Genomic DNA, 112,941 nt, shown 5'->3' with positions numbered 1-112,941 from the left:
TCAGGATAATGCTTCCCGCGCGCGCCGATTTCATCATCGGGACCGCATGTTTGGCTGCCAGAAATGCGCCGTCCAGATTGACCGCGACACAGGACCGCCACTCGGCCAGATCGATATCCTCGATCGCGTCAGTCGGCCCTGCGATCCCCGCATTGGCGCACAGCACGTCCAGTCCACCAGCCGCACCGGCCGCCTGAAAGACGGCGCTCATGTCGTTCTCGCTGGTCACATCCGTCCAATGCGCGGTCCAGTGATCCGGCAAGGCCTGCAGCGCCGCCTGATCGATATCCGTCACCCAAACCTCATAGCCCGCTGCGTCAAACGCATCGGCCATGGCACGACCGACGCCCGCAGCGCCGGCCGTGACCAGAACCCGCCGGGTCATGACGGTTTCCGAATGGCCACACCCGCACCTTCGGGGTATGGCAGATCAGCCTGCGCGGCGGCAATTCGCGCCATCGCATCCTCGATTTCGGCCGAAGGCGCGCTGGGGCGGCGGGTTTCCAGTCTGACATGCAGCAAAAAGCTCTCACCCGTTGCCAGCAGCTTGTCGCCCTCGTACATGCTATGGAAAACGTGCAGTTTCTTGCCCTGACCCAACAGCATCTGCGTGCGCACTTCAATCTTTGCGCCCGCATGGACTTCGTCGATATAGCGAAGGTGGTTCTCAGCGGTGAAATAGCTGCCGCCCGAGGCGATGTAATCCGCGTCACAGCCAATAATCTCCATGAACCGGTCGGTCGCCGCAGCAAAAGCCTCGAGGTATTTGGCCTCGTTCATGTGACCGTTGTAATCGGTCCAGTCCAGCGGCACCGCCCGCGACAGAGTCAGGATCGGCTGGCTCAGATCTGCCTGTTCCAGCGTCGGCAGCGCGCCGGGCCGCAGCATTGCGTCATGCTGGTTCAGCACCGCACCTGCCCCGTAATTCTGCAGCTTCAGCGCCCGCATCATCCCGACAAGGTTGTTGTCGCGGATACGCTCCAGTTCGCGGATCGAGTGCATCCCGGATTGCGCATCGGACTGTTCGGCGATCATGTCGACCAGTTCATCGGTAAATTCCGGCACGTCCATCAGCTTGGTCCAGGGCCATTGCAGGGCTGGTCCAAACTGCGCCATGAAATGCCGCATCCCGGCCTCGCCCCCGGCCACGCGATAGGTTTCGAACAGCCCCATTTGCGCCCAGCGGATGCCAAAGCCCATACGGATCGCCTCATCGATCTCTTCCGTGGTCGCAATGCCATCCTTGACCAGCCACAGCGCCTCACGCCAGACGGCCTCGAGAAACCGGTCTGCAATATGCGCGTCGATCTCTTTCTTGATATGCAGCGGGAAGAAGCCGACCGACGTCAGCATTTCCTTGGCCGTGGCAACCAACTCGGCTGAGTTCTTCTCGGTCGGCACCAGTTCGATCAACGGCAGCAGATACACCGGATTGAACGGGTGCGTCACGACGATCTGTTCGGGGCGCAGTGCGCCTTCCTGCAACTCCGAAGGCTTGAAGCCGCTGGTCGAGGACCCAATGATCGCGCCCGGATCACACGCCTCCTGCAACCCCTTGTAAACCTTCAATTTCAGCTCTAGCCGCTCGGGCACGCTTTCTTGAATCCAGTCCGCACCCCTGACGGCATCGGCCATATCCTCGTGAAAGCTCAGCGCCCCCTCGGTCGGCGAAGGCACATCGCTGAGACCGGGCAACGAGCGACGCGCATTGTCCAGCACTTCGCCAATTTTGCGCTCGGCTTCCGGGTCCGGGTCGAACACCCGAACATCCCAGCCATTCAGCAGAAACCGTGCGGCCCATCCGCCGCCGATTACACCACCACCAATGATCGCCGCTGTTTTCATGTCATCCTGCCAGTTGAACGCGCATATTTCATCTTTTTCAAAATACTCCGGGGGTTTGGGGGCTGGGCCCCCAAGTACCGCTCCGTTCTCACTTCGCTACCGGAGCCCGTTTGACCAGCCCCAACTTTTCACGCACTTCCTGCGGTCCGATCACCCGTGCACCCATGTTTTCGATGATGTTGCCCGCGCGCTCCACCAACTGCCAGTTCTCGGCAAGCACGCCTTTCTCCAGCCACAGATTGTCTTCCAGCCCGACGCGCACATTGCCGCCCGCCAAAACCGAGGCGGCAACAAACGGCATCTCGTTCCGTCCCAGCGAGAACGCGCTGAAGGTCCAGTCATCTGGCACATTGTTCACCATCGCCATGAACGTGTTCAGATCATCCGGCGCGCCCCAGGGGACGCCCATGCAAAGCTGGACCAGGGCGCTGGGTTCCAGAATACCTTCCTTCACTAGTTGCTTGGCAAACCACAGATGGCCGGTGTCAAACGCTTCGATTTCCGGCTTCACACCCAGGTCCGTCATCATCTTGCCCATGGCACGCAACGCGCCGGGCGTGTTGGTCATGACGTAATCGGCTTCGGCAAAGTTCATGGTGCCGCAGTCCAGCGTGCAGATTTCGGGCAGACACTCTGCAACATGCGCCACACGCTCGGACGCACCGATCATGTCCGTTGCGGCTTCATTGACAGGGAACGGGTTCTCAATCCCGCCAAAAACGATGTCGCCGCCCATGCCGGCGGTCAGGTTCAGAACCGCATCGACCTCGGCATCGCGAATGCGGTCGGTGACTTCGCGATAAAGGGCCAGGTCACGCGACGGTGCGCCGGTTTCCGGGTCGCGTACGTGGCAATGCACCACCGCTGCGCCAGCCTTGGCCGCGGCAATCGCACTTTCGGCGATCTGCTTGGGCGAGCGCGGCACATGCGGGCTGCGATCCTGCGTCCCGCCCGATCCGGTGACAGCACAAGTGATGAAGACTTCGCGGTTCATTTCCAGAGGCATTGCGTTTTCCCCAAGTTATACCCGGCTTCACCTTGGGTTTTCCCCAGGCTTTTCCCCGGATTCTGATTTGCGTTGCTGCCGACTCTGACGCAGCCTTGGGAAAACACTTGCCAGAATGCGAATCGAACTTGATGAAATCCGCAAAAAACATACTTCAGCCCGAACATCGCGCCCTGAAAACGGCGGTACTGGTGCTGGACGAATGCAACACGCTCAGCTTCGCTTCGGCCGTTGATCCAATGCGCGCGGCCAACCGTCTGGCAGACCGCCCGGCCTTTGACTGGGATTACGTCACCGCAACGGCTGAACCTGCAATGCTGACCAGCGCCCTGCAGGTGCCCGGGATCCCCCTGGCCCGGCTGCAAAGCTGCGAGTTGATGATTGTCGTCGCCGGGTTCCAGCTCGCCCGCCATGCCACGCCCAGTCTGCTGGCTGGCCTGCGCCGCATTGCCGGCACCGGCGCCACCATGGCCGGTATCGATGGCGGACCGTGGCTGCTGGCCGAAGCCGGCCTACTCAACGGCCACCCTGCCACAACGCATTGGGAAGACCTCAGCAGCTTCGCCGCGCGGTTCCCCGAAGTCGACGTCCGCCCGGACCGTTTCACCGTGTCAGAAGGCCGCCTGACTTCGGGTGGTGCGATTCCCGCAGTCGAGATGATGCTTCACCTCATAGCCGCCCGCCATGGCGCCGGCTTCGCCGCGCGGGTTTCGGGCCTGTTCCTCTACGAAGGCGCGCCGCAACCTTCGAAACCCCAAAGCCGCACCGGCGCACCGCATCGCCATTCTGCCCTGACCGCCCGCGCCAATTCGCTGATGGAATCCTCGCTCGACGAACCACTGCCGCTGGCCTATATCGCCGACCGTCTGGGCACCAGTCCCCGTACCCTGCAACAACAATTCCGTCTGCGCCTGAACACCACGCCGCAGGACCACTACCTGCAATTGCGCCTGGCCGAGGCGCGCCGCCTTGTCACCGACACGGACATGCCACTGATGGATGTGGCCCTGGCCACCGGATTCGCCTCACAATCCAGCTTTGCCCGCGCCTTCCGTACGGCCCACGGCCTCTCGGCCCGTGACCTGAGGCAATACCGGACCCAGCCCACGCATCACTGACCAAACCGCTCAATTGTTCAGAAAGACCTCGAGGAAGACACCGCTGGCGACGGGGGCTGCGCCCCTAGAACGGCATCGGATGGGCCCGGTGCGCTTGATTTATCTCGGTCAAAACGTCCGTCGACAATTCAAGATCGGCACCGCGCAGTATATGCTCCAACTGCACGACGCTCGTGGCCCCGAAGATGGCTGACATCATGAAAGGTCGGGTCCGGCACCAGGCCAGCGCCATGTGAACCGGGTCCAACCCGTGGCGATCCGCGATCTCGAGGTAGGCCGCCACTGCGTCAAAGACACGCGCGGACTTGCGTCCCCCCATTGCGGGCACCAGCGACATGCGCGATCCGGCCGGCACTGCCCCGTTCTGGTATTTGCCAGTCAGGAACCCTGCGGCCAAAGGGGAAAAGGCCATCAGGCCCACATCCTCGTGTACGCTCAACTCACCCAGGTCGGTGTCGAAGTGGCGGCAGAGCAGCGAATACTCGTTCTGTACAGACGCGACCCGTGGCGCGCCTGTCTGTTCGGCCAGCCGCAGCCACTGTGCCGTGCCCCAGGCGCTTTCGTTCGACAGGCCGAATGCGCGGATATTGCCCTTGTCCACCTGCGCCTGCAGCGCCAAAAGGCACTCCTGCATGTTCTCCAGAACTTCTCCGGTATTCTTCCCCGATGGCGCATAATCCCAATTTTGCCGAAACATGTAGCTGCCGCGATTGGGCCAGTGAAATTGGTAGAGATCAATGCAATCCGTTTGCAACCGCCGCAGCGAGCCTTCGATGGCCTCGGGGATGGTCTGCCCGGTGATTGGCGCGCCGTCGCGGGCGTGGGCAAACCCCGCGCCGGAATGCTTGGTGGCCAACACATAGTCGCCCTGTCGTGACCGGTTTGCGGCATTCCAGTTGCCCAGAATTTCCTCGGTCCGCCCGACCGTCTCTTTCGAGACCGGGTTCACCGGATACATCTCGGCCGCATCCACAAAGTTGACCCCGGCATCCAACGCCAGGTCGATCTGCGCATGCGCCTCGGGTTCTGAAGTTTGCGTGCCAAACGTCATCGTGCCCAGACACAGGTCCGACACCATGATGCCCGTACGGCCCAGAGGCTTGGTTTTCATCCGTCACTCTCCTGACTTGTTTTCGAAAATCAGGCCTCGGCCTTCTTTTCCCACCGCCCCGACGCCTCGGACCAGTATTGCGCCGAGCATCCCGCGGCGGTCAGCGCCTTCCACTGCCCCCGTGCGTGCTGAACGGCCTGTTCGTCGTTGCCATCGAACAGGATGCACACCCGTTCCAACGCGGCAACCTCGTCGGCCTCGACCGGCGCGCCATCCACCGCCATCACACAGGATGGGTCATTTGCGGCATCCGCCGTGGTGGTCAGCAGGATGGGCTGTGCCACATCATGCGGCCCGCCTTCCCGACCATGCGGCAGGAACCCCTCCTCGGGACCCAGCCACAGTTTTTCATCCAGCCAGTCCATCCGCGCGGGATCGGTCCCCCGCACGGCAATCCGCCACCCGGCCTGCCGCGCCTTGTCAAGCAGCTCCGACAGGGTCTGCTCCAAAGGCTGCCGGGTCAGGTGATAGAAATAGACGGCCCCCATCCGATTACTCGAAATTGTCCTGCACGAACCGGCTCAGTGCGCGCACGCCCCAGCCCGTGGCCCCCTTGGGAGCGTAAGACGTCTCGGTTGAAACCGAGGCAACACCGGCAATGTCCAGATGAATCCACGGCGTCTCTTCCTTGACAAACCGTTGCAGGAACTGCGCCGCAGTGATTGAACCCGCAGGCCGTCCGCCCACGTTTTTCATATCCGCAATGCGTGATTTCAACTGTTTGTCATAGGCCTCGCCCAGCGGCAGCCGCCACGCGCCCTCATCTTCGGCCCCGGCAGATTTCAGGAACGCATCGCAGAACGTGTCGTTGTTCGAGAATACACCGGCATTTTCATGTCCAAGACCGATGATGATCGCACCTGTCAACGTGGCCAGATCGACCATGCCAACGGGCCGGAACCGTTCCTGCGCATACCACATGACATCACACAAAACCAACCGCCCCTCGGCGTCGGTGTTGATGATCTCGACCGTATCGCCCTTCATCGAGGTGATCACGTCACCGGGCCGCGTGGCATTGCCCGAGGGCATGTTTTCGACCAGCCCCACCAGCCCGACGACATTGGCCTTTGCATTGCGTTTTGCCAGCGCCCGCATGGTGCCCGCCACAACGCCCGCGCCGCCCATGTCCATCGTCATGTCTTCCATGCCACCGGCGGGCTTCAACGAAATGCCGCCGGTGTCGAACACGACGCCCTTGCCGACCAGCGCCAGCGGCGCATCGTCCTTGTCGCCCCCGTTCCACTGCATCACCACCACTTTCGAGGGGCTGTCGGACCCCTGTCCGACGCTCAGCAATGTGCGCATTCCCAACTCGGCCAGCTTGTCCTCTTCCAGAACCTCGACCTCAAGCCCCAGCGCCTCCATCTCTTTCAGACGATCGGCGAACTCGGTTGTGGTCAGTACGTTGGCAGGTTCGTTGGTCAGGTCACGGGTCATCCGCACGCCGTCGGCCACGGCATAAAGCGGCGCAAAGGCGGCCTCGACCTCGTCATGCTTGCCGTGGCTGATGGTGACGGTGCCAGGTTCCTCCGCGTCCTTGGTCTTGTGCGCATCGAAATCGTAACTGCGCATCGCGATACCCATGGCCAGATCTTCGCACCGCAGCTGATTGGCCGCCATCACCAGCAGATCCGTGCCCGCTGCCAGCTTGGCCAGTGCCGCACCCGCCTTGCGCGCCTCTGCCCGCTCAGGCCGGCGCGGCAGCACCAGAACATCCAGCGCTTCCGCAGCCATCCCACCCGGCCAGCCCAGCGAGATGACTTCCCCGGTCTTGGCCTTGCCGAACTTCTCACTTTCAACCAGTCGCGCAACCGCACCACGTGTCAGGCGATTGGCGCGACGGGCGGCTGGACCCATTTTTCCCTCTGACGTAATGATGATCGCCACGCGCCCCTCAGCCTGCGCCATTGCATCCACATCGAAGGCCTGAAAACGGACTGGAACCAGACTGCTCATTGCAAACTCCTCAAAATCTGTTCCCCAAGACCTAGCCCGCACCGCGCGGCTTGACCAGATAGCAGTTTTCCCCAGCCGTCATTTGCATTAAAGTCCCGCAAAAAGAACCGACAGGCATCGGGGGACAAGACTTGGCACCAAACGGCAGGCACAAGCCGTCGCGCAGAAAATCACCTTCCGGCAAATTTGGCCCGGCCCCTTGCTTTTTCGGGCTGATGAGGGCGCTGTCGTGATCCTCGACCGCTATTTCGCCCGCAGATTCCTGCAAAGTTTTCTGGTCATTGGCAGCATCTTTCTGACACTGATGATTCTGATCGATCTGATCGAACAGATCCGTCGTTTTGACGATTCCAACCTGTCTTTTGGGCGCCTGCTACAGCTGACTTTGCTGAACACACCCGCTGCCATCAGCGAGATGTTGCCTCTGCTGATCATTCTGTCGACCATTGCCCTGTTCATCGGCCTGGCCCGCAGTTCCGAACTGGTTGTGACCCGCGCAACCGGGCGGTCCGGCATCCGCGCTCTGGCTGCGCCGGTTGTACTGGCGCTGATCATCGGTGCGCTGGCCGTGGCCCTGCTGAACCCGATCGCTGCGGCAACGTCCGAAGAATACCGGCGTCTGGCGGACAGCTACCGCAACGACGGCCGTTCGACCCTGTCCATCAGTCGCGATGGCCTGTGGCTGCGACAAGGGGCGCAGGACGGGCAATCGGTCATTCACGCGCAGGGCACCGAGAATGACGACATCCTGCATCTGACCGGTGTCACGATCATCACCTTTGGCCAAAACGGCAAGCCGACCCAGCAGATCGTCGCTGACGAAGCACGGCTGGAAGATGGCAGATGGGTCCTGCAGGACGCCAAGATCTGGTCCCTGAAGGATGACGAAAACCCCGAATTGAATGCGGTGACGCATGACCGGCTGGACCTGCCCACGTCCCTGACCCGTCAGCGCATCCTGGATTCACTGGGCCAGCAGGACTCTGTCTCGGTCTATGATCTGCCGCAACTGATCAACGATCTGGGACAGGCCGGGTTCTCGACCAAGCAATACGAGGTCTGGCTGCAATCCGAACTCGCGCGGCCCTTCTTTCTGGTCTCGATGGTCCTGATCGGTGCTGCCTTTACCATGCGCCACGTGCGTTTCGGCGGCACAGGCATCGCTGTGCTGACCGCCGTTCTACTGGGCTTTGCCATGTATTTTATCCGCAATTTTGCGCAAATCCTGGGGGAAAACGGACAATTGCCGGTCTACGTCTCGGCCTGGGCTCCACCCTTTGCCGCGCTGCTTCTGTCGCTGGGCCTGTTGCTGCACGCGGAGGACGGCTGATGCGGCACTTGCTACCCTTGTTGCTGTCCGGTGCGCTGATCCACAGCGCGCCAGTTATCGCTACAGCGCAGTCCGCGCCTGCACCAAATGCCGGGCAAGCGGCTGAACCGCAGGACCTTCCGGCCCTTCTGGTCGCAGACAAGATCTTTATCACTCCGGATCGCAAGCTGATCGCCGAAGGCAATGTCGAGGCGTTTCAGGGCGACGCCAAACTGACGGCCAGCAGCATCATCTATGATCGTGAAACCGGTTCGCTCGAACTGCAGGGACCGATCCGGATCGATCAGGAAGGCCGCACCACGATTCTGGCCGATTCGGCGGAACTGGACAACGGTATCCAGAACGGCCTTTTGATCGGTGCGCGCATGGTGTTCGACCAGCAGACCCAGATCGCCTCGGTCGAGGCGCGCCGCGCCGCCGGTCGTTACACGCAGCTCAGCAAGGTCTCGGCCACGTCCTGCCATGTTTGTGCCGACGGTCGTGCGCCACTGTGGCAGATTCGCGCCCGCAAGGTCACGCACGACCAGTTGGAGCGGCAGTTGTATTTCGAAGGCGCGCAGTTCCGTGTGCTGGATTTCCCTGTCTTCTATTTTCCGTATTTGCGCCTGCCGGATCCGACACTGGAACGCGCGACAGGGTTTCTTGTACCGTCCATTCGAACCACCTCGCAGCTTGGGACCGGCGTTCAGGTGCCGTACTTCTTCAAGCTCGGTGACCACAAGGACCTGACCCTGACCCCGTACCTGTCTTCGGGCACACGAACGCTGGGCTACCGGTACCGGCAAGCGTTCAAAACAGGCCGCATAAACATCGAAGGGGCCTACACACGTGACGACATCCAGCCGAACCAGGATCGCGGCTATCTGTTCGCAAGTGGCTTTTTTCTCTTGAAGAACGACTTCCGGTTGCTGTTCAGCATCAACACCACGTCTGACGACGGTTATCTGGCGGATTATGGCCTGCCCAATTACGACCGCCTGCGTAGCGAGGTCGCGCTTGAGCGGATCAAACGGGATACGGCCTTCAGGACCAACCTGATCCACTACAAAACGCTGCGTGACAGCGAAGATCAGGATGAAATTCCGTCGCGAATTTTCGACCTGAACTACCAGAAACGTTACTTCCCCCAAGGGGTTGGAGGCGAAGTCCGCCTGTCATTTCTCAGCCATGCCTACGAGCGTACCAGCGATACGGACGTCACTGGGCGCGATGTGGCGCGCGCCACCGTTGACGCCGAGTGGCTGCGCAGTTGGATATTCGCCACCGGATTACGGGCTGACGCTCAGTTCGGTGCGTCGGTGGACAGGTTCAACATCCGGCACGACAGCAATTTCGCGGATAACGTCAACCGGCTCACGCCTCGTGCGGCAATGACCCTGCGCTATCCGATGCAGCGCCGCGAAGCATCCGGTGCCTCGCAGGTGCTGGAACCTATCGCTCAGGTCGGGTGGACCCATGTGTCGACCAATGACGTGCCGATTGACGAAAGCACATTTCAGGAATTCGATCAGGGTGATCTGCTTTCCCTGTCCCGCTTTCCCGCAGTTGACCGCCGTGAAGACGGGCCGACCGGCGTTGTGGGCGTCAACTGGGCGCGGTACGGCATCAATGGCTCACGTGCATTGGCAACGATAGGTCAGGTTTTCCGCGCCGATGCCGACCCGGCCTTCAACCTGACATCCGGCCTTCAAGGCACGTCTTCCGATTTGCTGATTGCCGGGCAGGTAGACACGGTCAAGGGCTGGTCCATTGGCGGGCGCGGCCTGGTCAACGGCGATTTCAGCTTTGCAAAAGCCGAACTGCGTGGTCAATGGGCGCGCGGTGACGATGCAATCGTCGGCAGCTATGTCTGGCAGGAGCCTGACCCGGACGAGAACGTGGATGACGAAATCTCAGAATTCTGGGTGAACGGGCGCTACAGAATAGACGAGAACTGGCTGACTCGCGCCGAGGCGCGCTATGACCTCAGCGAAGACGAACCGATCCGGTACGGGTTTGGACTGACCTATCAGAACGAATGTGTTCAGGTTAACATGAGCGTCAGCCGACGCTTCACATCAACATCAAGTATTGAGCCTTCGACGGAATTCGGGTTTACCGTTGCCCTGACAGGTTACGCCATCGACGGCGGCGGTAAGAAGTACAAAAGATCATGCAGCTGAAATCAGGTTTCTCAAGGTTTATTCGTTCCGGCTGGATCAGGCGGGCCATTCCGGCACTTGCTGCCGCAGTCATCACGCTCGCAGCCGGGCAGATCTCGGCCCAAAGCCTGTTCTCGCCGGCGATCCGCGTCAATCAGGACATCATCACCTGGTACGAGTTGCAGCAACGCCAGCAATTGCTGACCGTTCTGGGCGTTCCCGGCAGTTCAGACCAAGAGGTGCGCGAAGCTTTGATTGAAGACAGCCTGCGCAATCAGGCCCTGCGCGATGCCGGCATCACGGCAACACCCGAAGACATTGAGGTCGGTATCGACGAATTCGCATCCCGCGGTCAGCTGTCGTCCGACGAATTCCTCAATGCCCTTAAAAATGAAGGGGTCGATCGCGAAACCGTGCGGGATCTGGTCGCCAACCAACTGGCTTGGCGCGAGTTCATCAGCACACGCTTTCTTTCCCAGTCCCGCCCTTCGGAAGACGAGATCAACCGCGCACTGGGACAAGGCGGCAATGGCGGCCTGCAGGTTCTGCTGTCTGAAATCATCATCCCGGTGACCCCGCAAACTCTGCCTCAGGCCCAGGTCCTGGCAGACGAAATCTCGAAACTCGAAGGCTATGACGCCTTCTCTGCCGCTGCCACACAGTACTCAGCCGCCGCTACCCGTGATAATGGCGGCAGGCTGGAATGGCTGGGCCTGACCGACCTGCCCCCGGCCCTGCAACCGGTGCTTCTGGGCCTCAAGAACGGCGAAATCACCGCGCCGCTGTCGCTGCCCAACGCTGTCGCCCTGTTCCAGATGCGCGGCGTTCGCGAGGTTTCGACCGCCGCGCCCCGGTATTCCGAGATCGACTATGCCGCGTATTACCTGCCCGGCGGGCGCAGCGCGGAAACCCTGACCCGGGCCAACAGGCTGAAGGAAGAGATCGACACCTGCGACGACCTTTATGGCATCGCGAAGGATCAGCCGGCTGCAGCATTGGATCGTGTGTCCGCGGCCCCGTCGGAAATCCCGCGCGATGTTGCGCTGGAACTGGCCAAGCTGGACAACAACGAGGTGTCGACAACGCTCACCCGCAACAACGGGCAGACTCTGATGTTCCTGATGCTGTGCACCCGCACTCTGGACAGGGGAGAGGACACGACGCGCCAGGACATTGCGAATGCCTTGACCCAGCAGCGCCTGCAAGCCTTTGCCGACAGTCTTCTGGAACAGATGAAGGCCGATGCGACCATCATCTCGCAATGACCGCCCCCATTGCGCTCAGTTGCGGGGAACCGGCCGGGATCAGCCCTGAAATCGCCGCTGGCGCATGGTCCCAATTGCACGGCGCCTGCCCGTTTTTCTATATCGGCGACGCTGCACACCTGCCCAAAGGCACCCCGATCCGCAAAATAAGCGCACCATCGCAGGCGCAAGCCGTCAGTGCCGAGGCCCTGCCTGTGCTGCACATGGAATTTCCCGCGCCCAACCGACCGGGCCATCCCGATCCGGACAATGCGCCGTCGGTCATCGATACCATTGAACTGGGCGTCAACCTCGTGCGCTCGGGCGAGGCCTCGGCGCTATGCACCGCGCCCATTCACAAGAAGGCCCTGATCGACGGGGCCGGGTTTTCCTTCCCCGGACATACCGAGTTTCTGGCAGCCCTCGCCGGTCAGGAGCGCGCGGTGATGATGCTGGCCAGTTCCAATCTGCGCGTCGTGCCCGCCACGATCCACATCCCGCTGTCCCGCGTGCCGTCCGAACTGACACCAGATCTGCTGCGCGACACCATTGCAATCACGGCTGACGGTCTGCGCCGTCAATTCGGCATCGCACACCCCCGTATCGCGGTGGCGGGCCTCAATCCACATGCTGGCGAAGGCGGCAAAATGGGAATGGAAGAACTGGACTGGATCGCGCCGCTTCTGAAAGGCCTGCCAACCAACGGCTACACCGTCACCGGCCCCCATCCGGCCGACACGATGTTCCACGCCGCCGCCCGCGCCCGATACGATGCCGCAATCGCCATGTATCACGATCAGGCCCTGATCCCGATCAAGACACTGGATTTTGACAAGGGCGTAAACGTAACGCTGGGCCTGCCCTTCATACGCACGTCGCCTGACCACGGCACCGCACTGGACATCGCCGGAAAAGGAATCGCCAATCCCACAAGCCTGATCGAGGCCCTGAAGCTTGCCCAACAGATGGCACAAACCCCTTGATCCTTCACCTGGCCGAAAATATCCCCGCCGGAGGCAAAAAACCTCTGGCGCTTACCCACCAACCCGCGCCACGGTAATCGGATCATGAGCGCAATCGACACCCTCCCCCCTCTGCGCGAAGTCATCGCGTCACATCAGCTCTCGGCCCGCAAGTCGCTGGGTCAGAACTTTCTGCTCGACCTGAACCTGACCGCGAAGATCGCCCGTCAGGCCGGGGATCTGACCCAATGCGATGTGCTGGAAATCGGGCCGGGCCCCGGCGGACTGACCCGTGGCCTGCTGTCCGAAGGCGCGCGCAAGGTCGTCGCGGTCGAAAAAGATACGCGCTGCATCGCCGCCCTGAACGACATCGCCGCCGCCTATCCAGGCCGGCTCGAAGTAATCAACGGCGACGCTCTGGAAATCGACCCTCTGGCCCATCTGACCCCGCCGATTCGCATCGCAGCCAACCTGCCGTACAATGTCGGCACCGAACTGCTGGTGCGGTGGCTCACACCGCCCAAATGGCCGCCGTTCTGGCAAAGCCTGACTCTGATGTTCCAGCGCGAAGTGGCCGAGCGTATCGTCGCCCAACCCGGAAGCAAGGCCTATGGCCGCCTCGCTATCCTGGCCCAGTGGCGAGCCGAGGCGCGTATTGCCATGTCCCTGCCGCCCGGCGCGTTTACTCCGCCGCCCAAGGTTTCAAGCGCAGTGGTCCACCTGACCGCCCTGCCCGAGCCGCGTTTCCCGGCAAATGCTGCAACACTGTCCCGCGTGGTCGCCGCCGCATTCAACCAGCGCCGCAAGATGCTGCGCGCCTCGCTGAAAGGCGTGGCCCCGGATATCGAGGATCGTCTGCTGGCTGCCGGTATCCAGCCCACGGAACGGGCCGAACAGGTCCCTCTGGAAGCCTTCTGCGCGCTGGCGCGTGAAGTTTCCAAAGGCTGAAACAAAAAACCCCGGGCGTAACCCGGGGCTTCTTCTCAACCGATACGAGCGCTTACTCAGCCGCTTCCGGCGCGTCGCCTTCACTTGAAGGCGCTTCTTCAGCAGGTGCAGGCGCGGCCTTGGGCTTACGGCCCCGGGGCTTGCGCGCGGGTTTTTCCTTTTTCTCGGGCGTTTCGGCGACCGGCGCATCCTCTTTGCTTTCCGGCGTCTCGACCAGACCCGATTCCGGCGTTGCCTCCTCAGAACCGAAATCCATCACGTCGGGCTGCGGTGCCTCGGCCGGGTCTGCCTGGCGGGCAGCTTCACGTTCCTGACGTTCGGCGCGTTCGCGATCGCGTTCGGCCTGGCGCTCGCGATTCTGGCGCTCCTGCTCTTCGCGGCGCGCATCAATCTCGCGCTGCGCTTCGCTCAGCATGCGCAGATAATGCTCGGCGTGCTGCTGGAAATTTTCGGCCGCCACGCGGTCGTTGGACAACTGCGCGTCACGCGCCAGCTGATTGTACTTATCAATGATTTGTTGCGGCGTGCCACGCACCTTGCCCTCGGGGCCTGAACTGTCGAAAACCCGGTTTACGACGTTACCACCAGAAGGGCGATTGCGGTTATTCTTGGCCCGCGAGCGGGATTTTGAAGATCTCATCTTACTTTACGTCAGCCTTGTCATTCGCTGTCGATCAACCCGTACCTTACGCTGCTCAGAGGCTTGTCCCGTACCGCGTCATCGACTTTTTTGGGCTTGGCGTCAGGGGTGCGCTGCAAAAGCGCCAGCCTCGCTGACTACTCTGAGTAAGCATGTCCTGCCCGCGCAGACAAGGGGTTTATCGGATATTTCGCAGCTTTTTTACTTTCGCAGGCGCATTTCAGCCTCAGTTTTCGGGCCTAACCGGGCATTCTTGCGACAATTACCCGATCCCGCCCGTCCAGATCGGAAATGACACGAATTTCCGCCAGTCCGGCGGCATCAAACAACGCGGACACATAGTTGGCCTGCGTCGGTCCGATTTCGACCAGAAGACGCCCGCCCCGCGACAGAAAATCCGGGGCCGATGACGCGATCCGACGATACGCATCTAGCCCGTCGCCCTCATCTGTCAACGCTAGTCGCGGTTCATGTTCGCGTACTTCGGGGGAAAGCTCCTCCATTTCGGAAAGCGAGATATAAGGCGGGTTCGAAACGATCAGGTCAAACATGCCATCAACCGCCCCAAACCAGTCGGAATGCCAGACATCGATGCGGGCCTGCACCTGATGCTGCACCGCATTGGCGCTGGCCTGCAAACAGGCGGCTTCGCTGAGGTCGACACCAACCCCGGTTGCGCTGCGCCGCTCGGCCAGCAGCGTAATCAGAATACAACCGGACCCGACCCCCAGATCCAACACCCGGTCAAAAGGTTCGCTCAGGGCCGCTTCAATCAATACTTCCGTTTCGGGGCGCGGGTCCAGAACATCACGGCTGACGCGAAACCGGCGGCCGTAAAACTCGCGCTCTCCCAACAGGTGCGAGACCGGAACGCGTATGGCCCGAAGCGAGATCAGCTGGTCGTAGCGCTCGGCGATATCCGGCGACAGCTCCTCGGGCGCGATCAGAGTGACCCGGCTGGCTTCGATCCGGGCCGCATGAGCAAGCAACAGCCGCGCGTCCCGCGCCGGATCTTCAACGCCTGCCGCGCGCAGCCGGGCAGTTGCCGCCACCATCGCCTGCGCCGCAGTCTGCGCCCCGGTCATTGCGCCATCTCGGCCAGAAGCCGCGCCTGATCATCTGCGGTCAGCGCATCGATCACCTCTTCCAGATCGCCCTGCATCACCTGATCCAGCTTGTACAGAGTCAGATTGATACGGTGATCCGTCATGCGACCTTGGGGGAAATTATAGGTCCTGATCCGCTCGGACCGGTCGCCCGAGCCGACCTGACTGGCCCGATCCGCCGAACGCTCGCTGTCGATTCGCTGCCGCTCCAGATCGTAAAGCCGCGTTTTCAGCACCTGCATCGCAATCTCGCGGTTGCGGTGCTGGGATTTCTCGGAACTGGTTACCACGATGCCGCTGGGCAGGTGGGTGATCCGTACGGCCGAGTCGGTGGTGTTCACGTGCTGACCACCAGCACCGGAAGACCGCATCGTGTCGATGCGGATGTCACCCGCGTCAATCTGGATATCCACGTCCTCAGCCTCGGGCAAAACTGCCACCGTAGCCGCCGAGGTGTGAATTCGTCCGCCACTTTCGGTTTCTGGCACCCGCTGCACCCGATGCACGCCGGATTCGTATTTCATGCGCGCAAAGACGTTGTCACCCTTGATACGGGCCACCACTTCCTTGATCCCGCCCAGATCGGAGGCTTGCTCCTCGATGATTTCGAACTGCCATCCCCGCGCTTCGGCATAGCGCTGATACATGCGCAAAAGGTCTCCGGCGAACAATGCGGCCTCATCCCCGCCGGTGCCGGGACGGATTTCCAACATCGCCGGGCGCGCATCCGCTGCGTCCCGCGGCAACAACGCCAGTTGTAACGCGTGCTCTGCGTCGGGAATACGTGCCTGCAACGCCGGGATTTCCTCCTCGGCCAGTTCCTTCATGTCGGGGTCGGCCAGCATCACCTTTGCCTCGGCCAGATCGGCCACGAGCTGTCTCCAGGCCATGATCTGATCAACCACCGGCTTGAGGTCAGAATATTCCTTGGCCAATGCCGCAATATCACCGCCCGACGCGCCATCTGCCATGGCCGCTTCGAGGTACTGGAATCGCTGAGTTATCTGTTCAAGGCGTTCTTCGGGGATCATGCGCGGGGTGTCTATCATCCGGGGGCTTTGGTCAAGGGCAAGCCTTGTGCTAAGCTGTTATTCATGAAACGGATCGTGCTTGTTCTTGCCCTCTGCGCGGCACCTGCCATGGCCGATGTGGTCGGCCCCGGCGGCAAGGTTCAGGATTGTTATTGCACCGATAAATCCGGCACCCGCGTCGAACTGGGAGAGATGATCTGCCTGCAGGTCGATGGCCGCATGTTCATGGCCCAATGCCAGATGTCACTGAACGTCCCCATGTGGCGCGAGGTGCAGGAGGGGTGCCTGTCCTCAGGGCTGCAACAAAGCCAACCACCGGTCGACACGAACCCGGTTTACCCCAAAATCTGAACGCCCGAACCGCAATCTGCCGTGAATGCGCAGGATGTCCCCGTCTTGCTGTGCCGTTGTGTAATCGGGAAACCCTAATGTCGGTGTTCGGGTGACATATGTCACCATTCCATCACCAACCGACCCGGCCAAAACCGTTGTCCGTGGAGCGGCCCTTGCAATTGTATCGAAACGCGCCAACCCGTCCGGACCGGTTTCAACCACGCGCACCACGCCGCCTTTCATGTCCCGGTCCGAGTTACCAACCGGCGCGACGTGCCATGTCACGGGATCGGACGGAGCCAGCCGTATGAAAGCCGCCAGTCCAACCACCAGCGCAACACAAAGCCACAGCACCATCTTTGTCATCCCGATCCCAACCCTTTGACAAACCCTAGCCGGATCGGGATGCGGGGCAATATGCGACCCCGGTTATCGTGACGTCACTCCGGGCAGGATGCAGATCAATTCAAACAACAGGTTCGCCGCTGTCAGCGCCGTGTTGCCGGACGGATCGTAGGGCGGCGAAACCTCGACCAGATCACAGCCCACGACATTCATGCCCCCAAGCGCATGGATCAGTTGAAGCGCCTGCGGTGTGGTCAGCCCCGCAATCTCGGGTGTCCCGGTGCCGGGCGCATAGGCCGGGTCCAGACTGTCAATGTCGTAGGTGATGTAAACCGGATGATCCCCTACAGACTTGCGGATAAGCGAGCCGATCTCGGTCAGGTTCTGCTGCCACAGTTCCCAGGCCGGATATTGGCGGAAACCCCATCCCTTCGCTTCAGTGAAATCGCTGGCGGCGTAACCGGACCCGCGAATTCCGATCTGAAAGGTCTTGTCGGGAATGATCAGCCCCTCTTCGTAGGCGCGGCGGAAGACGGTGCCATGGGTCTCACGCTCGCCAAACATTTCGTCATTCACGTCCGCATGGGCATCCACATGCACCAGGGCGACCGAACCGTGCTTTGCCGCAATCGCGCGCAGGATCGGCAGGGTGATCGAATGATCGCCCCCCATCGCCACCGGGGTCACGTTCTGCGCCAGAATGCCGTCATAGCTGTCCTTTATGATCGTCAGACTGTCAGCCAGCGAAAACGTATTGATCGCCAGATCGCCGATATCGGCAATCTGCAAACTGTCAAACGGCGCGGCGAATGTCGCCATGTTATAGGGCCGGATCATCGCGCTTTCACTTCGGATCTGTTTCGGCCCGAACCGCGTGCCCGACCGCCACGAGGTGCCGATATCCATTGGAATACCCAAAACCGCCACATCCAGCCCCTCAAGCGAGGCCGCCTGCGGAAGGCGCATGAAGGTGTTCGGTCCCGAAAACCGGGCCAGATCATTGCCGCTGATCGGTTGGTTGAAATCTGCCATGCCTGTTTTCCCTTCTGCCCGGTCACACAATCAAGCAAATACCGGAAGTATGACTAACCAAATGTTAAACCGGAGCCAGCTTGTTCCAGCCCAGCAGGCAAATGATCTGCGTCGCCACATGCGCCCCGGCAATCGCGGTGGCGCCGGAGGTGTCGAACGGAGGCGAAACCTCGACCACATCGCCGCCCTTGATGTTGATCCCGGCGATGTCGCGCAGAATGATCTGCGTCTGGATCGAGGTCAGCCCGCCCCAGACAGGCGTCCCGGTACCGGGTGCAAAGGCAGGGTCCAGCCCATCAATGTCAAAGCTCAGGTAAACGGGACTGTCGCCCAGAATACCCTTGATCTTCTGCGCCACGGCGGCAGGGCCGGACTCATACACTTCGCGCGCGTCGATGATGTTGACGCCCAGCGTATCCTCGTTGTGTGTGCGAATCCCCACCTGAACCGAGCGCTTCGGGTCCACGATCCCGGATTTCACCGCCTTGTAGAACATCGTGCCGTGGTCCACGCGGGACATGTCGTCATCGGCCCAGGTGTCCGTGTGCGCATCGAATTGCAGCAGCGATATCGGCCCGTATTTCTCGGCATAGGCCTTCAGGATTGGAAAACTGATGTAGTGGTCCCCGCCCAGCGTGACCGAGGCGACATTCGCCTCCAGAATGGTGCGGATGTGATCGGTCAGCGTGTCGGGAAAGGCCGGGATGTTGGCATAGTCGTAGGCCATGTCGCCATAGTCGACGATGGCCAGTTCGCTGAGCGCATCAAAGGGCCAGCCATAAGGCGCATCGGGCGATTGCAGGGCGCTGGCCTCGCGGATCGCGCGGGGGCCCAGACGGGTGCCGGGGCGGTTGGTGACGGCCTGATCAAAAGGTACGCCTGTCACGGCGATGTCAACTCCGTTCAGATCCTTGGTATACAGCCGCCGCAGGAACGAGGTCGCGCCCCCGAACGTGTTCTCGTAGGACAACCCCTTGAGGTCGGGATTGGTGAACGCCTCATCCACTTGGTTTTTTGCGTCTTCCAGTGCCATGTCTTCTCCCTGTCAGCCCAGCGGCTGCGCCTTTTCCACGATCCGGGCAAAGAATGAGGCCCCGATCGGTGCGATGTCGTCGTTGAAGTTGTATTTCGGGTGATGCAGTCCTGCACCTTCACCCTGTCCCAGAAACAGATATGCGCCGGGACGTGCCTGCAGCATATAGGAAAAATCCTCGGCCCCCATCTCGCGCCCGCTATTGGCCGTGACCCGGTCATCGCCGGAAACCTCGCGGGCGACTTCAGCCGCAAATACCGCCTTGGCGTCATCGTTAACCGTGGCTGGGTAACTGACGTCATAGTCCAGCCGCGCTTCGACACCGTAGGATACCGCCTGCCCCTGCACGATCTGCTCCATCCGCTCCATCACCATCTTCTGCACATTGGGATCAAAGGTGCGCACGGTGCCGTTTATATAGGCCGTGTCGGGAATCACGTTGTTCACGGTTCCGGTATGAATCTGCGTGACCGAAACCACCAGATCATCCAACGCGTAGTTATTGCGGCTGACGATGGTCTGGATCGCCTGCGCGATACCGCAGGCCGCCATCACCGGATCGCGGGTTTCATGCGGCATCGCGCCATGGCCGCCCCTGCCCTTTATATGCACCTCGAACGTGTCGACCGCCGCCATGATCGGGCCGGGCGTTGTGTGGAACGCCCCTTCGGCAATGCCCGGCGCGTTGTGCAGCGCATAGACCTGCGAGATGTCAAACCGGTCCATGATGCCTTCTTCCACCATCACGCCGGCCCCGCCGCCTTCTTCCTCGGCGGGCTGAAAGATAAGTGCAACCCGCCCCCGGAAATTTCGTGTCTCGGCCAGATACCGCGCGGCCCCCAGCAACATGGTCGTGTGCCCATCATGGCCGCAGGCATGCATCTTGCCCGGATTCGTCGAGGCATAGGCGACACCAGTCTCCTCCGTGATCGGCAGCGCATCCATATCCGCACGCAGGCCAATGGTCGGCCCTTCACCCTGCCCGTTGATGATGGCGACCATGCCGGTTTTGGCGATGCCTTCGTGCAGTTCATCCACGCCGAACTCGCGCAGACGGTCCGCGACAAAAGCCGCCGTTTCATGGCATTCGAACTCCAGTTCCGGGATTTTATGCAGGTGCTGGCGCCATGCGGCCATATCGGCAGAGAAATCGGCAATTCGGTTGACGACGGGCATCGGGGGTGGACTCCTGATCCAAGCTGCGGGATGGATGCATCTGACACCGGAACAAGGGGCTTCGCAATGGCTGAAAATCCGCTGATCACCGACTCTGACGCTGGGATCGAGCGCTTGCTGGAAATCATGCGCCGCCTGCGCGACCCCGAATCGGGCTGTCCGTGGGATATCGAACAAGATTTCGCGACCATCGCCCCCTACACGATCGAAGAAGCCTACGAGGTCGCTGACGCCATCGAACGTGAGGCGTATGACGAGCTGAAGGGCGAGTTGGGAGACCTGCTGTTTCAATCCGTCTTTCACGCGCAAATGGCTGAAGAGGCTGGGCATTTCACCTTTCAGGACGTGGTTCGCACCATGTCGGACAAGATGGTCGACCGCCACCCGCATGTGTTCGGCGACGAGTCCCGCGACAAGTCCGCCGAACAACAGACAGCGGACTGGGAAACCATCAAGGCGGCAGAGCGTGCAGGCAAGAAACAGAAAGGAGCGTTGGACGGGGTTGCGGCCAACCTGCCTGCCCTGCTGCGTGCCCATAAACTGCAAAAACGCGCCGCCCGGGTCGGATTTGATTGGCCCGATGCCAGCCACGTGTTGGCCAAGATCACGGAAGAGGCCGCTGAACTGGAAGAGGCGCGCGACAGCATGGATGCCGACGCGCTCGAGGACGAATTCGGTGATCTGCTGTTCGTGATCGTCAACCTTGGCCGCCACTTAGGCATCGAACCCGAGGCCGCCCTGCGCCGCACAAACGCCAAGTTCACCCGCCGCTTCGAGAAGGTCGAAGCCCGGCTGGCCGAACGCGGTAAGACGCCCACCCAAAGTGATCTGGCCGAGATGGATGCGCTGTGGGACGAGGTGAAAATCGAGGAACACCGCGCCAATGGCAAACTCCCGCCGGTAAGCGCAACAACCGGGGCCTGAAACAACTGGACAAGACACGCTCAGCTTGTCAGTGTCCGACCTTCACCACCCCCGGAGGCAGAGCATGACCGCCCGCAAGATCATAATCGACACCGATCCCGGACAGGACGATGCCGTCGCCATCCTGCTGGCGCTGGCCAGCCCCGAAGAGGTCGAGGTTCTGGGCATCACCGCCGTCGCCGGAAACGTGCCGCTGGAACTGACGGCCAAGAATGCGCGTATCGTCTGCGAACTGGCCGGTCACACCGAAGTGCCCGTTTATGCCGGATGCGACCGCCCGCTGAACCGCCCTCTGATCACTGCGGAACATGTGCACGGTAAAACCGGCCTGGACGGCCCTGTTCTGCCCGACCCGCAGATGCCGCTGGCGCAAGGCCACGCGGTCGATTTTATCATCGACACCCTGCGTACACAGGCACCGGGGACCGTGACGCTTTGCCCGCTGGGTCCGCTGACCAATATCGCAACGGCGTTTCAGAAGGCCCCCGACATTGTCGACCGCGTTCAGGAAATTGTCCTGATGGGCGGGGCTTATTTTGAGGTCGGAAACATCACCCCAACAGCGGAATTCAACATTCACGTCGATCCGGAAGCTGCTGATATCGTGCTCAAATCCGGAAGGCCTATCGTCGTCATGCCGCTGGATGTCACTCACAAGGCACTTGTCACCAGACCCCGAAATGACGCCTTCCGCGCGCTCGGCAACAAGGTCGGCATCGCCGTGGCCGAAATGACAGATTTCTTCGAGCGGTTCGACATGAACAAATATGGCAGCGAAGGCGCTCCGCTGCACGATCCCTGCGTCACCGCCTATCTGATCCGTCCCGACCTGTTCAGCGGGCGTCACGTCAATGTCGAGATTGAAACCCATTCAGAACTGACCATGGGCATGACCGTCGCAGATTGGTGGGGCGTCACCGACCGCGCACCAAACGCCACATTCATGGGCGATGTGGACGCTGATGGTTTCTTTGCACTACTTACAGAAAGGCTGGCCCGGCTATGACCGCAGCACTCCGCCTCGCCCGACCGGACGACCTGGACCGCCTGATGACGCTGGTTTCCGCATTCCATGCCGAGACCGGAATTGAACAGGATGCCGACCAGCGGCGCGAAGCTCTGCGTCCCCTTCTGGAAGGAATCCCGCATGGGTGCATATACCTGATTGGCCCCGGCCGGGCTCCGCTGGGCTATATCATCCTGACTTTCGGGTGGTCGGTCGAGTTCGGCGGCATGGACGGCTTTGTCGATGAAATCTACATCCGCCCGGCCGTGCGTGGACGCGGTATCGCTTCCGAAGTGCTGCACGATCTGCCCAAAGCCCTTGCCGAGGCCGGAGTGACGGCCCTGCATCTGGAAGTCGATCGCACCAATGACGCTGCGCAAAAACTCTACCTGCGCAGCGGCTTCAAGGCCCGCGACCGCTATATGCTGATGAGCAGAACGCTCTAGCGGCTTTCCCCGCGGAAGATCACATCGGGGTTATACATTTCCTGAACCGGGTCATCCTGAGACACCTGCATCCCTGTGATCGGGTAGGTATCGGGTCCTGCGCAGGCCGCAAGGAAGGATACGGACAGGGCCGAAACCATCAGAAGGAATTTTGATACAGACATCGTGAGCTCCTTTCTGCAATGCAATCAGGATAACTCATGTTGAGACACCGCCGTTAGGAACAAGTTCACACATAACGATATAATACTCGGCCATTTTCCGCCGATATGTCTGTTTTCGCGGTCTTTTGACCAGCATATTCACTGCTAGAGCATTGATAACCATAGACGATCCAGCGATCGGACTTTTCGAGCGTTTTCCTAATTTCGTCTCGGATTTTTTGAATATTTTCTGTCCTCGCATCCCGAAATTTACACTTTCGCGACAAAACGCGCCCCTTTGCCACAACCTGAAAGCGATACGGAGAACTGAGATTTTCACCACATGCTCCAGTGACAGACAGCAAGGCGGCAGCTTGAAAACGCCCCCCATCAAAAGCCCTATCGTTTGTAACACATAGAATGAGCAACCGATCTGGCACCTGTTTGACGCCGCTCTGGTTCTCCCAAGCCCTGGATGGGCGAACATAGACCCGATTGCTGATCAGCTCGGTTCTACCACACTGCTGCGCCCCACAACTCGGCCAGAACCCGTCAAACAATCATGTTTCCCAAGCTGCTTGCCGAATGGCATGAACCGGGCGACTACGGGAACTCTTGTCCGAGGCACCTATCCCCAATTCACTGAAATGCCGTACCCCGCCCCCGCCTAATCGGCGAGGGAGGAACATGTTTTTTTGACACGCGGGCCAAAGCATCTGACTCCGCAATGATCTTCAGTCAGGATTCTTATTATTTTTGCCGAAAGGCTCCGACTCAGCGCAGGATCGATGCTCCGGCATATTCCGCGACCTCACCCAGTGACTCCTCGATCCGGATCAACTGGTTGTACTTGGCCAGCCGGTCCGACCGCGCGAGCGAGCCGGTTTTGATCTGACCACAGTTAGTTGCAACCGCCAGGTCAGCGATGGTTGCGTCCTCGGTCTCGCCCGAGCGGTGCGACATCACATTGGTGTAGCGTGCGCGATGCGCCATATCGACAGCGCGCAGGGTCTCGGTCAGCGATCCGATCTGGTTTACCTTGACCAGCATCGAGTTGGCACAACCGCGCTCGATCCCTTCGGCCAGACGCGCCGGGTTAGTTACAAACAGATCATCACCCACCAACTGTATCTTGTCGCCGATCATGTCGGTCAGAGCTTTCCAGCCGTCCCAGTCATCCTCGGACATGCCGTCTTCGATCGAGATGATCGGGTAATCCTTGACCAGCGCCGCCAGATACTCGGCATTTTCCTCGGACGTCAGCGAGATATTCTCGCCCGACAGGACGTATTTGCCGTCCCTGTAGTATTCGGTTGCCGCACAATCCAGCGCCAGGTGGATTTCCTCGCCCGGCTTGTAGCCTGCCTTTTCGATGGACTGCAGGATGAAATCCAGAGCCTCGCGGGTGGATGCAATATTGGGGGCAAAGCCGCCCTCATCGCCGACACCGGTGGCCAGACCAGCGGCTGACAACTCGCGTTTCAGCGTGTGGAACACCTCGGACCCCATGCGCACGGCTTCGCGGATATTCGCGGCCGAGGTGGGCATGATCATGAATTCCTGAATGTCTATCGGGTTGTCTGCATGTTCACCGCCGTTGATGATGTTCATCATCGGTACAGGCAGAACACGGGCCGAAGTGCCGCCCACATAGCGATACAATGGCTGCGTGGTGAAATCCGCTGCGGCCTTGGCAGTCGCCAGCGAGACACCCAGGATTGCGTTTGCGCCCAGACGGCCCTTGTTTTCGGTCCCGTCCAGTTCGATCATCGCCTGATCGATCGCCACCTGCTCGGTCGCGTCATAGCCCACCAGTTCTTCCGCGATCTCACCGTTCACGGCGGCGACGGCTTCCAGAACGCCCTTGCCCATATAGCGCGACTTGTCGCCATCGCGCTTTTCCACCGCTTCATAGGCGCCGGTTGATGCGCCAGAGGGCACAGCGGCGCGGCCCATGGTGCCGTCTTCCAGGATCACGTCCACTTCGACCGTCGGGTTGCCCCGGCTGTCCAGAATTTCACGTGCATGGATGTCGATGATGGTGCTCATAAGGCCCGTCCCTGTGGCTGCGTTCAGTTGCACGCCTCATACCATCACCGGGTGAAAAGTAAACCGGTCATGTTATCGCTAACACGCTAATCAGGTGACCTTTAGGGCTAACAGCATCCTGTTTGCGCCAACCTGCGACGATCCGTCAGGCCGCAACCGCCATGGCACGCGCCAGACGGCGCTCGCGAACAAAGGTGTAAAGGCCGGAACCCATGATCAGCATGGCACCGGCCAGTGTCATCTGGTCGGGACGTTCGCCGAACATCAGCATCCCTGCGGCAATCGAGAAGACCAGGCGGGTGTACCGGAATGGCGTCAGGGCCGACGCCTCACCGATCCGCATCGCGGTTACGATGCCATAATATCCCAGAACGCCAAACCCGATCGCGCCAAGATAAGGACCGATCTGCGCCGTTTGCAGCGGAATGACCGGTTGAGCCGAAAACACCATCAGAACCGCACCGGCAAACGCCACCGCGATGTAGGCCTGCAGCGCCACAACAGATGACGCGACGCGAACATCAAGTTTCCGCGTGATCAGATCCCGCGCCGCAATGGCAATCACGGTTGCCACGACAAACAGGGACTCGGGCTGGAAACCCTCAAGTCCGGGACGAATGATCATCAGAACACCGATGAAACCAACGCCAATCGCGCTCCACCGCCGCCAGCCTACCTGTTCCCCCAGAAACAGCGCCGCCCCCATGGTCACCGCCAGCGGCATCGCCTGGAACACAGCTGCAACTGTGGACAGGTCGACAAGCGACAGGGCGGTAACAAAGGTCAATGCCCCCACCGCTTCGGTCGCGGCACGGGCCAGCGGCAACGGCTGCCACGCCACCGGATCAAGGATGCGTTTGCGTGTGGCCAACGACATCAGCACGAAAACAAGGCTGCAAAACAGCCCCAGAACAATCATGATCTGGCCGGTCGAAACACTGGTCGACAGATGCTTGATGAACATGTCTTCAAGCGAAAAGGCCGCCATCGAGCCAATGATCAGCAATATGCCGTTTACGTTATTCATGCGCGTGTCCGTTTGGGTGGGCTGAAAAAATCTGAGCCTGTGAGTCACCAAAACCGGAACATTCGCGACGTCGCAAGCCGGATTACGACAGGTATAATGAATTGATTTGAAGCGACCAATCGCTTTTCGTGATAGGTCAGTCCTGTTCCAGCGGCACACCATACAGTTCCAGCCGGTGCCCTTTCAGCTTGTAGCCCAGCTTGGCGGCAATCTTTTCCTGCAGTGCCTCGATCTCGGGATCAACGAACTCGATCACCTCGCCCGACTGCATGTCGATCAGATGATCGTGGTGATCGCGCTCGGCGTCCTCATACCGCGCGCGTCCGTCGCCGAATTCCAGCCGCTCCAGTATTCCCGCCTCTTCGAACAATTTGACGGTCCGGTAGACTGTTGCGATGGAAATGCCGGAATCAACGGCCGAGGCGCGCGTGTACAGTTCTTCGACATCCGGATGGTCTTCGCTTTCCTCCAGCACCTGGGCAATTGTGCGGCGCTGCCCCGTCATGCGCAGCCCTTTGGCTTCGCATCGGGTGATGATCGTATCCGGCATGATGACCCCCAGAAGTGTTCGGGTTTCTGTCTTAGTACGTCTGCACGGCGCGCGCCACAGGTGATTTTCCAGTGCGCCCTAGACTGCAGACCGCAGGTCAGCCCAGACCGGCAGATGATCCGACGCAATATGCGCCGGCCGCGCGTTATGTACACCGTGCAGCATTGCCTCAAGGCCGCCGCCCAGCGCGATTCGGTCCAGCGCGCCCAGGGGTTGCGCCGCCGGAAAGCTTGCGACCGGAGGCAGAAACCGCATGCCCGGAACCAGGTGATCCAGCACGGGCTGACGCGACCATTCGTTGAAATCCCCCGCCCAGACAGTCGGCATACTGTTCTGCCCCGCATCGCTGCGCCTGAGTTGCGTCAACTGCTGGCGGCGGGATGCGGGCAGCAGGCCCAGATGCATCCCCATAACCCGAAGCGGACCAATCTGAGTATCGAATTCGACCTGAACGGCCCCGCGCGGCTCCAGCCCCGGCAACTCGTGATGGGATGCGCTGCGCACCTGTATGGCGTCACCCCGCCAGATTACTGCGTTGCCGTGCCAGCCCAGGCTGCCCGCGCCGCCCAGATCGACAATGTTCCAGCCAGCTTCGTCCAGCATGAAATGCGGCAGCGCCGCAGGCCGGGGCGGCAGACGTTTGTCGGCCTCCTGCAACACCACGATATCCGCTTTCATTCCCTCCAGAACCTGAAGGATACGCTGCGGCTGACGCCGAAGGTCCAGCCCGACGCATTTCTGAATGTTGTAACTGGCAAGTCGAAGGGTCGGCGAACGGGTCATGGGCTTCCGGTTGTCGTAGACCTCTAAGATTGCGTCGCCCGTTCCCGTGTGCAACCCCGGAATACTTGTTTTTCGGTGCAAAATCCGCGCAGTTCAAATCATTGGCGAAATGCACGCTATTGACTATTTGTGCAGCGGATTGATGTTACTTCGGGGTAAAACGGGATGGCAATGCCGGACACTGACAACAAGAAACGCCTCGAAGGTCGGTCGCTGCTTGTGGCCATGTGGGGCAACCTGTTCATGGCCGGGGCCGGTATTCTGGCCGGTATCCTGTCAAACTCCAATGCCATCATGATGGATGGCCTGTTTTCATTGATCGGTTTCGGCTCTGCCGTTCTGGGCCGCCGGATCAGCCAGCGCGTCGGCGCAGGACCCGACAAGCTGCGCCCCTTCGGATATGCGGCGGACGAGGCCATCTTCTCCACCTTCCGTGCCCTGTCGCTGCTGGGGCTTGTCCTGTTCGCTATCACAAACGCAATCAAGAACATCTACAGCTATCTAAGCGGCATTGATCCCGAGCCGCTGAATTTCGCGCCGATGTTCGTGTATTTCGCAACGATCGGGGCCACCTGTCTTTTCCTTTGGGCCTTTCATCACTTCACCTGGCGCAAGACCGGAAAGAACAGTTCGATCCTGCGTCTGGAGGCCCGCGCTTCGCTTTTCGATGGTATGATCACCGCCGCCGCCGGACTGGGGCTGGGCGCCATCTACCTGTTCCGCGATGGCCCCCTTGCGCCCATCGCTCCGATCGGGGACTCGATCATCGTTCTGGTGCTCTGTCTGCTGGCTGTCGGTACCTATTTTCGCGAGTTCCGGGGCGGTTTGGGAGAACTGGCGAACGTCACCGCAAACCCCGAACACCTGGCGACCGCGCGCCGGGCCCTGCGCGAAGCCATCGCCGAAGACGGTGGTACCTTGCGGGACATGTCCGTGACAAAACAGGGGCGCAGCTTTCTGGTGACGGTCTACTATGATCCGGGCCGCCCCGTCACTGCAGACGAAATCGACACCCTGAACTTGCGCATGATCAGCGATGCACGAACCGCGTTGCCTGAATCGGATGTGTTGCTTTTGGTCACCCAGTACCAGCGGCGCTGGCCGGACACGATCAACCCGTATCAGGCGACACCCTAACCTCTGCGCTCACGTGCCACAGAAGGTCGCCCGGACCACTTCATTCTCGGTCGGGGGTCGCATCAGGTCGGCCGCATCAGGCTGATCCACGTATGGGTTCGCCAGTACCTTGTTCAGACGGTGAAACGGCGCGTAGTCCCCTTTCACGGCGGACTGAATCATCTGTTCGACACGGTGATTGCGCGGGATGAAAGCCGGATTGGCCATTGCCATAACGCTTTGCGGGTCTGCCTCGCGTACCAGACGCGCGCTCCATCCTTCGGCCCAGGCGTCAAACGCCTCGCGCTCGGTGAACTGGTCCCGTGCCGCATCGCTGCCCAGCGCGCGGAAAGTATTTGTGAAATCGGCACCGTTCTGGGCCATCCGCGTCAGCAGGTCGGAAATCATCTCAAGATCGCCGTCCTCTGCCGTTGCAAGCCCGATCTTGGCCCGGAACCGGCGTAGCCAGTTCGCCTGCAGCAGCTCGGGCATGGCGTGCACGACCTCAGTCGCCTCCTCGACGGCGGCTTCCTTGTCCTCCATCTGCTGGATCAGCGATGTGGCCAGTTGCGCCACATTCCAGACGGCAACCTCGGGCTGGTTGGAATAGGCATACCGCCTCATCCGGTCAATCGAGCTGTAGACCGTGTTCGGATGATAGCTGTCCATGAAGGCACACGGCCCGTAATCGATGGTCTCTCCGGCAACCGAGCAATTGTCGGTGTTCATCACCCCGTGAATAAACCCCACACTCATCCAACCCGCGATCAATTGCGCCTGCGCGTCGACAACCGCACGCAGCAGGCCCATGGGGCCCTCTGTGTCGGGATAATGGCGCGCAATCGCGTAGTCCGTCAGCCGTTTCAAACTGTCCAACTGCCCGCGCGCGGCAAAGACCTGAAACGTACCCACCCGCAGATGGCTTTGCGCCACACGGGTCAGAACCGCGCCGGGCAACGGACCTTCCCGCAGAACAACCTCACCTGTTTCCACTGCCGCAAGCGCCCGGGTCGTCGGGATGCCCAGCGCGTGCATGGCTTCGGAAACCACGTATTCGCGCAGCACAGGACCCAGCCAGGCGCGTCCGTCCCCTTGCCGCGAAAACGGGGTCGGTCCGGACCCTTTCAACTGAATGTCACGGCGCACCCCATCCGTGCCGACCGTCTCACCCAAAAGCACGGCGCGGCCATCGCCCAGTTGCGGATTGTAGTGCCCGAACTGATGCCCGGCATAAAGCTGCGCCAACGGTTCGGCCCCTGCAGGCACGGCGTTTCCGGCAAAGGTCTCGGCCATTTCCTGCACATCACCCGCAGAAATTCGCAGAACCTTGGCCAGATCGGCATTGAACGCGATCATCTGCGGTGCTCGAACGGGAACCGGCGCCTGTCGCGCAAAAAACGTATCCGGCAGCCGGGCGTAGGAATTGTCAAAGGGGATCGTCAGGGTCATGCGCCAAACATATGGCCTGTGCCTGCAATTGCCATAGCGGATTGCGCCATCCCGTGCATAATTGACCCGAACATCCGAGGATCAAATGACCGCACAAGAGATGATCAATCACCTGCAAATGCAGCGCCACCCTGAAGGCGGCTGGTTCCGGGAAACCTGGCGCGCCAGCAATTCAGGCCGCGCCACTGGAACCTGCATCTATTTCCTTCTGCAGCAAGACGAAAGCAGCCACTGGCACCGTGTCGATGCCACGGAAATCTGGCTTTACCACGCCGGCGCGCCGTTGGTCCTTTCGCTGAGCGCAACCAGCCACGGCCCGGCCACCGATCACCTGCTCACCCCCGATCTGTCTGAGGGTGAGCCGCAACTGATCGTGCCGGAAAACCACTGGCAATCCGCCCGCAGCACCGGCGCCTATACATTGGTCAGTTGCACGGTCTCACCGGGGTTTAAGTTCGAAGGCTTCGAACTGGCCGAACCCGGCTTCGACATCCCGCGCAGCTGACCCCATGGATCACCGCGCGCTCGTCTCTTCCATCCCGGCAGACACAAAGGACCGTCTGCAAAGACGCTCGGACATCTTCGGGTTGAAACATCTTCTGATCTATCTTGGGATTCTGGCTGCAACCAGTGCCGGCATCGCTGCACAAATCCCGTTCTGGCCCGTTCTGCTCTTACCGCAGGGCATTCTTCTGGTCTTCCTGTTCACGCTCAGCCACGAATGCACCCACAAAACCCCGTTTCGGACCGGATGGCTCAACGACGCGGTCGGCCAGGTGGTCTCGGTTCCCATCGCGCTGCCCTTCACATGGTTTCGCTTTTTCCACCTGGCCCACCACAAATGGACCAATCACCCGCAGAATGACCCCGAGCTCGACGGCAAGCCCCGCCCGGACAACTGGCGCAGCCTTGCGGTCTACCTCAGCGGCCGGCCCTACTGGTCCGGCATGGCACGGGTGATGTTCCGCAACGCCCGCGGCAGGATCGACGCCCCCTACCTGCCCGCCCGCCAGCACCGCGCAATCCGGGCCGAGGCGCGCTGTCTCCTGTCCCTCTACACCCTCGCGGTCCTCAGCCTGTTGTTTTCCCCAACCCTCTTCTGGCTGTGGATCCTTCCGGTTCTGATCGGCCAGCCGTTCCTGCGTCTCTACCTGTTGGCCGAACACGGCCTCTGCCCGCCCGTCGCCAACATGCTGGAAAACTCGCGCACCACCTTTACCAACAGGCTGATCCGCTTTCTCGCCTGGAACATGCCCTACCACGCGGAGCACCACGCGTTTCCGAACGTCCCGTTCCATCAGTTGCCCGAACTGCACCGCTGGACACAGGCGCATCTGAAATCCACGTCAAACGGCTATGCCGAATTCACCTCGGACTACACCCAAAGCCTTAGCCGTTAGGATCCGTTCTTCATCTGGCCACAACTATCCCGGGGTGAGGCCGCAAAGCCGAGGGGCAGCGCCCCTTACCCGCCAACCGCGACCCCAGGGGACGGCGAGGATACAATCCCGCCCCCCACCAACGCCTTGACCCCGGTTGTTCCCGGGCACGAGGTCGGCAGCCCCCGCGCGACGCGCACGGCGAGATAGGCAAAAGCCTGCGCCTCCAGCATGTCGCCATCCAGTCCGACGGCCTCGACCGGTTCGACGGGACAGTCCAGTGACACACTTAGCATCTTCATCAGCACCGGATTGCGCCGTCCGCCGCCCGTAACCAGCACTCGTTCGGGCGGTTTCGGGCAATGCTCCATCCCCTGCGCCACACCGGCCGCGCACATTCCGGTCAGGGTTGCGACCGCATCCGCATCGCCGAGCTCTTTGACCAGTTCAATCATCTCGGCAAAATCGTTGCGATCCAGTGATTTCGGCGGCATACGGGCAAAGAACGGCTCGGCCAGAAACAGCTCAAGCGCGCCGGTCTCCACCGAACCGCCCTGCGCCACAGCCCCGTCCCGATCCATTGGCAAACCCAACCTCGCCTGCATCAGATCGTCAACCGGCGCATTGGCCGGACCCGTGTCAAAAGCCAGCAGCGCGCCCGGCACCTCTGGTCCGGCACAGGCCGGATCCACATAAGTCAGGTTGCCGACCCCGCCAAGGTTCAGGAAACACAGTGGCCGGGTCGCGCCAATCCATTTGGCGCAGGCAAAGTGAAAGAACGGTGCCAGCGGCGCCCCCTCGCCCCCCATCGCCACGTCGTCGCTGCGGAAATCCCAGACCACCGGCAAGCCCAGCGCCTGCGACAGGCCAACGCCATCGCCAACCTGCAACGTCCCTTGTGTTTTCGGCGCATGGGCCAGGGTCTGTCCGTGAAACCCGATGACGTCCACCTCTTCGAACTCTGACAGAAGCTCGGCATGGGCGCGGGTCACCAACTCCTCCGCCGCGTCGACCTCGGCGCCGTGCCAGCGTCCCAGCGCCCTGCGCAACAGCGCGCGTTCCTCATCCGAATACGCGCGGTACAGGCTTTCCCCAAACCCGAGAATCTCACGACCGTCTGTTACCACAACAGCTGCATCCACCCCGTCCAGGGATGTGCCTGACATGGCGCCCAAAGCTCTGACGGACCCGTTTTTCTTGATGGCCTGCCCCACGCTTGTCTCTCCTGCAACTTCATTCTGCGCCTGAAATCCCGGCGTCAGGCTCAACCTGCCCATGTATAGCCGCACAAAGCAAGTCGCATGGAATTCGCCGATCACAAGGCAACCGGAATCGTTGCCTCAAATCTATATCCAACCCGGTACCGCGATCTGACTGTGGCGGGATTTGCGAAAAAGTGACGGAGTATGGCAAGTTACAACCATATGGAATTCAGAACACCCGAGTCATTACCTGATGCAGCGACCGGACACACCCGAGGGCACCAATCCGATTGAGGCCCGCAACTACCAGCTGATTTTCTGGTCAGGCGCGCTGGCGACGATCGGCGGGCAACTGGTCAACCCCCGGCTGGTTCTGCCATTCCTCTATCTTGCGCTTGCTGCCCCCACCTTCGTTGCAGGCCTGCTGCTGCCGTTTGTCACCGGCGCAAGGCTGATCGCTGAAATCTTCGTCTCGCCCTTCATCAACCGCGTGACCCGCGCGAAAGTGGCGGTCTATATCCCAAACATCCTGACCGGGGCCATCCTGGCCGTCGTGGCGTTGTTTGCCACCAACCTGCCACAGATCATGGTGGTCGCATTGTTCCTGATCACCGCGATCATCATGGGCCTGTGTCAGGGGATCACCAGCCTCGGCACCAGCCAGATCTACGGCGTGTCGGTTCCCAAGGCCAAGCGTAACCGGATGGTCTTTGCCCAGGCCACGATCTCGGGCGTTCTGGCCATTGCGATTGTCTGGATCACCAAGGATCTTCTGGCCTCAGAAGAACCCCTGCAACGCCATATCGTCGTCATGTGGTGCGGTGTTGTCGCGATGTTTGCCGCCGGTATCAGCTTTGCCGGTGTCCGCCTGCTTGAGGAAGAACACGCTGCCAAACCCGCGCCGGCACAAAAGCCCAAACCCCTCGCCGAGCTTGCCACCGGCTTCAAAACCGGCATGGCCCTGGGCTGGTACCGCAAATTTCTGACCGCCCGTATGATCTTCATCTCGGTGGAACTGGCCATGCCGTTCTACACCATCCACGCGGCGACCTACCATGTGGGCACCAAACACTCGCTCAGCTACTTCGTCATGGCCGCCAGCGCAGGTGTCGTGATCGGCTCGGTCGTCTGGGGCTGGCTCAGCGGGCGCATATCGGTCAAGCCGGTCATGTGGCTAGGGTGCCTGATTTCGATGATATCGGCCATTCTGGCGCTGGCGTTCACGATCCTGGGTTACGCACAGAACGTCTGGCTCTACGCGCTGGTGATCCTGCTGCTGTCCGTCGGAGGTAATGGCGTGATCTACGGTCGCTACCTCTATCTGATCGAGTTGACCGAGGAAAAGGAACGTCCCTACCTTGTCGCGCTGGGGGACGTGATTGCCGGATTGGTCGGCATCGTGTTCGCCGCCATTCTTGGCGCCGTGGCGCATCTGCATGACCCGGTCACGCCCATTTTCGTGCTGGCGGTGCTGAACCTGATCGCAATGATATACGCGTTCAGCCTGCCACCGGTCGACCCGTCACCTGAACCGAAAGACCCCTAGGCATCGATCTCAGCGAAAAAGGTGCCTTTCCCTTACCCATCCCGCCGCCTATACAGTGCCCCGCAACATCAACCCCGAGGGCACGATATGAACTACCACCCCAAATCGGATTTCATCGCCACGATGATCGAGCGCGGCTTTCTCGCCGACTGCACCGATTATCAGGGCCTTGACGACGCGCTGATCAGCGGGGTGCAAACTGCCTATATCGGATATGACGCCACGGCGCAGTCGCTGCACGTGGGTCATTTGATGAACATCATGGTTCTGCGCTGGCTGCAAAAGACCGGCCACAAGCCGATTACCCTGATGGGTGGCGGCACGACCAAGGTGGGCGACCCCTCGTTCCGCTCGGACGAGCGCCCCTTGCTGGGCCCCGAACAGATCGACGCCAATATCGCGGGCATGAAGCAGGTTTTCGCCAAATACCTGTCCTATGACGACAGCGAAACCGGCGCGCTGATGCTGAACAATGCCGAATGGCTGGACAGTCTGAACTACCTCGATTTCCTGCGCGATATCGGGCGGCATTTCTCAGTCAACCGGATGCTGAGCTTTGAATCGGTGAAATCACGGCTGGATCGTGAACAATCGCTGAGCTTCCTCGAGTTCAACTACATGATCCTGCAGGCCTATGACTTCCTCGAGCTGAACCGCCGCTATGGCTGCGTTCTGCAGATGGGCGGTTCAGACCAGTGGGGCAATATCGTCAACGGCATCGACCTGACCCGCCGGGTTCTGGATCAGGAGATTTACGGCCTGACCACGCCGCTGCTGACGACCAGCGATGGCCGCAAGATGGGCAAGTCGCAGGGCGGCGCGGTCTGGCTGAACAGTGACATGCTGAGCGCTTACGAATTCTGGCAGTTCTGGCGCAATACCACCGACGCAGATGTGGGCCGCTTCCTTAAAATCTTCACGGAACTCCCTGTCGAGGAATGCGACCGCATGGGCGCGCTGGCCGGGTCCGAGATCAACGAGGCCAAAATCCGTCTCGCCAACGAAGTCACCACGCTGCTGCATGGGGCCGACGCCGCCGCGACGGCGGAAGCCACCGCCCGCGAGGTTTTCGAAAAAGGCGGTGTCGGAGGTGATCTGCCCACCCTGACCCTCAGCGTGGATGAACTGGGCGACGGCATGTCCATCGTGCAGATCATCGTGAAATCCGGCCTAGCAAAATCCGGCAAGGAAGCCAAACGCCTGATCGCCGAAAACGGCGCCAAAATGGACGACGCACCGTTGACGGATGCGGGCCTGATGATCGACGCAGGCGCGCTGTCTTCACCGATCAAGCTGAGCGCCGGAAAAAAGCGTCACGCGCTGGTTCAGCTGGGCTGAACACAAACACAATTTTCCGAAGCGGCCACCTGACCGGTGGCCGTTTTCGTTTGACTGCCAAGCTTAACCATGGGCGGAGCGCCAGCTAAGTGGACAAGGCCGCAAATCTGGAAAAGAAACTCCGGATTTGCAGAAGGAAAAACAGGCTGACAAAAGGCCTTAAATCCCAGTGCAAAGGACGTACCCGAGCCAGAATTTGCGAAAAACTGCAGTTTCGGCGATAGTTTTGGTTCAGCCAAAACCAAGGGAGGGGCTTCCGGTGTTTCAAAGTCTCCAATTCACGCTCGCTGTTTTGTGCGTTGCCTTTGCTGGCTCCGCGAACGCTCAGCTTTATGGCCATGAGTTCGAAGGCAGCCAGTCTCCGATCCGCGAAGGGGAACAACCCGTTATCCCTCTGGACACCGAGGACCCAACCTACAATGCATGGCGCACCCCCCTGCCGAGTTTTGAAGGAGAGCGGGAAGGACGAGAGCCCGGACTTGTCGACCCTCAGCGTTTCTTTGGTCAAGGCTATGCGCAGCTTCCAACGTTTTTGCACCAACCCTTGGCCTTCACGCCCGGCGATCTTGCAGCGGCTGAAGTCGACGTGGCGATCATGGGAGCATTTACGGATATGGGCAGCGGCGCGCGCGGTGCCTCACGCGGGCCAAACGCCGTGCGCAACTCATCAATCTACCTCGGCTACGGGGCACGGCAGCCACACATGCACGTCATGGTGGACCCACTTCAGGACATGACAGTCGTCGACTACGGCAACGCCCCGAACGACATGATGAGCACCGAGCGCACAATTCATGCGGTTCGCTCGTTTGTTGGTCAGGCAGCGGCGGTACAACACGCCGACGGCAGCCATGTGATACCTTTTGTCGTAGGTGGCGATCATTCACTGATGTATCCGAACGTGGCAGCCATGACGGACGTTTATGGCAAGGGTAACGTGGGCGTTGTTCATTTCGACGCACATTACGATGCCGGGAAATACAGCTTTGGGCATCTGATCAATCACGGTATGCCAATTTACCGGTTGATCGAAGAAGACCTGGTTGAGGGTAAGAATTTCATTCAAGTGGCTTTGCGCGGATACTACCCGGACGAAAAAGCGTTTGAATGGATGCGCACCAACCAGTTCCGCTATCATACCATGGCCGAGATCGAACATCGCGGCTGGGACGCGGTTATGGAAGACGTCATTGCCGAGGCAAATGACGGACCGGAGTATATTTTTATCTCTTTCGACATTGACACCTTTGACCCGGCATTTGTTCCCGGCACGGGAACGCCCGAACCTGGCGGCCTGATGCCGCGCGAAATCTTTCCGATAATTCGTCGTCTCTGCGCCGAGGCAAATGTGATTGGGTTCGAAATTGTCGAACTGGCTCCGTTGATGGACCCAACCTACGTTTCGGCTTTGAATGCCAATCGAACGATCAGGGAATGCCTGACCGGCATTGCGATGCGTAAACAGGGTCTGACCGAACCGGATTACAAAAGCCCGCTCACTGTTTCACACGGTCAGAATGACAATTAGGCTTTCGGTCTGTTCAGTCTTCTTTGTTTCTCTGACCGGTTTGGCAGCACAGTCCGAGCCACATAAGATTTCGTGGTCTGATCTTCGCGAAGGCCGCCTTGTCGAGTGCGCTCAGTTTTTGGATGAATACCAGTCAAACCCAAGTTGCCTGCCCAGAGACTTAAGCGATCGTATGCTATCGATGCAGATTGCCGAATGCGTGCCGGGGAACTCTGACCTGGAAGGCGATCTTGTTCTCATTGCCGGGTACGCTCATCCCGTTGAGTTTGAATTCAAGGACGTGAAAAACTTCCTGTTAGTGCCTCTGTTGTCTCAGACGTGCCGGCATCCAACCGCACCACTTCCTGATCAGGTAATTTCTGTTGAGTATCCGGAAGGCGTCGACTTAACTGCGGATCCGGTTTGGGTGACAGGTGAAATCTTCATCCGACAGTCTCAGAGCGAACTCGCGCCTTCAGTCTACAAGATCAAAGCTTCGGACGTTGTTACAGCAACCATTCCTGACGTCTCAGCCGCCGAGTGAAACCACCCGTCAGGCGATAAACTACCCATTTGGGACGGAAACGGACCTTCATGCACACACGACTGGACAGGCATAGCCTCTTCCCATTAAATGAACATACGTTCAAATCACCGCAGAGGAGCCCGCCATGCAATTGTCCACCACAGCCGCGATCGTCACCGGCGGCGCATCCGGATTGGGCGAAGCCACTGCCCGCTATTTTGCCGAAAACGGTGCTCAGGTCACGATTCTGGACCGGGACGCCGACCGGGGAACGCAGGTGGCAGAGGATATCAACGGGCACTTTGCGAATACGGATGTAACTGACGAGGCCTCGGTCTCTGCTGCCATCGCATTGGCCACGGACAAGATGGGCAAGATCACGGCCGCCGTGAACTGCGCCGGTATCGCTTATGGCATCAAGACGGTCGGCAAGGATGGCCCCCACCCGCTGGACGCGTTCCAGCGAACCATCGACATCAATCTGGTCGGCACCTTCAACGTGTCACGTCTCGCCGCAACCGAGATGGCGCGGAACGAACCCGAACCCGACGGCGCACGCGGGGTGATCATCAACACGGCGTCGATCGCGGCTTTCGACGGACAGAAAGGTCAGGCCGCCTATGCTGCCTCCAAAGGTGGCGTGGTGGGCATGACCCTGCCCATGGCCCGTGATCTGGCCTCGACCGGCATACGCGTCATGACCATCGCGCCCGGTATCTTCATGACCCCGATGCTGGCCGGGTTGCCGGAAGAGGTGCAGCAGCAGCTTGCCGCCGACGTGCCCAACCCGCCCCGTCTGGGTGATCCGCGTGAATACGGGCGGCTGGCTGGATTCATAGTCGAGATGGGTTACCTGAACGGCGAAGTCATCCGCATCGACGGCGCGCTGCGCATGCGCTGATGCACCGAATACGGCCGCAGGAATTTGGTACAAATCAAACACACCCGCGATGGCGGGACGTACAAAACAGTACTAAGTGCCTTCGGCCTTTTCTTCCAGCATCAGCCATTCTTCCTCGGCGGCGGACAGTTTCTCCTGCCGCTCGACCAGCGCATCGGTTGCTTTCTGAAACTTGACCGGCTCGCGGGTAAACAGCTCCGGGTCGGACATCAGGTCTTCCAGCTTGGCAATCTCGGCCTCAAGGCGCGTGATCTCGGCCGGAAGCTTTTCCAACCGGTGCTTTTCCGAGAAGGACAGTCCCGATTTCGGCTTCGTCTCCTGCTTGACCTTTGCCCTTGAAGGCTTTGATTTTTCTTCTTTCTTATCGGTCACGTCGCCGCGTTGCGCGATGTAATCCGACCAGCCGCCAGCATAGACCGTGGCGCGCCCATTACCCTCCATCGCGATGGTAGTGGTGGCCACGCGATCAAGAAAGTCCCGGTCATGGCTGACCAGCAAAACCGTGCCATCATAGTCGTCCAGCAGTTCCTGCAACAGGTCCAGCGTCTCGACATCCAGATCGTTGGTCGGTTCGTCCAGCACCAGCAGATTCGATGATTTTGCCATCAGCTTCGCCAACAGCAATCGTGCTTTTTCCCCACCAGACAAAGACTTAACGGCTGCTCTCGCCTGCCGCTCGTCGAACAGAAATTCCTTGAGATAGCCAACCACATGCTTGGGCTGGCCGCCGACCATAACCTGATCAGCCTTGCCCGACACCCGCATGTCCGGATCACCGGTCAGGCTGTCCCACAAGGTCATTTCGGGATCAAGCTGCGCCCGTGTCTGATCGAAAACCGCGATCTCCAGATTGGTCCCCAGGTTGACCGCGCCCTCATCCGGCGCCTCTTGTCCCAGAAGCATCTTCAACAGCGTCGTCTTGCCCACACCATTGGGCCCGACAAAGGCCACACGATCACCGCGCTGAACCAGCAGATCGAAATTTCGCACGATCTGCGTATCCCCAAAGCTCTTGGCCAGCCCTTCGGCCACAATCACTTTTCGGCCGGATTTCGGGCCGGATTCCAATGACATGGCGGCAGCGCCCTGACGTTTGATCTGCGCTGCTTTCTCCGCCCGCAGCGCCTGCAAGGCACGCACACGACCCTGGTTGCGCTTGCGTCTGGCGCTGATGCCCTCAACTGCCCATTTCGCCTCGGACTTGATCAGCCGGTTCAGCTTGTGGCGTTGCTGGTCTTCCTCCTCCCAGACCTTGTCCCGCCACGCCTCGAACGCGTCAAACCCCTGTTCCTGCCGCCGCACCGACCCGCGATCAATCCACAAAGTCGCCCGCGTCAGTGCGCGCAAAAAGGCACGGTCATGCGAGATCAGGACAAAAGCCGCCCGCGCTGACCCCAGCTCGCGTTCAAGCCACCCAATCGCTTCGATATCCAGATGGTTGGTCGGCTCGTCCAGCAACATAAGATCCGGGGCCTCGGCCATCAGCTTGGCCAGCGCCGCCCGCCGCCGCTCGCCGCCCGAGGCGGTCTCAACCGCGCGTGACGGATCGAACTTCAACCCTTCACCGGCGCGTTCCACCTTGTACAGTTCGCCCGGCTCCAATCCGCTGGACGCGTAATCGCCCAGCGTTGCGAACCCTTCCATCGTCGGGTCCTGCTCCATGTACCCAACCGATTTTCCGGGCGGCACAACGATTTCGCCGTGATCAGGCTCGACCAGACCCGCCATCACTTTCATCAATGTGGATTTGCCTGATCCGTTGCGCCCGACAAGGGCCACCCGATCACCGGGCTGGACCACAAGATCAAGCCCGGAAAACACCGGATCACCCCCGAACGTCAGGGAAATACCGGACATCTGCAACAAAGGAATTCTCGCCATGCCCGCCAGCTAAACCGGCTGACGGGACGCGTCAACGCCCTCGCTTCACCTTTTCCAAAATACTCAAATCACCCGGCCACGGTTCGCAGCAAACGTTTGCGGCCCGGGGGTATCGCTCCGATCTCAAGCCCGGTAAACACATGCAACGTGTTCATGTGCCGGTCCACCACCGCATGATCGCTGACCCAGCCCCCCATCATCAGATAGGTCCGCAACAGTGGCGGCATACGCAGCATCGCCTTCCTCACATCCGGCCTGCGCCGCAGGCGCGCGGCAAAGCGGAAAACATCCGGTGCCTTGACCCGGGGCAACCAGCGCTTCGGTGCCAGATGGCCATGTTTGAGCATGGCGAATGCGTCCAGGTACTCGGCCGTCTCGGTGCCTGCAAAAGAGGAACAGCCAAACAGCATCCGGACCTCGTTCTCGTCCACATAGGTGGTCATGGCCCCCCACGCGACGCGCAGTATGTCGTGATCGAAACAGTCGGGATGTATGCAGAACCGCCCCATCTCAACCATCCGCCCGCTGATACCTTCAAGCGCCGAAAGGTCATAGAATTGCGAGGAATAGCTGCGCCCGATGTCAGCGCCGCTGTTCATTGTCAGCATGCGGAAGCAGCAAACCAATTGCCCGCTGCTTCGCACGTCTTCAACCAGTATATGCGCGCAGACCGGATCGAAATCGTCCTGATCGGTCCGCCCCGTTCCAAATGCCAGTGTCCGCAGTCGCTGCGCCGTCGCAACGTCCTGCGGCGATTGCGCAAGACGGGCGCGATACCGCCCCCTACCGAGCAAAAGTGCCATGGTCGCATCCTCCGCGGTTGCTGACCCGATTTCGACTTGCCGTATCGATACCATGCAATGTGTGACTGTCGTGTGACCATCGCTAGTTTTGGCGGAACTTTAGTTTGTTGCCCCCGGGATGTTGGCCGGGTTGAAGTTGCCGATGTTACCGATCAGCTGGCGAATAAGCCCCTGGTCCTCGATGTTGGATTCGGTGACGCGGCGCTCCAGCGGCACTACGATTCCATCCTCCAGGCCAAAACGTTCGATGTTTCGCACAACACCCCGCTGGTCGAAACTGATGGCCAGCAACTCTCGTGATACCACTTCGGGCTTCTTGGGGCCGTAAAACCGGACACGCGACGCCACATAGTAGTAACCCGAATCCCGAACTACACCGGTCGAGGTGGGCGCGCCGACCGCTTCGGCCACGCTGTCGCGGGTGTCTACGCCAACTTTGATTTCTGCCAGCTCTTCGGCCGGTGGAATATAGCCGTGGTTTTTGTAGGTCGCCGTACAGGCACCCAGGGTTGCCAGGCACGCAGCAAAGACAAGCGTCTTCGACGCCGGATTGAACCTGTTCACGATCTTCAACATCTGCACCCTCTTGCCTTGGCCTCTTGCGGCTTCTATCCGATTACAGAAACCGGTGCCTTGGTTCAACACAGGAAAGGGCCATGAAGTGAGCAACCATACATCTCTGCGGGTGGCCGACCTGCCGCAAAACACGCCGACGCCGTTTGATTTGCGCCCTGGCACCCAATCTTTGGCGGCGATCAAGGACGAACTTGGGCTGCTGGGGCTGCGCAAACTCAGCTTCAAGGGAGACGTGCGCGCGCAGGGAAAGCGAGACTGGGTGGTCAGCGGCAAGCTCGGCGCGACGGTCGTTCAGCCCTGTGTCGTCTCGCTGGATCCGGTGACAACCCGGATCGATATCCCGGTCACACGAGTATTTCTGGCCGACTGGAGCGACCCAGACGAAGAAGAGTTCGAAATTCCCGAAGGGGACGAAACCGAACCACTGGGTGCTGAAATCGATCCGCAAGCGATCATGATCGAGGCGCTGTCGCTGGCCCTGCCCCAATACCCGCGCAAGGACGGCGCGGAACTGGGGCAAGCTGACTATACCCAGGCGGGCAAACAGGCGATGACGGATAAGGACGTCAAGCCGTTTGCCGGACTGGCCGGTTTGCGCGATGCGATGAAAAAAGACGAGTGACACGAGGGCGATTTCCTGTCATAGCAGGCGCTCAGAAAAATCGCTTGAACATGACGAGAATCGCAGTATTTTCGCGCGCTCATCGGAATTTGGGTTGGACATTGCGGGGCTCGTCCCCTAAACGCGCGTCAAACCACGAGAAAACGAAGAATGAAACCCCGGCCACAGCGAATCTGTCGGCCCATAGTAGACAAAGGTTGAGACCATGGCCGTCCAACAGAACAAAGTTTCCAAGTCGCGTCGCAACAACCGCCGCGCACACGACGCTCTGGTTGCTGCAAACCCGAACGAATGCCCGAACTGCGGCGAGCTGAAGCGCCCGCACCACGTTTGTGCATCCTGCGGCCACTATGATGATCGCGAAGTCGTCGCACAAGCCGACGAAATCGATCTGGACGAAGACGCGGCCTAAGCCTGACAGGACGCAGGCCCAGGCATGACGGATCAGCCCACGCAAAACGACCGGATCATCATCTCGGTTGATGCTATGGGTGGTGATGCAGGGCCCGCTGCCGTTGTCGCGGGTATTGCCAAATCGGCAAGTAAGAACCCGGACATCGGATTTATCCTGCACGGGCCGGAAGAAGAGCTGCGCAGACTGGTTGCCAAACGGCGTGTCCTTGAAGGGCGCGTCGTTTTTCGTGATTGCCCGGACGTGGTCACGATGGAGGACAAACCCAGCCAGGTGGTGCGCAACGGCAAGCAGACCTCGATGTGGTCGACGCTGGAAGCGGTCCGCGAGGGCGATGCCCATGGCGCGGTGTCCTGCGGCAATACCGGCGCGCTGATGGCGTTGTCGATGATGCGCCTGCGCAAATTGCCCGGCGTGAACCGTCCGGCCATCGCCATTCTGTGGCCTTCGCGCAACCCGCAGGGTTTCAACGTGATGCTGGATGTCGGGGCGGATGTCCGCGCCGACGCAAAGGATCTGCTGCAATATGCACTGATGGGCGCATCCTACGCGCGCAATGGCATGGCGCTTGGCCGCCCCCGCATCGGCCTGCTGAACGTTGGGACCGAAGAACATAAAGGCCGCGCCGAACTGAAAGAAGCCCACACGATGATTACGGAATTCGCGGAGCAGGCGAATTTCGAGTTTGTGGGTTTCGTCGAAGGCAGTGATATCCCCGGCGACAAGGCGGATGTCATTGTAACCGATGGCTTTACCGGCAATGTCGCCATCAAGACCGGAGAAGGCACAGCCAGCCTGATTGGCGATCTGCTGCGCGAGGCGTTCAAGTATTCGCCCCTGTCCCGGCTGGCCTCGGTTCTTGCGATCACCTCGTTGCAACGTCTGAAGAAACGCATTGATCCTCGTCGTGTGAATGGCGGCGTGTTTCTGGGCCTGAACGGGACCGTCGTGAAATCGCATGGCGGGGCGGATGCCACGGGTGTCTCGGCGGCCGTCAAACTGGCGTTTACCCTGGCCGAGTCGGGTTTCGCTGAAAAATTGGCGGCACGGGTTGCATCCACAGCCGAGCTTGCACAAGATGCCGCGCATACTCCGCCCCAGGCGGAAGAATAACAAAAAAGGCAGTACCTACAAAATGGCAGGCCGTTCAGTTGTAGTTGGTATCGGGCATTATTTGCCGGAACGCGTGGTCCCGAACTCTGAATTCGAAAAAACGCTGGATACAACGGATGAGTGGATTCGAACCCGTTCCGGAATCGAACGCCGTCACTTTGCCGCCGATGATGAGACGACATCCGATCTGGCCATCAAGGCAGCAACTGCTGCGCTGGATGATGCCGGTCTGACCGCCGATGATATCGATGCCATTGTTCTGGCGACCTCGACCGCCGATCTGACCTTCCCGTCCGCTGCAACGATGGTGCAGGCCGGACTGGGCATGACCCGTGGTTTTGCTTTCGATGTGCAGGCTGTCTGCGCCGGGTTTGTTTTTGCGCTCGGCAATGCGAACGCATTGATCCTGGCGGGTCAGGCAAAGCGGGTTATGGTGATCGGCGCCGAGACGTTTTCGCGAATCATGGACTGGACCGACCGGTCGACCTGTGTGCTGTTCGGAGATGGCGCCGGTGCGCTGATACTTGAGGCACAGGAAGGTGAAGGCACGGCGCAGGACCGTGGAATTCTGGCGACCGACCTGAACTCGGACGGGCGCTACAAGGATCTGCTCTATGTCGATGGTGGTGTATCCACCCAATCGACCGGCCATTTGCGGATGCAAGGCAATCAGGTGTTCCGCCATGCCGTCGAAAAGCTGGCCGGAACAGCGAACACCGCGCTTGAGCGAGCCGGCCTTGGCAGTGCCGACGTGGACTGGATTGTTCCGCATCAGGCCAATATCCGCATCATTCAGGGCACGGCCAAGAAGATGGGATTGCCCATGGAAAATGTCGTTGTCACGGTTCAGGATCATGGGAACACATCTGCAGCCTCGATTCCCCTGGCCCTGTCGGTCGGCAAGAAGCGTGGCCAAATCAAACCCGGCGACCTGATCGTTACTGAAGCAATTGGCGGGGGTCTTGCCTGGGGTGCGGTAGTCCTGCGCTGGTAACAGGCGCAATTCGGCTTACATGTCCGCTTGCAATTCATTGATATTGACAGCGAATTTGCCCTACCCCTATGCTTTGTTATCAACAGGGGAAATGGCATGGGCGACAAAACACTGACCCGAATGGATCTGAGCGAGGCCGTCTTTCGTGAAGTTGGCCTTTCACGCAATGAAAGCGCGCAGCTGGTCGAAAGCGTGCTGAACCACATGTCCGACGCACTGGTACGTGGCGAACAGGTGAAGATTTCATCTTTCGGTACATTCAGCGTTCGCGACAAAACCGCCCGTATCGGCCGCAACCCCAAAACCGGTGAAGAGGTTCCCATTCAGCCGCGCCGCGTGCTGACTTTCCGTCCGTCGCATCTGATGAAAGATCGCGTCGCCGCAGGGAATCGCAAGTAAGTTCAGGGCGCCACGATTATGAGCAAGTCCCCCGACGCGTTTCGCACCATCAGTGAAGTTGCGGACTGGTTGGGCGTTCAGGCTCATGTTTTGCGGTTCTGGGAAAGCCGCTTCACGCAGGTCAAACCTGTCAAACGTGCTGGTGGCCGCAGGTATTACCGCCCCAATGACATGCGGCTGCTGGGTGGCATCAAGAAGCTTCTGCACGAAGATGGAACCACCATCAAAGGTGTTCAGCGTATCCTGCGCGAACAGGGTGTCGCGCATGTGGCCTCGCTGTCTCAGCCGCTCGAGGATGCGGCCGAGACGGATGTGATCACTCAGGACGACACCGTCGTTCCGTTCACCGCTCCCCCTGTCCCGCCATCCGGTCAGATTGATCTTGATCTGGGCGACGGCGATTCCGTTACCCCGGAAGTTTCGACCCGGCCCGAAGCGGCGGAAGCCCCGGCAACAAACGGCTCGGAAGCCGCTAGGCAGGCCGAACCTGAATATCTGGATGAGGCACCTTTGCTGGGCGGTATCGCATCGCAAGCCTGGAACAGGACCGAGTTCGATGAGGACCTGCTTAAGCAAATCGCCCCCGTCGCAAATGAACTGCGCGCACTGTTGAACAGAATAGAAAACCGATCGGCAGGATAAGAAAAAAGGCGATGATTTCCTCTTGCCCCTGCCGGGAAAGTCTTTATGAACACCTCAACGTCGGGCTATGGCGCAGCCTGGTAGCGCGTCCGTCTGGGGGACGGAAGGTCGCAGGTTCGAGTCCTGCTAGCCCGACCAAATCACACCGACGTTTAAGGCAGACAGGCCAGATCCCGCTCTGGCATCAGGGGGGATCGGAATGACAGGCGTATGCCCGAACCAGCAGATCGAGGCAATGATTGCGCGCGCTGAGATTACCGCCAACCCCGATGTCCTGCCGGCGCAGATTCAACCAGCGAGCCTGGATTTGCGTCTGGGAACAGTAGCTTACCGGGTGCGCGCTTCGTTCCTCGCGGGTGAAGGACGCACAGTCGCGGATCGTCTGGCCGAGTTCGAGATGCATCGGATCGACATCACCGACGGTGCCGTTCTGGAAAAAGGCTGCGTCTATCTGGTGCCGCTGATGGAGTCGCTGGCCCTGCCTGCCGACACCAGCGCCGTGGCCAACGCGAAAAGCTCGACCGGGCGGTTGGACCTGCTGACCCGAACCATCACCGACGAAGGCACGGAGTTCGACCGGGTTCCGAAGGGGTATTCCGGCCCGCTTTATGCTGAGATTTGCCCCCGGTCGTTCTCGGTTCTTGTTCGTCCGGGGATGCGCCTGAACCAGATCCGCTTCCGTCAGGGTCAGGCCGTGCTGAGCGACGCGGAGTTGACTGCACTGCACGCTGAATCGCCGCTGGTCGATGGCCCTGCGGTGATTCAGGACGGGCTGGGTTTCTCGGTCGATCTGCAATTGCCGGACACTGATCTGGTTGGGTATCGGGCCAAACCCCATACCGGCGTGATTGATCTGGATCGCATCGGTGAATATGATCCGCAGGATTACTGGGAAGAAGTGCGGACCCGAAATGGCTGCATCATCCTTGATCCGGGCGCATTCTACATCCTCGTCAGTCGCGAGGCGGTTCATATCCCACCTATGTACGCCGCTGAAATGGCCCCATACCTGGCGATGGTCGGAGAGTTTCGCGTGCACTATGCCGGCTTCTTCGACCCGGGTTTCGGCCATGCTGCTGCCGGTGGCGAAGGATCGCGCGGCGTTCTTGAAGTGCGTTGCCACGAAGCGCCCTTTGTTCTGGAACATGGACAGGTCGTCGGGCGTTTGGTGTACGAAAAGATGTCCGAGATGCCGACGCAGCTATACGGCGCTGGGATCGCCTCGAACTATCAGGGACAGGGGTTGAAACTGTCCAAGCATTTCAAAGCAGTCGGCTAACGGTCAGAACTTCATGAACCGGCGCATCTGCCTGGTCATGCGCTGAGCCTGTTTCATGCCCTGCGCCTGCCGATTGGCGCTTTCCTGCATGTGACGGTCGGCCTCCGGGTCGCGGGGCGCCTCATTTGTCTGCCCGGGCTTGCGGGTCATCCGGTCGGCCATGTCAAAGCTCATGTCCACGCCCCGCGTGACAAGCCGGCGCATGACCTGACGCACGATCATGTCGATGATCCGATTTGCATTCATTGCTCAACTCCGTTTTCTGCCCTTAACCTAGTCGATCCATGCGGCAACAAATGGGCGTCCTGCCTACTCGCCCTCGAACAGCTCCGTCTGCTCGTCGTCCGCCTCTTCTTCGCGCCCTTCACCCAGCGGGATCGTGCCCGGAGGGGGCCTGTTCTCGAGCAGACCGGCGGCGCGCAATTCCTTGAGGCCCGGCAGATCGCGGGCATTCTCAAGCCCGAAGTGATCCAGAAACTCCGGTGTCACCACAAATGTCACCGGCCGACCCGGTGTCATGCGGCGACGGCCCAGCCTGATCCATTCCATTTCCAGCAACTGGTCGATGGTTCCGCGTGACACCGAAACGCCGCGAATTTCCTCGATCTCGGCACGGGTACAGGGTTGGTGATAGGCCACAATGGCCAGCGTCTCAATCGCGGCACGGCTGAGTTTGCGGGTCTCGACCGTTTCCTTCTGCATCAGAAAACCCAGATCGGGCGCTGTGCGGATCGCCCAGGCTTCGCCCACCCGGACCACGCGCACGCCCCGCCCCTCATAACGTTTCTGCAACAATTCAACAGCTTGCGCGGCGTTGCTGCCATGAGGCATGCGCGCCTCAAGATCGGCGATGGTCACCGGCTCGGCGCTGGCGAAAAGCACGGCCTCGACCATACGTTCCTGTTCCGCCAGGGGCGGCGCTTCGAACAGTGTGCCGGTGCCTTCGTCTTCGGGCGCGTCAGTCACGAGTGTCAGTCCTCTTGCGCAGATGGATCGGGGCAAAGGTTTCGCTTTGCTTGATCTCCATATGTCCTTCTTTCACCAGTTCCAGCGAGGCTGCGAACGTCGCCGCCGTGGCAGAGCGCCGCCGCATCGGGTCGGCATTCCAGCCCTCGGGCAAATAGGTCTCCATATCTGTCCAGGTGCCCGCGAACCCTATCAGAGGACGCATCCGTTCAAGCGCCTGCTCCATGGTGAATACGGCGTCGCGGTCCATCACAAACGGGCGGAACTCGTCGCGGGTCCGGATGCGCGCATAGCCCTGCATCAGGTCCAGCAGCGTCGCTGAGTACGTCACGGTGCGGATACGGGTGACATCCTCGCCCTGACCGCGTTTGAAAAAGTCGCGCCCAAGCTGGTCGCGCGCCATCAGACGCGCGGCCGCGTCGCGCATGGCCTGCAGACGCTCCAACTGGAACGCCAGATGGGCGGCCAGTTCCTCGCCCGAAGGGCCTTCATCATCCGGGTCAGGGGGCAACAATAGACGGGATTTCAGAAACGCCAGCCAGGCGGCCATGACCAGATAATCGGCGGCCAGCTCGATCCGCAGCGCACGTGCTTTTTCGACAAAGGCCAGATATTGCTGCGCCAGCGCCAGAACCGAGATTTTCCGCAGATCGACCTTTTGCGTCCGTGACAGGGTCAGCAGCACATCCAACGGGCCTTCAAACCCGTCGACGTCAACGATCAGCGCCTCGGCTGCCAGCCGGTCCGCGACCGAGACCGGGTCTTCGCTGAAAAGGTTATCGTTCATACACCTGCCCGCCCATTAGGGCAGATAGTTCCGCCTCGGCAGCGGGGATGTCAAGTTCCCGAGGGGCTTTGCGCATCGCCAGCGCCCGTTCAGCGCGAGTTTGCGCCTGCCCGGTCATCTCTCCGGCGGCTTCAAGCACACTGGCGCGGGCTTCGAAAGACCCGTTGCAGTGCAGAACCACATCGCACCCTGCGGCCAGTGCCTGACCGGAAATTTCTTCGGGCGCGCCGCTGAGCGCCTTCATCGAGATATCGTCGGTCATGATCAGGCCATCAAAACCGATCTTGTCGCGGATCAACCCGATCATCGTCGGCGAAATCGTTGCCGGTTGTGGATCGATCCGGTCATAGACCAGATGCGCGGTCATCCCCATTGGCAGGTCGTTAAGGGCGCGAAACGGGGCAAAGTCGGCCTGTGCCAACTCGTCCTGAGCCAGATCCACATGCGGCAGGTCATGGTGGCTGTCCAAAGTCGAGAGACCATGCCCCGGCATATGCTTGATAACCGGCAGGACACCACCATCCAGATGCCCCTGCGCCACGGCATTGCCAATTTTCGAAACCGATGCAGGATCAGTGCCGTAGCAGCGGTTCTTCAGAAACGGGTGCGTTTCGTCCCGGGCCAGGTCAACCATCGGGGCGCAATTGCTGTCGATCCCCAACTCGAACAACTCATTCGCAATCAGACGATAGCGCAGGTACATGGCGCGTTCGGCCTGATCGCCAGCGCGGCTGGCGTGGTCCAGTGGGGACATCCATTCCCTGGCCAAAGGCGAGCGCAAGCGCTGAACCCGGCCGCCTTCCTGATCGATGGTGATGGGGCAGTTGCGGCCCACCGCCTCGCGGAAATCATCGCACAGGGCGCGGATTTGATCTGCGGTGTCGATGTTGCGGGCAAACAGAATGAACCCGAAGGGGTTCATCTGACGGAACAGGCTCTTTTCATCAGGCGTCAGACGCAGGCCTTCGGCATCGGTGATCGCGGCACCAAATGTCACCGTACTGCAACCGGGATGCAGTCAGCCCCCTGTGCCTGGAGCGCCGCGCAGAACTGACGCGAGTCGCTCAGATCGTCGAACCCCAGAACGCGCAGGCGATAGAATGTCCGGCCGCCACTTGAGGTTTTCTGGATAACCCTTTGCTTTCCATCCATATATTCATCAAATCGCCCACTCATCCGGCCCCATTCCGCCTGCGCGACTTCAACGCTTTCATAGGCCCCCAACTGGGCCATCCGGGTGCCCTTCGGCAGTGCATTCGGATCAACATCCAGCCCGACCGCCGCTTTGACGGCGGCATTGATTGCGGCCTCGGTCTGGCTGTCCGCAGGCACACCGCGATGCACCGCGCGCGCCGGTCTCACCACCGGACGCAGAGATCTGCGAACGCCGGGCAGAACCGCCAGTTCTGGATCCGGCAATTGTGCAGCCAGATCGGCCGGATCAATGGCGGGCTCGTCATCAAGCGTGGACAGCGAGGCCAATTGCACGCCTTCATCTTCCACCTGATCGGGACTGGCAGCTTCCTGGGCCAGCTCGGCAACCAGCGCGTCAACTGCGCCCTGCCGCAACCGCGCGGCCTCTTGATCCGAGATCGGCTCTTCGATGTGGTGAACGGCCTTTGTCGGCTTCAAGGTGCCCATCGGAGCATCCTCGTCCGCCAATGAAACCGGACGCGGTGCAAGGATCAGGCGATCAGCCGGCGCGGCGGCCGAGCCTTGCGCGGCAACTGCGTTCACGGCAAGCCCCTGGTGATCGGCGGGTGTTCCCCCCGGGTTTTCCGGCTGGATACGCATCGGTCCTTCGACAGCGCGCACCACCGGGACCCCGCTGACATCGCGCATGATCAGTTTGTAACCCCAGACAGCGACACCGGCGACCAGCGCCAGAGAGGCGACCGCACCAAGCACATTGACGATCCGGCCCAGTCCAACCGCACTGTGCGGGGCATCATAATCCTGCATGTCGTCGGAAAAATCATAGCCATCTTCGGGATGCGCTTGATTCGTGTAATGCATGTGCCCGGGGCCTGTCTGCCCCGAGTAATCGTAACTCGTCATTTCCGCCTCACCGCCCGATTGCGCCTTAATACGTGGCGCGCGGGTCATTTCTTGTCTGCCTCGATCCGGCGGTTCGGGCGGTGTTGGTTACCGCATCTCCTGCGCCGGAGTGACGCCAAGAATACCCAAGCCCGCTGAAATCACAACAGAAACGGCCCGGGCCAAAGCGATTTTCGACTGGCTTGTGGCAACATCGCCATCCTGGATAAAGCGCAGTTGGGTTTCGTCGTTGCCTTTGTTCCACAGCGCGTGGAAGTCGCCCGCAAGCTCGTACAGGTAGAATGCAACCCGGTGCGGCTCGTTGGTACGCGCGGCGATTTCAACCAAGCGCGGCCATTCGGCCAGTTTCTTGGCGACCGTCAGTTCAGAGGCATGGTCGTTCTTGCCCAAATCCGCCCCGGCAAGGGTCGCGTCATCCGTGGCAATCGCCGCCTCGGCTGCGCGGCGCAGCACGCTCATGACGCGGGCATGGGCGTACTGCACGTAGAACACGGGGTTCTCGCGGCTCTGTTCCAGCACCTTGTCGAAATCGAAATCCAACGGCGCGTCGTTCTTGCGGGTCAGCATCACAAAGCGGGTCACGTCTGGCCCAACCTGATCGACCACATCGCGCAGAGTGACAAAGTTCCCTGCCCGTTTTGACATCTTGAACGGCTCGCCATTCTTCCACAGTTTCACCAACTGGGTCAGCTTGATATCCAGCGGCACCTTGCCATCGGACAGCGCCGATACAGCCGCCTTCATCCGTTTGACATAGCCACCGTGGTCGGCACCGAACACATCGATCAACGCGTCAAAGCCGCGGCTAACCTTGTCATAGTGATAGGCGATGTCCGGGGCGAAATAAGTCCAGCTGCCGTCCGACTTTTTGACCGGACGGTCGACATCGTCGCCATGCTGGGTCGACTTGAACAGGGTCTGCTCGCGCGGTTCCCAATCCTCGGGCTTTTTGCCCTTGGGTGGTTCCAGCACACCTTCGTAGATCAGGCCCTTGTCGGTCAGCGATTGCAGCGCCGCCTCGATCCGGCCCGTGCCGTAGAGCGACTTTTCGGAGAAGAACACGTCCATTTCGACGCCCAGCGCCTTCAGATCGGCCCGGATCAGATCCATCATCGCATCGGTGGCAAAGTCGCGCAGCTCTTCCAGCCATTCGCTTTCCGGCTTATCGATCAGGCTGTCGCCGTATTTCTCTTTCAGCGCTTCACCGATCGGGATCAGGTAATCCCCGGGATACAGCCCTTCGGCGATCTCGGGGCTCAGTCCGTTGGCTTCGCGATAGCGTTCATAGGCAGACCGCGCCAGCACATCGACCTGCGCGCCGCCGTCGTTGATGTAATATTCACGCGTCACGTCATGACCCGAATATGCCAGCAAGCTTGCCAAAGCATCCCCGAACACCGCGCCCCGCGTATGGCCCACGTGCAGCGGACCGGTGGGGTTTGCGGACACGTATTCCACGTTCACTTTCTGCCCGTGACCCATGGTCGAACGGCCATAGTCTGTGCCCTTCTCAAGCACAGCAGCCAGAACACCCTGCCACACGGATGGCGCGAGCCGCAGGTTCAAAAAGCCCGGTCCGGCTACTTCGGCACTGGTGATCCGGTCATCCGCCGCCAGTTTCCCGGCCAGAACATCGGCAATGTCGCGCGGCTTCATCTTTGCTGGTTTCGCCAGCACCATCGCCGCGTTGGTCGCCATGTCGCCATGTGCGGCATCGCGCGGCGGTTCGACCGCCACGTTGTCAAAGCTCAACCCCTCGGGCAAAGCGCCTTCGGACTGCATCTGTGCCAGCGCGTCCAGAACGAGGCCGCGGATCTCGGAAAACAGGTTCATTTCGGATGTCCTTTTGCTTGCCCGGCGGTTTACCACGCAAAGCGGCAAGGTCAATGGAAGCGATCAGTTTAGGCTTGGTTTAGACGTGAACCGGGCTAATGTCGGCAAAAACCACCAACAGGAGTACCAATTATGCGCCTTGCCCTGCCCCTTGCCCTGCTGCTGACAACATCCCTGCCGGTTTGGGCGGATATGCCTTCGCCCCAAGACCACGTGTTGCTAACGCTGGGCGGTGCGGTATCGCAGACAAACCTGCCCGCGCGCAGCGAAAATGATGGCGGATTGCTGGGATACCTCGAGGTCCAGCACGATGGCGGCGCAGGCTTTGATGCCGCAATGCTGGATGCGCTGGAACAGACCGAGATTTCAATCACCTATGGCCGCGAAGGAAACAAGCGAGAGATTGCCTTTTCCGGGCCACTTCTGTCGGACGTGATGAAGATGGCGGGTGCGGAAGGCAAAACAGCAAAGCCCATGGCCATGGACGGCTATCAAGCCGAAATTGCGTGGGACAGCATCGCCGCCCACAAGCCCATTGTTGCGACCCACGCAGATGGCGCACCAATGGGGATCGGCGGATATGGCCCCACCATGATCGTATTCCCGCCCACCGATGACGCCGACCTAGCCCAGACACAATCCGGGCAACAGGTCTGGGCGCTGGCCTATATTGGGGTCGAGTAGTCAGTCCTTCGTAGCAGAAACACCGGTCAGCCTTGCGTGATCCTGCAAGGCGAACCGGTCCGTCATACCGGCGATATAGTCCGAGACTATGCGCGCCAACGCGGTTTCACTTTGGGCAGCTTCGATGTCCTCGTGCCAGCGCGCGGGCATCTGTTTCGGATCGCTCAGGTAGATGGGGAACAGGTCTTCAACAACTTGACCGACCTGGGCCCGCACTTTCATGACGCTGGGCGCGCGATACATGCGCGAAAACAAGAAGGCCCGGATTTCCCGGAGCCGCGCCCACAAGTCGTCCGAGAACCGCACAACCGGATAGCCAAGGTTGCGAATATCCTCGACCGATTGCGCGCCGGAAGCCGCAATCAGTTTGGTTGATGTGTCGATGACATCAGCGACCATAACACCAAAGACCCGCCGAAGCGCTTCATGCCGACGACGGTACGCGTCCAGACCCGGGTATTTTTGATCCACTTCCGAGTAGCAATCGCCGACGATAGGAAGTTGCAGGATTTCATCGTCCGAAAACAAACCTGCGCGCAAGCCATCCAGCAGGTCGTGGTTGTTATAGGCAATGTCATCCGACAGCGCAGCCACCTGAGCCTCGGCACTTGCATGGGTGTGCAGTTCAAGGTCGAAACCCTGATTGCATTCCGCCAGTGCCCACGGCAGGTCACCGACAACCGGGCCGTTGTGCTTTGCGATGCCTTCCAGACATTCCCAGGTCAGGTTGCAACCATCAAACTCGGCATAATGGCGCTCCAGCCTCGTGACGATCCGAATGGCTTGGGCGTTATGATCAAAGCCGCCATAGGGTTTCATCAAAGCGTGCAATGCGTCCTCGCCGGTGTGCCCGAAAGGTGTATGCCCCAGATCATGTGCCAGCGCGACGGCCTCGGTCAGTTCGGGGTTCAGCCGCAACGCGCCAGCAATCGTGCGCGCGACCTGAGCGACTTCGATGGAATGGGTCAGGCGCGTGCGATAGCTGTCACCCTCATGCTCGACAAACACCTGCGTCTTGTGCTTGAGGCGTCGAAACGCGCTGGCATGAATGATCCTGTCGCGGTCGCGCTGAAAGCATGACCGGAAACTGCTTTCCTCCTCGGGAACAAGCCGCCCCCTTGCGCGGCCCGGATCCGAGGCAAAACACGCTCGCTCCAATAGTCTTGTCCTTGTCGCCTGTCCTTGCAATTTCTATATTGTAAGGTAATGCGGAAATAAACCTTTGGAGCCCGGCATGAATCTGCCTCCGACAGTTACAGAACGCGCTTTTGATCGCCTAGCCGAAATCGGCGCGGCAGATCAGGGTCAGGCCCTGCGCGTTGCAGTGGAAGGCGGCGGATGTTCCGGTTTTCAATACGAAATCGCGCTGGACATCCCGAAAGAGGATGACCTTGTTCTGGAAGGAAAAGGCCAGAAGGTCATTGTGGACTCGGTCTCGTTGCCGTTTCTTGAAAATGCGGTGATCGATTTCTCGCAGGAACTGATCGGGGCGCGGTTTGTGGTTGATAATCCCAATGCCACGTCCTCCTGTGGCTGCGGCACATCTTTCTCAATGTAGCGACTCAAATGGGGGCTCTACCCCCACCCCGGGAAAGACCCGCCCCCCCCAAGGCGTTTGCAAACAAAAGAAGCATGGTCCCTGCTCTTCTTCTGTTCAAAAGAACCTCGAACGGCGAAGCCGAGCCCCGCGAATCCGTCCATGATCTTGCCGCCGTGCCTTTTCTGGGCGATAGGTTGCTCAAAGCCACGGAGGACCGCGCATGAAAATCGCCACATTCAACATCAATGGCATCAAGGCGCGGGCCGAAGCGCTGCCCCGGTGGCTGGACGATGCGCAACCGGATGTGGTGCTTCTTCAGGAGATCAAATCGGTAGACGAGGATTTCCCACGGGAAATGTTCGAAGAGCGGGGATACAACGTCGAGACACACGGCCAGAAAAGTTTCAATGGCGTGGCCATCCTTTCCAAGTTGCCGCTTGAGGACGTGACCCGCGGATTGCCGGGCGATGATGCAGATGAACAGGCACGCTGGATCGAGGCGACTGTCGTCGGCAAAAAGGCCCTGCGCATTTGCGGTTTGTATCTGCCGAACGGCAATCCCGCTCCGGGACCGAAATACGATTACAAACAGGCGTGGATGGACCGACTTTATGAGCGGGCCAAAGATCTGCTGGCCAGTGAAGAGCCCGCCTTGATGGCCGGTGACTACAACATCATCCCTCAGGCCGAAGATGCCAAACGTCCGGACGCCTGGCGCGACGACGCCCTGTTTCGCCCGGACAGCCGTGCGGCGTTTCGCAAGATCCTGAACCTTGGGTTTACCGAGGCCTTTCGGGCACGCACGCAGGGGCCGGGCCACTATTCATTCTGGGATTATCAGGCCGGAGCCTGGAACAAGAATGACGGCATTCGCATTGATCATTTTCTGCTGACCCCGCAAGCGGCCGACCTGATGCGCGATTGCCGGATCGATGCCGAGGTTCGCGGACAGGAAAAACCATCCGACCACGTTCCGGTCTGGGTCGATTTCGATCTGTAAGTCGTCACGCCGTGGCGTCGTAGCTGTAGATCCACTCATACCGCCGCCCCAGTCGCGGCCCCATCGCGGTCAGTGCCATCTGTGCTGCTACGCGCATCGGCCCGCGCAGATGAAAGTTGCGCGCATTGGCAGTTGCCGTTTCGACTACCTGTCTGGCGCGCGCAGCGCGCGCGGTTTCATAATTGCCAAGCGCATCCGCCAGACCGTCGGCCTGAAACGAACGCGCCAGTATCAGTGCATCTTCCAGTGCGAGACAGGCGCCCTGCGCCATGAACGGAAGCGTCGGATGGGCGGCATCCCCCAGCAAGGCAATGCGTCCATTCTGCCATTTCCGTGCAACCGGCCGAAGGTGAAGCGCCCAGACAAAAGTCTCTTGCACTTCGCCCAGAATCTCACGCACTTTTCCGCCAAAATCCGAGAACCGTTGGCGCAATTCCTCCGGATCACCCGCAAGGCGCCAGTCTTCCTGTTGCCAGTCTGATCGTTCCTCGATCGCGACAATGTTCATAAGGCTCTGATCCCGCAGGGGATAAGTCACGACATGCTGCCCCGGCCCCATCGTCAAATGCGCCTTGGGTGCGCTCAGCTCGACACTCCAGGGGATTGTCGCGCGCCAGGCAACCTGATGGGAAAAACCTGGTATCTCTTCTCCGTTCAGATAGGGACGAATGGCGCTGCGGCCGCCATCTGCCGCGATCAGACAATCGACCGTCAGCAGATCACCGTTCGCCATCCGGATCTCGACATTGTCGTCGTCTTCCCGGATGTCCTGAACTTGGCTGTTCAAACGGATTTCCACGCCGGCCGCCTGGGCGGAGTTCAGCAGCAATTCAATCAGGTCCGCCCGGTGATAGTAATAAGTGGGACCTGCCGAAGGTTCCCGTATTCGGCTGATGAAGCGGCCGGTTTTGTAATCACGTAAAACCGTTCCATAGGACCGCTGGCCAGCTTCGATGGCACCACTCACCGCACCCAATGCTTTCAGCACCACCATGCCGTTGGCACTGATCTGCAACCCGGCCCCGACCTCGCTGATGTCACTGGCCTGTTCAAGGACCACCACATCAGCCCCGGTCTGACGCAATGCGGAGGCGGCGGCAAGGCCGCCGATTCCGGCGCCCACAACCGCGATTTTCAAACCCTGAGTATTCATGAATCAGACTTACCGCACAAAAAACGCCGGAGCCAATGGCCCCGGCGTTTTTGAATTGCAATATTCCGGCGGTTAATCGTCGCGGTGGACTTTTTCACGGCGCTCGTGACGCTCTTGCGCCTCAAGCGTCATGGTCGCAATCGGACGCGCATCCAGTCGCTTGAGCGAGATCGGATCGCCCGTCATCTCGCAATACCCGTATTCGCCCTCGTCAATCCGGCGCAGCGCCGAGTCGATCTTGGCCACCAGCTTGCGCTGACGATCACGGGTACGCAGTTCCAGCGCGCGGTCGGTTTCCTCGCTTGCGCGGTCTGCGACATCCGGGATGTTACGCGTGTTGCCCTGCAACCCTTCGATGGTATCGCGGCTGCCTGCCAATAGTTCATTCTTCCAATCGGTCAGCTTGCGTCGAAAATATTCAAGCTGGCGGTCGTTCATGAACGGTTCATCTTCGGCCGGTCGATAATCTTCCGGCAGAAAAACTTCCTGTTTCATTTGTGCTCCCTCGGTACGGCCAGAAACGTCGGTCGCGGTCGTTTCACCTGACATTTGGCACCCCCTCTGCGCAGCATTTATCCGACGGCACAGGGAATGTCACTACACAAAACCCGGACTGCTGCGCCGTCATCATGTCAGTATCTAATAATGATACTTTGCAAGGGAGAACCTTGTTTTTCTGTGGAGTTTTCCGGGCCTTTTCCGGGCAGTTTGTTAACAGCGCAACTTTAGGATGAGGGCGAATCAATTCCCTGGCCTTCCCGGGCTGCAATTTTGCCTGCACGGACGCAGCGGCGCGGGTTGTCAAACCCGCCCGCCCTCTGTACCCCAAGGGGCGCAAATTCCGCCCATGACGGGCACGATACGACACGGGGGCCCAATGACCACACGTTTCCAAGGTACAGCCGAATATGTTGCCACAGACGACCTCAATATCGCCGTCAATGCCGCTGTGACCCTTGAACGCCCGTTGCTGGTCAAAGGTGAGCCCGGTACTGGCAAGACCGAACTGGCAAAGCAGGTGGCCGGTGCGCTGGGTCTGAGAATGATCGAATGGAACATAAAGTCGACCACGCGCGCGCAACAGGGTCTGTATGAATACGATGCCGTCAGCCGCCTGCGCGACAGCCAGCTGGGCGAAGAGCGTGTGCACGACGTGTCAAACTACATCCGCAAGGGCAAGCTGTGGCAGGCATTCGAGACGGACGAAAAGGTCGTTCTGCTGATCGATGAGATCGACAAGGCCGATATCGAGTTTCCAAACGACCTGCTGCAGGAGCTCGACAAGATGGAGTTCCATGTCTACGAGACCGGAGAGACCATCCGCGCCAAAAACCGGCCGATCGTAATCATTACCTCGAACAACGAAAAAGAACTGCCCGACGCATTCCTGCGCCGCTGCTTCTTCCACTACATCCGCTTTCCGGATGAGGCCACGATGCGCCGGATCGTCGACGTGCACCACCCAGGCATCAAGGACGCGCTGCTGACCACGGCCCTGACCCAGTTCTACGAAATCCGCGAAACTCAGGGGTTGAAGAAAAAACCTTCGACCTCGGAAGTGCTGGACTGGCTCAAGCTGCTTCTGGCCGAGGATCTGACAGCCGAAGACCTGAAGCGTGATGGTGTCAACGCTCTGCCCAAGCTGCATGGCGCACTGCTTAAGAACGAGCAGGACGTGCATTTGTTCGAACGCCTTGCTTTCATGGCGCGCAGCAAGCGGTAATTCCGCCGATCTGGCTGAACATCGGGTGATCGCGGGTTGCCTTGGGTCCGACCGGGTGTCAGCATAACTCCGGCCAGCCCCGGCGCATCGCGCCCCGAAACCGACATGAATTGACAGGATCTGCAACAGATGCCCGACGCCCCAACAGTTCGCCCCTTGCGTAACGAGGACCGGGATCAGTGGTCCGACATGTGGCGCGACTACCTGGCGTTCTACGAAACATCGGTTCCGGACGACGTCTATGACACGACCTTTTCCCGTCTTCTGGGAGATGACCCAAGTGATTTTTCCTGTTTCGTTGCCGAACTGGACGGGCAACTGATCGGGCTGACTCATTTCCTGTTTCACCGCCACGCCTGGAAGGTTGAACAGGTTTGCTATCTGCAGGATCTGTTCGCACGCCCCGAAGCGCGCGGCACGGGTGTCGGGCGGGCACTAATCCAGGCGGTCTATGACGAGGCGGATCGCCAAGGTGCGCCGTCAGTCTACTGGTTGACCCAGGATTTCAATCATACTGCCCGAAAACTCTACGACCGCATTGGAAAGCAGACACCGTTTATCAGGTATCAGCGCCCATGATGCGATGGGGTGCTCTTTGTCTGGCGGCCGCATTGGCGGGCTGTGCGTCTGTCAAAACGACGGAACCCCCGACCCGGGTGCAAGCGGTGGAAACCGTGCTGCCCCCGGCAAAGATGTTCACAAGATCTTATCCGATGCCGCCCGCGCGCTCGAACGGAAACATCGCTGCTGATTTTATGTCGCTGCATTTCGCACTGGAATCCGGCGCGGTTCTGCCCGTGTTCACGCGCTTTGAAGGTCCGGTCACTGTCCGGTTGACCGGCACTCCGACCGCCAGCATGCAACGCGATCTGAACAGGTTGCTGACCCGCCTGCAACGTGAAGCCGGGATCGACATCCGTCAGATCAGGGACGGTCAGGCCAACATTACCATCGAGGCGGTCGGTCAGAAACAAATCCACAGCATCTTGCCCAATGCCGCCTGTTTTGTGGTGCCAAACGCATCCAGTTTTGAAGAATACCGCCGCGACCGGCGTAAACGCAAAAGCAACTGGACCGAATTGCGCAAGCGCGATCGTCTGGGGATTTTCATCCCATTCGACGTTAGCCCACAGGAAATGCGCGACTGCCTTCACGAGGAACTGGCGCAAGCGCTGGGGCCGCTGAATGACCTGTATCACCTGCCGGATTCGGTTTTCAACGACGACAATATCCACACCGTCCTGACCGGCTTTGACATGCTGATCCTGCGCACCGCCTACGCGCCCGAACTGCGCAACGGCATGACCCCTGAACAGGTCGCGGCCGCCCTGCCCGGAGTTCTGAGCCGCCTGAACCCACGCGGTGACAGATTGCCGAAGCAACCCGTTTCGGAAACGCCGCGCGAGTGGATTGTTGCGATACAGAAGGCGCTTGGGCTGGGTCAGGGCTCGTCCAGACAGGTCCGGGCAGCCGAGAACGCAGCGCGGATCGGAAAAGCGCGCGGCTGGACAGATCATCGCCGCGCTTACCCACACTATCTGTTGGGCCGCATGGCCCAGTTCGATGACCCGCTGGAAGCGAAACGTCAGTACGACATTGCCATGCAATATCTGATGCAGACCCCCGGCACCGAAGTTCATAGGGCGCATGTCACGACACAGACTGCAGCCTATTCGCTGGCGCAAGGCAGAGGGCCGGAGGTTCTGCCTCAACTGGACAACGCGATTGATGTCATGACAAGGGCCGAAAACGCCTCGATCCTGGCCACGCTGCTGCTGTTGAAATCCGAATCTCTCAATCAGGCCGGTCGCCCGGAACAGGCACGCGCCGTCAGGCTGGACAGTCTTGGGTGGGCAAGATACGGCTTCGGCTCGGATCTGGTAATGCGTTCCGTGACTCAGGAAGTCGCCGCGACGAACGCCAACACTGAAAACAACGGATGACGGGCGAATGGTAGTGGTTTTGGGCATGGCGGTTCTGGGCGCAATTCTGGGGGCGCTGACCGCGCGAAAACGCAATGGGTCCGGGGCGGACATTGCACAATACGCCGCCGGATACGGCATCGCGTTCGCATTGGTGGGTTTGGTGATGTCCCTGATCCTGGTTCGTCTGGTGGCCTGATCCGATGTTTCTGCCCTTCTTCGAAAACCTTCGCAAAGCAGGCATTCCGGTGTCTCTGCGCGAGTATCTGACGTTTCTGGAAGGGATGAAAAAAGGGCTTGCCACCTATGATGTTGAGGCCTTCTATTACCTCGCCCGTGTGTCGATGGTGAAGGACGAACGCAACATCGACAAATTCGACCGGGCCTTTGCCGCCAGCTTCGAAGGACTGAACGAAATCAGTTTCGATCAGGTGCTGGAGGCGGTCGATATCCCCGCCGACTGGCTTGCCAGGATGGCTGAAAAGCACCTTAGCGACGAGGAAAAGGCCGAAATCGAGGCTCTGGGCGGGTTTGAAAAGCTGATGGAGACGCTGCGCGAGCGTCTGAAAGAGCAGCAAGGCCGCCACCAGGGCGGCAACAAGTGGATCGGCACCGCCGGAACCTCGCCGTTCGGCGCCTATGGCTACAATCCCGAAGGCGTCCGGATCGGTCAAAAGGAAAGCCGCCATCAGCGCGCGGTCAAGGTCTGGGATAAGCGTGAATTCAAGAACTTAGACGACACAGTTGAACTGGGCACCCGCAACATCAAAGTGGCACTGAAACGCCTGCGTCGCTGGGCCCGTGAAGGGGCTGCCGAAGAACTGGATCTGGACGGAACCATCCGCGCCACGGCCGAACACGGCTATCTGGATGTCAAAACCCGGCCTGAACGTCACAACGCCGTAAAAGTGCTGCTGTTTCTGGACGTGGGCGGTTCGATGGACCCGCATATCAAGGTGGTCGAGGAGCTGTTCTCGGCCGCCCGGACCGAGTTCAAGCATCTTGAATACTACTATTTCCACAACTGCCTCTATGAAGGCGTCTGGCGCGACAATCGCCGTCGTTGGGATCAACAGACACCGACCCACGAAGTGCTGCGCACCTATGGTCCGGACTACAAGTGTATCTTTGTCGGCGACGCTTCGATGAGCCCTTACGAGATCGCCTATCCCGGTGGCGCGAACGAGCATTGGAACAAAGAGGCCGGTCAGGTCTGGATGCAACGCGCGCGCGAGCAGTGGACATCGAACCTGTGGATCAATCCGGTCCCCGAGAAATACTGGGAATACACTCACTCGATCGGAATGATCCGCGAGATTTTCGAGGATCGCATGGTGCCGATGACACTGGCTGGACTGGAGCAAGGGATGCGCGAACTGACGCGGTAACGTCAGGGGAGCCGGGCGCAAGGCGCACCATGTTATGATGTACCATTCTCACCATGTCGGAGAGGTACACGAAAATGATCATTCGCATCTTTCAGGTTGTAACACGCCCTGGCAAAGAGGAAGAGTTTGGCAGGTTATTCCATGAAACCGCTATTCCGCTTATGAAAAGCACTAAGGGAATCGTAAATGTGCTTCCCGGTGCGCCGCGGAAAGAGACCCCCAGAGAATTCAGTTTTGTCATGGTTTGGGAGAGTTTGGACGCCCTGAAAGCCTTTGTCGGGGAAGATTACACCAGCCCGCATATCGACCCCGCCGAGGCTGAACTGGTCGAAAGCAGATTGATAAAGCACTACAATCTGGTCGAAACCTGAGTTCAAATGCCCAGATCAAAACAAGCGTTCAATCCGAGAATTCAGGTTGCCCTGACCGGCCTGCACGCCCATATCTGAACTATGCTTCGTCTGACCCCGATCCTGCTGGCCATAGCCTATGCCGTCGTGATGTATCGCATATCGGTCTGGCGCACGCATCGGGAACTGGATGCCAAATCGACCGAACTGGCAGACCCGGCCCTGAAGCGGATGACCGACCGGCTGGCTGCCGCTTTGAATGTGGATCGGGTGCCGGTCTATATTTACGAGATTGACCCGGTTAACGGGCTGGCCTCGCCGGATGGCCGCATCTTCATCACACGCGGCTTTTACCGGAAATTCGCAAACGGAGAGGTTTCCGCCGAAGAAATGGCCAGCGTCATCGCTCATGAGCTGGGCCATGTTGCGCTTGGACATGCACGGCGGCGGATGATCGACTTTTCCGGGCAGAACGCTTTGCGCGCAGCGCTGATGATGCTGCTGAACCGGTTCATTCCCTTCATCGGTGCCTGGATTGCAAATATGCTGACGCATCTGCTGGCATCGCGACTGTCGCGTGGCGATGAGTATGAAGCGGATGAGTACGCCGCTGCGCTTCTGACCAAGGCGGGAATTGGAATTGGCCCGCAAAAATCACTGTTTCACAAGCTGGAAGGCCTGACCCAGCAGCGTGCGGGCGTTGTTCCGGCCTGGTTGATGAGTCACCCGAAGACGGATGAACGGATTGCGGCGCTGGAAGTCCTTGAACAGCGTTGGGGATCAAACGGATAGGGCCGGAACTTGGGGGCGCCGCCCCTTTCGCTCTCCGAGGGACTTTCAAACAGAAGTCGTATGCAGCGCTTTGCCCAGACGCGGCAGGCGGGCCTTTTTCATGAGCGCGCGCATGGTCCATTGATCGCCGGACAGACGGTTGGCTTCGGCCAGAACGCGCGCGGCGTTTTGGGCCATTCCGTTGGGGTCGGTAGTCCAGAAACCATGCAGAAATGTATCGGGGTCGATCCGTTCAAGGCCCTCTTCGGCCAGAAGGTTTCTGGGAAAATCCTTGGCGTTTACCGTGACAATCACATCAGCGGAACTGGCGACTGCAGTTGCCAGCACGTGGATGTCCGCAGCATCAGGCAGCCACAGTCGGTTTTCGATACCCGGAGCCGCTGACTTTGCTGCGCCCGGCCATTGCGTCTGTGTCAAAGCGATTTCGGCGCGGGCCTGCATTTCACCGTTAGGACCCAGCTTGCGCGCGGCACGGGCCCATTCCTCGAGGATACGGTCCGACCAGACAGGTGTGAAATGGCCCAGATGGGCCGCGCCCAGCAGCATCTCTCGCATCACGGTGGGGTAGATGACGCAGGTGTCCAGAACCGCCTTCACAGTCGGAAGAACACCGCTTTGAGGTAGCCGCTTTCGGCCAGTTGCGGCAGTTGCGGGTGGTCGGAACCGGCGAAACCTGTGTGGATCAGTTGCGCCTGCCGCCCGGCCCGCCCGATCCCGCGGGCGGATGCGTCCCTGAAGCGGCCCAGATCCGCCGCGTGGGAACAGGAGCACAAGCCCAGATACCCGCCGGGTTTGACCAGCGGGGCGGCCAGACGCGCAATACGTTCATAAGCCCGCAAACCTGCATCAAGCGCTTGTTTCGAAGGTGCAAATGCCGGGGGGTCGCAGACCACCACGTCAAAGCGGCCCCCTTCTTCGCCCAGCTGGGTCAAAACATCGAACGCATCACCCTGCCGGGTGCTGAAGCGGTCCAAAAAGCCGGAGGCCGCGGCCCCCTTGGTCGCCAGATCCAGCGCTGCTGCAGATCCATCCACGGATAGCGCACCAGCAGCGCCGCCCGCCAACATCGCCAGACCGAAGCCGCCCACATGGCTGAACACGTCCAGTACCTGAGCACCGGGATGCACCAGTCTGGCGGCAAAGGCGTGATTTGGGCGTTGATCGTAGAACAGACCGGTTTTCTGGCCACCCGTCAGATCGGCCATGTAGGTCGCGCCATTCATCGGAACGTGCAACGGAGCATCCGGGGCTGTACCGCGCAGGGTCATGTTCACATCATCCAGCCCTTCCAGCCCGCGCGTACGACCAGAGGCATTCTTGAGCACCGTGGAAACCCCGGTCACCTTGACCAGCGCATCCGTCAGCCTGTCCAGATGGGCTTCGGCCCAAGCTGCGTTAGGCTGGATCACGCAGGCGTCACCAAAACGATCGATGATGACGCCCGGGAATCCGTCGGCCTCGGCATGCACGAGGCGATAATAGGGTGCGTCGAACAAACGCTCGCGCATCTCCAGCGCCCGTGTCAGGCGGGTTTCAAACCACGCTGCATCAATCTGCGCGTTCAGATCGCGATCGAGAACGCGGCACATGATTTTTGAATCCGGGTTGACCGCCACTAGCGCGATCGGCGCCCGTTTGTCGTCTTCCAGAACGGCAAGCGCGCCTGCTGCGATCTTGCGCGTGCGGCGGTCGGTGACGATGTCGTTGGCATAAACCCAAGGAAAACCATGGCGCAGACCGCGCGCGTTGGCTTTGGGTTTCAGACGGATGGAAGGGCGATCTGTTTCAGCAGGCTGGGTCATGGCGCCCTCTTAGTGGCGAACGCAGGTCTGCGAAACCCCTTGTTTACCTGTCGCGCCCGCGCCAGCCGCCGCGCCGCTTCGGAGCCTGAGCGGTTTGCAGCCCCTCACTCAGCACCTGCGTCATAGGATGTTCAGCATTTTCAGTTGCGTAAGCCGCGTGCAACTCGGTCAGGGCCTGCGTCTGATCACGATCCGCAGGCAGGCTGAGCGCCCAGTCCAGAAAGATACTGCGGCATTCGGGCAAAGTGATGCCGTCTATACGATAGGCCTCGAGTATCAGACCCTTGTGATCGTTTGGATCAGTGTTTCGGCCCATCGTCTTCCCCTTGCATCACCACCCCGATCAGCCGGGCGGCCGTATCGTAGCTTTCCTGCAGCGCGTTCTGCAACTGGCTGACCTGATCAAATCCAGTGGCCCGGCAAAGGAAGGCGGTGCCGCCTTCGCCGATCTGATCAGCCTCGATCACTTTACCCGACAGCAGTCGCGCAGCGCATTGTACCGACCAGCATAGGTCGTAACAGTCTTTCAGAGATTGTGCCTGCGCGACATCCAGCAACCCGGCAGCGACCGCGCCGTCAAGCCCGGAATGCACGTCGCGTTGGGGAATGCCTGCCAGCAACGCTCCGGTTTCGGCCATAAGTTCGATATCCATCATCCGCCCCGGGCCGTTCTTGGCATCCCAGATACCAGCCGGCGATTTTGCGGCGGCAAGCCGTTCCCGCATTTCGGCGACCTCCCGCAAGATCTTGTCCCGGTCGCGCGGCTGCGCCATGAAATCTGCGCGGAAGGTTTCGATCGCAGCGCCAAGGTCCGGGTCACCGCCCACGACGCGGGCACGGGTCAGCGCCAGATGTTCCCACACCCAGGCCTCATTTTTCTGGTAATTGGTAAAACTGGCCCAGCTTGTAGCCACCGGACCCTGATTGCCGGAGGGGCGCAGGCGCATATCGACCTCATAAAGCCGTCCTTGCGACATCGGCGCAGACAAGGCGGTGATCAGGGCCTGTGTAAATCGGGCAAAATACGGACGCGTGCCCAACGGACGCGGCCCGTCCGACATATCCTGATCCAGCGGATCATAGATTACAATCATGTCCAGATCGGATTGCGAGTTGATCTGCCCCGCCCCTAGCGAGCCCATGCCCAGAACCACGGCCCCGCGCCCCGGCGCCGGACCATGTTTGCGGGCAAACTGTTCGGCCACGCAGGGCAGGATTGCGGCGATCACGGCATGAGCCAGTTCGGCGTATTGCCGCCCGGCCTCTACACCGTCAATCAATCCGCGCAAGTGGTGTACACCGATGCGGAAATGCCATTCCTTGCACCAGCGCCGTGCCAGATCCAGCCGGGATTCATAATCGTCCTCACCAGACAACGCCTGCGTCAACTCAGCCTCAAGCGCGGCCTGCCCGGGCCAATCGGCAAAGAAACTGCCGCCTATGACGGCATCAAAAACCGAAGCGTTGCGCGACAGATGCGTAGCCAGCGCGTGTGAAGTGCCAACAATATCGATCAGCAGGTCGATCAGTTGCGGGTTGGCTTCGAACAGGGAAAACAGCTGCACACCGGCGGGCAATCCGGCCAGAAACCCATCAAGCGCCTGCAAGGCCTCGTCGGGCTGGGCTGTCTTGGCCAGACGCGAGAGCAATTCGGGCTTCAGGCGTTCGAATATCCGTGCGCCGCGCTGCGAGCGCAAAGCGGGGTAAGTCGGCCAGCGGGCCAAAACGTTCTTGTCAAATTCTACGCTTTCTACCGAGGTCGGCCGTGGGCCATGCCCCGGGGCGAAAAACCCTTCGGTCAGTTCATGTACTTCGGTCAGCCTGCGGGTCAGGTCCGATTGCAACGCGGCGCTGCTGATCCCCATCAGGCAGGCGACGCGTTCAATTCCGTCTTCGGATTTCGGAACCTTGTGGGTCTGGGCGTCGTGAACCATCTGGATGCGGTGCTCAACCTCGCGATGGGCGCGGTAGTGATCGCTGAGCTTTTCTGAAACGTCCTGCGGCACCCACCCCTTGTTCGCCAGCGCCGCCAACCCCGGAACCGTTGCGCGCAGCCGCAGATCCGGGTCGCGGCCACCCGCAATCAACTGGCGTGTCTGGGTGAAGAACTCGATTTCCCGAATGCCACCCTGCCCCAGTTTCATGTCATGGCCCGGGATGGTCAGCGTGCCGCCGGTCCCCTTGTTTTCCCGAATGCGCAAGCGCATGTCGTGGGCGTCCTGAATCGCTGCAAAGTCCAGATGGCGGCGCCAGACAAAGGGGCGCAGCGCGTCAAGAAACCTGTCTCCGGCCGCAATATCGCCCGCGCAGGGGCGCGCCTTGATATAGGCGGCACGTTCCCAAGTGCGACCCAGGCTTTCATAGTACCGTTCCGCCGCTTCCATCGCCATGCAGACCGGTGTTACGGCCGGGTCGGGGCGCAGGCGCAGATCGGTGCGGAATACATAGCCATCAGCGGTTTTCTCGCTCAGCGTGGCGCAGAAATTGCGGGTCGCGCGCACCATGCTTTGCCGCGCGTCATAGAAATCATCCGGTTCGAAACGTGTCTCGTCAAACAAGATGATCAGATCGATGTCCGAACTGTAGTTCAGTTCGTGCGCACCCATCTTGCCCATAGCCAGGATGACCATTCCGGCAGCGTTTACAACATCTTCCTCGGTCATTCCCGGCAGTTTGCCGCGTCTGATCAGAGCCGTGATTTCCGCCTTGGCAGCGACATCCGCTGCCAGCGCACCAAAATCGGTCAGCGCTGCAGTCACTTTTTCCAGAGGCCAGACCCCGGACAGATCAGCAAGCGCGGTCAGCAAGGCCACGCGCCGCTTGGCCTGCCGCAATCCCGGTTTCAACTGATCCGGCGGCAATGCACGGGCGGCATCCATCACATCTGCCAGCGCCTGATCAGGGTGGTGCAATGCGCCCGACAGCCATTCGGCCTCTCGTTCAACAAGGCTTTTCAGATAAGGACTGGAACCGGCTGTTCCGGCGATCAGATCACCTTGTTCGCTGGTCAGATCAGGCACCAACGCCCGCGTCTCGGCCCCCAAAACGGGATCATAGGCGAGCGGTGCGCGAATAATGGCAAGTGCATCTGTCATGCGCGCAGGTTGCGCATCACCGTTGAGCAACGTCAATGAGACAATCCGGTCACTCTCCGGTCAAAGGCGTGTCCTGACTGAAACTGTTAACCCAAACGCCGTGCCGCCTTTCCCAAAGAGATGAAATCAACATCGCCTCTTTCATCTTCGAATTCGGGCGCGTGTAGTCAGCGCGATAACTCAGCAATACGATGTCCTCCGTCAAAACCCGGAGCCTCGCATCGCCGAGTTCAAAACTGGCCATCGTCGGCGCATCCGCGAACTGCCCGACATGAGCGTCACGGTTCGCAAAGCCCGTTAGGTATACGCCTAAGAAATCCGGGCTCAGCAAGGCCCGGTCAGCCGTCGCGTCCCCCTCGACCAGCGCCGTCCAGACCTGGCGTTCAAGCGAAAGGATTTCTTCCAATGTCGGGGCGGATTTGTATTCGCGGTCATCCATAGCCGGAACCTGCGCGAGTGATGCCCCTGCGTCAACCGCAGTTGAGGAAATTGCCAAAATGTAAATCTTTTTCACATTACCCCTTGCAACCCGGTTTTTCCGCTCCCATCTTGGTGATGTGAAGACGATTTACATCAACCCCGGAGACCTGAAATGACCGCATTGTCCGACCACGCCACTCCCCAAAACCCGGGATGGCTGCACCGTTCCGAGGCCTGGCTTGACGACAAAGGCAAAGGCGCCTGGATCGCCGTCATGGTGCTTGGTTTCATCATTTTCTGGCCGATTGGCCTGGCCCTTCTGGCCTACATGATCTGGAGCAAACGTATGTTCAGCAAATCCTGCAGCCGCCGCAAAACCTGGCACAGCCACATGAGCGCCATGAAACCTTCGGGCAACAGCGCATTTGACGCCTACAAGGCCGACACGCTGGCCCGACTGGAGCGTGAACAGGCAGATTTCGAAGCATTTCTGCATCGCCTGCGCGAAGCCAAGGACAAGGCCGAATTCGACCAGTTCATGGATGAACGCGCCCGCGAAAACCATGAAGAGCCGGAAAACGGCGAGCGCACCTGATCCAGCCTTGCCCTGTCCCGTCATTCGGGACAGGGTACACCTACATAAGCTCCCGGAATTCCTTTAATGACCCACCTGCCCGATCCCGACCGCCAGCCTGAATTCTATCAGTCCGTGGCGACCAAACGTTTTGTCGCATGGCTTTTCGACATCGCCTTCATCTCGCTTCTTTGCATCGTCCCGGTCTTCCTGACATTTGGAATGGGCGTTTTCTTCCTGCCCCTTATCTACGCGGTCATCAGCTTTGTGTACCGGGTTGTCACCATCTCGAACGGATCCGCGACGCTGGGAATGCGCTTCATGAACATTGAATTGCGCGATGCCTTCGGTGCCCGGATGGATACCGGCAAAGCACTGGCCCATACCGCCGGCTATTTTGTCAGCATGGCATTCTTCGTGATCCAGATCATCTCTGTCATCATGATGCTGACCAGTTCCCGCTGCCAGGGGCTGACCGACGCGTTCCTTGGAACCGTCATGATCAACCAGCGGGCATAAAAGAACCGACGCCTTGAATCACTTGGCGGCTCGCGGAAGCGTTGCTATCATCGCGTTGCGGGAAACACGGGACTTTCATGCGACACACGCTGCCAATAGCGCCACAATTCTATGTGACGGCACCACAGCCCTGTCCTTATCTTGAGGGCAGGATGGAGCGTAAATTGTTCACTGCCCTTCAGGGTGATGGCGCGGATCAGTTGAATAACTCGTTGTCCCAACAGGGTTTTCGCCGCTCTCAGAATGTACTCTACCGCCCATCCTGCACGGACTGCGCCGCCTGCCTGTCCGCCCGGATCGACGTGTCGGCCTTTCAACCCAACAAAAGCCAGAGACGCGCCGCAAAACGCAATGAGGGTCTGGAGCGCCGCGCCAATTCCCCCTGGGCGACGGACGAACAGTACGAGCTGTTTCGCCGCTATCTCGATACCCGCCACGCCGATGGCGGCATGGCGGACATGGATGTTTTCGAGTTCGCCGCGATGATCGAGGAAACGCCGATCCGCAGTCGCGTGGTTGAATATGCTGACCCCAAAACCGGCGATCTGATCGCTGTCAGCCTGACAGATGTGCTCAATGACGGGCTCAGCATGGTCTATTCCTTTTACGACCCCGCCCAACCGTCCAATTCGCTTGGCACCTACATGATCCTCGATCATATCGATATCGCGCGCGAGGCCGGCCTGCCTTACGTGTACCTGGGCTACTGGGTTCCGGGCAGTCCCAAAATGGGATACAAGGCCCGGTTCTCGGGTCTGGAAGCGTATATTCAAAACGAATGGAAACCTATCCGGGATCCTGATGGCCTGCCCGATGCGCAGCATCATCCATTGTCTACAGCTCCGATCGCGGAACAAGTCGCCAATATTCAGCTGCCTGACCGCCACCCGACTAAAGGCTGAACAGCATCCATGCGCCAAAACCTGCACGCCGTCACCCTGGTGGTTCCGGATTATGACGAGGCGATTGCATTCTATACCGAAACACTGAATTTTGCGCTGTTGCAGGATATTGCGCTTGGCGAAGGCAAGCGATGGGTTCGTGTTGCGCCACCGGGTTCCGGAGGCGCATCGCTTTTGCTCGCACAGGCTGACGGTCCCGACCAAAAGGCCGCCATCGGCAATCAAACAGGCGGCCGTGTCGGCTTTTTTCTGGAAACTGACAACTTCCAACGCGACCACACCGCAATGCGTGAAAACGGTGTCCATTTCGAAGAGGACCCCCGCCAAGAACCCTATGGCACCGTCGCCGTCTGGTGCGATCCGTTCGGCAATCGCTGGGACCTGATCCAGTTCACCTGATCCGTATCTTCATCTGGCTGAAAATATCCCGGGGATGAACTGGCCAAAGGCCAGGAAGGGGCTGGCCCCTTCCTACCAAGTTCAAAGCAAAGGGGGCCCGAAGGCCCCATTTTCATTTTGTCAGTCTTTGATCAATTCGGGATCAGATCCGGCACAATGGTTACAATCGATGGGAAGAACCACAGGATTCCGATGCCCACGACCTGAATCAGGACAAACGGAACGATCCCACGATAGATATGACCTGTTGTCACCTCTTTGGGCGCGACGCCCCTCAGGTAGAACAGCGCAAACCCAAATGGCGGTGTCAGGAACGAGGTCTGCAGGTTCACCGCCACCATGATCGTCACCCATTTCGGATCGAACGACCCGCCATAGATCACAGGTCCCACGATCGGGATCACGATGTAGATGATTTCCAGGAAATCCAGCACGAACCCAAGGATGAACAGCACCAGCATCACGATCAGGAAGACCGTGAACTCGTTGTCGAAACTCTTGAGGAATTGCTGGATATAGTGCTCGCCCCCGAACGAGATCACCACCAGGTTCAGCAATTGCGAGCCGATCAGGATCGTGAACACCATCGAGGTCACTTTTGCGGTTTCCCGCACCACAGGAGTCAGAACGCCGCTGGAGAACAACACCCAGCATCCGAACAGCAAGCCGAACAAGGCGAAAAGATAGGTACCGTAGGCCAGGAAGAAGGCTACCCAGGTCTCAGCGGTGACACCGCCCTGATTGATCCTAAGGTCGAAATTCACCCCAAGCAGCAAGCAGATGATCACGGCAAAGGTCGACCAGATGATAATATTGCCCGACCGTTCCTGATCCTTCAGCTTGCGGTATGCAGCCAGCATGATCGCACCACCAGCCCCCAGCGCGGCTGCCGGTGTCGGGTTGGTCACACCACCAAGGATCGAGCCGAGAACAGCGATGATCAGAACCAGCGGCGGGAACACCACGCGGATCAGATCATTGGTCGCGCAGCGCGCGGCGGCCTCCTTGCAGCCATAGATGGCCAGCGCAAATGGCAACGCCAACAGCACGAACGTGGCCCCTGATGTGGTCGTTGGCGCAACCAGCAGCACATCGACCAGCAGCATCAGCAACAAGCCAATCCCACCCACGATCAAGGGCTGCACGGGACGGGACGGCGCGATGCCGCGGCCCAGCACCAGCGTCAGGCCCAACAGTACCACGACAATTGCAACGCCGGTTCCGATCGGCGCTGCGGCAGCGATCTTGGCTTCCTGCGCGGCGGCCAGCTCTTCTTCGCTCAGCCGCTGCGCCTCGGACACGCCACCGGCAGCGTCTATCGCCTCTTGCTCGGCGACGGCCTGATCCCATGCTTGCTGGCCATGCAACTCGATCATCGACGCCTGACATTCGGCCGACACGCTGGTCCGCAGCGAAGCGCCCTGCCCGATATCCGAAAACCCGGAGACAGTGATATTCTGGCTTCCGATCGCGCCAACACTGCTCAGCAGGAAGGCACCGGCGATCAATGCCACCGGAACACCCAACAGCCATGTCAGACCCTCGGCGCGTGTGATTGGTTCACCGCCACCACCGGACATCTCGACCGCGGGCGCCTTTTCCGGGTTGAGCAAAGCGTAGCCAAAGGCATAAAGCGCGTAGAGCAACGCGAGCATGATACCCGGCAGCAATGCCGCCTGAAACAGCGTACCCACCGAAACCACAGCAGGCTCGCCCAGATAGGTCAGCGCGTCGGTACACCCGGCCTCGACCGCGCGGGTTTCCTGTGCGGTGGAATACAGATCACCCGCCAGCGTTCCCAGCAGAACGATCACGATGGAGGGCGGAATGATCTGCCCCAGCGTGCCCGAGGCAGCGATCACACCGGTCGCCAGTTCCGGCGAGTAGTTGTTGCGCAGCATTGTGGGCAACGCCAGCAGGCCCATGGTCACTACGGTCGCGCCCACGATACCGGTCGAGGCAGCCAGAAACGCGCCCACAACCACGATCGAAACGGCCAGACCACCGGGCAGCGGGCCAAAGACCCGGGCCATAGTGGTCAGCAGGTCGTTTGCGATTTTCGAGCGTTCCAGGGTGATGCCCATCAGTACGAACATCAAAACGGCCAGAAGGGTTTCAATCGACTGCCCCGCCAGAACACGCTCATTCATCCGGTTCACGATGAAGGATACGTTCCGGTCCAGCGCTGTTTCCCACCCTGCGGTAAAGACCGGTTCTGCCATCGTGGGCAAGTCCGGATATCGAAACACCGAGATCACATCAGGTTTGACACCCGAGTTCACGACGTCCCGATAGGCTTGTGACCCGGTGTCGATTGCCTGATGGATCAGCAACCCGGCGCTGTCCAAAGCCGCGATGATCCCGAACGAGATCACCCCGGCCCCACCAATGGCGAAGGCCACCGGAAAGCCGCTCAGAATGCCTCCGAAAAGGCAGAAGAATACGATAATGAGGCCTATCTCGACGCCATCAAGTCCGAATAGCATTGTCTTGGTCTCCGTCCTTAATGTGCGCCTTCGTAGGCTTCTTCACCCTCACCAAGGCTGTCCTTGTCGAGGTATTTTCCTTCGCTTTCCGGCCCTTCCACAAATTCCAGGTAAGACCGGTACAGGAATGCAATCGCGTGCAGAAACACCATTGCAGCAAAGGCAATCAGCAGAATTTTGAACAGAAAGTAGCCATTGAAACCATTGGGGCTGAAACCGATGGTTTCGACATTCCAGCGCATCGCGCGGGATTTCATGACCAGCCTGTCCAGCGTGTCGCTGGCCGATGGTTTCGGCACGATCAGGTGCCGCCACATGAAGTACCAGCCGTACATCCAGGTCAGTACCGCCATCGGCATCATGAACAGGACCGACCCCAGCATATCGACCACACGCTTGGCCCTGTAGCTGATCCCGGCATAGATCAGGTCGACGCGCACGTGACCGCCCTGCACAAATGTGTAGGTGCAGCACAGGCATACGACCATGGCGTTGTAAAGTTTAAGCTCTTCAGCATACCAACTGATGTCCATCTGGATCGGAATACCGAAACCAAATGCCATGTCGGGACGCGCGAACACGCGCTGCATGAAAACGATGACGATCTGCTGGATGACCATCAGCAGACCGGCCCAGGCAAAGAACCGGCCAGTGGTGTTGGCGAACCCTTCGAGACCGCGCACCATCCCCCACATAAAGTTCCTGAAATACAGCCCTACGGCCGTCAGAACCAGAAAGATGGTAAAAACCACAAAGAAGAACTCGACCGACCCGCCGTAGTAGACAAAGCGCATGATCGCCTCTTTGTCCGACCAGTTCAGCCAGAGTTGCGGATGCGTGATGGCGTATCCGAAATTATAGAAGGCTTCGGCAATGTTCTGAATGAACCACACCAGTCCATTCCACAGGGCGCCGAAGAACGAGATACCGTTTTCGTCCTGCATGTTGTCCCCAGGTCGCGTCAGTTGCACTTGTTATTATAGCCGGTTTGAAATCACCGTGCATGTGCAACAGGAAAGGTTCCCCCGCATGTGCGGGGGAACCATGTGAGTGTGAGCCGGATGTTAGCCGCGGACGCGGTCGCGCTGCGAGGTGTAGACGCCCGACGACAGGTTGAGCCATGCCGAAGACGCGGTCGACGAAGCAACGGCGCTGTCGTGGATCTTCTTGAACAGCTCATCGCTCATGTTCTCGTCCAGCACTTCCTGGCTGGCTTGGCCAAATGCATCCCAGACGCTGTCAGGGAATTCCATGACCTTGACGCCACCCGACTGCAGACGCTGCAGTGCGGCACCGTTGTTGGCCAGGAACTGCGACAGGTTCCACTGGTGACATTCGCCTGCAGCGATCTCGATGATCTTCTGCTGGGCGGGTGTCAGGCTTTCGAACACGTCGCGGTTGGTTGCCAGAGACAGGCCCGCATTCGGTTCATGGAAGCCGGCGGTGTAGTAAACCTTGGTGATTTCCTGGAAACCGGCCTTTTCGTCGGCCCACGGACCGATCCACTCGGTTCCGTCAATCGCGCCCGAGGACAGCGCCTGATACACTTCCGAACCCGGAATGTTCTGAACCGAAGCGCCCAGTTTACCCAGTGCTTTACCGCCCAGACCCGGCATGCGGAACTTCAGACCGTTGAAATCTTCGGGGCTGTTGATCTCTTTCGAGAACCAGCCGCCCGCCTGTGCACCGGTGTTACCGGCCAGGAACGACTTCAGACCAAAGATCTGACCCAGTTCGTCATGCAGCTCCATGCCGCCATCCTGGTAGTACCAGTTCACCATTTCCTGCGCGGTCATGCCGAACGGAACAGCGGTGAAGAAGGCATAGCCCGGGTGCTGACCAACGAAATAGTAGTCAGCGGCGTGGTACATGTCGGCCTGACCGGACGATACCGCGTCAAACACCTCGAACGCGCCAACCAGTTCGCCGGCAGCTTTGATGTCAACGGTCAGGTTGCCGTCCGACATTGCCGTGATGCTGTCGGCACAACGCTGTGCGCTGTCGAAAACACCAGCCAGACCACGACCCCACGAAGTCACCATGGTCAGCGTGCGCTTGCCCTGCGCGTAAGCCGGTGCCGCCAGCGTGGTGGCTGCAGCTGCCGAGCCGCCCAGAGCAGATGTTTTCAGAAATGAACGACGATCCATATGAGTGTTCCTCCCCTACATATTCAAAAACCCGGCGACAGCCGGGTCAGTCGTTTTCGGTGCGCGTCAGCCTAAATGTCGTCGCGGGAATGTGAATACCAAGTACTACGTAGACGATCAGGTTTTTTTCATCTCGCCAGATGCAAATACCGTGTTTTCAGGCCCGTTCCGCTGAATTTCCGCCAAATCTGTTTTTCCGTCCCCGCAATCCTTTTGCTTTTCCGGCCGGGCTTGCGTATCGATTCGAACATGGCAGGGCTTCGACATCTGGTCTCACTCACCTATGCGCAAAAGCTGTCGCTTGTTGCGGCAATTCCTCTGGTTTTGGCAGTGGCCGCGATTGCTTTGGTCGTTGCTTATGAATCGCGCGCAACTGCCGAAAGCGAGATACAGGCGCTTGAGCGGCGCCTGATCGAGGCCAAAAAGGAAGAACTGCGCAACTACGTCACGCAGGCCCGCAACGGATTTGCCTACATTTATGGTCGCGCCGAGCCTGATGATGACACAGCCAAAAGTCTTGTGACGCAAATCCTGGCGGCGATGATCTATGGCAAGGACGGGTTCTTCTTTGTTTATGACTATGACGGCAACAACTTGGTCAGTCCGCGCCAGACCGAGTTCATCAACCGCAACTGGGTCGGCCTGACCGACAGTGACGGCACCCCTGTCGTGGATGAGTTCATCCGCATGGCCCGCCAGGGCGCAGGCTGGCACAGTTTCATGTGGCAAAAACCCTCGACCGGGGAAGAGGCGCAGATGATTGCCTATGTGGTCGGATTGCAGGACTGGCGCTGGGTTGTCGGCACCGGCGTTTTTATCGATGACATCGTCGCCACGGTCGCAAACGCAAGGGCCGAGGTCGAAGCGAGGGTGCGACGAACATTCATGTATATCGGCGGTATTGTTCTGGCGGCGGTACTGATCGTGTTCGCATCGGGCATGTTGCTAAATTTCCGCGAGCGGCGGCTGGCGGACGCCAAGCTGAAAGAGCTGACCCAACGCGTGTTTGACGCGCAAGAGGAAGAACGGGGCCGCGTGGCGCGCGAGTTGCATGACGGGATCAGCCAGATTCTGGTCGGGGTGCGATACGCGCTGGACAATGCGCGCCGACGTCTGCTTCGCGGTGATGATGACGGTGCCCGGGACCCGCTCGACAAGGGGATCGACAACCTGGGCTCTGCCATCACCGAAGTCCGCCGCATCAGCCGGGACCTGCGTCCCGGAGTACTGGACGATCTGGGCCTTGGCCCTGCCCTCAAGGCGCTGACCGACGATTTTGCCGAGCGCACCGGGATTGAAACCGAATTCACCACAGTCGTTTTCCGCAATCGGCTGGACCAGGACAGCAAGATCGCGCTCTACCGGATCGCACAGGAGGCACTGACCAACGTCGAACGTCACTCTGGGGCGACCCGTGTTACAATCGACCTGCGCGGGCACAAGAAGGGTGCGACCATGCGCATCACCGACAATGGCTGCGGCCTGCGCACCGGGCCGGACCAGTCCAGCGCCGGGATTGGATTGCGTAATATGCAGGAGCGTATCGAACAGCTTGACGGATCGCTGCGCATTCTGTCATCACGCGGCGCGCAAAGCGGAACAGTAATCGACGTCGACCTGCCCCTCAGCCACCTCTTGTCCCCTCAGGACGACGCGACACCGAACCGAAAGGCCGGGACATGACCGAGCAAACAATCCGAGTCCTTATCGTTGATGACCATCCCATGGTCGCCGAAGGCATCCAGTCCATCCTCGAAAGCTATGACGGGATCGAAGTCGTCGGAACCCTCGGCAGCGGGCAGGACGCAGTGGATCAGGCGGCGCGGTTGAACCCGGACGTTGTTCTGATGGATCTCAACATGCCGGGCATGGGCGGGCTCAGCGCCACAGAAATCATTCTGGAACGCCTGCCCGACATTCGTATCCTGATCCTGTCCATGCATGACAGCCCCGAGTACATTTCGACCGCCCTGAGTCATGGCGCGAAAGGATACATCCTAAAAGACGTCCCGACCGATGAGATAAAACATGCCATCGACGCGGTGATGAAGGGCGAACAATATCTGTGCACCGGGGCCAGCGGGTCGCTGAAACCAAAAGGCGACAACGCACGCGAAGCGCTGACCGGGCGGGAACAGACGATCCTGCTGGAACTTGCGCAAGGTAAATCGAACAAGGACGTCGCGCATGCGCTGGATATTTCCGTGCGCACCGTCGAAACGCACCGCAAGAACATCAAGCGCAAACTCGGCATCTCATCGACTGCCGGTCTGACCCGTTATGCGCTGGAACATGGCATGTTGCAGGGGACAAGCCCCGGCTTTTGATACGCGCGCAGCGCTGCCCGCCCCAACCAGAGGAGATGCGCCAAAGGCGTATTGACGATGGGCGGGAGGGTTTATCCCTGCGGTCTCTCTCTGATGTCCTCACCAAAGAAAACCAGTGTCCCGTCTTCATCTATCACGTGGAATTCGCGCTGCTCATAGGGCTGGTCAAACGGTGGGCGCACGCGGCCCGCTGGCAGGTCGGCCAATCCCGCACGCAGGCTTTCGAACAGATCGTCGATGCCCTCGACATCGATGTAAAAGGACTGATCATCGCCCAAAGGGCGGCCATCATCGCGTTGCGGGCATTGCAAAAGGCGGATCGCGACGGCTCCGTGCCTCAGGAATGCATAATTGTCCTGCCTGAAATTGCAGGTAAACCCAAGTCGTTCGGTGTAGAAGCGGATCTGGGCATCTAAGGAAGAACACAAAACGAATGGTGTCAGTTGCAAAATTCGCGGCATGAGGCTCCTTTCGGCCGATAGATCACGGGTTCCCAAATCCCGATATGGGGTCAATCCAGCAACTGATCTCGCCGATTCCCTTCGCGTTCATAATGATGCGGCAATACGCGACCGTAAAGTTGCCGAGTCCGCTCGACACCGCCGCACATCCCTGCCGTCTCGACAAACGAGAATATCCCGACGTAGCGATTGCGCGGTCCCTTGACCGGAGCAACCCGATGCAGCGCATACCGCCCCTTGAATATCTGCAGATCCCCAGGCTGAAGTTCCAGTTCACGTACCTGCGCCCGGTTGCCATCCAGTATCGAGGCCACCTGGCTGAAATTCTCGTCTTCTGCCGTGCGCAAATTGGGCACATATTCAAATGTTCCGCCGGTTTCGCCGTTTTGGATGGCAAGCGTAACGGTGAAATTGTTGGTATCAAAGTGCCACGGAAAGCCCTGCCCCTCCTCGACCACGTTGATTATCACGTCCGCCAGGGGATCGTCGTAACGGAAGAACCGGTCCTCGGACTCGTCAAGCGCATCCCGCACGAACGGCATGAAGCCTTCATATTCGTAAATCCGGCGCAGGGGGCCGGAATCCGGGAAATTGTCCGCCGGAACTAACGCGTTTGATCGGTCATAGAAGCGTCGTATCGGATGGCCGATCCCGAACCGGGGATCGTCCTTGGTGAAATAGGCGTTTGTCCGGTTGAACGAGCGATGTGCCTGGGGGGCGACCGCATCGGCTTCGCGCACCAGCAGGTCCAGCCCCGCCTGATGCACAAACCCGGGCAAAACCGCGCATCCGTCCCTGTCCAGATCCCGCCGCAGATCGGCGATCATCTGATCATAGGCGCGCGAGTCCGGCCTGTCGATCGGATACCGTCCCAGATCCACCAAATCCTGTAGCATGGTTCGCCTCCTGAAACTGTTGACCTGGGTTCAGCGTGACCCAGACAATTGCACCTCTCATGTCAATTTCAGACATGAGGCTGACGCAATTAGACCACTGCTGACATGGCAAGGATTGACCCCAACCGGCCCAATTTCACGGAAATTCCGGGCATGCGGCAATCTGCGCAACAAAATGTCGCAAAAACCGCGCCCTGAGATAGAAAATTGGCACAATTGCCTGTTGACGCCCCTTCCCCCCGCTCATAATGTCCCCCCACGCAAAGAAGGAGCCTCTGGCGATGAAAACGCTAGTCGTAATCGTAGGAACCACGCGCATGGGCCGGTAACGGTAAACCATAATCGAACCCATGCGCCTCCGAAAATCTCGGGGGCTTTTTTTTGTCAAACGCAAGACACATGTCGCGAACGGAGCAAAGCAGATGACACGTGAGATGACCGGCGCAAAGATGGTAGTTCAGGCCCTCAAAGATCAGGGCGTGGACACGGTATTCGGATACCCCGGCGGCGCCGTGCTACCGATCTATGATGAGATCTTTCTGCAAAACGACATTCGCCACATCCTGGTACGTCACGAACAGGGCGCGGTTCATGCCGCCGAAGGCTATGCCCGCTCGACCGGGAAGCCCGGCGTAGCGCTGGTGACGTCCGGCCCCGGTGCCACAAACGCGGTAACGGGTCTGACGGATGCGTTGCTGGACTCGATCCCGATCGTCGTTCTGACCGGTCAGGTTCCCACATTCATGATCGGCTCGGACGCCTTTCAGGAGGCCGACACCGTTGGCATCACCCGCCCCTGCACCAAGCACAACTGGCTGGTCAAAGATACGGATTCTCTGGCCGCGACCATGCACGAGGCCTTTCACGTCGCCAAATCGGGCCGCCCCGGTCCGGTGCTGATCGACATCCCGAAGGACGTGCAGTTCGCCTCGGGCGAATACAGCCCGCCCAAGCCATCGACTTCGCATTACCAGCCGGTGCTGAAAGGTGATCTGGAAGAGATCACCGAACTTGTCGCGGCGATGGAATCCGCGAAAAAGCCCGTGTTCTATACCGGCGGCGGCGTGATTAACTCGGGCCCTGCCGCCAGTCAGTTACTGCGCGAACTGGTAGACGCGACGGGCTTTCCGATCACCTCGACCCTGATGGGGCTGGGTGCTTATCCGGCGTCGGGTAAGAACTGGCTGGGTATGCTCGGCATGCATGGTCTTTATGAAGCCAATCTGGCGATGCACGATTGCGATCTGATGATCAATATCGGCGCGCGGTTCGACGACCGTATCACCGGCCGGATCGATGCATTCTCGCCGAAGTCGAAAAAAGCCCATATCGACATTGATCCTTCGTCGATCAACAAGGTGATCCGTGTGGACATACCGATTGTTGGCGACGTCGCCCATGTTCTCGAGGATATTCTGAAAGTCTGGAAAGCCCGCGGGCGCAAAACCAACGCCGCCGCGGTCAAGAAATGGCAGGCTCAGGTCGATGAGTGGCGCAAGGTCAACTGCCTTGCCTATACCAACAGCGAAAAGACCATCAAGCCGCAATACGCGCTGCAACGGCTGGAAGAACTGACAAAGGACCACGACCGTTACATCACAACCGAAGTGGGCCAGCATCAGATGTGGGCTGCGCAGTATCTTGGGTTCGAGGATCCGAACCGCTGGATGACGTCTGGCGGTCTGGGTACGATGGGCTACGGTTTCCCGGCCTCGATCGGCGTACAGATGGCACATCCTGACGCGCTGGTCATCAACGTTGCCGGAGAGGCCTCGTGGTTGATGAACATGCAGGAAATGGGCACCGCAGCGCAGTATCGTCTGCCGGTGAAACAGTTCATCCTGAACAACGAACGTCTTGGCATGGTGCGTCAGTGGCAGGAATTGCTGCATGGCGAACGCTATTCCCATTCGTGGTCCGAAGCGCTGCCCGATTTCGTCAAACTCGCCGAAGCTTTCGGAGCCAAGGGCATCCTGTGCACTGACCCGGCCGATCTGGATGATGCGATCATGGAGATGATCAACTATGACGGCCCGGTGATCTTTGACTGTCTGGTTGAAAAGCACGAGAACTGCTTCCCCATGATCCCGTCGGGCAAGGCGCACAATGAGATGCTGCTGGGCGAGGCCGAAACGCAGGGCGTCATCGACTCCAAAGGGTCGGTTCTGGTCTGACAAAAATCGACAAATTTTGTCGGGTGCCTCTTGTGCCCGGCACTATGTGATGACGAAAGGGACATAAATGTCTGCCCTACATATCAAAAAAGGCGCGAACCGCCATTCGGCCTACAACCTACGCCCGACTTTCTCGGACGTGCAGGAACAGCATACGATCGCCGTTCTGGTCGAGAACGAACCGGGTGTTCTGGCCCGCGTGATCGGGCTGTTCTCGGGCCGCGGTTACAACATCGAAAGCCTGACCGTGGCCGAGGTGGACCATACCGGCCATCTCAGCCGTATCACCATCGTAACCACAGGCACACCGCAAGTGATCGAACAGATCAAGGCGCAGCTTGGCCGGATCGTTACCGTCCATGACGTGCATGATCTGACCGTCGAAGGTCCCTCGGTCGAGCGTGAACTGGCGATCATCAAGGTTGTGGGCGAAGGCGACAAGCGGGTCGAAGCGCTGCGTCTGGCGGACATCTTCCGTGCCAACGTGGTCGACAGCACGCTGAATTCCTTCATCTTCGAGATCACCGGCGCCCCGGACAAGATCGACGCCTTCGCCGATCTGATGCGTCCTCTGGGCCTTTTGGAGATCGCCCGTACTGGCGTTGCCGCCCTGCTGCGCGGCGACTGAGCTGAAAACTCCGCTCCGGACACAAGATCATTGCGACCGGGGCGGGCCAGCCGGCCCTGGTTAGCACCCCAATTGACTGCGACGCGTGCTCAAGTATGGGCGCGGTTCAACTGCCATACGCCTCGGAAATCAAGAATAAGACCACTCAATTGGCGATTTAGCCTATTGCGTTTATTCCTTTGCGCGTTAGCCTCTACACGCAACGAGACGTGACCACACGTCCGTCAGGTGTTTAGTCACGATTTCAGACGCAGCGCGCCCTATGAGCCGCACGTGTCCTTGGTTCCAAAAAGAGTACGTGAGTTCCGGGACGAGAATGACGAATGACTTCCGCAGCCCTACTGAATTGCGCAGAATGTTCGGCGCAAATCTGAGATTGCTGTCTCACCAGTACCCATCTGTCTCAGAGCTTTGCCGCCAGCTTGGTATCAACCGGACGCAGTACAACAGATATCTTGGCGGCGAGAGCTTTCCCAGGCCCGACGTACTGGACCGCATTTGCCGCTTTTTCAAAGTCGACGCCCGTATCCTGCTGAAACCACTGGACGAGATCGCCCAGCCTTTCCGCCACCCCGCTGCCTCGGCCCTGACCGAGTTCCTGGGGTCTGGCCCGAATGCCTTGCCCGAGACCCTGTTTCCTGCCGGATTCTACTATGCGACGGAAACAGCGCTGGACAGCAACACTGCTCTGCGGCATCGGTTGTTCTACGCCCGCAGACTGCCGCAATGTACGCTTGTGCGCAGCTACGAGCCTCGTCCCACCATGCCCGAGGCGCCGCCCAAAGAACGTGAGGTTCAGGGCATTGCCGCCTGCGCTGGTCGTCAGATCTATATCCTGATGTCACAGCGCGACGCGCAAAACAGCCGGATGTTCCTGATCTCTCATCATTCCGGAGATCAGGCCGGTCAACTGCGGGGCGTGGCAATCAGGTTGTCGGACACATCCACGGACCCCAGCGGGACACAGCGGATCATGTTGCGGCATCTGGGATCGGATCGGTCCGCTGTCTTCGGCGCGGCAAGGGCCGCGCGCACCTGGCTCTGATCCTGTACTCGGAACAGCCCCCCCTGCCTTACTCGGAAACAGCATTCTGTTCCTGCGTGATCAGCCGGTACAGATGCCAACTGGCGTGCCCCAGTAACGGCAACACAAGAAACAGCCCAAGAAACCAAGGCAACATCGCCACAAAGGTCAGAACCGCAATAAACATGCCCCATCCAATCATGACCGGGAAATTGTCACGGACATAGCCGAAGCTGGCGATCATGGCGGTTACGAAATCCAGTTCGCGATCCAGCAGCATCGGAATCGAAAGCACGGTGATCATATACAGCACGGTCGCGAATATTGCGCCAACGATCGAGCCGATGGCCAGCATCGCCAATCCGTTCGCAGTCAAAAACACCTCAATCGAGGAAGAGACATTCGTCATGGTGGAAAGCCCCATGAACAAAGCGAAAATCATGTGCCCCAGAAAGAACCAGAACAGAAACATCACCACGATGATCGCACAGATTGAGGGCAACTGGCGGCGGCCCTGCTGCAGCACCACGCCAAAAATCGACCCGAAATCCAGCGGTTCTCCCTGCTCAAGCCGATGGGATACTTCGTACAGTCCAACCGCCGCAAATGGCCCAAGCAGCGGGAAACCGATCGCGGCCAGAACAAGCCAGTAGGTGGTTCCAGTTTTCAGGGTGACCCATGCCATTGCCCACCCGGCCAACACGTAGAATCCCGCGAACAGAATCCCGAACACCGGCGCCCGACGATAATCGGCCCATGCCTGATGAATAGCCTGCCGCAGCATCGCCGTATCGGCCTGCTGCATTACCGGAACACCAAAGGGTTTTTCCATGTCTGTCTCTCCTCCCCAGCGACCCTATTGCAGGGCCGGTCGTTTTTGGGGCCAGCCGGTTGCATCGTGATAGCTTGCCCCGATGGACAAGAGCTTTGCATCCGCGCCGCGCGGCCCGAAAATCTGCATTCCCATTGGCAGACCGTTCTCTCCAAAACCCACAGGAACCGACAGGCAGGGCAACCCGATCAGGCTGACCGGTGTGACGACCTGCATCCAGCGGTGATAGGTGTCCATCGCCTGCCCGTCTATTTCGGTCGGATACGCAGTTTCGACGGCGAAAGGCCAAACCTGGGCCGTTGGCAGCACCAGCGCATCATACGTCTCAAACAAACGGGCGGCACATCGATACCACTCGGATCGCAGAACGCTGGCGTGATGCACGTCCATCGCACTCAGCGCCAGTCCCCGATCCAGCTCCCATTGTGCGGTATCCTTCAGCACGTCCCGATGCTCCGAAAGTTCCAAAAGCCCAGCCGCAACGCTCCAGGATCGTAGTGTAATCCAGCTGTCCCAGATCTGGCTTGCGTCAAAAGGCGGTTTTGTTTCTTCGACGTCGGCCCCCAAATCCGAAAACACGGTCAGCGCAGACCGGCACAGATCGACGATCCCGGTTTCGAACGGAAAGGCACCGCCCCAGTCACCCAGCCAGCCAACACGCAAACCCGTGAGATCAGCCGGCTGCACAGATGACACAGCGCCATCAACATACAATGGCTGACGTGCATCCGGACCTGCCATGACGTCCAGCAAAATACCCATATCTTGCGGGCTGCGGGCCATGGGGCCCAATGTCGAAAGCTGATGCAGAAAACCGTCTCCGATCGGTTCACTCGGAACCCGGCCCCAGCTTGGCCGGAACCCGTATACATTGTTCCAGGCCGCCGGGTTGCGAAGGCTGCCCATCATGTCCGAGCCATCCGCCAAGGCCACCATGCCCGTTGCCAGCGCCACCGCCGCGCCACCGGACGAACCGCCGCAGGTTCGGGCGGGGTCGTACGGGTTGCGCGTGGCGCCATACACCGGATTGAACGTATGCGATCCCAGCCCAAACTCGGGTGTATTTGTTTTGCCGATCAGAATGGCACCGGCAGTCCGCAATCTTTCTGCGATCAGATCGTCCCGCTCGGGCACGTTGTTTCGGTAAATCGGCGATCCATGAGACGACACAATCCCGGCCACATTGACCAGATCTTTGACCGCCATGGGCAGTCCATGCAGTGGGCCGCCCCGGGGACCGGCATCCAGCGCCTCAGCCTCGGACATCAACTCATCCTCATCGCGTAGGGCGACGATGGCATTGACCTCTCCATTAACGCTGGCAATCCGATGCAAGGTTTCGCGCATTAGCTCAGCAGCCGTCAATTGCCCCGAGGACAGCGCAGACAGCAATGCAACGGCGGAAGATTGGCTCAGATCCATGGGAGTTCATCAGCTCAGATACAACGTGGTCGCCACCAGCCTAGCCGGGGCAACCTGCCAATTAAACCCACTGTTTACATGTATCTTTTCGGGACCCCCAGGCACCCCGGCGGATCCGCTTCATCTGGCCAAAAATATCCCGGGGGAGTCGCGTCCCGCCGAGACGGGGGCAGAGCCCCCTTGTGATCAGCCGTCGCCCTGCGCTTCGGACCGGCTTTTGCCGGCAACGTTCTGGGCCAGCGTGGCTGCCATAAACCCATCCAGATCACCGTCCAGAACCCCTTTGGTGTCCGAGGTTTCGTGATTGGTCCGCAGGTCCTTGACCATCTGATAAGGCTGCAACACGTAAGACCGGATCTGATTGCCCCACCCGGCATCGCCCTTGGCTTCGTGCGCCGCGTTGATATCGGCGTTGCGACGGTCCAGTTCCTGCTGGTACAGGCGCGATTTCAGCGCCTTCATGGCGATGTCACGGTTCTGGTGCTGCGACTTCTCGGACGAGGTCACAACGATGCCCGTGGGGATGTGCGTGATCCGAACCGCCGAGTCCGTGGTGTTCACGTGCTGACCACCGGCACCCGAAGAGCGGTAAGTATCGATGCGGATGTCCGACGGGTTCACCTCGATCTCGATATTGTCGTCAACCACCGGATAGACCCAGACCGAGCTGAACGACGTGTGCCGCTTGGCCGCCGAGTCATAGGGCGAGATGCGCACAAGCCGGTGCACCCCGCTTTCCGACTTCAGCCAACCATAGGCGTTGTGGCCTGAAATCTTGTAGGCGGCAGACTTGATCCCCGCCTCTTCACCCGCGGTCTCGGACTGCAATTCGACCGTATAGCCCTTTTTCTCGGCCCAGCGCACATACATCCGCGCCAGCATCGAGGCCCAGTCACAACTTTCGGTGCCCCCCGCGCCCGAGTTGATCTCAAGGAACGTGTCATTGCCGTCTGCCTCGCCATCCAGCAGGGCCTCAAGCTCTTTCTTGGCGGCCTTGGCCTTCAGTTTCCTGATAGCGTCCTCGGCGTCGGCAACGACTTCTTCGTCCTCTTCCATCTCGCCCAGTTCGATCAGTTCGACATTGTCACTCAGGTCGGTCTTGATCGACTCGTAGGTTTCGATGGCATCGACCAGCATCTGGCGTTCGCGCATCAGCTTCTGAGCGTTCTCCGGGTTGTCCCACAGGTTCGGGTCTTCGACGCGTGCGTTGAATTCCTCAAGCCGGTGCGGCGCCGTTTCGTAATCCATGCGCTTCGCCAGCAGCTCCAGCGACTTTTCTATTTCCGCCACAATATTCTGGGTTTCGGCGCGCATGGTTTTGTCCCAACTTGCTCAATCAGGCCTGCGTGATAGCAAGAGGCGAGAGCCACCACAAGACAAGTGAGATGCGAATGAAGGATGCGTCGGGCGAGTTTTTGACAGTTGGGACCTGACACGCATCGTGTTGCTTGCGGACACGGGGCTGGCCCAAGATCTGTTAAGCAGTCAGCACACGCACGACCCGCTTCACGGCGATCTGCATACCGACAACGTGCTACTATCGGATCCCGGTCCTCGGGTTATAGATGCCAAGGGATATCTGGGGGATGCTACTTTCGAACTGGCAAACGCTATGCGACATCCGAAAGGCATGCCGGAACTTGTACGCGAGCCTTCGCATATTACCCGCTGCCTGTCGCTCTATTCGGACGCACTGGACGTGCCGGCCAAACGGTTTGCCAAATGGGCTGCTGCCAAATGTGCGCTATCGATCTGCTGGCGGTCTTGTGAACAGATTACTGATGACAGCGAACCGATCTTTTGAACCTATTCGTACAAGTTGCGGACTAGTACAGTCCGCCCCCCTGCAGATCACCCTGGCTTGCGTTGGGTCCGACCGTAACTGTGCTTCCGGTGGAAGTTGTCACCTGCCGACCCGATCCGCTTACTTCTTCGAACAGTGGCAAATCGGATCCCATGGCAAAGCCGCCATCGAAAATCCGGTCTATGAAGCCATCGACACCGTCGCGGAAATACTCGGCAACTACATATTCCCCGACCGCGTCCTCCGGCAAGCGCGCCCCGCTGAAACGGTCAATCTTGATGAAGTGCCCGCCTGGCGGAACTTCGAACGGACCGCCGCCATATTTCTCGACCGCCTTTTCCATGAAACTTTGGAATACCGGCCCGCACATCGTACCGCCATAGGCGCCACTGCCCATCGGACGAGGCCGGTCGTAGCCAATATAGCAGCCGGCCACGATGTTCGAGGTGAAGCCGATAAACCAGGCGTCCTTGGATTCGTTGGTGGTGCCGGTCTTGCCGGCAGTCGGCACCGGCAGGTTGACAACACGTGACGCAGTGCCGCGATCAACCACGCCTTTCATCATAGACGTCAATTGATAGGCGGTGATGGCATCCATAACCTGTTCGCGATCGGTCACGATCTGCGGCGACTCATCCGGTTCCAGCCAGGTTGAGTTGCAGTCCAGACACTGGCGGTCATCATGCCGGTAGATCGTCTTTCCGAACCGGTCCTGAATACGGTCGACCAGAGTGGGTTCGACCCGCTCGCCGCCGTTGGCGAACATCGCATAGGCGGCGACCATCTTGTACAGCGTCGTTTCTTCCGATCCCAGCGAGTTCGCAAGGAACGCGCCCATTCGGTCATAAACACCAAACCGTTCGGCATATCCCGCAACCACCGGCATCGTCACCTCCTGGGCCAGACGGATGGTCATGAGGTTCCGCGACTGTTCGATCCCGGTACGCAGCGGTGTCGGCCCGTAGAATTTGTTCGACGAGTTCTTGGGCCGCCAGAGACCTTGCGGCGTGTTCACCTCGATCGGGGCGTCCACAACGATCGTGGCGGGACTGTAACCACTGTCCAGCGCGGCGGCATAGACGAAAGGCTTAAAGCTGGATCCCGGCTGACGCTGAGCCTGCGTGGCACGGTTAAACACCGAATCCTGATACGAGAACCCGCCCTGCATCGCCAGAACACGGCCCGAGTTCACATCCATCGCGACGAAGCCGCCCTGCACCTCAGGCACTTGGCGGGCAGACCACTGCCCTTCTTCCCCGGCCATCACCAGAATGACATCGCCGCGCTTGAAATTGTCCTTGAAGCTGCCCTGCATCCATTTGATGTCTTCGCGTGGAATGGTTCCGTCTGCCGGACCGTTTTCGATACCCACGGTCAGCGACTGATCGGCCACGTTCATCACAACAGCCGGATACCATTGGGTCGGCAATTCGACATCGCGCGGAATTTCCATGATGGCCAGCGCCTCGCGCCACTGGGCTTCCTCCGCCAGTTTTTCTTCCGGGATCACCTCACCCGTACCGCGCCATTTCCCGCGCGAGCGGTCGTATTTCTGCAGGGCCGTGCGCAGGGCCTTGGCAGCTTCGACCTGCATTTCCTCGTCCACCGATGCACGCACCGTGAAGCCGCCGGTAAAGAACTCACCCTCACCGAAATCCTCGCTCAGCTGGCGGCGGATTTCGTCGGTGAAATAGTCACGGGGCGGCAATGCGGTGCGGAAGCTTTCAAAGTCACCGTTCTGTACCGAGCGCAAAGGCATGTTGACCTCGGCCTCATAGGTGGCCCGATCAATGTAGCCGTTCTGGTTCATTTCCCGCAGCACGTAGTCGCGACGCGCCAGCAACCGTTCCTTTTGCAAAACCGGATGGTAGTTTGACGGCGCCTTCGGCATGGCCGCCAGCATGGCGGCCTCATGCGGGGCCAGCTCCTGCAGCGTCTTGTTGAAATACGTCTGTGCAGCCGCCGTCACACCGTAAGAGTTCTGGCCCAAAAAGATCTCGTTCATGTAAAGTTCGAGGATCTGTTCCTTGTCCAGAGTGTCTTCCAGCCGGGTCGCAAGGATGATTTCCTTGATCTTGCGTTCGGCCTGCCGGTCGCCGGACAACAGAAAGTTCTTCATGACCTGCTGCGTGATGGTCGACGCGCCGCGCACGTTTTCACCTTTGGATTTCACCGCTTCGACACCCGCAGCAATTATCCCGCGCGGGTCATAGCCCTGATGGGTGTAGAAATTCTTGTCTTCCGCCGAAATAAAGGCCTGCTTCACCAGATCCGGGATTTCCTCGGACGGCGTGAACAGGCGGCGCTCCTGGGCGAATTCGTCGATCAGTTGCCCTTTACCGGAATAAATCCTGCTGATCGTGGGCGGCTTGTACTGCGCCAGTGATTCATGACTGGGCAGGTCGCGCCCATACATCCAGAAGACCGCACCGATGACCAGTGCCGCCATGAAGATACCCAGGGTCACGAGGCTGAAGATCGCCCCGAAAAACGAAAGAATGAACCGGATCACTGTACTGCCTTTTACTCGCGGTGCGGCCTATATAGTGTCGGCCCCACGCCAGGTCAAAACACCATGGCGTATTCTAGCCTGTTTGCGACGCGGGGTCACTGGCCAATCAATGAGCGTCTGATCACATCCTGCTGTCGCCAGTTTTCCAGACCGTTGTAAATCCCACGCGCCATTTGCGCGCGCCATTCGGAATTTTGCAGGTTTTTCAGGTCTCTGGGGCTGGAAAGAAAACCCAGTTCGACCAGTACCGAGGGAATGTCCGCCGCCTTGAGAACCGAAAACGACGCCGTACGGACGGGCCGCCGGTTCATCGGACCACCTTGCTGCGCCATGCCATTGGCCAAAGCCCGCGCCAATGCGTTGGTGCGCGGTCTGGTTTCCTGACGGGCCATGTCCAGCAAAACATCCGCAACCTGATCGTCGGCCCCGTTCAGATCCACCCCCGAGAGCAGGTCGCCCCGGTCGTGACGTTCCGCAAGTTTCTGGCTGGCAACATCTGATGCGTCAGTTGACAGGGTATACACGGCCGCACCATGCGCCTGCCCGTCCGACAGGGAATCCGCGTGCAGCGAGATGAACACATCGGCACCGGCCCGATGCGCCAGCGCAATTCGCCGCTCCAGCGAAACAAACTGGTCCTCGACGCGGGTCAGAACCACTTCATACCCACCTGAACGCAGCAATAGTTCTTTCAGTTCGCGCGCAAAGGTCAGCATCAGGGTTTTTTCATCGGTCCCGCCAACCTCGGCCCCCGGGTCGATGCCGCCATGTCCAGGGTCCAGCATGACGCGAATGGGTCCGTCGGGATCACGCGGCGCCGCCGGAAGTGGGGCGGTCGCTTCCGGCAAATCCCAACCGGGAACCTGAGGAGCACCGGCGCTGGCATTGAATACGTCGAACTCGACCCCCTTGAGCATAAGGGACAACACCGCAGTGCCTGTTATCTGATCCAGCTTCAACTGCGCCGTATCGACACCCATCGGCGCACCAAGTTCCAGAACCAGACGGGACCAGCCGGGGACGTAAGTGCCGAACTGCACCCCACTGATCCGTTCGGATTGCAGGAATTCACTGCTGATCAGACCGGTCCAGTCGACCTCGCGGAAGTCAAGAACCATGCGATACGGATCCCGCAAAGTGAAAACGCGGTAAGGTACGCCCTGGCTCAGCCCGATATCCACCTTCACGCCGGTTCGGCCGACATCCGTGATACGGCTTTGGTCCGGCTGCACGCGCGCAAGGGCGCTGAAATCCTGCGCTGCGACAGCGCCCGTCAGCGCCCAGATCAGCGCGAAGGCATAGAAAAGTCTGCTCATGGCCTCAAGTTTTCCCGAGATCGTGTTGAGCAGACCCTACTGTACCAGCGCCGGTTTGTGAACGGGTTACACTGCCTGCGGGATGGCCCCTCGTGCCGCCATGAAGCTGCGCAGCCGCTGCAACCCTTCCTGTATGTCCGCCGTCGAGCGGGCATAGGAAAATCGAAGGGTCTTGTGGCCGCGTTCGGGATCGAAATCCAGCCCCGGCGTCACCGCCACACCGGCTTGTTCCAAAATCTCAGCCGCAAAGGCGCGGCTGTCCTGCGTCAGGTCCGATACATCGGCATAAACGTAGAAAGCGCCGTCCGGCGGTGCGATATTGGTAAATCCGGCTTTGGGCAGCCCGTCCAGCATGAGGGTTCGGTTTTGCCGGTAGACGTCCAGATTGGCTTGCAATTCGTCCTCGCAATCCATCGCGGCCAGCGCCGCGACCTGGCTGGCGTGTGGGGCGCAGATAAACATGTTCTGAGAGATCCGCTCGACCACGCGCACCTGGTCCTCGGGCACCACCATCCATCCGACGCGCCAGCCGGTCATCGAGAAATACTTGGAGAACGAGTTGATGACGTAGCATTCGTCCGTCAGTTCCAGCGCGGTGACGGCTTTGGCCTCGTATTCCAGGCCGTGGTAGATTTCGTCGCTGATGAATGACGCGTTCTGTCCGTGGGCCGCATCGATCAGCGCAGCCATAGCCGGTCGATCCAGCATGGTGCCGGTCGGGTTTGCCGGGGACGCCACCATCAAACCTTGCAGATCAAGCCCCGCGAAATCCGCCGGGACGGGTTGCAGGCGGTTTTCCGGCGCGGTCGGCAGATCGACCGGAACCAGCCCAAGCGCCCTGAGGATCTGCCGGTAAGAGGGATAGCCCGGCGCGCCGATACCGACCCGATCGCCGCTGTCGAAAAGCGCGGTGAACGCCAGCAGAAACCCACCGGAAGATCCGGGCGTAATCACCACCCGGTCAGGGTTCAGATCGACATTGTACCACTCGCCATACATTTGTGCGATCCGTTGCCGCAGCGCCGGCAGGCCCAGCGAAACGGTATAGCCCAGCGGCGACTGACCCATGGCCGACGCCAAAGCCTCGACTGCGCCTTTGGGGGCACCGGTTCCGGGCTGCCCGACTTCCATGTGGATGATATGGCGTCCTGCTTCTTCGGCGCGGCGCGCGGCTTCCATCACATCCATCACGATGAAGGGATCGACCCCGGATCGGGTTGAGTTTCTCATGGCCATCTCCCATGTTGCGGCCATGGCTTTTGAACGCGTATCCAGGCTGGCGTCAATCCCGGCCATGTTGCTGATTGCGGTGACATGGATAACCGGCGCTGTTCCCGCCAAGGCACAGGGCCTGATCCGCGATCCTGACATCGAACACGGATTGCGGGAACTGGCTTTTCCGGTGCTGCGGGCTGCTGGACTGAACACGAACAGGGTGCGGATTCTGGTCGTCCACGACAAGACGTTCAACGCCTTCGTCATCGATTACAACGCCATCTACGTGAACTACGGGCTGATCCTGACTGTCGACAGCCCCGAGATGCTGCAGGCTGTCATCGCGCATGAGGCCGCACATATCGCAAATGGCCATCTGGCCAGACGTGTGGAAAACCTGCGCGCCGCAAAGCGCAATGCTTCTCTGGGAACCGCTTTGGCGCTGATTGTCGCCGCGGCGGGCGGTGGCGAAGCAGCCGGCGGCATCGCTGCCGGGACATCCGGATCAGCCCTGCGCAGCTTTCTGGGGCATACACGCGCCGAAGAGGCATCGGCAGATCGCAGTGCGGCAGGTTATCTGCGATGGGCGGGCATTTCACCAAAAGGCATGGTGGCCCTGCATCGCAAGTTTGCAGGCCAGGAACTGCTGAGCGAGGCAAATCAGGATCCCTATACACGGTCGCACCCCACCAGCCGGGAACGCCTGCGCGCGGCCGAGGCGTTTCTTGACGAGTTCGGAGACAACTCGACCCACAACGCCAATGCCGACTACTGGTTTGCCCGGGTCAAGGGCAAGCTGTCTGCGTTTCTGCGAACGCCTGCCTGGACAATGCGACGCGCGCGCGAGGAAAGCGCGGAGGATATTCGCCTGATGCGCCAGGCAGCAGCGCACCACCAGAACCGAGATCTTGCGGCCGCCCGCGCGGCGATTGACGGGGCACTGGCCATTCGCCCGGACGATCCGTACTACTACGAACTCAAGGGGCAGATATTGCTGGAAAACAGGCAGATGGATCAGGCTGTTGCCGCCTACGGCCGTGCTGTTGAAATGGCCCCGAACGACTCGCTTATCCTCGCCGGGTACGGGCGTGCGCTGCTGGCGCAAGGGCAAACCGAGAACGCCCTGCAAGCGCTTGAAAAAGCCCGCGCGCGCGATTATCGAAACGGTCGGCTGATGCAGGATCTGGGGGTTGCCTATTCTCAGGTCGGCAACAACGGAATGGCCGCGGTTGTGACAGCGGAACGATACGCCCTGCAAGGTCGCATGGCCGATGCAGGCATCCACGCAAAACGGGCCATAAGGCAATTGCCCGAAGGGTCTCCGGGGTGGCAAAGGGCGCAGGATGTGCTGATAGCCTCGGAACAGGTAGAAAAGAAAAGGAAACGCAGATGATCCTCAGACATGCAGCCACGGCCCTTGTTGGGCTTTCCCTGATCACCGGACCGGTGCAGGCGCTGGACCTGAACGACATGAGCGACGCCGAAAAGGCCGAGTTCGGTACACAGGTTCGCGAATACCTGCTGCAAAACCCCGAGGTGATCCTCGAGGCGATCAACATTCTGGAGCAGCGCAACGCCGCCGCCGAGGCCGTGGCTGACCAGGAACTGGTCGCAGCCAATGCCGAGGACCTGTTCAATGACGGCTATAGCTGGGTGGGCGGAAACCCCGATGGCGACATCACTCTGGTCGAGTTCATGGACTATCGCTGCGGATATTGCCGCCGTGCGGTTCCCGAAGTGGATGCTCTGCTGGCGGAAGACGGGAACATCCGGCTGATCATCAAGGAGTTCCCAATCCTTGGCGAAGCTTCGATGATATCGTCGCGCTTTGCCGTGGCGACCAAACATGTCGCAGGTTCAGATGCCTACAAGCAGGTGCACGATGCACTGCTTGAATTCACAGGCGAACCCAACGAAGTCACGCTGCGTCGTCTCTCGGATGGTCTGGGTCTTGAAACCGACGACATCATCGCCGCCATGGACAGTGACGCGGTTTCCAAAGAGATCGCCCAAACCCGAGAACTGGCGCAACGCATGCGGATTTCCGGCACCCCGTCGTTCGTGCTGGGTACTGAACTTCTGCGCGGCTACCTGCCTGCCGACCAGATGCAACAGATTGCGGACGGTGTTCGGGCCGAACAAGGATAACGATTCCGGGATCACCCTTTGATGTTCCTTGAAAAATAGGCCGCTTCGCACGCCAGACCTTTGCGGTAAATGGTGCATGTGAGAACCTTGAAGGCTCGAAGCGCAATTGCTGCTTCGAGCCCGAAACTGACGGTCATTCTTGACCGCAGGCACCCTTTTTCGCCAGTCTCGAACGAATGATATTTGTTTGGAGCGTCGTCATGAAGCGGTTTTCGCGAACATTCCTACTGTTGCTATCTCTTCTAATGGGCACTGTCGTCTCGGCTCAGGACAAGCCCAATATTGTCTTTATATTTCTCGATAACTTTGGATGGGGTGAGCCAGGGTTCAACGGCGGCGGGATAATTCGTGGCACCGCCACCCCGGAAATGGACGCTCTGGCCGCTGAGGGCTTTAGGCTTACGAACTTCAACGTGGAAAGTCAGTGCACTCCTTCCCGTGCAGCGACTATGACCGGTCGTTACGGCATTCGGAGTGGCAACCATACAGTCCCACTTGGAGGTGGCGTTTACGGTCTGACCCAGTGGGAAATCACAATGGCCGAGATGCTTAAGGAAGCAGGGTATAACACGGCCATGTACGGCAAGTGGCACCTAGGCTGGACCGAAGGCCGCTTTCCGACGAGCCAAGGCTTCGACGAGTTTTATGGTGTTGAAACCACGGACGTCACGGTCTGGCGTTCGCTTGCGGGCTTTGCCGATGCCAACATGGAAGAGCCTGTTGTCATGCAGGGAATTGCGGGCGAACCGGCAACCGTTGCGCGGGCCTATGACTTGGACTATCGCGGCGAGATAGATGGCGACCTGACAATCAAGGCCAACGATTTCATCAAAGCCAAGAGTGTGGAAGATGCACCCTTCTTCATCTATCTTGCTTACACGCAGACCCATTATCCAAACATCGTGTCCAAAGAATTTGAAGGGACCACTGGAAACGGTGTCTGGGCCGACATTCTACTTCAAACAGATACCTATATAGGGCGCATCGTTGATGCGATCGAGGCGGCAGGTGTTTCCGACGACACCGTGGTGATATTTACTGCTGACAACGGCCCTGAAGCTCTTCCGGTTGGAAACGCCAATGTCTCGCCGGTTCCTGCGGTACATGGTACTGCGGGGCCTTGGCGGGGCACTCTGTTCACCAGCCTCGAGGGAAGCATGCGCGTGCCCTTCGCAATCAAGTGGCCGGGGAAGATTCCCGCTGGTTCAGAAAGCAATGACGTTGTCCACTCGATGGACCTTTATCCAACACTGGCGGCATTCTCAGGCGGCAAAGTACCAGAGGACCGGGCATTTGATGGCATCGACCAGTCCGAGTTCTTTCTGGGCATCCAGCCGAGATCGAACCGAGAAGGCGTGATCGTTTACATGGGCGAACAGATATTCGGTGTAAAATGGAAGGACTGGAAAGTTCTGTTCAAAGAGAACACTACGGCTTTTGGAGCGACGGAGTCCTTCGACACACCAAGGGTCTACAACCTTCTGAATGATCCGCATGAACGCGAAAGCGTGCTCTTCCCGCACACTTGGGCAGTCGAAAAGGCGTTGCCACAGCTACAGGAACACCTTGCTACATTCGAGGAATTTCCTCCGATCCCCCCAGGAACGCCGGACCCCTACGAACCAACCAAAGACTGAATGGCGGCCTTGTACGCATAGCTGACATCCGTCGCAGACAGCGGCCGAAGATATCTTCGGGCGCTGCTTTTTCCGCATGGCGTCGCGCCTACAATGCGTTCGGCCCGACGCTGCATCATCAATCGCAAAGGCATGGCTCCGCGCGGCCTTATTTACTTTTCCCCGGTCTTTTCGAAGTTTGCAAAGCCTTCGGCGAAGTCGGGGTGCCATCGGGACAAGGGCGGACGGTTCTGGGTGATATCCTCGACATTCCACGCGATCCGGCGCGCGTCGCGGGTTTGGTCCACGTCATTGTCCGGGCAAAGGATGTAGAAATCCCCGTCCGCCATACGATGGATGAAATGATCTATTGTTTGCTCGCTTGTCCAGGCCCCGGCAGGCTTTTCCGGCAGAAAGGCGGCGATCATCCCGGTGTAGGTAAAGCCCGGAACGAACAGATGTACCGATATCGGTGCGCCCGCCTCGCGCAACTCATGCGCCAACTGCTCGCTCAGCACTTTCACGGCGGCCTTGCTCACATTGTAGCCGGGATTGCCGGGCGGAGTCGTGATACCCTGCTTTGATCCGGTATTGATCACGACTGCCGGCCGGTCCGCCTCGATCATGCGGGGCAGAAAGGCCTGAACGCCGCGCAACACGCCCAGAAAGTTGATTTCCAGCAGTTTCAGCCAGTTCTCCATCTCCGACCACGCTTTGGTCGGCAGACCGACCCCGGCATTGTTCATGAGAACTGCAACCGGACCGGTTGCAAAGGCCTTTTCGGCCAGTGCGTCGATGTCTTCCTGTTTGGAGACATCGGTGGCAACACCAATGACCTGCGCACCTTCAGCAGTGCTGGCACTGACCTCTGCCACGGCCTCGTTCAGCTTGTCCCCCGGCAAATCCGCCAGAATGACGCTAAGCCCGCTTTGCGCAAACCTAAGGGCAGCAACGCGCCCTACACCGCTGGCCGCCCCAGTGACAACGGCGACACCGCCTTGTTCAATTGCCTTTTCATACATCGCTGACCTCTGGTTTACTCGGCAGCCTCCAGCGCGGCATCCAACTCAGCCGCCTTCTTCTCGACCTGTTCAACAATATGGTCGATCATCTGATCGTTCGACATCTTATGGCTGGCCTTGCCGGCCAGATAAACCATGCCCGAGCCTGCCCCGCCGCCGGTAAAGCCGACATCTGTCATCAGCGCCTCACCGGGGCCGTTCACGACACAGCCGATGATGGAAAGGCTCATCGGGGTCTTGATGTGTTCAAGACGCTGTTCCAGCGCTTCGACTGTCTTGATCACGTCGAACCCCTGCCGCGCGCAGGAGGGGCACGAGATGATGTTCACCCCACGATGGCGCAGGCCCAGCGATTTTAGGATTTCGTATCCTACCTTCACCTCTTCGACCGGGTCAGCCGACAGGCTGACACGGATCGTGTCACCAATGCCCATCCACAACAGGTTGCCCAGACCGATTGCGGACTTGATTGTACCTGAGACAAGTCCGCCAGCTTCGGTGATCCCTAGATGGATCGGGGCGTCCGTTGCTTCGGCAATGCCCTGATAGGCCGCTGCGGACAGGAACACGTCGCTGGCCTTTACGCTGATCTTGAAATCGTGGAAATCATTGTCCTGCAGGATGCGGATATGCTCCAGCCCGCTTTCGACCATCGCCTCGGGGCACGGCTCGCCGTATTTTTCAAGCAGGTGCTTTTCCAGGCTACCTGCGTTCACGCCGATCCGGATCGAACAATTGTGGTCGCGCGCGGCCTTGATTACTTCTTTCACCCGTTTCTCGTCGCCGATATTGCCGGGGTTGATCCGCAGGCAGGCAGCGCCGGCTTCGGCGGCTTCGATGCCGCGGCGGTAATGAAAGTGGATATCGGCCACAATCGGTACTGGGCTTTCGCGCACGATCTCTTTCAGTGCTTTCGATGACGCCTCGTCCGGGACCGACACCCGCACGATGTCCGCGCCGGCCTCGGCTGCGGCTTGCACCTGTGCCACAGTGGCCGCCACATCCGTTGTCAAGGTGTTCGTCATCGTCTGAACCGCGATCGGTGCATCACCACCTATGGCGACATCTCCGACCATGATCTGACGGGATTTGCGGCGGTAGATGTTACGCCACGGACGAACGTGATTGAGCGACATGAGGACGGGTCCAGAACAGCCAGAGTTGCGACTTTAGATAGTCTGGCAACAGCACTATCGCAATGGCAAGATCACTCGGACGGAGTTTCCGCCGCCTGTGTCTGCAACTCGGCTACCAGTTGTTTGAGCGCACTGTTCTGTTCTGCCTCAAGGTCGGCAACCTGGAACCGCTCTGCCACCGCGTCTTTCGACAGCACGACACCCTTGGTGACTGTACCGGGTGCCCCAACAGGCCCGAAGTGTTCACCGTTCATCGAGAAGTAAACCGCGCCCGATGCCCCTGCCCGCAATTGAGGCGGTTCTTCGGTCAGCGGCACTTCGAATGTACTGCCTTTTTCGACCGTGCCCAGCGTCCCTTCGAACAGAATGCTGCCATCCGCCGCCGTGATCCGCATCCAGGATGGGTTCACAGCTACGATCTTGAGGGTGGTGTCGATCTGTTCGACCACCTGCGGCAGCGCGGGGCGTTCGACAGTGTGAACTTCGGCCAGCTGAATTTCGGGCAGCTCCGGCGGCCGGAAGGCGCCCACTTCCCGCGGATCAAGGGTCGAAATCGGTGCGTCACGCGCGACCAGAACCGGAACGTCCAAAGCCTGCGGGCGATAAAGGCGGTCCAGTGCCTCGGCGCTGGGTGTCTCCAGTGCCGCCACTTCCTGAACATCTTCTTTCGAACGCGCGGCATCCAAGGGATCAAGGTCTGACAGAACAACCGGTGCCTGTTCGACCGGGCTGACCTGAACCTGCTGAATCCTATTCAGAACCGACCAGCCGCCATATCCAATGCCGCAGATGACAGCCACAAGAACCAGTGAAGATCCTATGGCACGCGGCTCGATCTGACTTACGAACGATTCCCTGCCGGGCAGATACGGTGTGTTCGGAGAAATAAACGGGTCACGGCCCATCGGTCCCCGGGATGGCAGATTGCCTGTACCCTTGCGGATGACCGAAGCTTCGGCCGACATGCCGTGCGCAACCTCGAACCCGCTTTCCTGGCAGAACGCGGCGAAGGTATCATCCGGGTTCATACCCAGATAACGCGCGTAAGAACGCACATACCCGGCGATAAAGCCGGGCGTGTCGAAGGCGTCAGGGTCGGCGTTTTCTATCGCGGCGATGTAGTTGGCTTTGATCCGCAACTCGCGCTGAACATCCAGAAGCGACTTGCCCATTGTGGCGCGTTCGCCACGCATCACATCACCCAGCCGAACCTCGTAGTCGTCAAAACCCTTCGGTCTGACGTCGGTATCCTGTTCGGAATCGCGCTGAGATCTGCGCCCAATCATTCCTGCTGCCCCATTCTGCCTTCGCGTGTGTTTCACGCTAACGGCGAATCATCCCCAAAACGATTCGTCCGATGCTTTTGTTGCCGTTAGCTTAACACGCGTCAAACACGTTGCACACTTTGGTGTTAGATTAACCCGCAAGTTCGGCGCGATTTAGCGCACAATGTGACCAAAGTTCGTCCATAGCGTGTACAAGGCGGTCCATTTCGTTCGGACCATGCACTGGAGAAGGGGTAAACCGCAGACGCTCGGTTCCACGGGGTACAGTTGGGAAATTGATTGGCTGCACATAAATGCCGTAATCGTCCAACAGCATATCGCTCAGCTTTTTCGTGTGCACCGGATTTCCGACAATCACCGGAACAATGTGACTGCCGTGATCGATCAATGGCAGACCAAGCCCCTTAAGCCGCAGCTTGAGGATACTTGCCTGCGTCTGATGCTGCTCGCGCAGTTCGGGCGCCCGCTTCAGGTAAGCAACCGACACTGCCGCCCCGGCTGCAACCGCAGGCGGCAGAGAGGTTGTGAAGATGAAGCCCGGCGCATAAGAACGCACGGCATCGCACATTTTTGCGCTGGCGGCGATATACCCACCCATCACACCATAAGCCTTGGCGAGCGTTCCATTGATAATATCGATGCGATGCGCCAGGCGATCACGTTCGGTTACGCCCCCGCCGCGCGGGCCGTACATGCCAACCGCGTGCACTTCGTCGACGTAGGTCAGCGCGCCGAATTCATCGGCCAGATCGCAGATTTCTTCGATGGGGCCAAAATCGCCGTCCATTGAATAAACGGATTCGAACGCAATCAGCTTGGGCGCGGCCGGGTCGTCAGCCTCCAACAGCTCGCGCAGATGTGCGACGTCGTTGTGACGGAAGATCCGCTTGGCCTCGCCGTTGCGGCGCACGCCTTCGATCATCGAGGCATGGTTCAGCGCATCGGAATAGATGATCAGACCGGGGAACAGTTTCGGCAGCGTGCTGAGCGTCGCATCGTTGGCGATATAAGCACTGGTAAACAGCAGCGCGGCTTCCTTGCCGTGCAGGTCAGCCAATTCAGCTTCCAGCCGTTTGTGGTAGACCGTCGTGCCTGAAATGTTGCGTGTTCCGCCCGAGCCTGCTCCGGCGGCATCCACCGCCTCGTGCATGGCGTCCAGAACAACCGGGTGCTGACCCATCCCCAGATAATCGTTGCCGCACCAAACAGTGATGTTTTGCTGCGAGCCATCCGGGCAAGTGCGTACAGCATGTGGAAAATGGCCCTTGCGACGCTCAATGTCGATAAAGGTCCGGTAGCGCCCTTCTTCATGTAGCTTGGCAATCGCTGAATCGAGCTGAGCTGTATAATCCACCGGTCTCTCCTTGCACCCCGATCTGGTCGTCCACAACCGGGTAACTTACTTTATCAACTGGCACCTTTTCAGGCCATAGCGGCCAGGTTCCCTACCCCGTCTGCCTAACCGTGTTGCGGGGCGGGCCACTTTGATTTGCATCAACTATCCCCTATCATAACGGCAGACAAGTAAAGTTACGGCCATCAGACGCGAGGAAACGACGCAGGCCGCCGTGTTTGGCGCTTCGATTTCATCAGTATAGACCAAATTCCCGTCGATACACACTGGACGGCGCGGCCAGCGCTGATAGGCTCCGCGCAAATTCACAACCATTCAGGAGAAAGCAATGTCGCTTGACGCTGTTCTGAGCAGGATCGACGACGATCTGACCACTTCTATCGACCGTCTGATGGAGTTTCTTCGCATCCCTTCGATCTCGACAGACCCGGCCTTCAAGGAAAAGGTCGATCAGGCGGCAGACTGGCTGGTATCCGACCTGCAAAGTATCGGTATCGACGCCGAAAAACGCGTGACACCTGGTCACCCCATGGTTGTCGGTCATGTTGGTGACGACAATGACGCCCCGCATGTTCTTTTCTATGGTCACTATGATGTGCAGCCGGTCGACCCGCTAAACCTCTGGAACCGCGATCCCTTCGACCCGGCGCTGGAAGACACCGAACATGGTCAGGTCATTCGCGGGCGCGGCTCTTCGGACGACAAGGGCCAGTTGATGACCTTTGTCGAAGCTTGCCGCGCCTGGAAAGCGGTTCACGGGAAACTGCCCTGCCGCATAACGTTCTTTTTCGAGGGTGAAGAGGAGTCTGGATCGCCATCGCTGGCGCCGTTCCTTGAGGCCAACAAAAAGGAATTGCAGGCTGACCTGGCCCTGGTTTGCGACACTTCCATGGTATCTCGCGGTGTGCCTTCGATTGCATCGCGGTTGCGCGGAATGCTGAAAGACGAATTCACCGTCGTCGGCCCCCGCATCGATCTGCACTCGGGCCACTATGGCGGCCCGGGCCTGAATCCTTTGCGGGAGTTGTCGAAAATCGTCGCCTCTTTCTATGACGATGAAACTGGACGCGTTTCAGTTGATGGCTTCTATGAGGGCGTCCACGAAGTTCCCGCCGATCAGTTACGCCAATGGGAGGGCTGCGGATTTGACGAAGCCGAATACCTGAACTCGGTCGGGTACACACAGCCGCACGGTGAAAAGGATTATTCCACGCTGGAACAGCAATGGGCGCGCCCCACGCTTGAGGTGAACGGGTTGTGGGGGGGCTACAACGGCGCGGGATCGAAAACCGTTATCCCGTCCGAGGCGCATTGCAAAATCACCTGCCGTCTGGTGGGCGACATGGACCCTGACGCGTTGCGCAACAAAATCCGCAAACATGTCGAAGACCGCCTGTCACCCGATGCCAAAGTTATCTGGGACAGCGATCTGGAGGGATCCCCTGCTTCGGTCATGAACCTTGACCGCCCTGAATTCGAAGCGGCGCGCGGCGCGCTTTCGGATGAATGGGATCGCGAAGCGGTCTTCACCGGCATGGGCGGATCGATCCCTGTGGTTGGCTATTTCAACACGGTTCTAGGATTAGATTCGATGCTGGTCGGGTATGCCAATGACGATGATGCTATTCACTCACCGAATGAAAAATACGACGTGAAAAGCTTTCACAAAGGCATCCGCTCATGGGCCCGTATTCTTGACGCCCTGACCCGCTGAACCGGTTTTAGGCGAGGCTCTGCCTCGCGCTCCGGGATATTTGGGGCCAGATGAACTGGGGATCCTTCATTCATCTGGCTCAAAAATATCCCCGGGGAGTCGCCCATAGGGCGGCGGGGGCAGCGCCCCCTGATGCGCTACATGTGGATTACGCGCCCATAGGCATCGAGAACGCTCTCATGCATCATCTCTGACAGGGTCGGATGCGGGAAGACCGTGTTCATCAAATCTTCTTCCGTGGTCTCCAGTTGACGCCCCACAACATAGCCCTGGATCAGTTCGGTAACTTCCGCGCCGATCATATGAGCCCCCAACAGTTCGCCCGTTTTGGCGTCGAAGACGGTCTTGATCAGACCTTCCGGTTCACCCAAAGCGATGGCTTTACCGTTACCGATGAAGGGGAAGCGGCCGACTTTTACGTCATACCCAAGTTCCTTTGCCTTGGCTTCAGAATAGCCGACAGATGCAACCTGCGGCTGGCAATAGGTGCATCCCGCAATGCTCTCAGGTTTCACCGGGTGTGCGTGCTGACCTGCGATCAAGTCTGCGACCATGACACCTTCGTGACTGGCCTTGTGCGCCAGCCAGGGCGCACCGGCGATATCACCAATCGCATAAAGACCATCGACTCCGGTGCGACAGTATTCGTCCGTCACAACATGGGTTCGGTCAATTTTGACGCCCAGCGCCTCGAGCCCCAGGCCTTCAACATTTCCGACAATGCCCACGGCAGAAATCACGGTATCAAAATCGTGCTTTTCGACCTTGCCCTTGACCTCGATATGGGCCGTGACTTTACCCTTGGCGCGATCCAGTTGCTTGACCATGGCTTTTTCCATGATCTTCATGCCCTGCTTGGTAAATGCCTTCTTCGCCAGACCGCTGATTTCCGCGTCTTCAACCGGCAGAACCCGATCCATGACTTCAACTACGGTCGTGTCGGCACCCAACGTGTTGTAGAAGCTGGCAAATTCGATGCCAATTGCGCCGGAACCAATGACCAGCAACTTTTTCGGCATCCGCGGTGGTTGCAGCGCATGCTTGTATGTCCAGACCAGATCGCCGTCGGCCTCGAGGCCCGGCAGTTCGCGCGCACGGGCACCGGTGGCCAGGACGATATTCTTGGCGGTCAGTTCCTCGGTCCCCTTGTCGGTTTTGACGCTGACTTTCCCTTTGGCAGGGATTGTTGCCTCACCCATCACGACGGTGACTTTGTTTTTCTTCAGAAGATGTCCAATTCCGCCCGACAGTTGGGCTGCAACGCCGCGCGAGCGTTTGACGACCGCGTCGAGGTCATAGCCGACCTTATCCGCGCTCAGGCCGAAATCCTTCGCGCGTTCCATCAGATGGAAAACTTCGGAAGACCGTAGCAGCGCCTTTGTCGGGATACATCCCCAGTTCAGGCAGATGCCCCCCAAATGTTCACGTTCGACAACAGCGGTTTTCAGACCCAGCTGTGCGCCGCGAATGGCAGCGACATATCCGCCGGGACCGGCACCGATTACGATCAGATCAAAAGATTGTGCTGCCATGTGTTCCTCTCGGCGCAGGTCGATTGAAAATTAGTTTACCATTAAACTATTCCCCGCAATGCATCAATATGCCGTCTCCGCGACAAAAGCGACGCAAGGTCATCCAAATCGAAAGACGCGGATTTCTGCCTATACCGACGGAAGAACGGGCGTTAGAACAAAAACGGCGGAGTTCTCCGGCCTTTTCTGATCAAGCTTCAACTGAAAGATGACTCATGGCCAAAACGCTTAAAGATCTTGTACTTGCCCTGCTGAACGCGACTTTGCTTCTGCTGGCGCTGTGCCTGTTTTTGGGATGGAAACTGGCTTCGACCCTTGAGGGGATAACAACCGGGTTTGCTGAAAAGCTGCAGGTCGTGGCCCCCCTGCAGGAACAGGCACAAGGCATCAGGGATGAGATCAAGGGGTTGAGGGATGAACTGACACTGATCCAGGTAAATGGTGACGTTCTGGATAGCGCTGTAAAACTACGCGTGACAACCGCACTGGATCGTTTGCAAGAAACACAGGATCGTCTGCAATCGGTTCAGGAGCGCTTCACTGATCTGTCAGAGTCCCCGGACGAGTTGATCAACAATGCAATCCATACATCTGCCGACGCTATCGCCGACAGAGTCATCGCGATCCGTGAGTGTAAACCTGCGTCCTAGCTTGCGGCCTGCAATTCGCGAACGGTGGACCCGTAGCCACCTTTGCTTACATAAGCAGCCTCATGTTCCGTCATCTGCCGCGACAACGCTTCGTTGCGATAGGGAAAGCGACCGAACTTGCGGATTACTTCGCGATGCGCGCGCGCGTGCAACAGGTTGCCCGGATTGCATTCGCTGAGGTTCTGACAAATCAGGCGTACACACCGTTCCTGATCACACAGATTTTCCGAATGCATCATCGGAAGATAAAAGAACTGCCGGGCGGGTTCATCAATCTTCAAATCCCAGCCTTTGTCGACCGAACATTTCGCAGCCGCCAGCGCTGCACGATCCGTCGAGAATGCCTTTCCAGAGCCCCGGAACATGTTTCGCGGGAACTGGTCCGTCAAAATGATGTAGGCCAAAGCACCGCTGGGATAGGTGAGCCAAAGAGAAAACTTGCCCTCTTTCGCGGCTTCCCAGGTTTTTAAGAACTTGTCCCGGATTTTCGCGTCCAGCGCGTCATCCTGAATATACCATCCTTCGGGGCCAACTTCATCTAACCAAAAACTCAATACTTCTTCAGGCGTAACCATTGCCGTCACTCCGTGCATTGTCCTCCCCAGGGACGTAACGTCATTTAAGGCCGTTTTACAGAAGTGTTACAGTAACATATTGCAACACTTGCGACATAAATCTGTGTCCTAGGCATCAACCCGCTCAGCCTGCTCGGCTTCGGCGGCTTCGATGGCAACCTCCTGCGCCAATTCAAACGCCACAGGCGAAGCCGTCGGGTAAAGGGTCGACATGGTGCCAGTTTCGTCGACCGGTACAGAAGCGCGCTGTGTCATACGGTATAGCGAATAGAAGGCCATCACGAATAACAGTGCGGCAATAAACAGAAAAAAGCCCGGTGGCCCGAAGATCGCATCACCCATCAGCCAACCGGTGATCAGCGGGCCTGCAATTGCTCCAAGCCCGTTGATGAATACAAGACCGCCGGATGCGGCGGGCATGTCATCGTGGTCCAAGAAGTCGTTCGTGTGGGCAATCAGCAGGGAATATAGCGGGTTGGACATTCCGCCGATCAGGAAGGCCGCGCCCAGAAGGATTGGAAACGATACGCCGAAAAGCATGGCCACTGTTGACCCGCAGCCACCCAGCGTTGCGACGACAAGGATCAGCACACGCCGGTCCATACGGTCGGAAAACCAACCCAACGGGTATTGCAGTACCATCGCGCCGATATAAAACGAGGCGACAAAGGTCGAGATTTCGACCAGCGAAAGCCCTGCCCGCGCGCCGTAAACGGCGGCCATGCCGAACTGAGCTGAAAAGACGCCACCCAGCAGGAACATGCCCACGCAGCCCAGGGGTGATATCCCCATTAGCTGAAGCAACGTCATGGGTTTGGCGGTGTCAAATGCCGGGGTCGGTGAAATCGACAGCAAGATGGGCGCAAAGGAGACCGAAACAAGGATCGATGCGATCACGAATGTCTCATAGCCTGCCGGGTCGCCGACCAGCATAAGGGCCTGAGCACTGATGATCCCCGCCATCTGCACAATCATATACAGCGACAGCGCCTGCCCGCGGTTTTCATTGCTGGCCGCGTTGTTCAGCCAGCTTTCAGCGGTCACATAAACACCGGAAAAGCAGAAACCGATTACCACGCGCCCGAGAATCCAGGCGATCGGATCGGTCAGCATCGGGTACATGATCATCACAGCCGAGATGAACGAGGCCAGCGCCGCAAAAACACGTACATGGCCAACTCGCCGGATCATTTCCGGCGCCAGACGGGACCCACCCAGAAACCCAAGGAAGTATGCCGACATAACAAAGGACATCTCGAGGGTCGAGAACCCTTCGATTTCGCCGCGGACACCCAGGATTGTACCCTGCAGGCCGTTGCCGATCATCAGCAACCCCATACCGAGAAGAAGCGCCCATGCGCTGGAAAGAACCTGAAGCATCGGGGCCTCCGAAAATTGCCAATCTATCTGTCCGCACCGCAGTCAGATCAAAAAACACTCTGATCGTGCTTGTCTATGATATTGCCAGCGCCTGATCCAGCGAACGCGCCATTCACGGGATTAAAAGCGACGCGTCTCCGTACGAAAAGAAGCGATACTTCCGGGCGATTGCGTTCGCGTAGACCTTGCGCATCCGATCCTGTCCCATCAGGGCCGAAACCAGCATCAACAAAGTGGATTTCGGCAAGTGGAAGTTGGTCATCAGCGCATCTGTGACGTTAAAACGAAAGCCGGGATAAATGAAGATATCCGTATCCCCTTCCCAGGCTTCGATCTCGCCATTTCGGGCCGCGCTTTCGATCAGACGCAATGCAGTGGTTCCCACAGGAATGACCCGCCCGCCCGCGGCTTTGGTCGTCCGGATATCGGCGGCGGCTTCGGCACTGACCCTGCCCCATTCTGCATGCATCTTGTGGGTTTTGACATCCTCGACCTTGACTGGCAGGAAGGTTCCGGCCCCGACATGCAGAGTGACATGAGTGATCGAAACACCCCGGTCCGCCAGCGCCTGCATCAAGGGTTCATCGAAATGCAACGACGCGGTCGGCGCGGCCACCGCGCCCGAATTTCTGGCCCAGATCGTCTGATAATCGGTCTTGTCTTGATCGTCCGCCGGACGTTTCGCTGCAATGTAAGGGGGCAAAGGCATCGCACCGGCCTGTTCAAGCGCCGCATCGAAATCCTGGCCCGTCAGGTTGAAGCGTAAAAAGGCCTGTCCGTCTGCGACGGTCTCCAGCGTCGCGCTCAGTTGGTCCGAGAAGCGGATTTCCTCACCCGGCTTCACCTTCTTCAACGGTTTGACCAAAGCGGACCATGTGCCATCGGCCTGCGGATCCAGCAAAGTCGCCTGGATCGCGGCCGATACCGGCCCCTGCGCGCTGTCGCGATGGCGGTGTCCGTTCAGGCGTGCGGGGATCACGCGCGTGTCATTCAGCACCAGCCTGTCGCCGGGCTCCAACCAATCGGGCAGATCGAACACATGCCCGTCCGAAATTGAATCCCCCTGCGCCACCAGCAAACGGGCCGAGGAACGCGGGCTGGCGGGCCGCGTGGCAATCAGGTCTTCGGGCAGATGGAAATCAAAATCGCTGAGTTTCATGGCCGCGCCATACAAGGCCGCGATAGATTCGGCCACAGTTGCGTTCAATGATCTTTTGGCGGGGAACCGTAGGTGCGTTTGGGTTCATCCGGCTTGGGCGCCTGGGCATTCGGGCCATCCGACACGGTGGGTGCAGGGGCACGCATCAGGTCCCGCAGAAACAGGGGCGCCAGACCCGACAAAGGATTCACCGAAACCTTGGGATTCGTCAGCGGCCCCTTCAGCGTGTAGTTGAAGCCAAAAACACCTTCACCCTTTCGGGTCAAAACGCTACCGATGGCATTCACCAGATAGATGGGTGAGATCGCCCCGCGCAAATTCAGTCGCTGGGTTACCGTATCAATGCTTCCGTCAAAAGAAAGGCCCATCGACGGCCCAACCGCGCTGCCGCTGAGCACCTTGATCTCTGTCGGCGTGATCCGCATCCGGCTGTCGATTGCCGAAAAGAAAATGCCCTGACCCGCCATCTCGTCTACCAGCCCCACCAGGCTGATGGCGTTCAGAAGCGCCGCCATGGCTGGCGCATCCTTGATCCGCGTATCTACGATCTTCAGGATCACGTCATAATTTCCGGGACCTGCTACCGGCTCAAGTTGCAGGTCAAATCCTCCGCCACGCGCCTGCGTTATCACTCCGGCCGAGCGCAGGACCGCCCCCGCGTCCTGTGATTTCAGGGTGACGGCGCTGCGCCCCGCGCGCGGCGTGACCTGCCCCTGTACAGTTGCCCCGCCATTGACCTGTGCAGTGAAACCACCGTTGACGCCCCCGGTTGTTGCAAACGCGCCTTTGAAACCGGTCAATGCAACGGCTTCCGTGATCTGCAGACGATCCAGCGCGACGTTCAGTCTTGGCCCGGCCCCTGCACCACCACCGCCACTGCTTTGGCCAAAGGTTGCCTTTGCCATGTTCATGACACCGCCCAGCACCCGAATGTCCGGGGCCCCGGCCCCGCGCGCGATCAGTTCGGCAGGCACGGCCAGCCAATCACCCAAATCGAACGAGCTGAAGCTGACCCGGTCGAACGCCCCCCCTTCGCGGAACGAAATCGACGCCTTGCTGCGCAGCCCTGCTGCGTCGATCTGCAACTGATCCACCTTCAACTGATCGCCGAGCGTCGCTTCGACATCCATCGTGCCCGCGCTTCCGTCAGCTTTTCTCCAACCAAGTTCCGGTATCGCCAGACCAACGCCGACAAGATCAGACGTCGCCGTCAACCTTGGCGGCTCTCCTCCACCGATACCCAAATCGAAATCGGCCGTCCCCTGCCCGGTCAGCATCCCGTTTGGCAGGCCGGCCTTGAGTTCATCCATGAGACGGGGTGAGAGTTCAATCTGGCCGCTCAAGGTGCTGCGCTGCGCACCGCCGGTGCCAATCGGCTGGTTCCAGCGCGCCTGTACCGGCACAGCACCGAACAAACCGTAACCTTCAATGGCAATGTCGTTCTGATCACCGGTCAGCGTCAGACGGTCCGCGCTGACGGTGAAGCCGGGCACCAGCCGGTCGCTGAACAGGTTTCCCAGCTCACCGGTGAAATGAAACTCGGTATCCTCAAAATCCAGCCCCTTGTGCATTGGCAAGGCCAGCGTGCCTTCAACCTTCAGGTCGCCATCCGCCAGTTCAACCGGCAGATTTGCCTTGCTCATCAGTTGCAATGGTGGGCGCTCCAGCAGTGACAGGGCCGCCGTTGTGCTGCCGCTTGCCTGAATACGTGCGATGGCCGGAGAGGACTTCTTGATACCTGTATCAGGAATAATGAAGGACGTGCCCGATGCGTCCACGGGCCCACCTACGTCAGGGATCACGACCCCGCTTTGCGCGGTCACGGTGAACCGGTCGCTCAGCAGGCTTGCCTGCCCGTGTGCGTCCTGGACCGGAGGCAACGTTTTTGCAAATCGGACAGTCGTTTCACTGAACCCGAAGTCCAGATAGATATCGGGCTTAACTCCCGGTTTTAGCCGCAAAGCAAAATCCACGTTCGAAAGATTGCCTTGGTAAACGTTCTCGGAGACCCATTTCCTGGGTTTGGGCGCCAGACGCTCGGGCCAATAGTTCAAAAGATCGTCGGACGGCATTTTATCCAGATGAGCATCCAGCCCACCGGCCCAGCCATCGGTCAGACCTTCCAGCCGCCCCGACGCAAGCAAACGGTGGCTGCCATCCTCAATCACCATCTGGCCAAGTCGCAGGCGAAATGGGGCAAGCTTCATCTGGAAATCAAGCTCGGCACGCGACAGTTCGAGCGTCTTGGGAAACAAATTGGCCGGGTTGATCCGGATGGCACTCAGCCTTAGCTGCGATGACAGGCTTTCAAGCACATTATTTTCCAGACCGTGCAAAAACGCCTTGCCGTCGGCATGTACGGACCCCCATGCCGACTCGATTGACACCTCGTTGAAATCCAGCGTCTGGCCTTTGGGATCGTAGGTGAAATAAGTGCGCGCGGCTTCAAACGGGATCGGTTTGATATCCGCTGTAGGCTGCACAGCACCCGCCCCAAGGTTCAGCGTCGCAAACACCGGACCCAAAGCACCTTCGGTATCGAAACTGCCGCGCAACGCGCCAGAGATCGCGGTCTTGAGCACCTGCAACCACGACAGTGCCAGACTTTGTCCGGCAATATCCTCGGAGGGCAGATCAGTAATGGAAATGCCGAAACTGGCCTGCGGCGAACCCAGTGTACTTGTGTAATTTGCCTCGATCGTGCTGGCGTAATCGCGCCCGGTCAGTACCGAAAACCCGGTGGCAAGCCGCATCTCTCCCGCGCTGCGAATGGCCTGAATGTGGCCCCCGTCCAGAACCCAGGACCGGCCCAGGCGCAAATCCTGGTAGCCCAGAGTGATCGCATCCAGTTCCACCGACGTCAGAGCGGACAGGAGCGGCGACAGGAATATCTCGTCGGCTTCCTCGATCAGCTGCGCCAGATCGGGCGCCTCTTGAACCGGCGCGCTGCCGGAGCCGACGGTCAGTGTCAGCGCACCGTCCAGCCCCCGGGTCAGGTCGATCTGGGCACCGCTGAGCATGATACGCTTGGGCCGCACGTTACCGCGCAACAGGGGGCGCATCGCCAGGCTGGCTTGCAAGTCAGAAACCTGTGCGATTTGCTGACCTGCCGCATCGCTGATACTTACGTCGCTCAGCCGCAATCTGGGTCGCCACCCTTCGTGGATAACGAAAGTGACATCCCCAAAGCGGATCTGCAGCCCGCCCAGCGTCCTCTCCAGACGTTCTTCGACCCGGTCGCGCAGCCAGGCGGGCGCATGCATCGTCTGGCCCAGAACCATGAATCCGGTGAAAAGACCCAACAGAACCAACAGCGCGACACCCCGCATCGCCCAAAGGCTGGCGGCGCGGCGACGTGACCGCCGGCGTGGAGGCTGGCTGGCCTCTCCGGTCTGCTGTTCTTCGTTTTCCGTCAAAGCGTTCACTACACCTTTCAACCTGCTCGTGCCGCCCTATAGTCCGCTAAACCGAACTTGACCAATTCAACGGAGTTTCCAATGCCCGATGTTTCAGACATAGCCCCCGATTTCGCCCTGCCACGGGACGGAGGCGGTGAAATTACCTTGTCGGACCTGCGCGGCCAAGCCGTCGTCTTATTCTTTTACCCCCGTGATGATACGCCGGGCTGCACCAAGGAATCCATCGGTTTCTCGGAACAACTTCAGAGCTTTGCGGAAGCTGGCGCTCAAGTTTTCGGCATCTCGAGGGACAGTGTGGCCAAGCACGACAAATTCGTCGCCAAGCATGGACTGACCACACCGCTGTTGTCAGACGAGGGATCAACCACTTGCGAGGACTACGGGGTCTGGGTGGAAAAGAACATGTATGGGCGCAAATCCATGGGGATCGAAAGATCAACCTTTCTGATCGACGCTGATAGTCGGATCGCCCGGGTCTGGCGCAAGGTCAAGGTGCCCGGTCACGTCGACGAGGTGCTGGAGGCTGTACGCGCACTTTAGGTTCGGCCCCCTCGACCCAGGCGACCATACGGTCTATCAACCGCGCGACACCAGGCTACTGCGGAGGATACCCGTGTCCGACACGCTGACGACGATGGCGACCGAAGTTCTGAACACGGCAGATGGGCGGGCCAAGACCGCGCTTTCCAAGCGCCATGCCGCCGCATGGTTTGCTGCCCGCAAGGGTGAAGCGCCGCGGATTGAAATCGGCACCGCCACGCCACCTCTGAACCCGGCACGGCCTGAAAAGCCCGAACTTCGGTCGCCGCGCGACGTACCCAAACGCCGCCCCGGCTCCGAGGCCGGTCGCATCGCGCTGTTACACGCAGTGGCCCATATCGAGCTGAATGCAGTGGACCTCCACTGGGATATCATCGCCCGGTTCGGTCACATCTCCATGCCGATCGGGTTTTATGACGATTGGGTCAAATGCGCCGAAGAGGAGTCGCGCCATTTCGAAATGGTCTGTGATTGCCTTGAACAGATGGGCAGTTTCTATGGCGCCCTGCCCGCCCATGCCGGAATGTGGCGCGCGGCTGAAGATACGGCCGACGATTTGATGGGGCGGCTGGCCGTGGTGCCAATGGTGCTGGAGGCACGTGGTCTGGACGTCACGCCGGGCATGATCGAAATCTTCCGCAAGGCTGGTGCAGATGAAGCCATCGCCGCGCTTGAGGTGATCTATGCCGAAGAGGTCGGCCACGTGGCGTACGGCTCGAAATGGTTTCATTTATATGCCAACCATTTCGTTCCAGAGGAAGCCTATAGCACCTAAGTATCAGTAAATTATTAATAATATTTTCATCAAGTCAGATTACCTCTTCGAAAGACTTGCTTCATCACTTGGGATTACAGAACAAGTATTTTTCGGATGGAACTTTCGAAATGTGCCCACATACACATACGCAGCGCCTACAAAAAACAAAACATCACAATGCCTTACAAGATTGGACGTTCTGGGATCAAAAATGACCGACAGCACTTGATGCCATTTAGTTAGGTACTCGTTGCTGACAAGATTTGACTTACAGCCACGGACGGAGACTCAGATGGTCTCAACTACTTCAGACGTTTTCATTATTGGACTGCCAACGGCAGTATGTTTTGCGACCACTGAGAGGCGCAATACCCAGCCATTTCAGAGTGACTGGCACCTTGGCACGCGCGCTCTCCAAATAGCTGGCGTGTGCCAAGGTGGACGTGTCGCGGTTTGATGCCGCTCCTTTGATAGCATTTATTGCAGCAAAGGAGATGAACTATGGGAACGAAACGAACGGACGAGTTTC

The 112,941-nt window shown here is 59.3% G+C and carries 111 protein-coding genes and 1 tRNA gene (1 of these 112 only partly in view); 54 read left to right on the top strand and 58 right to left on the bottom strand.

The window, feature by feature from the left end:
* The 3 genes from ACR0J8_RS04210 to bcoG all read right to left on the bottom strand — a co-directional run.
* Positions 1–385, bottom strand: the 5' portion of a protein-coding gene (locus tag ACR0J8_RS04210) for an SDR family oxidoreductase (RefSeq protein ID WP_170805575.1). The gene continues 374 nt to the left of window position 1, outside the view; the window shows 385 of its 759 coding nt (coding positions 1–385); its start codon is at positions 383–385; its stop codon lies off the left edge, out of view.
* Positions 382–1,845 (bottom strand): carnitine 3-dehydrogenase, encoded by a 1,464-nt coding sequence (locus ACR0J8_RS04205; protein WP_480888916.1) that lies wholly within the window; start codon positions 1,843–1,845, stop codon positions 382–384. Before ACR0J8_RS04205 ends, ACR0J8_RS04210 begins: the two co-directional genes overlap by 4 nt.
* 88 nt (positions 1,846–1,933) lie before the next feature.
* Positions 1,934–2,851, bottom strand: a complete 918-nt coding sequence (bcoG, locus tag ACR0J8_RS04200) for a 3-dehydrocarnitine:acetyl-CoA trimethylamine transferase BcoG (RefSeq protein WP_480522422.1) — start codon at positions 2,849–2,851, stop codon at positions 1,934–1,936.
* 131 nt (positions 2,852–2,982) lie between these two features.
* Between bcoG and ACR0J8_RS04195 the strand changes: the two genes are divergently transcribed.
* Positions 2,983–3,969 carry a GlxA family transcriptional regulator gene (locus ACR0J8_RS04195; protein WP_480888915.1) on the top strand — a complete coding sequence of 329 codons (987 nt, stop codon included), beginning with the start codon at positions 2,983–2,985 and terminating at the stop codon, positions 3,967–3,969.
* Between the two features lie 64 nt (positions 3,970–4,033).
* On the opposite strand, the gene ACR0J8_RS04190 is transcribed toward ACR0J8_RS04195, so the two are convergent.
* Genes ACR0J8_RS04190 through ACR0J8_RS04180 form a run of 3 tightly spaced genes read right to left on the bottom strand, consistent with a single transcriptional unit; the run spans position 4,034 to position 7,039 of the window.
* Positions 4,034–5,080, bottom strand: a complete 1,047-nt coding sequence (locus tag ACR0J8_RS04190; RefSeq protein ID WP_480522423.1) for an aldo/keto reductase — start codon at positions 5,078–5,080, stop codon at positions 4,034–4,036.
* Between the two features lie 29 nt (positions 5,081–5,109).
* Positions 5,110–5,568 carry a DNA polymerase III subunit chi gene (locus tag ACR0J8_RS04185; RefSeq protein WP_480522424.1) on the bottom strand — a complete coding sequence of 153 codons (459 nt, stop codon included), beginning with the start codon at positions 5,566–5,568 and terminating at the stop codon, positions 5,110–5,112.
* A gap of 4 nt (positions 5,569–5,572) precedes the next feature.
* A complete protein-coding gene (locus tag ACR0J8_RS04180) occupies positions 5,573–7,039 on the bottom strand; it encodes a leucyl aminopeptidase (RefSeq protein WP_480522425.1) in 1,467 nt (488 codons plus the stop codon).
* Between the two features lie 229 nt (positions 7,040–7,268).
* Between ACR0J8_RS04180 and lptG the strand changes: the two genes are divergently transcribed.
* The 5 genes from lptG (at position 7,269) to rsmA (ending at position 13,664) form a co-directional block, all read left to right on the top strand.
* The gene (gene lptG / locus ACR0J8_RS04175) at positions 7,269–8,369 is read left to right on the top strand and encodes an LPS export ABC transporter permease LptG (RefSeq protein ID WP_480522426.1); all 1,101 of its coding nucleotides are present in this window, start codon (positions 7,269–7,271) and stop codon (positions 8,367–8,369) included.
* A complete protein-coding gene (locus ACR0J8_RS04170; protein WP_480522427.1) occupies positions 8,369–10,531 on the top strand; it encodes an LPS-assembly protein LptD in 2,163 nt (720 codons plus the stop codon). Before lptG ends, ACR0J8_RS04170 begins: the two co-directional genes overlap by 1 nt.
* The gene (locus tag ACR0J8_RS04165) at positions 10,522–11,775 is read left to right on the top strand and encodes a peptidylprolyl isomerase (protein ID WP_480522428.1); all 1,254 of its coding nucleotides are present in this window, start codon (positions 10,522–10,524) and stop codon (positions 11,773–11,775) included. The genes ACR0J8_RS04170 and ACR0J8_RS04165 overlap by 10 nt, the downstream gene beginning before the upstream one ends.
* A complete protein-coding gene (gene pdxA, locus ACR0J8_RS04160) occupies positions 11,772–12,737 on the top strand; it encodes a 4-hydroxythreonine-4-phosphate dehydrogenase PdxA (protein WP_480522429.1) in 966 nt (321 codons plus the stop codon). Before ACR0J8_RS04165 ends, pdxA begins: the two co-directional genes overlap by 4 nt.
* Before the next feature lie 84 nt (positions 12,738–12,821).
* Positions 12,822–13,664: a 16S rRNA (adenine(1518)-N(6)/adenine(1519)-N(6))-dimethyltransferase RsmA gene (gene rsmA, locus ACR0J8_RS04155; protein WP_480522430.1), complete on the top strand. Its 843-nt coding sequence runs from the start codon at positions 12,822–12,824 to the stop codon at positions 13,662–13,664.
* A 52-nt stretch (positions 13,665–13,716) separates the two neighbouring features.
* On the opposite strand, the gene ACR0J8_RS04150 is transcribed toward rsmA, so the two are convergent.
* The 3 genes from ACR0J8_RS04150 to prfA form a co-directional block, all read right to left on the bottom strand.
* Positions 13,717–14,304 carry a DUF4167 domain-containing protein gene (locus ACR0J8_RS04150; RefSeq protein ID WP_170610596.1) on the bottom strand — a complete coding sequence of 196 codons (588 nt, stop codon included), beginning with the start codon at positions 14,302–14,304 and terminating at the stop codon, positions 13,717–13,719.
* Between the two features lie 239 nt (positions 14,305–14,543).
* Entirely contained in the window at positions 14,544–15,389 is an 846-nt protein-coding gene (gene prmC, locus ACR0J8_RS04145; RefSeq protein WP_321252548.1) for a peptide chain release factor N(5)-glutamine methyltransferase, read from the bottom strand.
* Positions 15,386–16,441 carry a peptide chain release factor 1 gene (gene prfA, locus ACR0J8_RS04140; protein ID WP_480888988.1) on the bottom strand — a complete coding sequence of 352 codons (1,056 nt, stop codon included), beginning with the start codon at positions 16,439–16,441 and terminating at the stop codon, positions 15,386–15,388. The genes prmC and prfA overlap by 4 nt, the downstream gene beginning before the upstream one ends.
* 63 nt (positions 16,442–16,504) lie before the next feature.
* Between prfA and ACR0J8_RS04135 the strand changes: the two genes are divergently transcribed.
* On the top strand, positions 16,505–16,792 hold the full coding sequence (locus tag ACR0J8_RS04135; RefSeq protein ID WP_321252546.1) for a hypothetical protein: 288 nt from the start codon (positions 16,505–16,507) through the stop codon (positions 16,790–16,792).
* Here ACR0J8_RS04135 and ACR0J8_RS04130 read toward each other — a convergent pair.
* The 4 genes from ACR0J8_RS04130 to ACR0J8_RS04115 all read right to left on the bottom strand — a co-directional run bounded on the left by ACR0J8_RS04130 (position 16,733) and on the right by ACR0J8_RS04115 (position 20,360).
* On the bottom strand, positions 16,733–17,140 hold the full coding sequence (locus ACR0J8_RS04130) for a DUF1499 domain-containing protein (protein ID WP_480522431.1): 408 nt from the start codon (positions 17,138–17,140) through the stop codon (positions 16,733–16,735). The two genes, ACR0J8_RS04135 and ACR0J8_RS04130, sit on opposite strands and share 60 nt — an antisense overlap.
* 63 nt (positions 17,141–17,203) lie before the next feature.
* Complete coding sequence (gene speB, locus ACR0J8_RS04125) at positions 17,204–18,151, bottom strand: agmatinase (RefSeq protein WP_480522432.1); 948 nt, start codon at positions 18,149–18,151, stop codon at positions 17,204–17,206.
* A gap of 64 nt (positions 18,152–18,215) precedes the next feature.
* Complete coding sequence (gene speB, locus ACR0J8_RS04120; RefSeq protein WP_480522433.1) at positions 18,216–19,184, bottom strand: agmatinase; 969 nt, start codon at positions 19,182–19,184, stop codon at positions 18,216–18,218.
* Between the two features lie 12 nt (positions 19,185–19,196).
* A complete protein-coding gene (locus ACR0J8_RS04115; protein WP_480522434.1) occupies positions 19,197–20,360 on the bottom strand; it encodes a M20 aminoacylase family protein in 1,164 nt (387 codons plus the stop codon).
* 66 nt (positions 20,361–20,426) lie between these two features.
* On the opposite strand from ACR0J8_RS04115, the gene mazG reads away from it, so the two are divergent.
* The 3 genes from mazG to ACR0J8_RS04100 all read left to right on the top strand — a co-directional run bounded on the left by mazG (position 20,427) and on the right by ACR0J8_RS04100 (position 22,736).
* Complete coding sequence (gene mazG / locus ACR0J8_RS04110) at positions 20,427–21,284, top strand: nucleoside triphosphate pyrophosphohydrolase (protein WP_170677449.1); 858 nt, start codon at positions 20,427–20,429, stop codon at positions 21,282–21,284.
* 64 nt (positions 21,285–21,348) lie between these two features.
* Entirely contained in the window at positions 21,349–22,290 is a 942-nt protein-coding gene (locus ACR0J8_RS04105; protein WP_480888914.1) for a nucleoside hydrolase, read from the top strand.
* Positions 22,287–22,736 (top strand): GNAT family N-acetyltransferase, encoded by a 450-nt coding sequence (locus tag ACR0J8_RS04100; RefSeq protein WP_170610566.1) that lies wholly within the window; start codon positions 22,287–22,289, stop codon positions 22,734–22,736. The genes ACR0J8_RS04105 and ACR0J8_RS04100 overlap by 4 nt, the downstream gene beginning before the upstream one ends.
* Here the strand turns inward: ACR0J8_RS04100 and ACR0J8_RS04095 are convergent.
* The 6 genes from ACR0J8_RS04095 to ACR0J8_RS04070 form a co-directional block, all read right to left on the bottom strand.
* Positions 22,733–22,900, bottom strand: coding sequence for a hypothetical protein (locus ACR0J8_RS04095; protein ID WP_170610563.1), 168 nt, complete (start codon positions 22,898–22,900; stop codon positions 22,733–22,735). The genes ACR0J8_RS04100 and ACR0J8_RS04095 overlap by 4 nt on opposite strands.
* A 65-nt stretch (positions 22,901–22,965) precedes the next feature.
* Positions 22,966–23,439: a hypothetical protein gene (locus ACR0J8_RS04090; protein ID WP_170805560.1), complete on the bottom strand. Its 474-nt coding sequence runs from the start codon at positions 23,437–23,439 to the stop codon at positions 22,966–22,968.
* Between the two features lie 214 nt (positions 23,440–23,653).
* The gene (gene eno / locus ACR0J8_RS04085; protein ID WP_480522437.1) at positions 23,654–24,928 is read right to left on the bottom strand and encodes a phosphopyruvate hydratase; all 1,275 of its coding nucleotides are present in this window, start codon (positions 24,926–24,928) and stop codon (positions 23,654–23,656) included.
* A 145-nt stretch (positions 24,929–25,073) separates the two neighbouring features.
* Positions 25,074–25,955, bottom strand: coding sequence for a DMT family transporter (locus ACR0J8_RS04080; RefSeq protein WP_170610554.1), 882 nt, complete (start codon positions 25,953–25,955; stop codon positions 25,074–25,076).
* Between the two features lie 136 nt (positions 25,956–26,091).
* Positions 26,092–26,505 (bottom strand): Fur family transcriptional regulator, encoded by a 414-nt coding sequence (locus ACR0J8_RS04075; RefSeq protein WP_170610551.1) that lies wholly within the window; start codon positions 26,503–26,505, stop codon positions 26,092–26,094.
* A gap of 78 nt (positions 26,506–26,583) precedes the next feature.
* Complete coding sequence (locus tag ACR0J8_RS04070) at positions 26,584–27,288, bottom strand: endonuclease/exonuclease/phosphatase family protein (protein WP_170610549.1); 705 nt, start codon at positions 27,286–27,288, stop codon at positions 26,584–26,586.
* A 171-nt stretch (positions 27,289–27,459) separates the two neighbouring features.
* Here ACR0J8_RS04070 and ACR0J8_RS04065 point away from each other — a divergent pair, with 171 nt between their 5' ends.
* A complete protein-coding gene (locus ACR0J8_RS04065; protein WP_480522439.1) occupies positions 27,460–28,425 on the top strand; it encodes a cation diffusion facilitator family transporter in 966 nt (321 codons plus the stop codon).
* Positions 28,426–28,434: 9 nt separating this feature from the next.
* Here the strand turns inward: ACR0J8_RS04065 and ACR0J8_RS04060 are convergent, their stop codons facing one another.
* Entirely contained in the window at positions 28,435–29,853 is a 1,419-nt protein-coding gene (locus ACR0J8_RS04060) for a protein adenylyltransferase SelO (RefSeq protein ID WP_480522440.1), read from the bottom strand.
* 85 nt (positions 29,854–29,938) lie between these two features.
* On the opposite strand from ACR0J8_RS04060, the gene ACR0J8_RS04055 reads away from it, so the two are divergent.
* The gene (locus ACR0J8_RS04055) at positions 29,939–30,358 is read left to right on the top strand and encodes a cupin domain-containing protein (RefSeq protein ID WP_480522441.1); all 420 of its coding nucleotides are present in this window, start codon (positions 29,939–29,941) and stop codon (positions 30,356–30,358) included.
* Between the two features lie 4 nt (positions 30,359–30,362).
* Positions 30,363–31,253, top strand: coding sequence for a fatty acid desaturase (locus tag ACR0J8_RS04050; protein WP_480888913.1), 891 nt, complete (start codon positions 30,363–30,365; stop codon positions 31,251–31,253).
* A 65-nt stretch (positions 31,254–31,318) separates the two neighbouring features.
* On the opposite strand, the gene ACR0J8_RS04045 is transcribed toward ACR0J8_RS04050, so the two are convergent.
* Positions 31,319–32,446 carry an anhydro-N-acetylmuramic acid kinase gene (locus ACR0J8_RS04045; protein ID WP_480522632.1) on the bottom strand — a complete coding sequence of 376 codons (1,128 nt, stop codon included), beginning with the start codon at positions 32,444–32,446 and terminating at the stop codon, positions 31,319–31,321.
* 241 nt (positions 32,447–32,687) lie between these two features.
* Between ACR0J8_RS04045 and ACR0J8_RS04040 the strand changes: the two genes are divergently transcribed.
* The 5 genes from ACR0J8_RS04040 (at position 32,688) to ACR0J8_RS04020 (ending at position 38,252) form a co-directional block, all read left to right on the top strand.
* Positions 32,688–33,980 (top strand): MFS transporter, encoded by a 1,293-nt coding sequence (locus ACR0J8_RS04040; protein ID WP_480888912.1) that lies wholly within the window; start codon positions 32,688–32,690, stop codon positions 33,978–33,980.
* An 87-nt stretch (positions 33,981–34,067) separates the two neighbouring features.
* Positions 34,068–35,318, top strand: a complete 1,251-nt coding sequence (gene tyrS / locus ACR0J8_RS04035) for a tyrosine--tRNA ligase (RefSeq protein ID WP_480888911.1) — start codon at positions 34,068–34,070, stop codon at positions 35,316–35,318.
* 259 nt (positions 35,319–35,577) lie between these two features.
* Complete coding sequence (locus ACR0J8_RS04030; RefSeq protein ID WP_480888910.1) at positions 35,578–36,846, top strand: agmatinase family protein; 1,269 nt, start codon at positions 35,578–35,580, stop codon at positions 36,844–36,846.
* Positions 36,836–37,369 (top strand): DUF3299 domain-containing protein, encoded by a 534-nt coding sequence (locus ACR0J8_RS04025; RefSeq protein WP_480888909.1) that lies wholly within the window; start codon positions 36,836–36,838, stop codon positions 37,367–37,369. The genes ACR0J8_RS04030 and ACR0J8_RS04025 overlap by 11 nt, the downstream gene beginning before the upstream one ends.
* 127 nt (positions 37,370–37,496) lie before the next feature.
* Positions 37,497–38,252 (top strand): 3-hydroxyacyl-CoA dehydrogenase, encoded by a 756-nt coding sequence (locus ACR0J8_RS04020; RefSeq protein WP_480490101.1) that lies wholly within the window; start codon positions 37,497–37,499, stop codon positions 38,250–38,252.
* 72 nt (positions 38,253–38,324) lie between these two features.
* On the opposite strand, the gene ACR0J8_RS04015 is transcribed toward ACR0J8_RS04020, so the two are convergent.
* The 3 genes from ACR0J8_RS04015 to ACR0J8_RS04005 all read right to left on the bottom strand — a co-directional run bounded on the left by ACR0J8_RS04015 (position 38,325) and on the right by ACR0J8_RS04005 (position 41,512).
* Positions 38,325–40,133: an ABC-F family ATP-binding cassette domain-containing protein gene (locus ACR0J8_RS04015; protein ID WP_480522446.1), complete on the bottom strand. Its 1,809-nt coding sequence runs from the start codon at positions 40,131–40,133 to the stop codon at positions 38,325–38,327.
* A gap of 68 nt (positions 40,134–40,201) precedes the next feature.
* A complete protein-coding gene (locus ACR0J8_RS04010; RefSeq protein ID WP_480888908.1) occupies positions 40,202–40,936 on the bottom strand; it encodes a GNAT family N-acetyltransferase in 735 nt (244 codons plus the stop codon).
* Positions 40,937–41,035: 99 nt separating this feature from the next.
* On the bottom strand, positions 41,036–41,512 hold the full coding sequence (locus ACR0J8_RS04005; RefSeq protein ID WP_170610518.1) for an outer membrane protein assembly factor BamE: 477 nt from the start codon (positions 41,510–41,512) through the stop codon (positions 41,036–41,038).
* An 85-nt stretch (positions 41,513–41,597) separates the two neighbouring features.
* Here ACR0J8_RS04005 and ACR0J8_RS04000 point away from each other — a divergent pair, with 85 nt between their 5' ends.
* From ACR0J8_RS04000 to ACR0J8_RS03965, 8 genes are all read left to right on the top strand, one after another.
* The gene (locus ACR0J8_RS04000) at positions 41,598–42,134 is read left to right on the top strand and encodes a YceD family protein (protein ID WP_480522448.1); all 537 of its coding nucleotides are present in this window, start codon (positions 41,598–41,600) and stop codon (positions 42,132–42,134) included.
* A gap of 205 nt (positions 42,135–42,339) precedes the next feature.
* Positions 42,340–42,546 carry a 50S ribosomal protein L32 gene (rpmF, locus tag ACR0J8_RS03995; RefSeq protein WP_008756996.1) on the top strand — a complete coding sequence of 69 codons (207 nt, stop codon included), beginning with the start codon at positions 42,340–42,342 and terminating at the stop codon, positions 42,544–42,546.
* A gap of 24 nt (positions 42,547–42,570) precedes the next feature.
* The gene (gene plsX, locus ACR0J8_RS03990; RefSeq protein ID WP_170610513.1) at positions 42,571–43,659 is read left to right on the top strand and encodes a phosphate acyltransferase PlsX; all 1,089 of its coding nucleotides are present in this window, start codon (positions 42,571–42,573) and stop codon (positions 43,657–43,659) included.
* 22 nt (positions 43,660–43,681) lie between these two features.
* Positions 43,682–44,653: a beta-ketoacyl-ACP synthase III gene (locus tag ACR0J8_RS03985; RefSeq protein WP_170610510.1), complete on the top strand. Its 972-nt coding sequence runs from the start codon at positions 43,682–43,684 to the stop codon at positions 44,651–44,653.
* 96 nt (positions 44,654–44,749) lie between these two features.
* Positions 44,750–45,052: an integration host factor subunit alpha gene (gene ihfA / locus ACR0J8_RS03980; protein WP_008755922.1), complete on the top strand. Its 303-nt coding sequence runs from the start codon at positions 44,750–44,752 to the stop codon at positions 45,050–45,052.
* 18 nt (positions 45,053–45,070) lie between these two features.
* Positions 45,071–45,694 (top strand): MerR family transcriptional regulator, encoded by a 624-nt coding sequence (locus ACR0J8_RS03975; RefSeq protein ID WP_480522449.1) that lies wholly within the window; start codon positions 45,071–45,073, stop codon positions 45,692–45,694.
* A gap of 61 nt (positions 45,695–45,755) precedes the next feature.
* Positions 45,756–45,832, top strand: a tRNA-Pro gene (locus ACR0J8_RS03970).
* A 61-nt stretch (positions 45,833–45,893) separates the two neighbouring features.
* Positions 45,894–46,973: a 2'-deoxycytidine 5'-triphosphate deaminase gene (locus tag ACR0J8_RS03965; RefSeq protein WP_480522450.1), complete on the top strand. Its 1,080-nt coding sequence runs from the start codon at positions 45,894–45,896 to the stop codon at positions 46,971–46,973.
* Positions 46,974–46,976: 3 nt separating this feature from the next.
* Here ACR0J8_RS03965 and ACR0J8_RS03960 read toward each other — a convergent pair whose 3' ends face one another.
* From ACR0J8_RS03960 to argS, 6 genes are all read right to left on the bottom strand, one after another.
* A complete protein-coding gene (locus ACR0J8_RS03960) occupies positions 46,977–47,219 on the bottom strand; it encodes a hypothetical protein (protein WP_480522451.1) in 243 nt (80 codons plus the stop codon).
* Between the two features lie 63 nt (positions 47,220–47,282).
* The gene (gene scpB, locus ACR0J8_RS03955) at positions 47,283–47,939 is read right to left on the bottom strand and encodes an SMC-Scp complex subunit ScpB (RefSeq protein WP_170610498.1); all 657 of its coding nucleotides are present in this window, start codon (positions 47,937–47,939) and stop codon (positions 47,283–47,285) included.
* On the bottom strand, positions 47,932–48,726 hold the full coding sequence (locus tag ACR0J8_RS03950; protein ID WP_170677493.1) for a segregation and condensation protein A: 795 nt from the start codon (positions 48,724–48,726) through the stop codon (positions 47,932–47,934). The genes scpB and ACR0J8_RS03950 overlap by 8 nt, the downstream gene beginning before the upstream one ends.
* Entirely contained in the window at positions 48,716–49,723 is a 1,008-nt protein-coding gene (nagZ, locus tag ACR0J8_RS03945; RefSeq protein WP_480522452.1) for a beta-N-acetylhexosaminidase, read from the bottom strand. Before nagZ ends, ACR0J8_RS03950 begins: the two co-directional genes overlap by 11 nt.
* Positions 49,720–50,832 carry an SPOR domain-containing protein gene (locus ACR0J8_RS03940; protein WP_480522453.1) on the bottom strand — a complete coding sequence of 371 codons (1,113 nt, stop codon included), beginning with the start codon at positions 50,830–50,832 and terminating at the stop codon, positions 49,720–49,722. The genes nagZ and ACR0J8_RS03940 overlap by 4 nt, the downstream gene beginning before the upstream one ends.
* Before the next feature lie 39 nt (positions 50,833–50,871).
* Entirely contained in the window at positions 50,872–52,617 is a 1,746-nt protein-coding gene (gene argS, locus ACR0J8_RS03935; protein WP_480522454.1) for an arginine--tRNA ligase, read from the bottom strand.
* 132 nt (positions 52,618–52,749) lie between these two features.
* Here argS and ACR0J8_RS03930 point away from each other — a divergent pair, with 132 nt between their 5' ends.
* Positions 52,750–53,301: a putative pterin-binding protein gene (locus ACR0J8_RS03930; protein ID WP_480888907.1), complete on the top strand. Its 552-nt coding sequence runs from the start codon at positions 52,750–52,752 to the stop codon at positions 53,299–53,301.
* On the opposite strand, the gene ACR0J8_RS03925 is transcribed toward ACR0J8_RS03930, so the two are convergent.
* Positions 53,302–54,459, bottom strand: coding sequence for a deoxyguanosinetriphosphate triphosphohydrolase (locus ACR0J8_RS03925; protein ID WP_480522456.1), 1,158 nt, complete (start codon positions 54,457–54,459; stop codon positions 53,302–53,304).
* A gap of 76 nt (positions 54,460–54,535) precedes the next feature.
* Between ACR0J8_RS03925 and ACR0J8_RS03920 the strand changes: the two genes are divergently transcribed.
* From ACR0J8_RS03920 to xth, 3 genes are all read left to right on the top strand, one after another.
* Positions 54,536–54,859, top strand: coding sequence for a HesB/IscA family protein (locus ACR0J8_RS03920; RefSeq protein WP_480522457.1), 324 nt, complete (start codon positions 54,536–54,538; stop codon positions 54,857–54,859).
* 74 nt (positions 54,860–54,933) lie between these two features.
* Positions 54,934–55,065, top strand: a complete 132-nt coding sequence (locus tag ACR0J8_RS03915) for a hypothetical protein (RefSeq protein WP_480888906.1) — start codon at positions 54,934–54,936, stop codon at positions 55,063–55,065.
* On the top strand, positions 55,062–55,841 hold the full coding sequence (xth, locus tag ACR0J8_RS03910) for an exodeoxyribonuclease III (protein WP_480888905.1): 780 nt from the start codon (positions 55,062–55,064) through the stop codon (positions 55,839–55,841). Before ACR0J8_RS03915 ends, xth begins: the two co-directional genes overlap by 4 nt.
* A gap of 4 nt (positions 55,842–55,845) precedes the next feature.
* Here the strand turns inward: xth and ACR0J8_RS03905 are convergent, their stop codons facing one another.
* Together ACR0J8_RS03905 and dksA are read right to left on the bottom strand one after the other, a co-directional pair.
* Positions 55,846–56,994, bottom strand: a complete 1,149-nt coding sequence (locus ACR0J8_RS03905) for an FAD-dependent monooxygenase (protein WP_480522459.1) — start codon at positions 56,992–56,994, stop codon at positions 55,846–55,848.
* 72 nt (positions 56,995–57,066) lie between these two features.
* A complete protein-coding gene (gene dksA / locus ACR0J8_RS03900; protein ID WP_170610471.1) occupies positions 57,067–57,489 on the bottom strand; it encodes an RNA polymerase-binding protein DksA in 423 nt (140 codons plus the stop codon).
* Between the two features lie 382 nt (positions 57,490–57,871).
* Here dksA and ACR0J8_RS03895 point away from each other — a divergent pair, with 382 nt between their 5' ends.
* From ACR0J8_RS03895 to ACR0J8_RS03865, 7 genes are all read left to right on the top strand, one after another.
* Positions 57,872–58,717, top strand: coding sequence for an AAA family ATPase (locus tag ACR0J8_RS03895; RefSeq protein ID WP_170610468.1), 846 nt, complete (start codon positions 57,872–57,874; stop codon positions 58,715–58,717).
* Positions 58,718–58,846: 129 nt separating this feature from the next.
* Positions 58,847–59,296, top strand: coding sequence for an N-acetyltransferase family protein (locus ACR0J8_RS03890; RefSeq protein ID WP_480522460.1), 450 nt, complete (start codon positions 58,847–58,849; stop codon positions 59,294–59,296).
* The gene (locus ACR0J8_RS03885; protein WP_480888904.1) at positions 59,293–60,660 is read left to right on the top strand and encodes a DUF2927 domain-containing protein; all 1,368 of its coding nucleotides are present in this window, start codon (positions 59,293–59,295) and stop codon (positions 60,658–60,660) included. Before ACR0J8_RS03890 ends, ACR0J8_RS03885 begins: the two co-directional genes overlap by 4 nt.
* Positions 60,661–60,667: 7 nt before the next feature.
* On the top strand, positions 60,668–60,838 hold the full coding sequence (locus tag ACR0J8_RS03880) for a hypothetical protein (RefSeq protein ID WP_480522462.1): 171 nt from the start codon (positions 60,668–60,670) through the stop codon (positions 60,836–60,838).
* Between the two features lie 4 nt (positions 60,839–60,842).
* Positions 60,843–62,027 (top strand): vWA domain-containing protein, encoded by a 1,185-nt coding sequence (locus ACR0J8_RS03875; protein WP_480522463.1) that lies wholly within the window; start codon positions 60,843–60,845, stop codon positions 62,025–62,027.
* A 74-nt stretch (positions 62,028–62,101) separates the two neighbouring features.
* Positions 62,102–62,398: an antibiotic biosynthesis monooxygenase family protein gene (locus ACR0J8_RS03870; RefSeq protein WP_480888903.1), complete on the top strand. Its 297-nt coding sequence runs from the start codon at positions 62,102–62,104 to the stop codon at positions 62,396–62,398.
* Between the two features lie 81 nt (positions 62,399–62,479).
* Positions 62,480–63,169 carry a M48 family metallopeptidase gene (locus ACR0J8_RS03865; RefSeq protein ID WP_170805531.1) on the top strand — a complete coding sequence of 230 codons (690 nt, stop codon included), beginning with the start codon at positions 62,480–62,482 and terminating at the stop codon, positions 63,167–63,169.
* A 45-nt stretch (positions 63,170–63,214) separates the two neighbouring features.
* Here ACR0J8_RS03865 and ACR0J8_RS03860 read toward each other — a convergent pair whose 3' ends face one another.
* From ACR0J8_RS03860 to ACR0J8_RS03840, 5 genes are read right to left on the bottom strand one after another with little or no spacing between them, the layout of a single operon-like run.
* Entirely contained in the window at positions 63,215–63,766 is a 552-nt protein-coding gene (locus ACR0J8_RS03860) for an RSP_2648 family PIN domain-containing protein (protein ID WP_480888902.1), read from the bottom strand.
* Positions 63,763–64,971 carry an RSP_2647 family RNA methyltransferase gene (locus ACR0J8_RS03855; protein ID WP_480522466.1) on the bottom strand — a complete coding sequence of 403 codons (1,209 nt, stop codon included), beginning with the start codon at positions 64,969–64,971 and terminating at the stop codon, positions 63,763–63,765. The genes ACR0J8_RS03860 and ACR0J8_RS03855 overlap by 4 nt, the downstream gene beginning before the upstream one ends.
* Positions 64,972–65,014: 43 nt before the next feature.
* Positions 65,015–65,287, bottom strand: a complete 273-nt coding sequence (locus tag ACR0J8_RS03850; protein WP_480522467.1) for a hypothetical protein — start codon at positions 65,285–65,287, stop codon at positions 65,015–65,017.
* Positions 65,271–68,066: a bifunctional [glutamine synthetase] adenylyltransferase/[glutamine synthetase]-adenylyl-L-tyrosine phosphorylase gene (locus tag ACR0J8_RS03845; protein ID WP_480888901.1), complete on the bottom strand. Its 2,796-nt coding sequence runs from the start codon at positions 68,064–68,066 to the stop codon at positions 65,271–65,273. Before ACR0J8_RS03845 ends, ACR0J8_RS03850 begins: the two co-directional genes overlap by 17 nt.
* Positions 68,067–68,115: 49 nt before the next feature.
* On the bottom strand, positions 68,116–68,580 hold the full coding sequence (locus tag ACR0J8_RS03840) for a DUF4440 domain-containing protein (protein ID WP_480888900.1): 465 nt from the start codon (positions 68,578–68,580) through the stop codon (positions 68,116–68,118).
* A 78-nt stretch (positions 68,581–68,658) separates the two neighbouring features.
* Here ACR0J8_RS03840 and ACR0J8_RS03835 point away from each other — a divergent pair, with 78 nt between their 5' ends.
* The 4 genes from ACR0J8_RS03835 to ACR0J8_RS03820 all read left to right on the top strand — a co-directional run bounded on the left by ACR0J8_RS03835 (position 68,659) and on the right by ACR0J8_RS03820 (position 70,880).
* Positions 68,659–69,081: a DUF2852 domain-containing protein gene (locus ACR0J8_RS03835; RefSeq protein ID WP_480522470.1), complete on the top strand. Its 423-nt coding sequence runs from the start codon at positions 68,659–68,661 to the stop codon at positions 69,079–69,081.
* 66 nt (positions 69,082–69,147) lie between these two features.
* Positions 69,148–69,579 carry an RDD family protein gene (locus ACR0J8_RS03830; RefSeq protein ID WP_480522471.1) on the top strand — a complete coding sequence of 144 codons (432 nt, stop codon included), beginning with the start codon at positions 69,148–69,150 and terminating at the stop codon, positions 69,577–69,579.
* Between the two features lie 77 nt (positions 69,580–69,656).
* Positions 69,657–70,481: an arginyltransferase gene (locus ACR0J8_RS03825; RefSeq protein ID WP_480522472.1), complete on the top strand. Its 825-nt coding sequence runs from the start codon at positions 69,657–69,659 to the stop codon at positions 70,479–70,481.
* A 9-nt stretch (positions 70,482–70,490) separates the two neighbouring features.
* The gene (locus ACR0J8_RS03820) at positions 70,491–70,880 is read left to right on the top strand and encodes a VOC family protein (RefSeq protein WP_480522473.1); all 390 of its coding nucleotides are present in this window, start codon (positions 70,491–70,493) and stop codon (positions 70,878–70,880) included.
* 131 nt (positions 70,881–71,011) lie between these two features.
* Here the strand turns inward: ACR0J8_RS03820 and ACR0J8_RS03815 are convergent, their stop codons facing one another.
* The 3 genes from ACR0J8_RS03815 to ACR0J8_RS03805 form a co-directional block, all read right to left on the bottom strand.
* Entirely contained in the window at positions 71,012–73,366 is a 2,355-nt protein-coding gene (locus tag ACR0J8_RS03815; protein WP_480522474.1) for a TRAP transporter large permease subunit, read from the bottom strand.
* Between the two features lie 17 nt (positions 73,367–73,383).
* A complete protein-coding gene (locus ACR0J8_RS03810) occupies positions 73,384–74,310 on the bottom strand; it encodes a TRAP transporter small permease subunit (RefSeq protein WP_170610432.1) in 927 nt (308 codons plus the stop codon).
* Positions 74,311–74,430: 120 nt separating this feature from the next.
* A complete protein-coding gene (locus tag ACR0J8_RS03805) occupies positions 74,431–75,513 on the bottom strand; it encodes a TRAP transporter substrate-binding protein (protein WP_170610429.1) in 1,083 nt (360 codons plus the stop codon).
* 249 nt (positions 75,514–75,762) lie between these two features.
* Between ACR0J8_RS03805 and ACR0J8_RS03800 the strand changes: the two genes are divergently transcribed.
* Together ACR0J8_RS03800 and ACR0J8_RS03795 are read left to right on the top strand one after the other, a co-directional pair.
* Positions 75,763–77,196, top strand: coding sequence for a cache domain-containing protein (locus tag ACR0J8_RS03800; protein ID WP_480522475.1), 1,434 nt, complete (start codon positions 75,763–75,765; stop codon positions 77,194–77,196).
* Positions 77,193–77,840 carry a response regulator transcription factor gene (locus ACR0J8_RS03795; protein ID WP_170610423.1) on the top strand — a complete coding sequence of 216 codons (648 nt, stop codon included), beginning with the start codon at positions 77,193–77,195 and terminating at the stop codon, positions 77,838–77,840. Before ACR0J8_RS03800 ends, ACR0J8_RS03795 begins: the two co-directional genes overlap by 4 nt.
* 71 nt (positions 77,841–77,911) lie before the next feature.
* On the opposite strand, the gene ACR0J8_RS03790 is transcribed toward ACR0J8_RS03795, so the two are convergent.
* Together ACR0J8_RS03790 and ACR0J8_RS03785 are read right to left on the bottom strand one after the other, a co-directional pair.
* The gene (locus ACR0J8_RS03790) at positions 77,912–78,301 is read right to left on the bottom strand and encodes a bleomycin resistance protein (RefSeq protein ID WP_170815606.1); all 390 of its coding nucleotides are present in this window, start codon (positions 78,299–78,301) and stop codon (positions 77,912–77,914) included.
* Positions 78,302–78,351: 50 nt separating this feature from the next.
* Complete coding sequence (locus ACR0J8_RS03785; RefSeq protein WP_480888899.1) at positions 78,352–79,197, bottom strand: HalD/BesD family halogenase; 846 nt, start codon at positions 79,195–79,197, stop codon at positions 78,352–78,354.
* 422 nt (positions 79,198–79,619) lie between these two features.
* Between ACR0J8_RS03785 and ACR0J8_RS03780 the strand changes: the two genes are divergently transcribed.
* The 3 genes from ACR0J8_RS03780 to ACR0J8_RS03770 all read left to right on the top strand — a co-directional run bounded on the left by ACR0J8_RS03780 (position 79,620) and on the right by ACR0J8_RS03770 (position 83,044).
* On the top strand, positions 79,620–81,371 hold the full coding sequence (locus ACR0J8_RS03780) for an acetolactate synthase 3 large subunit (protein WP_480522478.1): 1,752 nt from the start codon (positions 79,620–79,622) through the stop codon (positions 81,369–81,371).
* 67 nt (positions 81,372–81,438) lie between these two features.
* Positions 81,439–81,999, top strand: a complete 561-nt coding sequence (gene ilvN, locus ACR0J8_RS03775; protein WP_170610415.1) for an acetolactate synthase small subunit — start codon at positions 81,439–81,441, stop codon at positions 81,997–81,999.
* A 316-nt stretch (positions 82,000–82,315) separates the two neighbouring features.
* Positions 82,316–83,044, top strand: a complete 729-nt coding sequence (locus ACR0J8_RS03770) for a helix-turn-helix domain-containing protein (RefSeq protein WP_480888898.1) — start codon at positions 82,316–82,318, stop codon at positions 83,042–83,044.
* Positions 83,045–83,072: 28 nt separating this feature from the next.
* Here the strand turns inward: ACR0J8_RS03770 and ACR0J8_RS03765 are convergent, their stop codons facing one another.
* From ACR0J8_RS03765 to prfB, 3 genes are all read right to left on the bottom strand, one after another.
* Positions 83,073–83,855 (bottom strand): DUF2189 domain-containing protein, encoded by a 783-nt coding sequence (locus ACR0J8_RS03765; RefSeq protein ID WP_480522480.1) that lies wholly within the window; start codon positions 83,853–83,855, stop codon positions 83,073–83,075.
* A 24-nt stretch (positions 83,856–83,879) separates the two neighbouring features.
* Positions 83,880–85,277 (bottom strand): amidase, encoded by a 1,398-nt coding sequence (locus ACR0J8_RS03760; RefSeq protein WP_480888897.1) that lies wholly within the window; start codon positions 85,275–85,277, stop codon positions 83,880–83,882.
* A 186-nt stretch (positions 85,278–85,463) separates the two neighbouring features.
* On the bottom strand, positions 85,464–86,591 hold the full coding sequence (prfB, locus tag ACR0J8_RS03755) for a peptide chain release factor 2 (protein ID WP_170610394.1): 1,128 nt from the start codon (positions 86,589–86,591) through the stop codon (positions 85,464–85,466).
* Between the two features lie 127 nt (positions 86,592–86,718).
* Here prfB and ACR0J8_RS03750 point away from each other — a divergent pair, with 127 nt between their 5' ends.
* Complete coding sequence (locus ACR0J8_RS03750) at positions 86,719–87,081, top strand: aminoglycoside phosphotransferase family protein (RefSeq protein WP_480522482.1); 363 nt, start codon at positions 86,719–86,721, stop codon at positions 87,079–87,081.
* Positions 87,082–87,103: 22 nt separating this feature from the next.
* Here ACR0J8_RS03750 and ACR0J8_RS03745 read toward each other — a convergent pair whose 3' ends face one another.
* The 3 genes from ACR0J8_RS03745 to ACR0J8_RS03735 all read right to left on the bottom strand — a co-directional run bounded on the left by ACR0J8_RS03745 (position 87,104) and on the right by ACR0J8_RS03735 (position 92,139).
* Entirely contained in the window at positions 87,104–89,593 is a 2,490-nt protein-coding gene (locus tag ACR0J8_RS03745; protein ID WP_170610366.1) for a PBP1A family penicillin-binding protein, read from the bottom strand.
* A 95-nt stretch (positions 89,594–89,688) separates the two neighbouring features.
* Positions 89,689–90,909 carry an N-acetylmuramoyl-L-alanine amidase gene (locus ACR0J8_RS03740; RefSeq protein WP_480522483.1) on the bottom strand — a complete coding sequence of 407 codons (1,221 nt, stop codon included), beginning with the start codon at positions 90,907–90,909 and terminating at the stop codon, positions 89,689–89,691.
* A gap of 66 nt (positions 90,910–90,975) precedes the next feature.
* The gene (locus tag ACR0J8_RS03735; RefSeq protein ID WP_480522484.1) at positions 90,976–92,139 is read right to left on the bottom strand and encodes a pyridoxal phosphate-dependent aminotransferase; all 1,164 of its coding nucleotides are present in this window, start codon (positions 92,137–92,139) and stop codon (positions 90,976–90,978) included.
* Between ACR0J8_RS03735 and ACR0J8_RS03730 the strand changes: the two genes are divergently transcribed.
* The 3 genes from ACR0J8_RS03730 (at position 92,138) to ACR0J8_RS03720 (ending at position 95,909) form a co-directional block, all read left to right on the top strand.
* Positions 92,138–93,517, top strand: a complete 1,380-nt coding sequence (locus tag ACR0J8_RS03730; protein WP_480522485.1) for a M48 family metalloprotease — start codon at positions 92,138–92,140, stop codon at positions 93,515–93,517. The genes ACR0J8_RS03735 and ACR0J8_RS03730 overlap by 2 nt on opposite strands.
* The gene (locus ACR0J8_RS03725) at positions 93,514–94,272 is read left to right on the top strand and encodes a DsbA family protein (RefSeq protein WP_480522486.1); all 759 of its coding nucleotides are present in this window, start codon (positions 93,514–93,516) and stop codon (positions 94,270–94,272) included. The genes ACR0J8_RS03730 and ACR0J8_RS03725 overlap by 4 nt, the downstream gene beginning before the upstream one ends.
* Positions 94,273–94,472: 200 nt before the next feature.
* Entirely contained in the window at positions 94,473–95,909 is a 1,437-nt protein-coding gene (locus tag ACR0J8_RS03720; RefSeq protein ID WP_480888896.1) for an arylsulfatase, read from the top strand.
* 152 nt (positions 95,910–96,061) lie between these two features.
* Here ACR0J8_RS03720 and ACR0J8_RS03715 read toward each other — a convergent pair whose 3' ends face one another.
* The 4 genes from ACR0J8_RS03715 to hemA form a co-directional block, all read right to left on the bottom strand.
* On the bottom strand, positions 96,062–96,910 hold the full coding sequence (locus ACR0J8_RS03715) for an SDR family NAD(P)-dependent oxidoreductase (RefSeq protein ID WP_480522488.1): 849 nt from the start codon (positions 96,908–96,910) through the stop codon (positions 96,062–96,064).
* 14 nt (positions 96,911–96,924) lie between these two features.
* Positions 96,925–98,046, bottom strand: a complete 1,122-nt coding sequence (ispG, locus tag ACR0J8_RS03710) for a flavodoxin-dependent (E)-4-hydroxy-3-methylbut-2-enyl-diphosphate synthase (protein ID WP_480522489.1) — start codon at positions 98,044–98,046, stop codon at positions 96,925–96,927.
* 71 nt (positions 98,047–98,117) lie between these two features.
* Positions 98,118–99,332, bottom strand: a complete 1,215-nt coding sequence (locus ACR0J8_RS03705; protein WP_170610344.1) for a helix-turn-helix domain-containing protein — start codon at positions 99,330–99,332, stop codon at positions 98,118–98,120.
* A gap of 130 nt (positions 99,333–99,462) precedes the next feature.
* Positions 99,463–100,686 (bottom strand): 5-aminolevulinate synthase, encoded by a 1,224-nt coding sequence (gene hemA, locus ACR0J8_RS03700; protein WP_480888895.1) that lies wholly within the window; start codon positions 100,684–100,686, stop codon positions 99,463–99,465.
* Positions 100,687–101,014: 328 nt separating this feature from the next.
* On the opposite strand from hemA, the gene ACR0J8_RS03695 reads away from it, so the two are divergent.
* A complete protein-coding gene (locus ACR0J8_RS03695; protein ID WP_480888894.1) occupies positions 101,015–102,400 on the top strand; it encodes a M20/M25/M40 family metallo-hydrolase in 1,386 nt (461 codons plus the stop codon).
* 137 nt (positions 102,401–102,537) lie between these two features.
* Here ACR0J8_RS03695 and lpdA read toward each other — a convergent pair whose 3' ends face one another.
* Positions 102,538–103,932 carry a dihydrolipoyl dehydrogenase gene (gene lpdA / locus ACR0J8_RS03690; protein WP_170610335.1) on the bottom strand — a complete coding sequence of 465 codons (1,395 nt, stop codon included), beginning with the start codon at positions 103,930–103,932 and terminating at the stop codon, positions 102,538–102,540.
* Positions 103,933–104,147: 215 nt separating this feature from the next.
* Between lpdA and ACR0J8_RS03685 the strand changes: the two genes are divergently transcribed.
* Positions 104,148–104,582 (top strand): hypothetical protein, encoded by a 435-nt coding sequence (locus ACR0J8_RS03685; RefSeq protein WP_480522493.1) that lies wholly within the window; start codon positions 104,148–104,150, stop codon positions 104,580–104,582.
* Here the strand turns inward: ACR0J8_RS03685 and ACR0J8_RS03680 are convergent.
* The 4 genes from ACR0J8_RS03680 to ACR0J8_RS03665 all read right to left on the bottom strand — a co-directional run bounded on the left by ACR0J8_RS03680 (position 104,579) and on the right by ACR0J8_RS03665 (position 111,121).
* Positions 104,579–105,157, bottom strand: coding sequence for a DUF924 family protein (locus ACR0J8_RS03680; RefSeq protein WP_170610329.1), 579 nt, complete (start codon positions 105,155–105,157; stop codon positions 104,579–104,581). The genes ACR0J8_RS03685 and ACR0J8_RS03680 overlap by 4 nt on opposite strands.
* A gap of 108 nt (positions 105,158–105,265) precedes the next feature.
* Complete coding sequence (locus ACR0J8_RS03675) at positions 105,266–106,537, bottom strand: MFS transporter (RefSeq protein WP_170610327.1); 1,272 nt, start codon at positions 106,535–106,537, stop codon at positions 105,266–105,268.
* A gap of 112 nt (positions 106,538–106,649) precedes the next feature.
* Entirely contained in the window at positions 106,650–107,696 is a 1,047-nt protein-coding gene (queA, locus tag ACR0J8_RS03670) for a tRNA preQ1(34) S-adenosylmethionine ribosyltransferase-isomerase QueA (RefSeq protein ID WP_480522634.1), read from the bottom strand.
* A gap of 44 nt (positions 107,697–107,740) precedes the next feature.
* Positions 107,741–111,121: a YhdP family protein gene (locus ACR0J8_RS03665; RefSeq protein WP_480888893.1), complete on the bottom strand. Its 3,381-nt coding sequence runs from the start codon at positions 111,119–111,121 to the stop codon at positions 107,741–107,743.
* Between the two features lie 72 nt (positions 111,122–111,193).
* On the opposite strand from ACR0J8_RS03665, the gene ACR0J8_RS03660 reads away from it, so the two are divergent.
* Positions 111,194–111,655 carry a peroxiredoxin gene (locus tag ACR0J8_RS03660; RefSeq protein ID WP_480888892.1) on the top strand — a complete coding sequence of 154 codons (462 nt, stop codon included), beginning with the start codon at positions 111,194–111,196 and terminating at the stop codon, positions 111,653–111,655.
* A gap of 73 nt (positions 111,656–111,728) precedes the next feature.
* Entirely contained in the window at positions 111,729–112,430 is a 702-nt protein-coding gene (locus tag ACR0J8_RS03655; protein WP_480888891.1) for a ferritin-like domain-containing protein, read from the top strand.
* Positions 112,431–112,941: the final 511 nt, after the last annotated feature.

This window comes from Ruegeria sp. N11 (assembly GCF_056531525.1).
This window is presented reverse-complemented; position numbering and strand designations above follow the sequence as displayed.

Excerpts from the sequence above, each read along its gene's own strand:
- ACR0J8_RS03760 (WP_480888897.1), bottom strand. The coding sequence starts at position 85,277 with ATGGATCTGAGCCAATCTTCCGCCGTTGCATTGCTGTCTGCGCTGTCC.
- prfA (WP_480888988.1), bottom strand. The coding sequence starts at position 16,441 with ATGATCCCCGAAGAACGCCTTGAACAGATAACTCAGCGATTCCAGTAC.
- ACR0J8_RS04050 (WP_480888913.1), top strand. The coding sequence starts at position 30,363 with ATGGATCACCGCGCGCTCGTCTCTTCCATCCCGGCAGACACAAAGGAC.
- ACR0J8_RS03845 (WP_480888901.1), bottom strand. The coding sequence starts at position 68,066 with ATGACAGATGCACTTGCCATTATTCGCGCACCGCTCGCCTATGATCCC.
- ispG (WP_480522489.1), bottom strand. The coding sequence starts at position 98,046 with ATGTCGCTCAATCACGTTCGTCCGTGGCGTAACATCTACCGCCGCAAA.
- ACR0J8_RS03850 (WP_480522467.1), bottom strand. The coding sequence starts at position 65,287 with ATGGGCCGAAACACTGATCCAAACGATCACAAGGGTCTGATACTCGAG.
- ACR0J8_RS04075 (WP_170610551.1), bottom strand. The coding sequence starts at position 26,505 with ATGCCGGATACGATCATCACCCGATGCGAAGCCAAAGGGCTGCGCATG.
- ACR0J8_RS03705 (WP_170610344.1), bottom strand. The coding sequence starts at position 99,332 with ATGATTGGGCGCAGATCTCAGCGCGATTCCGAACAGGATACCGACGTC.
- lpdA (WP_170610335.1), bottom strand. The coding sequence starts at position 103,932 with ATGGCAGCACAATCTTTTGATCTGATCGTAATCGGTGCCGGTCCCGGC.
- ACR0J8_RS03730 (WP_480522485.1), top strand. The coding sequence starts at position 92,138 with ATGGCCATCTCCCATGTTGCGGCCATGGCTTTTGAACGCGTATCCAGG.
- ACR0J8_RS04115 (WP_480522434.1), bottom strand. The coding sequence starts at position 20,360 with ATGCCCGTCGTCAACCGAATTGCCGATTTCTCTGCCGATATGGCCGCA.
- ACR0J8_RS03695 (WP_480888894.1), top strand. The coding sequence starts at position 101,015 with ATGTCGCTTGACGCTGTTCTGAGCAGGATCGACGACGATCTGACCACT.
- ACR0J8_RS04205 (WP_480888916.1), bottom strand. The coding sequence starts at position 1,845 with ATGAAAACAGCGGCGATCATTGGTGGTGGTGTAATCGGCGGCGGATGG.
- ACR0J8_RS03740 (WP_480522483.1), bottom strand. The coding sequence starts at position 90,909 with ATGAGCAGACTTTTCTATGCCTTCGCGCTGATCTGGGCGCTGACGGGC.
- ACR0J8_RS03795 (WP_170610423.1), top strand. The coding sequence starts at position 77,193 with ATGACCGAGCAAACAATCCGAGTCCTTATCGTTGATGACCATCCCATG.
- ACR0J8_RS03715 (WP_480522488.1), bottom strand. The coding sequence starts at position 96,910 with ATGTATGAAAAGGCAATTGAACAAGGCGGTGTCGCCGTTGTCACTGGG.
- ACR0J8_RS04180 (WP_480522425.1), bottom strand. The coding sequence starts at position 7,039 with ATGAGCAGTCTGGTTCCAGTCCGTTTTCAGGCCTTCGATGTGGATGCA.
- ACR0J8_RS03735 (WP_480522484.1), bottom strand. The coding sequence starts at position 92,139 with ATGAGAAACTCAACCCGATCCGGGGTCGATCCCTTCATCGTGATGGAT.
- ACR0J8_RS04080 (WP_170610554.1), bottom strand. The coding sequence starts at position 25,955 with ATGAATAACGTAAACGGCATATTGCTGATCATTGGCTCGATGGCGGCC.
- ACR0J8_RS03930 (WP_480888907.1), top strand. The coding sequence starts at position 52,750 with ATGCGCCTTGCCCTGCCCCTTGCCCTGCTGCTGACAACATCCCTGCCG.
- pdxA (WP_480522429.1), top strand. The coding sequence starts at position 11,772 with ATGACCGCCCCCATTGCGCTCAGTTGCGGGGAACCGGCCGGGATCAGC.
- ACR0J8_RS03890 (WP_480522460.1), top strand. The coding sequence starts at position 58,847 with ATGCCCGACGCCCCAACAGTTCGCCCCTTGCGTAACGAGGACCGGGAT.
- ACR0J8_RS03720 (WP_480888896.1), top strand. The coding sequence starts at position 94,473 with ATGAAGCGGTTTTCGCGAACATTCCTACTGTTGCTATCTCTTCTAATG.
- ACR0J8_RS04055 (WP_480522441.1), top strand. The coding sequence starts at position 29,939 with ATGACCGCACAAGAGATGATCAATCACCTGCAAATGCAGCGCCACCCT.
- ACR0J8_RS03790 (WP_170815606.1), bottom strand. The coding sequence starts at position 78,301 with ATGCCGCGAATTTTGCAACTGACACCATTCGTTTTGTGTTCTTCCTTA.
- plsX (WP_170610513.1), top strand. The coding sequence starts at position 42,571 with ATGACGGATCAGCCCACGCAAAACGACCGGATCATCATCTCGGTTGAT.
- ACR0J8_RS03865 (WP_170805531.1), top strand. The coding sequence starts at position 62,480 with ATGCTTCGTCTGACCCCGATCCTGCTGGCCATAGCCTATGCCGTCGTG.
- mazG (WP_170677449.1), top strand. The coding sequence starts at position 20,427 with ATGGCTGAAAATCCGCTGATCACCGACTCTGACGCTGGGATCGAGCGC.
- ACR0J8_RS03915 (WP_480888906.1), top strand. The coding sequence starts at position 54,934 with ATGGTCCCTGCTCTTCTTCTGTTCAAAAGAACCTCGAACGGCGAAGCC.
- ACR0J8_RS04060 (WP_480522440.1), bottom strand. The coding sequence starts at position 29,853 with ATGACCCTGACGATCCCCTTTGACAATTCCTACGCCCGGCTGCCGGAT.
- ACR0J8_RS03680 (WP_170610329.1), bottom strand. The coding sequence starts at position 105,157 with ATGGTTACGCCTGAAGAAGTATTGAGTTTTTGGTTAGATGAAGTTGGC.
- prfB (WP_170610394.1), bottom strand. The coding sequence starts at position 86,591 with ATGCGCGCCGAAACCCAGAATATTGTGGCGGAAATAGAAAAGTCGCTG.
- ACR0J8_RS03920 (WP_480522457.1), top strand. The coding sequence starts at position 54,536 with ATGAATCTGCCTCCGACAGTTACAGAACGCGCTTTTGATCGCCTAGCC.
- ACR0J8_RS03835 (WP_480522470.1), top strand. The coding sequence starts at position 68,659 with ATGACCGCATTGTCCGACCACGCCACTCCCCAAAACCCGGGATGGCTG.
- ACR0J8_RS03960 (WP_480522451.1), bottom strand. The coding sequence starts at position 47,219 with ATGAATGCAAATCGGATCATCGACATGATCGTGCGTCAGGTCATGCGC.
- ACR0J8_RS03780 (WP_480522478.1), top strand. The coding sequence starts at position 79,620 with ATGACACGTGAGATGACCGGCGCAAAGATGGTAGTTCAGGCCCTCAAA.
- ACR0J8_RS03830 (WP_480522471.1), top strand. The coding sequence starts at position 69,148 with ATGACCCACCTGCCCGATCCCGACCGCCAGCCTGAATTCTATCAGTCC.
- rpmF (WP_008756996.1), top strand. The coding sequence starts at position 42,340 with ATGGCCGTCCAACAGAACAAAGTTTCCAAGTCGCGTCGCAACAACCGC.
- ACR0J8_RS04135 (WP_321252546.1), top strand. The coding sequence starts at position 16,505 with ATGAAACGGATCGTGCTTGTTCTTGCCCTCTGCGCGGCACCTGCCATG.
- ACR0J8_RS04040 (WP_480888912.1), top strand. The coding sequence starts at position 32,688 with ATGCAGCGACCGGACACACCCGAGGGCACCAATCCGATTGAGGCCCGC.
- ACR0J8_RS04070 (WP_170610549.1), bottom strand. The coding sequence starts at position 27,288 with ATGACCCGTTCGCCGACCCTTCGACTTGCCAGTTACAACATTCAGAAA.
- ACR0J8_RS03770 (WP_480888898.1), top strand. The coding sequence starts at position 82,316 with ATGACGAATGACTTCCGCAGCCCTACTGAATTGCGCAGAATGTTCGGC.
- eno (WP_480522437.1), bottom strand. The coding sequence starts at position 24,928 with ATGAGCACCATCATCGACATCCATGCACGTGAAATTCTGGACAGCCGG.
- ACR0J8_RS03950 (WP_170677493.1), bottom strand. The coding sequence starts at position 48,726 with ATGAACGATAACCTTTTCAGCGAAGACCCGGTCTCGGTCGCGGACCGG.
- xth (WP_480888905.1), top strand. The coding sequence starts at position 55,062 with ATGAAAATCGCCACATTCAACATCAATGGCATCAAGGCGCGGGCCGAA.
- ACR0J8_RS04020 (WP_480490101.1), top strand. The coding sequence starts at position 37,497 with ATGCAATTGTCCACCACAGCCGCGATCGTCACCGGCGGCGCATCCGGA.
- ACR0J8_RS03785 (WP_480888899.1), bottom strand. The coding sequence starts at position 79,197 with ATGCTACAGGATTTGGTGGATCTGGGACGGTATCCGATCGACAGGCCG.
- dksA (WP_170610471.1), bottom strand. The coding sequence starts at position 57,489 with ATGAAACAGGAAGTTTTTCTGCCGGAAGATTATCGACCGGCCGAAGAT.
- ACR0J8_RS04100 (WP_170610566.1), top strand. The coding sequence starts at position 22,287 with ATGACCGCAGCACTCCGCCTCGCCCGACCGGACGACCTGGACCGCCTG.
- ACR0J8_RS04170 (WP_480522427.1), top strand. The coding sequence starts at position 8,369 with ATGCGGCACTTGCTACCCTTGTTGCTGTCCGGTGCGCTGATCCACAGC.
- ACR0J8_RS03895 (WP_170610468.1), top strand. The coding sequence starts at position 57,872 with ATGACCACACGTTTCCAAGGTACAGCCGAATATGTTGCCACAGACGAC.
- ACR0J8_RS03685 (WP_480522493.1), top strand. The coding sequence starts at position 104,148 with ATGGCCAAAACGCTTAAAGATCTTGTACTTGCCCTGCTGAACGCGACT.
- ACR0J8_RS04190 (WP_480522423.1), bottom strand. The coding sequence starts at position 5,080 with ATGAAAACCAAGCCTCTGGGCCGTACGGGCATCATGGTGTCGGACCTG.
- ilvN (WP_170610415.1), top strand. The coding sequence starts at position 81,439 with ATGTCTGCCCTACATATCAAAAAAGGCGCGAACCGCCATTCGGCCTAC.
- ACR0J8_RS03815 (WP_480522474.1), bottom strand. The coding sequence starts at position 73,366 with ATGCTATTCGGACTTGATGGCGTCGAGATAGGCCTCATTATCGTATTC.
- ACR0J8_RS03965 (WP_480522450.1), top strand. The coding sequence starts at position 45,894 with ATGACAGGCGTATGCCCGAACCAGCAGATCGAGGCAATGATTGCGCGC.
- ACR0J8_RS04010 (WP_480888908.1), bottom strand. The coding sequence starts at position 40,936 with ATGGCACTTTTGCTCGGTAGGGGGCGGTATCGCGCCCGTCTTGCGCAA.
- ACR0J8_RS03885 (WP_480888904.1), top strand. The coding sequence starts at position 59,293 with ATGATGCGATGGGGTGCTCTTTGTCTGGCGGCCGCATTGGCGGGCTGT.
- ACR0J8_RS04150 (WP_170610596.1), bottom strand. The coding sequence starts at position 14,304 with ATGAGATCTTCAAAATCCCGCTCGCGGGCCAAGAATAACCGCAATCGC.
- ACR0J8_RS03875 (WP_480522463.1), top strand. The coding sequence starts at position 60,843 with ATGTTTCTGCCCTTCTTCGAAAACCTTCGCAAAGCAGGCATTCCGGTG.
- ACR0J8_RS03810 (WP_170610432.1), bottom strand. The coding sequence starts at position 74,310 with ATGCAGGACGAAAACGGTATCTCGTTCTTCGGCGCCCTGTGGAATGGA.
- ACR0J8_RS03985 (WP_170610510.1), top strand. The coding sequence starts at position 43,682 with ATGGCAGGCCGTTCAGTTGTAGTTGGTATCGGGCATTATTTGCCGGAA.
- ACR0J8_RS03855 (WP_480522466.1), bottom strand. The coding sequence starts at position 64,971 with ATGACCCAGCCTGCTGAAACAGATCGCCCTTCCATCCGTCTGAAACCC.
- ACR0J8_RS03725 (WP_480522486.1), top strand. The coding sequence starts at position 93,514 with ATGATCCTCAGACATGCAGCCACGGCCCTTGTTGGGCTTTCCCTGATC.
- ACR0J8_RS03820 (WP_480522473.1), top strand. The coding sequence starts at position 70,491 with ATGCGCCAAAACCTGCACGCCGTCACCCTGGTGGTTCCGGATTATGAC.
- ACR0J8_RS03660 (WP_480888892.1), top strand. The coding sequence starts at position 111,194 with ATGCCCGATGTTTCAGACATAGCCCCCGATTTCGCCCTGCCACGGGAC.
- prmC (WP_321252548.1), bottom strand. The coding sequence starts at position 15,389 with ATGACCGGGGCGCAGACTGCGGCGCAGGCGATGGTGGCGGCAACTGCC.
- ACR0J8_RS04095 (WP_170610563.1), bottom strand. The coding sequence starts at position 22,900 with ATGTCTGTATCAAAATTCCTTCTGATGGTTTCGGCCCTGTCCGTATCC.
- queA (WP_480522634.1), bottom strand. The coding sequence starts at position 107,696 with ATGAAACTCAGCGATTTTGATTTCCATCTGCCCGAAGACCTGATTGCC.
- ACR0J8_RS03800 (WP_480522475.1), top strand. The coding sequence starts at position 75,763 with ATGGCAGGGCTTCGACATCTGGTCTCACTCACCTATGCGCAAAAGCTG.
- ACR0J8_RS04025 (WP_480888909.1), top strand. The coding sequence starts at position 36,836 with ATGACAATTAGGCTTTCGGTCTGTTCAGTCTTCTTTGTTTCTCTGACC.
- ACR0J8_RS03675 (WP_170610327.1), bottom strand. The coding sequence starts at position 106,537 with ATGCTTCAGGTTCTTTCCAGCGCATGGGCGCTTCTTCTCGGTATGGGG.
- rsmA (WP_480522430.1), top strand. The coding sequence starts at position 12,822 with ATGAGCGCAATCGACACCCTCCCCCCTCTGCGCGAAGTCATCGCGTCA.
- ACR0J8_RS04015 (WP_480522446.1), bottom strand. The coding sequence starts at position 40,133 with ATGGCGAGAATTCCTTTGTTGCAGATGTCCGGTATTTCCCTGACGTTC.
- ACR0J8_RS03940 (WP_480522453.1), bottom strand. The coding sequence starts at position 50,832 with ATGACCCGCGCGCCACGTATTAAGGCGCAATCGGGCGGTGAGGCGGAA.
- ACR0J8_RS04165 (WP_480522428.1), top strand. The coding sequence starts at position 10,522 with ATGCAGCTGAAATCAGGTTTCTCAAGGTTTATTCGTTCCGGCTGGATC.
- speB (WP_480522432.1), bottom strand. The coding sequence starts at position 18,151 with ATGGCAGATTTCAACCAACCGATCAGCGGCAATGATCTGGCCCGGTTT.
- ACR0J8_RS04130 (WP_480522431.1), bottom strand. The coding sequence starts at position 17,140 with ATGACAAAGATGGTGCTGTGGCTTTGTGTTGCGCTGGTGGTTGGACTG.
- ACR0J8_RS03905 (WP_480522459.1), bottom strand. The coding sequence starts at position 56,994 with ATGAATACTCAGGGTTTGAAAATCGCGGTTGTGGGCGCCGGAATCGGC.
- tyrS (WP_480888911.1), top strand. The coding sequence starts at position 34,068 with ATGAACTACCACCCCAAATCGGATTTCATCGCCACGATGATCGAGCGC.
- speB (WP_480522433.1), bottom strand. The coding sequence starts at position 19,184 with ATGGCACTGGAAGACGCAAAAAACCAAGTGGATGAGGCGTTCACCAAT.
- ACR0J8_RS03975 (WP_480522449.1), top strand. The coding sequence starts at position 45,071 with ATGAGCAAGTCCCCCGACGCGTTTCGCACCATCAGTGAAGTTGCGGAC.
- ACR0J8_RS03765 (WP_480522480.1), bottom strand. The coding sequence starts at position 83,855 with ATGGAAAAACCCTTTGGTGTTCCGGTAATGCAGCAGGCCGATACGGCG.
- argS (WP_480522454.1), bottom strand. The coding sequence starts at position 52,617 with ATGAACCTGTTTTCCGAGATCCGCGGCCTCGTTCTGGACGCGCTGGCA.
- ACR0J8_RS04105 (WP_480888914.1), top strand. The coding sequence starts at position 21,349 with ATGACCGCCCGCAAGATCATAATCGACACCGATCCCGGACAGGACGAT.
- ACR0J8_RS03870 (WP_480888903.1), top strand. The coding sequence starts at position 62,102 with ATGATCATTCGCATCTTTCAGGTTGTAACACGCCCTGGCAAAGAGGAA.
- ACR0J8_RS04185 (WP_480522424.1), bottom strand. The coding sequence starts at position 5,568 with ATGGGGGCCGTCTATTTCTATCACCTGACCCGGCAGCCTTTGGAGCAG.
- ACR0J8_RS04065 (WP_480522439.1), top strand. The coding sequence starts at position 27,460 with ATGCCGGACACTGACAACAAGAAACGCCTCGAAGGTCGGTCGCTGCTT.
- ACR0J8_RS03805 (WP_170610429.1), bottom strand. The coding sequence starts at position 75,513 with ATGGATCGTCGTTCATTTCTGAAAACATCTGCTCTGGGCGGCTCGGCA.
- ACR0J8_RS04005 (WP_170610518.1), bottom strand. The coding sequence starts at position 41,512 with ATGTTGAAGATCGTGAACAGGTTCAATCCGGCGTCGAAGACGCTTGTC.
- ACR0J8_RS03825 (WP_480522472.1), top strand. The coding sequence starts at position 69,657 with ATGCGACACACGCTGCCAATAGCGCCACAATTCTATGTGACGGCACCA.
- bcoG (WP_480522422.1), bottom strand. The coding sequence starts at position 2,851 with ATGCCTCTGGAAATGAACCGCGAAGTCTTCATCACTTGTGCTGTCACC.
- ACR0J8_RS03880 (WP_480522462.1), top strand. The coding sequence starts at position 60,668 with ATGGTAGTGGTTTTGGGCATGGCGGTTCTGGGCGCAATTCTGGGGGCG.
- ACR0J8_RS04195 (WP_480888915.1), top strand. The coding sequence starts at position 2,983 with ATGAAATCCGCAAAAAACATACTTCAGCCCGAACATCGCGCCCTGAAA.
- ihfA (WP_008755922.1), top strand. The coding sequence starts at position 44,750 with ATGGGCGACAAAACACTGACCCGAATGGATCTGAGCGAGGCCGTCTTT.